We start from the raw sequence: 114,341 nt of genomic DNA, 5'->3' as shown, positions 1-114,341 counted from the left end.
GGTCGCGTGCTGAGCGGCGACCCAGTCCGTGTGCGGCCAGTCAGACGTGTGCTCACCGACGAACCATTCGTTGAGCCTGTCAAGCGACACGGCACCCGCGCTCCCCGCCTCGCGGAGGTAGCGACTGAGGTGGTCCGCTCCGTGGGGTATCCACCGTGAGGCATCCATCCATTCGGCGACACGGCCGAATCGCCTCGATTTCCAGAGACTTCTGAGGACGAGACCGAGTTCGGTGCGGCTCTGTTCCCTCGGGTTCTGAAGCGCGGCGTCTTCTGCGGTGAGGAGCTCGCCGTCGGAGATGACTGTCATCGTCAAGTCGGGGTAATCGTCGTCCACGATGTCTGTTTCGGTGCGGATGACGCGTTGGTCTGCGCGTTCGAACTCCAGAGCCTTCTGCTCCGCTGACGTGATGGCCGTCTTCGATGCGTTGATTTCGAGGCCGGCGTTCCGTGCGGCGGCCTGTACCTCGAGAAGCAGGCGGTAAACGTCTTCGTAGTCGCCTTCGAAGCTAATATCGTCCATCCACCGTCGTGCGCGACTGATTCTGCCTTGTTCGAGCGCACGGCTGATTACGCCGTCGACGGGGTTGAGCGCCACCTGCGCGAGGATGGCTGATGCGGTGCTGCGTTGCGGCAGTCCGGATCGGAAACTCAGCCCGTCATGTCGGGTGAGCACGCGTTCAATGATGTCGGCTGGAACGCTGGAGCAACCGAGTGTGCGTAGCGTTTCCAGCAGCTTCGGCACGTGCACGCTGGCGAAGAAGGATGTGATGTCGGTTTCACCTGAGAACGCCGACCGAGTGACCTCATGCTGTGACTGTCGGTAGAGGTCGCGTTCCTCGGAGTTGTTCACTCGCACCCCACCGCGATACCGCCACCCGTAGGACCAGCTTGAGAGTTCCGCTTCAAGTTGTTCTGCAAAGCGTTGCACAGCAGCGGCGAACACCAGTCGCGTGACCGGGTCGAGGAGGACCGCGGGCCGCTGACCGAAGAAACTTTTAGGAATCTCGAACGAATGGAAGCTAGGCGCGAAATCCCACCTTGCGCCCTTACCCTCGATCAAGCCTAAATCGGACGGTTTGAGACTCGTCATCTCAGCGACGCGGAGTTCGGGCCAGCCCCACGGGTCGCGGTACCAGTCGCCGAAGTTCTCGGACTCAACCAATCGGGCGGCTTCCGCCAGGTCCATGCCGAAGAAGTTCATCTCCGGCAGCCTAGGGGCTTCGGCTGTCCGCTGGTCGATCAATCGCGGGCCAAGCCGCTCGCGCTCGGCCAGTGATTGCGTCCGCCACGGTCCCTCAGCGACGATCCGCTTCACGTCTATGTGCCGAGCTATGGCGCCGGGGGGGCGTTGTCAGCATCGACTACGTATCTGCCGGCGGCGGCTAGCTCCGTCGGTGCGTAGATCGTTGAGCGCGCTCCAGGCGGCACGTCCACTCTCGGTCACGTAGGAACCTGCAGTGGATCGATCGCTGGCGAGGAGGTATCCGCGGGCTAGAAATTCCGAGATGTGAGCACGAGCTTGATCTTGTTCGCGGGGCCCGGCACCTTGTATCCGCGCACAGCGGCCCGTCACGATGCCGACCGTTCACCGGCACGCCGGCGGCTGCAACTTCGCTGGCAAGCTCATCGTGTGACGACCAACCCCCCCTCTCAACGGGTCCACCGCTTCGAGGTGGTATCGGCGAACGAGCTGCCTGAGATGAACCGTTTGCAGAGATCGTTTTTTTCAAAGCACTACCGGCCACGGTTCCTTGCGGGCGATGCGATCGACGTTGACGGGCAGTTCGGCTACCCCGTCGTTATGCTGCACGAGCTCCTGGCTGAGTGGGACGTCGAACCCAAGACGGCGATGGAGGGAGCAGCTCGCATCATCGACGCGTACCCGAAATCCGTGGCTCAAAGTGAAGCACGACGGTGCCTCGCCGACATGCACTACCTCCGGGATGAGTGGGTCGATGCGTTGAAGCTGACGTATGGTTTCCGACGGCTCGTTGCCTTCGTCGGTCTCAGCGACCTGTTGCAGCCACGTGCGGAAGCGTGGGAGATCATGCGGTGGGGATCCTCAAACATCACCAAGGCGGGGTGGCGAAACCTCGACGCGGCGCTTGATGACCTTCAGGGAACGCTCGACAGCTTCCACGACGCGCACGGCATCAGCATCGTCGGGCATTTTTGGAGGCGACTGCATGCCAACGAAACCACACAAGCGATAGCGCAGAGCCTTTACGACCTGATCGGTTCCGACTACTCGGTCGACCAGATCGTTCAGCTCATCGAGCACGGCCGTACCGTCGGCCCGTACCCCCTGATCGCGTAGGGCTTCGCAGGCTACGAGCGTCCCATCCCAGCAACTTGGAACCGCAGTAACCCGTACGCCTTCGAGGGCTTGATCCGAGCGCTCTGCAGGCCCCTGTTCCGCGAATCGGAGAACCGCGCGCGTGAGGCCGCTGGACTCCCGCGCGTCGGCGAGGGCCTGGTGTCGGAGACACGTCTGCTGCATCAACTACGCGCTGCGTTCCCCGACGAGCGAATCGACCACCAGGTACGGCCATCGTGGCTGGCACCACAATCCCTCGACATGGTGCTCCGCGGGCGAAACGTCGCAGTCGAGTACCAGGGAGCCCAACACTCGCGCCCGGTGGAGTTCTTCGGTGGACGGGAGGCTTTCGAGCGGCAGCAGCAGCGCGACGCTACGAAGCGCTGGTTGTGCGCTGCGCACGGGATGACCCTGGTCGAGGTCCACCCCGATTATCTGCTTGATGACATCGTTGGAAAGGTACGCCACGCTCTCGAGTAGCCACACCACTCAGCACAGCCGCCCAATCCGCATTTCCAACCCATCGCGATGTAAACGGACTCAGCCACGGTGCGGTAGCTGATCCCCATGCGGGCGCCGCTCGCCTTGGTGCCCCATGAGCAACGCGACCGCCGTCCAGCCACCATTGACACCCAGACCGCAATGAGCAGCGGTGAGGCAAGAACCGAGCGTCCCACTCGTTTACGGGTGCGGTGCGCGCAAGATGCTAAGCGCGGCACAGAGCAACAGCCTCGCGATAGCGACGCTTCGGACGACCCACCAGCAGCCACCGAGGGGAGAGCACGAACGCTAGCTAGCCAACCTCCCTGTGCTGGCAGGAGGAGACCCGCACCCACCCGGTCCGCCACTTCTTCAGTACTGAGGCGGGCGCCTCGGTGGTTCCCGAGGTCGGCGTCCATGCTCGACCGCGCTGCTGCCGAAGACCTCTCGCTTGCCCGCGTCAAGGAAGCGATGTCAGCGGTCGGTCACACCCGGAACGCGCCGCACCAGCTCGACCGCTGGGAGTCGAAGCGCACCACCGGCAAGTTCGGACTATGAAGGCGCACACGGAACCTGTCCACCGTGCGCCGGGTCCTCGGTACGGCGGATTCGGACGACGTGGGATCAGCGCGAAGTGGGCGGCGGCCCCGTCGTGTCCCCCACCCGCAACTCCGAGATGAACGACGCCGGTTGGGGCTCCGCCCCCTCGAGCATGGCCAGGGCGGCACGGGCGGCGGCCTGGCCCTTCTGCACGAAGGGCTGCACCAGGGTGGTCAGGTGCCGGATCGGGGTTCGGTGGAGCAGGCTGTCGTCCACCGTGATGCCGTCGAAGCCGACGACACTGACGTCCTCGGGGACACGGAGTCCGGCATCGAGCGCGGCTGAGATCACCCCGACGGCGATCAGGTCGCTCTGCGCGATGACGGCGGTGGGGCGGGGACCGTCCGGCGCGAAGAGCTCCGTGCCGGCGAGACGTCCCTCTTCCACCGAACTACCGGCGGTCTCGATCGCGACGGCGTTCGGGTAGACCTGGCGCACACCACGCAGGCGTTCGAGCGTGGTGAAGGCGATGCCCTCGTCCTGACGGGCTGCGTCGATCGAGCCACGGCGGCGTGCGGCATCCAGGGGCAGGGTCACGACGGTCACGTCCCGGTGCCCGAGCCCCTGCAGGTACTCCGCAGCACGGCGTGAGGCATCGCGGTTGTCGAGCTGGACGGGGACGGCACCCTCGATCTCGTCCGCCTCGATCGCGACGACGGGGATCTGCCGACGACGCAGCACGGCGACGGCGGGGTCGATCCGGACGTTGCACCCGACGAGCACGACGGCGTCCATCGGGGCATCCACCAGCGGACCGGCACCCTGCTCGTCGTCGAGCGGACTCCGGACGAGCAACAGCGAAGCACCGGCGGCACCGGCGACCTCGGCGATGCCGTCGAGCGTCAGGACGTTGACCGGGTCACGGAAGGCATCGCTCAGACGCTCGTCCATCACGACGCCGATGACGCCGGAACGACCGCGGCGCAGGGAACGCGCACGGGGATCCGGGCCGCCGTAACCGAGCTCGGCGGCAGCGGCGAGCACACGGGCCTTGGCGTCCTCGGACACCGGGCCGAGACCGCTGAACGCGAGCGAGGCCGTCGACGGCGCGACCCCGGCAGCACGGGCGACCGCGGCCAGCGTCGGGCGCGACGAACGGGTGACGCCGCCGCGGGAAGGCGACGCGCCGGGTCCTGTTGCCGGTTCGTCCATCGCCCGTTAGCGTAGCCGGAACGAGCAGTCGAATCGATTCGACCGCCGCAAGACCAGCACCGACACGCACCAGAACGCGCAGCACCGAGCGCGCCGCAGCACGATGGGAACCACCATGACGACGCCGTCCACCCGCACCGTCCCGACCACCAAGGCCTGGATCATCGCGGTGTTCGTGGTGTTCACCCTGTCCGGGCTCGACATCGCGACGTGGCTGGGCCGGATCCCGAGCGTCCGCGACTCCCTCGGGGCGAGCACGTTCGAGATGGGCCTGCTCGTGCTCGGCATGGCCGTCGGCTCCATCGGCGGTCTGACCTTCGCCGGCCACATCGTCGCGAAGCTCGGTGCGAGGCGGGGCGTGCAGGTGGCTGCGGCGTGCCTGGCGGTCGGCATGATCTTCGCCGGCGTCGCGGTCACGCTCGGGTGGGGCTTCGCCGCCATCTGGATCGCGCTCATCGCGTTCGGCTTCGGCAACGGCCTGTGCGACGTGTCGATGAACGTCTCCGGTGCCGCTGCCGAGAAGGCCGGCGGACGCACGATCATGCCGCTGTTCCACGCCGCGTTCAGCCTCGGCACCCTCGCGGGTGCAGGCCTCGGTGCGCTGGCCGAGCGGTTCGAGATCCCGGTCTCGTGGCACTTCATCGTGCTCGTGGTCGTCACGAGCGCCGCCATGCTCGTCGCCGTCACGAAGTTCCAGGACGAGCACCTCGTCGAGCAGCCGGTGTCGACCGACACCAGCCCGGTCGCGACCCCACTCACCCGCTGGCAGGTCTGGGCACAGCCCTCCACGCTGCTCATCGGCGTGATCGTGCTCGGCATGGCGCTGGCCGAGGGGTCCGCGAACGACTGGCTGCCCCTCGCGATGATCGACGGCCACGGGCTCGACAACGCCGGCGGTGCTGCCGTGCTGACGGTGTTCCTGGCCGCGATGACCGCCGGCCGCGTCGCCGGCAGCCCGCTGATCGACAAGTTCGGCCGCGTGCCGATCCTGCGCATCAGCGCCGCCGTCGCGGTGGTCGGCCTCGGCATGCTCATCTTCATCGACAACGTGCCGCTCGCGATCGTCGGCGTCGTGCTCTGGGGCCTCGGTGCCAGCCTCGGCTTCCCGATGGGCATGTCCGCCGCGGCCGACGACCCCCGCACCGCGGCCGCCAAGGTCAGCGCCGTCGCGACGATCGGCTACGTGGCGTTCCTGGCCGGACCGCCCCTGATCGGGTTCCTCGGTGAGGAGATCGGCCTGCTCGGGGCGCTGCTCATCGTCTTCGTGTTCATCATCGCGGCCGGCCTGGCCTCGGGAGCAGCGCGCGAGACCGGTGCCGCCGCCCGGCCCGCCCGCGGGACCGACACGACGAGCGGGACCACGAAGCGCGAGACCGAGCACGAGCACGACACCGCGACCAGCGAGACCGAGCGGGCCAGCGACCGCAGCTGACGCACCGCGCCCTCAGCCTCCGTCGCCTGCCCGCGCCCGCGTCGCCAGGTGCAGGGCGAGCCGGGTCTCCGGGTCGGACAGGTCCACCCCGAGCAGCCGCTCCACCCGCGCGATGCGGTCGGAGACGGTGTTCCGGTGCACGCCGAGCACCGCGGCGGTCTCGGCGATCGACGACTCCGCGTCCAGGTAGGCGGCGAGCGTCGTCAGCAGCGCCCCGCCACCACGTTCGAGCGGTGCGAGCAACTGCCGCGAGGCCGGCAGGAACGTGTCCGTCTGCGTCCACGCGAGCAGCAGCTGCGCGAGCCCGAGCCGGTCGACGTGCACGAAGTGCCCGGACTCCGGACGGCTCGCGGCCAGACGGGCGGCGTCGCCGGCCTCGCCGAGCGTCCGCACCAGCCCGGCAGGGCCCGCCTGCAGACTGCCGACGCCCACGTTGGTCTCCACGGTGGTGCGGAGCGTGTTCTGCGCGCGCCGCAGCCGACCGGCGATGTCGGCCACTGCCTCCCGGCCGGGTTCGTCGGGTTCCGACAGCCACAGCACCCAGCCGTCCGCCTGTTCGACGACGACCGCGTCGAGTCCCTCGGCGCGCACCGCGGCGTCGACCTGCTGGCGGAGCGCGACCAGGTCGACGCCCTGCCGCGCGACCACGCGCGCACCGACGTGCCAGGCGTCCAGCCGCCACCCGGCGGCGATGGTCCGCTGCACGAGCTGCGGGGCCGGTGCCCCGTCGGCCACGCGGAGCTCGTCGAGCATCGCCATCCGGTAGCGGGCGTCGCGCTCGTCGTCGAGCCGGGTGAGCAGCAGCCGGTGCCCGACGGCGACGGCGGCGACCTGCAGGGCACTCGCGACCACCTGCTGTTCGGCGGCGATCGGGACGGGCAGGCCGACGGCCAGCCAGGCGCGCGGTCCGATGCCGGTGCCGACCGGGATCGCCACGAGCGTCTCGTCGACGCCCTCGGCGGTCAGCACGTCGCTCGTGCCGGCGCGGCGGACGAGCACGGTGCGGGCCGCGTCGTCGACCGCGGCTCCGCGGAGTGCCAGGCCCGAGGCATCGAGGAAGCGCACCGGGTGGCCGAGCGACCGGTCGAGCCGGGTGAACAGGTCGTCGAGTTCGGGGCCGGCGTCGAGTGCGACGCGGGAGGCGTCGAGGGCGGCCCGGGCCGCCGGGCCCATCCCGGTGCCGATGAGTTCGTGCAGGCGGACCGAGGTCGCCCACGGGTCCGGGGTGGCGAGCACCGCGACGCCGAGCCGGTCGGCGAGCGTCGTGCTGCCGGGACCGAGTTCCAGTGCCCCGTCGACGACGAGCAGGGTGGTGCCGGCCGCGGACGCCCGGCGCAGCAGCACGTCGAAACGCGCGTCCGCGCGGTCGACGGGGGTGAGCAGCACGACGACGTCGTCACCCTGCGACAGGGACCGGCCGACCTGGTCGGGGGTCCCCACCACCCCGCGGACCCTCCGGACCGCGGTGCTGCCGGCGCCGACGAGCAGGCGCGTGCCGGCCGGCAGGAGCGGGAGCAGGTCGCCGACGGCGTTCACGCGAGCACCTGGCCCACGGCCTCGGGCACGACGTCCGCGTCGATGCCGAACGCCCGCGGTCCCATGCGCGCGGTGCGGTCGGGGTCCGCCCACCACCACGGCGCCGACGGCAGCACGAGCACCGCGAGCTCGTTGCCGACCCGCGTGCGGTCGGTCGCCACCGGCGCGAGCGAGCGCGCGTCGACGACGGTGATGACGCTCGGCGTGCTGGCGACCGGCAGGCCGTCGACCAGGCAGTGCACGTACTCGCTGCCCGCCTCGACCCGGGCGACCGCACCGGTGCCGGCGTCGCGGATGGCCAGGCTGCTGCGCACGAACGCGAGCGCGTCCCCCTCGCGCTGGACGTCGATGACCCGGCCCTGCGCGACGACCCGGCCGCCGATGAGTGCGGCGAGTTCCGCCGCGTCGCGTGCGCCACCAGCGGCACGTCCGATCCGGAGCGCGCGCTGCACGCTGCCGACGACGGCCCGCTCGCGCAGCAGCGCCACCGGGACCGGGCCGATCGCGAAGGCCGCCCAGCCGCCGCTGTGCGAGACGGCCTCGCGCCAGACGGTCTCGACGTCGTGGGGGTGCCGGGCGTCGACGACGATCCGCAGACCGCTCGTGGTCGCGGCCGCCGCCGTGACCGTCGTGGTCGGGCCGACGAAGACCGACAGCTGGTCGATGCGCGGGACCGCGCGGCCGACCAGGTCCGCGTCGACGAGCGGCAGTCCGGCGGCGTGTGCGGTGAGGGCCGCAGCCGGTCCGGTCACGCCGCCGATCTGCGCGGCGACGACGGCGTCGGCACGGGTGCCCGTCCAGCGTTCGACCGCCGCGAGCGCGGCCGGCAGCTCCTCGCCGCTCGGCATCTTCTCCTCGAGCACAGTGGTCGACCCGATCAGCCCGACGGCCACCACCGAGCCGAGTGCGGGGTCGTCGAGGTCGACGACCGGCACGCTGCGGTCGCCGAGCGCGAAGCGGAGCGCGCTGACCATGTGGTCGACGCGGCCTCCACCGCCGCAGCCGAGCAGGGCGGTGCCGCGTCCGAAGACGGTCGCGTCGTCGGCCTGGAGGCCCGCCACACCGCCGCCCCGCCGCTCACCCTGGTCCATGGGTCCATTCTGCTGCCGTGGTCGCGTCCCGGGGCCGGAGCCCGGGGCCGGGCCCGGGGTCGGGTGCCTGGGCCGGGCGCCGGGGTCGGCGCGCGGCCGTTCGTCAGCCGACCGCCGGGGCGGTCGGGCGGACGTGCTCGTGCAGGTCCTCGACCGGGACGAACGGTTCGTCGAGCCCGAAGCACGACGGCCCGAACACGGCGAGCGCCTCCGGGGTCCGCATCAGGTCGGGGGTCGAGATGCCGATCACCCGGACGCGCTGCCCGAACCGCAGGCGCTCGGTGGTGATCGGTTCGGCGGTCTCGGCGTCGAGGACGCAGATCAGGTCGGGCACGACGGCGACGAGCTGCCCGTCGCGCCGGGCGACGAGGTTCTCGTTCTGGAACCGGAGCTCGAGCTCGGAGCCGTCGGTCCCCTGCACGGTGGCACGACCGCGGGCGAACCCGTCGACCGTGCGGCGCTCGACGTCGACGACCTTGCCGTCGAACAGCTCGCGCAGGTGCGTGTAGATCGTCGTGCCGAGGGCCTCGGCGAGCGCGTCGATGGGGTCGCGGTGGGCTTCGCGGGCGACCCGGATGGCCCGACCGACGGCGAGTGCCAGGGAGAGCGTGCGCGGGACGGCGGTCTCCTTCACCTGGCGGCCGGACATGGCGTACTCGGCGATGTAGGCGACGCCGCCGAGCCGGATGGTGACCCCGCGGGCGAGCCACTCCATCTTCTTGTTGTCCGTGCCGGTCTCGATGATGACGCCGTGTCCGTTCTCGTCGCTGATCGCGAGCGGACTGCCGGGGACCCCGTAGACCGAGAACGTCTCCATCTGCAGCTCGGGGAAGGCGCGGCCCATGCCGTCCGCGTCGACCACGGGCAGGCCGCCGGTGGCACCGACGAGCAGCGGGATCATCGAGTTGATGCCGCCGCACTCGATGGGCATCGTCGCGGTCGCCGTCCGGCCCAGGTGGGCTTCGAGCCGACGGAGCGCGCCGAGGGGTTCCGGCCCGGCGGGGATGCGTTCGAGCACCACGGTCGGTGCGCCCATCTGCGCGGTGGGGATCACGAGGGCGTCGTCGGGCACCTCGGACGGGTCGAGGATCGTGACGGGGCCGTGCTGTTCGATCGCGGCACGGACCAGGAGCATCCCGATGGTGGGGTCGCCTCCGCCGCCGGTGCCGAGCAGGGCGGCGCCGCGGGCCAGGTCGGGCAGGTCGTCGACGTCGAGGATCCAGCTCATCGGTGCGCTCCCGTGTTCGTCTCGCCCGCGCTCGTGGTGCCGTCGTGGCGGACCGCGGGGGTGTCGTAGCCGAAGTACCGCGGGCCGGCCAGACGCAGGCCGTCCGGGGAGTGCCAGCGCTCGTCGGCCGGTGCGGTGACGATCCGGATGCGGGCGCCGAACCGCAGGGCCTCGGTGGTGATCGGCTCGCCGGTCTCGGCGTCCAACGTGATGATGAGGTCGGGAGCCGTGGTGCGGACCTGGCCGGCCACCTCGACCAGCAGGTGCTCGTTCTGGAACCGGAGCACCGCCTCCAGGCCGGTGTCGCTGCCGGAACCGGCGATGCGGGCCGTGCCACGGGCGAACCCGGTGACGGTCTTGCGCTCGATGTCGGCGACCTTGCCCTCGAACACGACCGTGCCGCCGAGCACCTCGGTGACCGCCGTGACGGGGTTGGCGTTCTCGCTGCGTGCGCGGACCAGCGTCTCGCCGAGCCGGACGCTCAGCGACAGGCTGCCGCGGACGAACGACTCCTTCACCTGCGCGCCGGACATGGCGTACTGCGCCGTGATCGCGGAGCAGCCCATCTCGACCGTCGCCGTGCGGGCGAGCCGTTCCGCCCACCGGTTGTCGACCGTGTCGAAGACGACGGTGTTGCCCTTCTCGTCGGCCAGGGCCATCGGTGTCGCACTGACCCCGGACAGGGTCGGCAGCACCATCTGCACCTCGGGGAAGGCGCGGCCCATGCCGTCGCCGTCGACCAGGGGCAGGCCGAGCTCGGCCGCGGCGACGATCGGGGTCGTCGAGTTCACGCCGCCGACCTCGATGCAGGCCAGGTGGGTGGGGGTCACGTTGAGGAACGCCGACAGGCTGCGGATGGCCTCGGCGAACTGGCCGGCGGACGGCAGCTTCTCGACCATCACGGTGGGAGCGCCGATCATCGCGACCGAGAGCACCACGGCGTCGTCGGGCAGGTCCTCGACCTGGACGATCTCGACCGGGCCGTGGGTGCGGACGGCGGCCTCGGCGAGCAGGCGGCCGATGTAGGGGTCACCGCCGCCGCCGGTGCCGAGGATCGCGGCGCCGCGGGCGAGGGCGGAGCAGTCGGCGCCGATGGCGGTGATGACGGGTGCTGCGGGCGCGGCTTGCGTGCCTGCGGCTTGCGCGGCTGCGGCGCGGGGCGCGGCTTGCGTGGCGCTCATCGGACCAGCGCCCCGAGTGCCAGGTCGCCCACGGCCTTCGCGCGGATCCGCGTCGCGTTGCCCGGCAGGTACGGGATCGGGACCTCGTCGAAGTCGACGATGTCCACCGAGCCGGGGTCGGCGCCGGCCGCGATGGCACGGTCGACGGCCTCTTGCCGGGCCTCGTCGACCACGGCGGACCGGCGACCGTCGCTGATCGCGTAGACCTTGTCGACCTCGCCGCTGACCTGCGCGATCGCCGCACCGATGGCGTTGGCCACCGAGTAGTGCTCCGGGCGGTGCACGGTGCCGAGTCCGGGCAGGGTGTCCGGCAGCAGCACCGAGCCGCCGCCGACCGCCACGACGGGCAGCGGGTCGGACGAGGTGCGCATCCGCTCGACGATGTCGGCGACGCGCTCCGCGATGACGTCGAGCGCGCGGGCGGCGACCTCGGCCGGCACCCCGGCGACGAGCGACGGGTCCCCGATCGCACCGCGGCCGCCGCGGACGGCCACGTCGGTGGCGGTCAGGGTGGTGCCGCCGAAGACCAGGCCCTCCTCGGTCAGGCGGTACCCGACGGAGTCGGGCCCGACGACGCTGCCGTCCTCGCGGATGCGGGAGCCGCCGCCGATGCCGACGGACAGGACGTCGGGCATCCGGAAGTTCGTGCGGATGCCGGCGACGGCGACCTCGCCGGTGGCCTCACGCGGGAAGCCCGCGGTCAGGACGCCGACGTCGCTCGTCGTGCCGCCGACGTCGACGACCGCGCAGGTGTCGAAGCCGGACAGCACCGCTGCGCCGCGCATCGAGTTCGTCGGGCCCGAGGCGAACGTCGCGACCGGGTAGCGCCGGGCGTACTCGACGTCCATCAGGGTGCCGTCGTTCTGGCTCAGGAACAGCGGCGCGTCGATGCCGCTGCCCGTGACCGACCCGGACAGCCCGTCGACGATGCGGTCGGCGAGCTCGCGCAGCGCCGCGTTGATGATCGTCGCGTTCTCGCGCTCGAGCAGGCCGATGCGACCGATCTCGGACGACAGCGAGAACGCCACGTCCGGCCCGAGCTCGGCGGCCATGATCTCCTGCGCGCGCTGCTCGAACTCGTCGTTGATCGGGGAGAACACCGACGAGATCGCGACGGAGCGGATGCCCGCGGCGGCGATGGCACCGGCGTGCCGCTTCAGTTCCTCGGGGTCGAGCTCCGAGATGACGCGGCCGTCGAACTCGTGGCCGCCGTGGGCCAGGAACGGCTGCGCGTGCACGGCCGACACCAGGTGCGCGGGCCAGTCCGTGAACGGGGGCAGCGAGGCCGTCGCCGGCAGGCCCAGGCGGACCGCGGCCGTCGGGGCGAGGCCGCGTGCCTCCACCAGGGCGTTGATGAAGTGGGTGGTGCCGATCATCACGCCGTCGATGTCCGTGGGGCCGAAGGCGTGCTGCTCACGCAGGCCGTCGAGCGCGGCGACGATGCCCGAGGTGACGTCCGGGGTGGTGGACCGCTTGACCGCCGCACGGACGGTGCTGCCGTCCATCAGGACGGCGTCCGTGTTGGTGCCGCCGACGTCGATGCCGATGCGCATGGGGGTTCCCTTCGGTGGTGCGGGTGCGGGTGCGGTGGTGCGGGTGCGGGTGCGGGGTGTTCGCGGGGTGGTGCTGGGTCGTGGGGTGGTGCTTGTTGCGGGGGGACCGGCCGCGCCGTCGCGCGGATCAGGGGTGCGGCGACGCGACCGGCCGTTCGGGGAGCGCGCGGGTCAGGCGGCGGGGGTGGGCGGTGCGGCGGGGGCTGCGGCGGCCGGGGCGGACGTGGCGGCCGGCGCGGCCTCGGTCCGACTGACACCGACGCCGCGGATCAGCCCGACCTTGCCGGCGACCACGTAGAGCACGAAGGCGATGACCACGGAGTTGATCGACGGGATGCCGACGGCGACGAAGTACCCGATGAGCGAGGCGATCGCCCAGATGACCAGGGTGGCCGGCACCCAGGTCGGCGAGGTCGCCGGGATGTTCTCGGCGTCGCTCAGCTCACGGCGCCAGCGCTTCACGACGAAGTACTCCGCCACCATGATCCCGGCGATCGGCGGGAAGACGACCCCGAGCACGGACAGGAACGGTGTCAGGGCCCCGAGGAACCCGACCGCGGCGAGCACCGAGCCGACGACACCCATCACGAGCGTCACGAGCCCGCGGTTCACCTGCTTGCCGAACACCGCGTCGATGAAGTTCGTGACGCCGAGGCTCGAGCTGTAGATGTTCCAGTCGTTGATCTTGAACGTGCCGAGCAGGATCACGAGGATGCCGACCCAGCCGACGCTCGACGTGATCACGCGGGTGATGTCCGCGGAGCCGACGGCGTGGGCGAGCAGGACACCGGCCAGGCCGATGACGTACTCGCCGAGCGTCACACCGAGCAGCGTCTGCTTCACGACGTCGCCGACCGAGCGGTTGAAGCGGGTCATGTCCGGCGTGATCACCGCACCGACGATGAACCCGCCGGCCACCAGGGTGGTGCCGGCCACGAAGCTCAGCTCCGGACCGGCCGGGGCACGCGCGGCGAGCTCGGCGATCGAGTGGCGGCTCAGCTCGACGATCACCGCCCAGCCGACGAGCACCAGGAACAGCGGCACGGTGACGTTCGCCAGCCACTGCATCGAGTGGAACCCGCGCAGGACGATCGCGGTGACGAGCAGCCCGAACACGAGCGACCACGCCCAGGCGGGCAGGATCGGCAGGATCGAGACGAGGCCGGCCGCCGAGACGCCCGACTGGATGCCGAACCAGCCGATCAGGCTCAGCCCGATCGCCAGCCCGACCAGCGCGGAGCCGGCCTTGCCGAATCCCGTCCAGCGGGCGATGACGGAGGTGTTCAGGCCCTCCTTGACGCCGATGACGCCGACGAGGACCGAGACGATCTCCAGGATCACGGCGCCCAGGGTGATCGCCCAGAAGGCGTCCCAGAAGCTCATGCCGAAGCCGAGCGTCGCACCGAGCAGGAACTGGGACAGGGCCGAGATCTGCCCGAAGCGCTGCACGGCGACCTGGAACCAGCCGTAGCGCGCGGACATCGGGACTCGGCTGAGCGAGTAGTCGTCGACGGCGACCGACTCGGAACGGGGGGTTCGTGGTGCTGACACTGCGGTCTCGCTGGCCATCGTGGCTCCTCGGGGAGGGGTGTCGGCGTGGGCCGATCGGGGTGTCAGCCACGGTAGGACGGCATCGGATTGCGGTACATGTGCAGAACGTCGTTACGGGCATGTGAATCCGTGCGCGCTGCACAGGCCGCGCGCCCGGTCCGGCTCATCACACCACGCCGGTTAGGCTTCCGGGGTGCGTCTCGTCATCGCCCGGTGCTCCGTCGACTACGCGGGCCGGCTCTCAGCCCACCTGCCGCTCGCGACCCGCCTGCTCATGCTCAAGGCGGACGGCTCCCTGCTCGTGCACTCCGACGGCGGCAGCTACAAGCCGCTGAACTGGATGAGCCCGCCCTGCTCGATCGAGATCACCGAGCCGGACGAGGAGCAGTCGGTCGCCGGCATCACGCAGGTGTGGACGGTGACGCAGAAGAAGACGCAGGACAAGCTCATCGTCTCCCTGTACGAGGTGGTGTCCGACGAGACCCACGACCTGGGCGTCGACCCGGGCCTGGTGAAGGACGGGGTCGAGGCGCACCTGCAGCAGCTCCTGGCCGAGCAGATCGAGTTGCTCGGTGACGGTCACACCCTGGTCCGCCGCGAGTACATGACGGCGATCGGGCCGGTCGACATCCTGGCCCGCGACGACGCAGGGGCGAGCGTCGCGGTCGAGATGAAGCGCAACGCCAACATCGACGCGGTCGAGCAGCTCACCCGGTACCTCGAGCTCATGAACCGCGATCCGCACCTGCGCCCGGTGCAGGGCGTGCTGGCGGCGCAGACGGTGGCACCGCAGGCACGCACCCTCGCCGAGGACCGCGGCATCCGCGTCCTCGTGCTCGACTACGACGCGATGCGCGGGATCGAGGGCGGCCACACCCGCCTGTTCTGAGCCGCATCGGGCCGTCCGGCCTGGAGGCACGGCGCAACCCCCGCCCCGCCGCCGACGGATCCCGGATGGTCGCCGCCACGGCCCGGCTAGGGTGGACAGGACATGACCAGCCCGTTCTCCGCCATCCTGTTCGACCTCGACGGCACCATCAGCGACTCCGCGCCGGGCATCCTCGAGAGCCTGACGCACACCTTCCGCACCGTCGGCGTCCCGGTGCCGGACCGCGACACCCTGATGTCGTTCGTGGGCCCGCCGATCATGGACACGTTCCGGATCGCGATGGGCATGGACGACGAACTGGCCGACCGCACCCTCGCCGTCTACCGCGAGCACTACTTCTCGCACGGGGCGCTCGACTCCGCGATGTTCCCGGACATCGACGTCGTGCTGCGCACCCTGCACCAGGCGGGGCTGCCGATCTCGACGGCGACGAGCAAGCCGGAGACCCCGGCGACCTACATCCTCGAGCACTACGGCCTCACCGGGGACATCGACATCATCACGGGTGCGAGCGACGACGAGGTGCGGTCGAGCAAGGCCGACGTCGTCGAAGAGGCACTGCGACGCCTCGAGGCCCACGGCTTCGACACCAGCCGCCCGGTGCTGATCGGCGACCGGAAGCACGACGTCGAGGGCGCGACCGTGCACGGCGTCCCGGTCGTCTTCGCCGAGTGGGGCTACGGCTCCCCCGACGAGGCCGAGGGCACCATCGCCCGTGCCGCCACCCCGCTCGACCTGCTGCCGATCCTGCTGCCGTCCGCGACGCCGTCCGCATGAGCGGCGACGTCGCACGTCGGGGCCTCCGCGGCGCCGCCTGGCTGCTGCCGGCGGCCATCATCCTGATCGCGCTGAACTTCCGCGGTCCGATCGTCGCGACCGCCCCGGTCATCGGGGACGTCCGCGCCGACCTCGGCCTGACCGCGACGATCGCCGGGCTGCTGACGACGATCCCGGTGCTGTGCTTCGCCCTCGCGACGCCGTTCGCCAGCTGGGTCATCGCGAGGGCCGACCCCGAGCGCGCCGTGTCCCTGTCGCTCGTCATCGTGCTCGCCGGCACCGTCGTGCGCTCGATGCCCTCGTCGGCGGCGCTGCTGATCGGCACCGCGGTCATCGGCATCGGCATCACGATCGGCAACGTGGTGATCCCGGTCGTCATCCGGCGGGACACCTCGCCGGAGCGCGTCGGCCTGGTCACCGGTGTGTACACGTCGGCGCTCAACGTCGGGTCGATGATCACGTCGCTCGGCACCGCTCCCCTGGCCGCCCTGTGGGGGTGGCCGGTCGCCATCGCGATCTGGGCGGTCTTCGCACTCATCGCCGCCGCTGCCTGGACCTACACGGTCGGTGCTCGCGCCGCCTGGCGACGCCCGCTGCCGTCCGAGCGGGACGAACCACTGCCCGTCACGGGCCCCATCGACCAGGTGCTCGACACCGGGGCGATCCAGACCGCCCGCGCCGCGGAGGCCGCACGGGTCGCCGCCGCCGAGCCGATCCGGCCGGCACGACGGCTCATCACCTGGGGCCTGACGCTCGCCTTCGGCGGTCAGGCGTTCTCGTACTACGCCCTCACCGCGTGGATCCCGACGCTGCTGCACGACGAGATCGGGTTCTCGAAGGCGTCGTCGGGCGCGAGCTCGTCGGTGTTCCAGATCCTGGCCGTCGTCGGGGCACTCGGTGTCCCGCTGCTCGCGACCCGGTGGCGTCCGGCGGCGATCATCGCCCTGGTCGGCACGCTGTGGCTGGCGATGCCCCTCGGGCTGCTGTTCGCCCCGCAGCTCTGGTTGCTGTGGTCGGTGCTCGGCGGTGCAGCCCAGGGCGGCGGCATCACCGTGATCTTCATCGTCATCGTGCGGATCGTCTCGAGCGACGCCGACGCCCGCCGGATGTCCGCGTTCGTGCAGGGCGGCGGGTACCTGCTCGGGTCGGCCGGGCCGCTCGTCGCCGGCGCGCTGCACGGTGCGACGGGGAACTGGACGGCGCCGCTGCTCGTCGTGCTCGTCGCGGTGCTCACCCTCGGTGTCGTCGGGACGTTCGCCGCGCGACGGGTGTCCTGACCCCCAACCCGAACGCCGGCTGAGACCCCGCTCCGGCTCGACCCCCGAGGCGCTGACCGACGGGGGCCGCACCCGCACGACCCCTCAGCGCGCGGACCGGCTTCGCGGCCAGCTGGCGGCACGGTCCCGGCCGGTCGTCATCCCGGACGGCCAAGGTCCGGAGAGTGGACATCCGACGACCCGCCCGCTGGCGGGACCAGCCGCTCGCAGCACGGCTCACACTGCTCGTGATCGCAGCCGGCACGACCGTGCTGCTCGCCTGGAACCTGGGCCGTGGCGGGGACTTCAGCTTCTACCAGGCGTCGGCGCGGTCGATGTCCGAGTCGTGGCCGGCACTGTTCTCGGGCGCGTTCGACCCCTCCGCGACGGTGACGCTCGACAAGCTCAGCGGCTTCGCCGTCCCGCAGGCGCTGAGCATCCGGCTGTTCGGGCACTCCACCGCCGCACTCGCGTTCCCCCAGGTCGTCGAGGGGCTCGTCACCCTGTGGGCCTGCTCGTTGGTCGGGCTCCGCTGGGCCGGGGTCGGCACGGGCCTCGTTGCCGCCGCAGCAGCCGGGTCGACGCCGGTCTTCGTGTCGATGTTCGCGCACCCGATGGAGGACGGCATGGTCACCGCCGCGCTGGCCGTCGCCCTGCTGTGCTGGCAGCACGCCGCAGTGACCGGGCGGTGGTGGCCGCTCGTCGCCGCGGGCCTGGCCGTCGGCGTCGGGTTCCAGGCGAAGATGGTGCAGGCCTGGTTCGTCGTGCCGGCGCTGCTGCTCGGCACGCTGCTGGCCTCGGCCCGGCACGACGGCCGCCCCTTCCGCTTCGGCACCCGGGTGGTCCGCGCCGGGGTGCTCGGGATCGTCGCGGTCGTGGCCTCGCTGTCGTGGGTCACCGCGCTGGCGCTCACCCCGTCGGGTTCGCGGCCGTGGGCGGACGGCTCCACCGACGACAGTCCGCTCGCGATGGTGTTCGGGTACAACGGCATCGACCGGTTCCTGCCCGGCGCGGTGCCCGGGTCCGTCCGGTCGTTCACGGTGCCGTTCGGTCCGCACACCTGGCGCGGTGGTCCGGCCGGGTTCGGCAAGCTGCTCGGACCGCACCTGGCGTCACAGGTGGCCTGGCTCCTGCCCGCGGCGCTGTTCGGCGTGGTGGTCGCCGCCGTGGTGCTCGTCCACCGCCGCCGTGCGGAGCGACCCGGCACCCTCGGCTCCCCGTTCGGGCACGCGTTCGACACCCGCGCCGGATCCGCCACCCTGGCCGTCCTGGTGGTCTGGTTCGGCACCGCGGCGGCCGTGCTCTCGGTGGCCGCGGTGCCGCACACCGCCTACGTCGCTGCGATCGGCGTGCAGCTGGCCCTGCTCGCAGCCCTCGGGTGGCGCGGTGCGGTCGGGCTCGTCCGGGCGCAGTCTCGAGGGCTCCGGGCGCTCCCGGTCGTCCTCGCCGCGGCGCAGCTCGGCTGGGTGGTGTTCCTCGCGCGGGGCACCGCGATGCCGACCGTGCTCGCCGTGCCCGCGATCACCGTCTCGACGGTCGCCGTCGTCGCGACGCTGGTGGCGGTGTGGTGGCGACCACGCTGGGAGGCGACGCGCGGGCCGGACCGGCACCGGGCCTCCAGGACGGTCATCGCGCTGGCAGCCGGGCTCGCGCTCGTCGCCGGACCCGCCGCGTTCTCACTGCAGGCGCTCGACGCGACCCGCGACGGCAGCGGCGTCGACGCGTCGGTCGGGCCGTGGCCCGCACGCTGGCCGATCCCGGCCGGCAGCCCGGACGTCTTCCACGTGTCGCGCCCGGACCCGTGGGGCGGGTCGACGCCCTACCCGCGTGCCCTCAGCCGACTCGTCGCGACCGCGCGACGCCTGGAGGGGTACCGGCACGACGAACCGCTCTTCATGACGGACACGTGGCACATCTCCGCACCCGTGATCGACGCGACCGGACTCCCCGTGCTGACGGACGGCGGGTTCTCGGGCACCGTGCCCGTCTTCACGACGCACCAGATCCGCCGGAGGATCGCCGACGGCCTGCGCGTCCTCGTCGTCGAGGCCCACGCGCCCCGCACGGACCCGGTCCTGCGCGCCGCACTGGCCGGGGGCTGCCGAGCACTCACCAGCGGCACCCGGCACGCACGCCTGCCGATGGAGCCGCGCCGGGCGGACGGCATCGCCTGGACCGTGTGGCACTGCGGGATGCCCGGGCCGTCGGTCGGACCCGGAGCACACCGCCACCACGGGTCAGCTCGCGGCGAGCACCTCGCGCAGGGACATCGGCGGACGCCCGGTGATGCGTTCGACGTCGCCGGACACGTGCGCGAGCGCCCCCTCGGCGATGGCCGTGTAGGTGCTCACCCAGGCGTCCGCCTGCCACGGCTCCGGGTTCCACTGCGCACGTGATGCGTACGCCTCGTCGAGGGTCTCCGGGTGGTAGCTGACCGTGCGGCCGCGGACCTCGGACACGATCGCCGCCGCCTGGGCGAGGGTGATCGCCTCGGGGCCGGTCAGCTCGTACGTCTGGTCACGGTGGGCGTCCGGGTCGTGCAGCACCGCCGTCGCGACGCGGGCGACGTCGGCACGGGCCACCGCGGCCATGGCGCCGTCGCGGGCGGGGCCGCGGATCACGCCGTCCTCACCGACCAGGTCCTCGACGAAGTCCAGGTAGAAGCTGTCGCGCAGGAACGTGAACGCCATCCCGCTCTCGCGGATCGCCTGCTCCGTCGCCCAGTGGTCGCGTCCGAGCGTGAAGGTCGCATCGGGAGCCGCGCCGAGGAACGACGTGTAGACGACGTGCCGCACGCCCGCGTCGGCCGCCGCAGCGACGAACGCCCGGTGCTGGTCGAGGCGGTCCTGGGCTTCGGCCGCCGAGACCATGAGCAGCACCTCGACGCCCTGCAGGGCGGTCCGGCTCGCGTCGGCGTCGGCGAAGGTCGCGACGGCGACCTCGGTGCCCGGGAGCTCCGGCGCACGGGAGGCGTCGCGCACGAGCATCCGGAACGGCACGGCGTCCGCGGCGAGCGCCGCGCTCACGGCGCCCCCGATGTTGCCGGTCGCTCCGGTGATGGCGATGGTCATGGTCGCTCCTCGTGTCGGTGTCGGTGTCGGTTTCGCGTCGCGTCGGTGGTCACGTCCACACCGTCCTGGAGGCCCGGACCACCGTGGGCGCGACCCTCGCGGCGTTCACGCCGTCCACCTCCACCGCCCACGCGCGGGCGGCGTCGTGGTCGCGGCCGTGCCGCATGTGCCGTCCGACCAGGCGGTCGAGCCGCACGTCGTCGGCGACGGCGCAGAACCAGGTCTCGGTGAAGAGCGTCGGCAGCGTCGACCACGGTGCGGTGTCGTCGAGCAGGTAGTTGCCCTCGGACACCACGAGGCGGGCGGCGCGGGGTACCGCGATGCTGCCGGCCACGGGTTCGTCCACGCGACGGTCGAAGTCCGGCGCCCACACCACGTCCTCGTCGGCGGCGACGAGTCGGCGGACGAGCGCGACGTAGCCGTCGGCGTCGAAGGTGTCCGCCGCGCCCTTGCGGTCGTGCCGGCCGAGGGCGTCGAGCGCCGCGTTCGACAGGTGGAAGCCGTCCATCGGGACCTGCACAGCGGTGCCTGCACCCAGGCGGTCGTCGACGGCGGTGACGATGCGACGGGCGAGCGTGGACTTGCCGGCGCCCGGTGCTCCGGCGATCCCGAGCACGGTGCGGCGGCTCGAACGGGCCAGTTCGACGGCGCGCTCGACGGCCTGGTCGACGGTCGTGCCGGAGTCGCTCACGGCCTCATCCTCGCAGAGCGCACCGACGCCGGGCCGCGGTGGTTCACTTGCCGCATGGTCGATGCGACGAAGGCGTTCAGCGGGTTCTCGGTGCGCGACGTGCCCGAGGCGAAGGCGTTCTACGAGGACGTCCTGGGGGTCGAGGTCACCGAGGACCACGGCATGCTCTTCCTGCAGCTCGGCGGTGGACACCAGGTGCTCGTCTACCCGAAGGGCCCGGGTCACGAACCGGCGGCCTTCACGGTGCTGAACTTCCCGGTGCCGGACATCGACGCCGCGGTCGACGAGCTCACCGCGAAGGGCGTCGTGTTCCTGCAGTACGAGGGGATGACCGACGACCGGGGTGTGAACCGGAAGGGCGGGCCGCTCATCGCCTGGTTCACCGACCCGTCGGGCAACGTCCTCAGCGTCATCGAGGAGTGAACATGTTGTATTCCGAAAGCTCGCGTCGGCGCTGCTGATCGTCCTACCGTCCTCTCACCGACGAGAGGACGGCCATGACGAAGGTGCTGGGACGGCATTGGACCCGCGAGGGGCTCCTCGCCGAGCGCGAACGCGTCCGCGCAGAGTGGAACCTGGACGAGCGGGAGTTCGCCCCGACCGAGCAGTGGCGCGACCTGTTCATCGACGAGTACCTCGCACAGGACTGGCTGGACAGCATCTCGTTCCTGCTCGGTGAGCGATGACTGAGGTGTCCGATGGAGCCGGCCAGCACCACGCAGCCGTCGCCCAAGAGCTCCTGGACACTTCCCTGCCCGGGCACGGGGTGCAGATCGACTACGAGCTGGATGTCCCCGATGGAACGATCGTCGTGCAGCCTGCCGCTGCGTCAGGAACGACTCCACCGGTCCGGCTGAACATCGGCGGCGTTCACACCGCCAATGTCACACTGTCGATGCGGTACCGATGGAAGAGTCATCTCGAGGTCCTCGAGCTGAACGAGAGCCGGTTCACCCTCTTCCTGGTCGACGAACGACAGCCACTGGTCCGCTTCGAGTTCCAGGAAGCGTTGACCGCCACTCCGCAGTCGCACTGGCACCTGCACGCCGAGCGCGGCGCGTTCAGTTCGCTGCTGGCCAGAGCCCGCGACCACGGTTCCGGGCAGCGTGATGCGGCGAGGTTGTCGTCCTTGCACTTCCCGCTCGGCGGCCCGCACTTCCGGCCGAGCCTCGCCGACGTGGTCGAGTTCGTCATCGTCGAGTGCGGCGTGGACGCGTTGCCGACGTGGCGGGAGGCCGTGCACGGGTTCCGGAATCGTTGGCGCCGTGAAGAAGCCGAGGCAACCGCTCGGCAGTTCCCGGCAGAGACCGCGCAGTCGCTCCGCAACCTCGGGTGGGGTGTCCAGCCCCCGGAACCCACCGCGGTCCCACCGCAGTTCGCGGTGCTGCACGCGGGTTGACGCGGTCAGCGGGACAGGGCGCCCGCCCAGCCGAGGGCGATCGGCACGAGCAGGCCGTGGCGGTGGTGCGGGAGCTCCGTGACGGGGATCCACCGCGACTCGTCGGTCGAGCCGTCGAGCTCGTGCCGCAGGGCTCCTCCGGTGATCGTCGCCCGGAACACGACCTGCACGGCCTTCATCGGGCGACCGTTGGCGTGGATGCGGCGCTCCGCGGGGACGATGTGGTGCCGGACCCCGAGCAGGGCACCGACCTGGGCCTCGTACCCGGTCTCCTCGCGGATCTCGCGCACGACGGCCTGCTCGACGGTCTCGTCGAACTCGACCCCGCCGCCCGGTAACGTCCACGTGCCCGCGTCGGGGTGACGCAGCTTCGCCAGGAGCACGCGGTCACCGTCCGTGATCACGCCGTAGGCGGCGAGCCGGGTGTCGTAATCCGTGTACTCCATGGGCCGACCATGCCAGGTGGGTGCACCCACGTCTGCCAGCCGCGCCGGGCCTCCAGGCCGTGGACCGGGGTGGTGCGGACGCTCCTCCAGCCCGCTGACCGGTCACGACCCCCCGCGGCCCGCACGCCGAGCGGTCACAAACCGTTGCTTGCGGCACCGCCAGACGCCGGAACGTGACCACGCGACGCAGCACGCGCGGGGAGTCGTGACCGCTCGCCGCGCGAGGCCCCGGGCCCGCATGGTGCGGACCGGACCCGACGTGCTCGCCCGACCCGGATCAGGCGTCGACGCGTGCCGCTGCCCAGCCGACCCGCATGCGGGCGACCGCCCGGTCGAAGGCGCTGAGCGGTTCCCCGTCGTCGCGGATCACGGACTGCAGCTGGAGCCCCTCGTACAGCGCCATGAGCTGCTCGGCGGCGTGCCGGGGCGAGGCGCCGCGAGACTCCCGGCCGGCGACGACGTCGCGGACCAGGGCGAGGGTGACGTCCTCGAACGCCCGCGTGTACTGCGTGCGGAACCACCCGGCGGCGGGGTGGTCGGGGTTCGAGGCGGCGCTGAGCACGGCGACCCGGAGCCGCACGAGGGCCGGGTCCTCGACGCCCGCGGCGAGCCGGGCTCGCAGGTAGGCGACCGTGCCGTCCCGCTCCGCGATCGGCCAGAGCTCGAGTCGGCTGCCGTTGTTCCACTTGTCCATGACCGCGACCACCAGGAGTTCCCACATCGGGTACGCCCGGTGGAACTCGTCCGCCGTGACACCGGCGTGCTCGGCGACCTCGACGGGCCCGACACGGTGGAAGTCCCCGGCTCGGTAGGCACTGATCGCCCCGGCGACGATGCGTGCGCGGAGGTCGACATCGGTCGTGGGCATGCTGACGATTGTGCGGGGCCGGTCAGCGGCCCGCGACCGCCAGTTCAGGGGGCGCGGTCACCGTCGCCGGCTCCCGGTCAGCCGCGGTCGAACGTCAGTGTCTCGTCGTCGGGTGCCCGGACCTCGCCGGTGCGGGCGAAGTCGGCCCAGATCGCCCGGAAGGCCCGGCCGCGGCGCTCGACCTCGGGCCAGTCGCGTTCGGGGACGAACCGGGTGCCGGCCCAGGCCTCGCGGCCGCCGAGCAGCAGCGGCAGGTCGCTCATGTGCACGGCTCCGGTCGGGGCGCTCGTGACACCGCGGTGCAGTCGGTAGGAGGTCGCCCGGCCGCCGGCGCGTCGGTGCCGTTCGGTGAACCGTCGGGCGTCGCGCCCGTAGATGACGTCGGACAGCGGACGGACGACCCACCACCGCAGGGCCGACCGCAGCACCCGCGACCGGGTGACCCGACGCAGGCCGGGCACGAGCGGCACGTACATGCCGGCCTCGTCCGAACCGGACCCGATCAGCACGTCGACGTCGGGGGCGACCCGGCTCCACGCGGCGTCGAGGTCACGCTCGGCGGGCAGCGGCGCGAAGCCGTACTGGGTGCCGAAGGGCATGCCGGCGGCGAGCCCGTACGGCGCCGCGGCACGGGTTCCGAGTGCCTGACGGTCGAGCAGGTCCTCGAGCGGGGTGTCGGCGTGCACGGTGCCGACCGCCCGGACCATCGCGCGGTTCATCCGGGCTCGACGACGGGACAGCCCGAGCGGGGCGCTCTGGATGATCGCGCGGCGGAAGAGCCCTTCGGCGCCGGCACTGATCATCAGGTGCGCGGCCGCGTCCCCGCCGGCCGACTGCCCGAAGACGGTGACCAGGTCGGGGTCGCCGCCGAACGAAGCGATGTTCGCGCGCACCCAGCGGAGCGACTCGACCAGGTCGAGGAGCCCGAGGTTGGCCGGGATCGTCTCGCCGTCACCGAGGAACCCGAGCACGCCGAGCCGGAACGTGACCGACACCACGATCACGCGCTGCTCGGTCACCAGGTCGCGGGCGTCGTAGATCGGCAGGTCGCCACCGCCGATGACGTACGAGCCACCGTGGATCCAGACCATCACCGGCAGCTGTTCGCCCGGACGGACGTCGGCGGGCAGCGTGATCGAGAGCCGCTGGCAGTGCTCGTCGACCTCGATGCCCTGGATCGGGTTGAGCAGCAGGTCGACGAACTCCTCGTGCGGCTGCGGTGCGACCGGCGACGGGGTCGACGCGTGCAGCTCGCCCGCGAACGGTGGCATCGGCTGCGGCGGGGCGAACCGTTCGGCCTGCGCGTACGGGATCCCGAGCACCCGCACCACGTCGCCGTCGAGCGTCCCGACGATGCGGCCGGCGGGGGTGTCGAACGGGGCAGGCGTGGCGTCGAGCATGGGGTTCACGGTATCGGTGCGGCGACGACACGAGCGGACGTGACGGAGGCCGTCCCGATGTGATCGGGACGGCCTCGGTCCGGCTCGGGGAGCCGGGTGCACGTGGTGCTCGGCGTCAGTTCGAACGACCGTTGACGTCGCGTCGGTCGTCGTCGTTCCAGTCGGGCTTGCGCACGCCGGACTTCGCGATGCCGCGGCTGACGACGTAGGCGGCCGTCACGATCGCGACGTACAGCCAGGCCTGGTCGGCGCCGAAGCCGGTGTGGCCCTCGTCCGCGTTGTCCACGACGGCCGACGCGACGAGGATCGCGATGGACACGACCAGCCAGGCGTAGAACTCCGTGGTCTTGAGCGCGGACTTGGTCTCGTTCCAGGTGGCACGCACGACCGAGTCGTTCCGTGCGGGACGTCCTGCAGTGTTCGACATGGTCACTCCTTCTGATCTCCGCCACCGGGCTTCGGTGGCGCCGTGTGGAGAGATTTGTCTCGCTCGGCTGATTACTCGCCCAGTTTGGGTTCTCAGGAAGGGGGTGGAGCATGGCGTTTGTCCACAGAACGCCAGGACCGGACGGGGTAAGGATGCACGACGAGGACCACCCGCAGCGCGGATCCGATGTGTTCGAGCGGCAGCCGCGCACCACGGAGGGCGCCGCTGCGATCGCGAGCCTGCAGGCGCTCAGTGACAGCGTCCACGAGGCCGACGAGCAGGCGCTCCGCACGCTGGGGATGCTGCCCGTCGACGCGCTCGCGCTGCGGCACCTCGTGCTCGCGGACCGGGACGGACGGCTGGTGAACCCGACGCAGCTCGCACGGGTGTTGCGGCTCTCCACCGCCGGGATCACGAAGCTCATCGACCGCCTGGTGCGTGACGGGCGTGCGGAGCGGCGGGCGAACCCCGAGGACCGCCGAGGCGTCATCATCACGGCGACCGGCTCCGCCGAGCAGGACCTCGCACGTGCCTACGGGCACATCCACGCTCCGCTCATCGAGACCATCGACGCGCTGAGCGTCGACGAGGCGACGGCGGTCCGCCGGTTCGCCTCCCGCCTCGCCGAGGCGCTCCGGCAGGAGCTGCCCTCCCCCGGCGCCCCCTGACGCCGGCCCGGCCCGGTGGGTCGGTGGCTGCGACGGACTGGAGGCCCGTGGCGGCGTCGCCACGGGCCTCCAGTCCCTCTTCTGGTCGCGGTGCGCGACGGGCGCTACCGCACCCGCTTGATGGGGATCACGACGAGTGCGCCGATGAGGGCGATCGCGCCGGCGGCCCAGCACATGAGCTCGTAGTTGTCGGCGGCTCCGTCGGACCCGACCTTCAGGAAGAACAGGGCGATCGCCGGCGCGAGTGACTGCGGCAGCGCGTTCGCGATGTTGATGACACCGAGGTCCTTGCCGGGCCGGTCGGCGTTCGGCAGCACGTCGACGACGAGCGCCGTGTCGATGGCCGAGTAGATGCCGTAGGCGAAGCCCATGATGACCTCGGCGACGTAGAAGCCGGTGACCGTGTCGGCGTGCGCGAGCGCGACGAGCCCCACCGCGAACATCGCCGTGGAGCCAGCGACGAACACCTTGCGGCGACCGAGCTTGTCCGAGGCCCAACCGGACAGCGCCGCGCTGACCAGCAGCGCGATCGTGTAGAGCAGGACGCCGAAGGCGACGGCGGCCGTGGCGTCCTTCGGCTTCTCGATGCCGATGTGCTCCTGCATGTAGAGCAGGCGGTACGTCGTGAACATGAACGTCGCGAGGATGATGAGGAAGCGCGACCACCACGCGAACGCGAAGTCCGGGTTCTTGACCGGGTTCGTCCAGAACGACGCGACGAGGTTCAGGAACGTGAACTTCTTGACCTTGTAGGTCGGCAGGTCGTCACGGGCCACGACGGCGTACACGGCGACCAGGATGATCGCCAGGATGCCGGGCGCGATGAACAGCACGGGCAGGTTCGCGACGAAGAAGACCGACAGGTAGGTGCCAGCGAGCACGGCGATGTTCTGCGCGAGCGCGATGATGCTCGAGGACCGGCCGCGCTGCAGCTGCGGCACGTTGTCGGCGAAGCTCGCGAGCAGGGTGGCGAGCGTGGCGTTCGCGGCGAGCTGGGCGAGCAGCCAGGCCAGCGTCAGGTTGAGGACGTCCGGCGAGTAGGCGATCCACGCGAGGGCGATCGCGAAGACCACGACACCGCTGAGCAGCCAGGGGCGACGACGGCCCCAGCGCGTGCGGGTGCGGTCGGACAGGGCACCCGCGAGGGGGTTCATGATGAGCGCACCGAACGCGCCGATCGGCAGCACCGAGCCGATGACGTTCGCGGCGTCGTCGCCGACCAGGGCCTGCGCCTTGAGCTGCATGCTCACGTAGACGGGCGCCATGAGCGCGACGAAGAGGCCGAACTGCCCGAGGAACAGGGCGATCTGGTAGCCGATGCCCACCTTCACCGTGCTGACGGGCTGGGTGATGCCCTCTTCCGGGTTGAGCAGTGCCGGGCTGCCGGGTTCGGGTGTGCTCATGACGCCTCCTTGAGTCGATGAAAACCTTGCCTGACAAGGTTTTTCCGACGCGAGCATACATCGACACGTGTTGTCTGCAACACCGGCCGCGTCCCGGGCCGCGTCACACGGGGCAGCAAAAACTACACACCGGGTGGTTTTTGGGGTAGCGTCGTCATCGATCTCGCCGCGGAGCATCGCTCCTCGACGGGCCGCGACACCCAGACAGGATCGAAGGAGCCTCTGCAATGCCCACCACTTCTGTGCAGCTGTACTCGCTGCGCGACGCCATCGCCGAAGACCTCGACAAGGCCATCGCCCGTGTCGCCGAGATCGGGTACGAGAACGTCGAGCCCTACGCGTTCGTCGAGCGCGCCACCGACCTCGAGCGTGCGTTCGCGGCCACCGGCCTCAAGGCTCCGTCCGGCCACGTCGCCGTGATCGACGCCGAGGACACCGCGCCGATCTGGGACGCGGCCGAGCGCCTCGGCATCCGCACGGTCATCGACCCGTTCATCCCGACCGACCGCTGGCAGACCGCCGACGACGTCGCGAAGATCGCCGAGCGCGTCAACGAGCTGACCGCCGAGGCCGCCGGCCGTGGCCTGCAGTTCGGGTACCACAACCACCAGTGGGAGTTCACGAACAAGGTCGACGGCCGCACCGTCTACGACCTGTTCGTGTCGCAGCTGTCGCCGGAGACCGTCCTCGAGGTCGACACCTTCTGGGCGACCGTCGGTGGCGCCGACGCCCCCGCCGTGCTCAAGGGCCTGGGCGACCGCGTCGTCGCGATCCACGTCAAGGACGGCAAGGTCGACGGTGACATCCGCACCGCGCTGCCCTCGTCCGAGAGCGCCCTCATCGTGCCCGAGGCACTGCAGCGCGCCTTCGAGAACCAGACGCCGGCCGGTCAGGGCGACGTCGACGTGACCGCGATCCTCGCCGCCGCACCGCAGGCGATCCGCGTGGTCGAGTTCGACGCGTACAAGGGCGACGTCTTCGAGGGCATCACCGAGTCCCTCACCTGGCTCAAGGACAACGACAAGTGAGCCGTGTCGGGATCGGCATCATCGGTGCCGGCAACATCTCCACCCAGTACCTCGAGAACCTGACCAAGTTCGCCGACGTCGAGGTCCGCTTCGTCGCCGACGTGCTGCTCGACCGCGCTGCTGCCCAGGCGGCGGAGTACGGTGTCGCCTCGTCGGGATCGGTCGAGGAACTCCTCGCCCGCGACGACATCTCGATCGTGATCAACCTGACGATCCCGGCCGCACACGCCGAGGTCGACCAGCAGATCATCGACGCCGGCAAGCACGTCTGGAGCGAGAAGCCGATCGCGACCGACCACGCGTCGGCCGCCGCGGTGCTCGAGTCGGCGAAGGCCAAGGGCCTGCGTGTCGCGACCGCTCCGGACACCGTGCTCGGTGCGGGCATCCAGACGGCGCTCCGGGCCATCGCCCGCGGTGACATCGGCGAGCCGCTGTCCGCGACGACCCTGTTCCACGTGCCCGGACCCGAGGCGTGGCACCCGAACCCGGACTTCCTGTTCGCCACCGGTGCCGGCCCCCTGTTCGACATGGGCCCGTACTACGTGACGACCCTGGTGCACGCGTTCGGCACCGCCTCGCGCGTGCAGGCCGTCTCGTCGAAGTCGCTCGACCGTCGCACGATCGCGTCCGGCCCCCGCGCCGGCGAGACGTTCCCGGTCGAGGTCCCGACGCACCACGCGGCCCTGATCGAGTTCGCCGGCGGGCAGTCCGCCCAGTCGACGTTCTCGTTCCAGCACGCCCTGCCGCGCATGGGCTTCTTCGAGATCAACGGCACGCTCGGCACGATCTCGCTGCCGGACCCGAACACGTTCGAGGGCTCGTCGCAGCTCTGGCGCTACGGCCAGGAAGAGCCCGAGACGCTCGAGGCGGTCGGCTCCACCTGGGGCCGTGGCACCGGTGTCGTCGAGCTCGCCCGCGCCATCGCGGAGGACCGCCCCGAGCGTGCCTCCGGCGCCGTCGCGCTGCACGTGCTCGACGTGCTGCTCGGCATCCGTGACGCGGCCGAGTCGGGTTCCGCCGTCGACATCACGTCGACCGTGGACGCGATCCCGCCGCTGCCCGAGGACTTCGACCCCGCGGCAGCCGTGCTGACCGCGGGCGCGAACGCCTAGGAGCGCCGCGCGCACCACGCGCACCACTTCGTGAGCAGCAATGGTCGGGTCCCGAACGGGGACCCGACCATTGCTGCTCACCAAGCGAAGACCACGACACGAGCGACGCGAACGACGCCCCCGCGCGAGCCCGCGCCCGTCAGACCAGCGCGGTGAAGGACGCGTCGCGCACGAGCAGCGTCGCCGCGTCGCCCACCACGGCCTGGTCGGGGTCGCTCGACAGCCCGAGGGACCAGCTGCCCCCACCCGGACGCTCCGGCAGCGTGAACTCCACCGTGGTGTCCGACGCGTTCAGCAGCACGGCCACGGTGTCGTCACCCTGGTGCAGCACGAGCGTCACGGCCCGGTTGCCGCCGTCCGCCCAGTCGCCGTCCTCGAACCCGGCGGCGTCGGCACGGAGCACGGTCACCGTCGACTCCGAGTCACCCGGCGCGGTGCGGAACCACTCCGGACGCAGCGCCTGGTGCTGCCGACGGAACGCGATGGCCGCCGTCGTGAAGGCGAGCAGGTCCTGGTCGGCGGCGGCCCAGTCGAACCACGAGATCTCGTCGTCCTGGCAGTACGCGTTGTTGTTGCCGCCCTGCGACCGGGCGAGCTCGTCGCCACCCAGGATCATCGGTACGCCGGCGGAGAGCAGCAGGGTGCCGAGGAAGTTGCGGCGCTGCCGGTCGCGGTAGTCGTTCACCGCGCCGTCGTCGGTCGGGCCCTCGATGCCGCCGTTGAACGAGGTGTTGTCGCTCTCGCCGTCGTTGTTGTCCTCGCCGTTCGCCTCGTTGTGCTTGTCGGCGTACATCGTCAGGTCGGCCAGGGTGAAACCGTCGTGGGCGGTCACGAAGTCGATCGAGCACAGCGGGGAGCGCCGTGAGCCCTCGTAGACGTCCGGGCTGCCCAGGACCCGCTGGACGGCGTCGCCGAGGGCGCCCTCGTCGCCGCGCCAGAAGGCACGCAGGTCGTCGCGGTACTTGCCGTTCCACTCGGACCAGTCGGCCGGGAACCCGCCGACCTGGTAGCCGGCGGTGTCCCACGGCTCGGCGATCATCTTGACCTCGCGCAGCACGGGGTCCTGGTGGATGATGTCGAGGAACGCGGAGTGCTTCTCGGCCTCGCCGTCCTGGCGGGTGAGCGTCGTGGCCAGGTCGAACCGGAAGCCGTCGACGTGCATCTCCTCGACCCAGTAGCGGAGCGAGTCCATGATGAGTCCGAGGGCCGCCGGGTGCCCGACGTTCAGGCTGTTGCCGGTGCCGGTGGTGTCGAAGTAGTTCGCCTCGTCACCCTCGACCAGCCGGTAGTACGACTGGTTGTCGATCCCCTTGAACGACAGCGTCGGGCCCATGTGGTTGCCCTCGGCGGTGTGGTTGTAGACGACGTCCATGATGACCTCGAGCCCCGCGGCGTGCAGGGCCTTCACCATCGCCTTGAACTCGGCGACCTGCTGCCCGGCGGTGCCGGCGGACGAGTACTCGTCGTGCGGTGCGAAGAAGCCGATGCTGTTGTAGCCCCAGTAGTTGCGGAGGCCCTTGTCGAGGAGCGTCGAGTCCTGCACGAACTGGTGCGTCGGCAGCAGCTCCACCGCGGTGACGCCGAGGTCGGTGAGGTGCTTGATCGCCGCCGGGTGAGCCATGCCGGCGTAGGTGCCGCGGATCTCCTCGGGGACGTCCGGGTGCTGCTTCGTGAAGCCCTTGACGTGCACCTCGTACACGACGGTGTCGGCGAGAGGGGTCCGCAGCAGGGTGTCACCGTCCCAGTCGAAGGAGCGGTCGGCGACGACGGACTTGGGCATCGCGCTGGCCGAGTCGGTCTCGTCGATCTGCTCGGGCTCGTTCATGTCGTGACCGAAGAGCGCCTGGCCCCACTCGTACTCGCCGTCGATCGCGGTGGCGTAGGGGTCGAGCAGGAGCTTCGCGCCGTTGTGGCGCAGGCCGTTCGCCGGGTCCCACGCGCCGTGCACGCGGAAGCCGTAGCGGGTGCCGACGGTCACGCCGGGGACGACGTCGTGGAAGGTGTAGCCGGTGCGGTTGCGGAGCTCGGTGCGGTGCTCGGTGCCGTCGTCGTCGAAGGTGCAGAACTCGACCCGCTCGGCGGTGCTCGAGAACAGGGCGACGTTGGCGCCCCCGTCGACGAGCGTGACGCCGAGCGGGGTGCGCGTGGAAGTGGTCATGCTGCCCTTCTACCGGCCGGTCGCTGTGCCACCGGCGGTCTGGGCGTACCCCTGGCCGCTCAGCGCACCGGCGGGACGAGCTGCTCGAGCAGCCGCAGCACCCGCTCGCCGTCGACGGCGTCGGGGTCGAGCAGCCACTGGACCTGCAGCCCGTCGGATGCCGCGATGCTCAGGCTCGCCAGGTCGACCGGGTCCAGGTCGGCGCGGATCCGGCCGCTCGCCTGGTCCGCCTCGATCAGTTCGGCGAGTTCGGCACGCAGCCGGGCGAAGCGTTCGCGCATGAAGTCGCGTGTGGCCGGGTGGCCCTCCTGCACGGCGTCGGCCGCGAGGGTCGTGTACAGCTGCACCAGCCCCGGCACGGCCCGGTTGCGCGATGCGCTCTCGCGCATGTCGCCGATCGCCGACTTCATCCGGTCGGGCGCACCCTGCTCGCGGACCTCGTGCTCCCGGTAGACGGCGAGCAGCAGTTCGTCACGGCTCGGGAAGTAGTGGCGCAGTGCCGCGTGCGTGATCCCGAGGGCCTCGGCCACCGAGCGGAGCGACGATGCGTCGACCCCCTGCTCCGCGACCATGCGGATCATCTCGTCCAGGATCTGCGTGCGCCGCTCGGCGCCCTTGCGGTACCCGCCGCGGCGCGGCTGGGCCGCGTCGGCGTCGTCCGCGGGGTGGGTCATGCACCCAACTTACCGCTGGAAGGTTTTCTCGCCACCGTCCGGACTGGAGGCCCGTGGCGGGCGCACCACGGGCCTCCAGTCCGTATCGGGCTCGCGTCGCACCCCGCCGGGTCGCGTCAGCCGGGCGCGCTCGCGTCAGTCCTGGTCGTCGACCGTGTACTCGTCGACCGGCGCGGGCGTGCCCGCGGCGAGCGCGTCGACGATCTTCGTGAGCGAGTCGGCGAGGACGGCGTTGTCCGCGTCGGGGAGTTGCTCGAGCACCTCGACGACGGCCGCGTGGAAGCGCGCGTACGAGGCGTCGATCTTCTCGGCGGCCTGGTCGGTCGGGGCGAGCACCTGCGCACGACGGTCGGTGGGGTGCGCCGTACGCGACAGCAGGCCCTTCTGCACGAGCCCGTCGACGATCTTGGTGACCGAGGCGTTCGAGACGGCGAGCATCACGGCGAGGTCCTTCGGGCCCATGGTGCGGCCGTCCCGGTGTGCCTGGAGCATGTACCGGACGGCGAGGAACTCGTTCTTCGACAGGCCGCTCTCGATGCGGGCGGACTCGATCTGCTGGTCCTCGGCGTGCTGCAGGCGGAGCAGCGCGTCGACGGCGGTCTTCGCGACCCCGGACTCGGGTTCGCGGGCGTAGAGGTGGACGTGCTCTCGACGGACGACGGTCAACGGCATGGGGTCATGCGCTCCTTGCTAAACGGCAGGCGTGCTGAAGAAGTCCGCGTAGGACGGTTCGGAACGACCGGCGAGCAGCGAGGGGTCCTGGATGCGACGCTCGACGTAGGCGTCGATGATCGCCGGGTCGGTGAGACCGACGCGGGTGTGGCTGCCACCGATCCGTGCCGTCCGAGGCATCCCGGAGTACGTGCTGTGCATGTCGTGTCCCGCCCTTCTTGCTTGCCGTGTGTCCCCTGCGGACGGCTGAACTCTTTCACAATGTGAACGGTCAGTTCAACGAACCATTCGCGCTGTGTACGTTTTGCGCGCCGAACGGTTCGGCGGCACGCGGCACGCGCCTCAGACCATCGCCGCGGACATCACCGCGACCGCGACCCCCATCGCCAAGGTCTCGACCAGCGGCAGCGGACGTGATCGTCGCCGGACACCGTCACGGAGCATGTGGACGGTGAGCACCAGGTACCCGAGGGTCAACCCGCCGAGCACCACCTGCCACGTCACCGCGACCACCCCGAGGTGCTGGTGCATCCCCGCGGCGCCGGCGTCGTGCGCCATGCCGACTCCCGTCGCACCCATCACCAACAGGCCCAGGGCAGCGTGCAGCCGCCCGTACCGGCCGTGCGCCGAGGCCGAGCCGGGCGGCTGAGCCGACCCGCGCCTCCAGGCGGACGTGGACTGCAACCGGTGCACCCCGGCGACCACCACGGCGAGGAACGCGAGCACCAGGAACCACAGGACACCCGGCAGGACCCGGGGTCCGAACGCCCCGTCGACCATCGCCGCCACCATCGCGACCGCGGCGACCACGTCGACCGCACGGCCGGGGCGCCACGCCCCGACCGTGCAGCAGGCCCCGGCCGACGCCGGCACGATGGCCGCGAGCCCGAGCAGATCGGTCACGTCAGTGCCCGTCCCCGTGCCCGTGCCCGTGGTCGTGCTGGTGCTCGGCTGCGTCGTGTGCGGCCTCGACGGCGCCGGAGACGTGGTGCGAGCAGTGCGACCCGGCGGACGCCCCGATCGACGCCGGCACGTTCAGGGCCGGGTTCCGCGGGAAGAACCCGTACGGCTTGAGCGTGAACTTGGCGTAGTCGACGGGCATGACGGGCCAGTCCTCGGGCCGGGGGAAGTGCGTGGGGCCGAAGGTGTGCCACAGCACGATGTCCTCGCCGTCGAGCGGACGGTCACCCTGCACGTACCGGGCGACGCCGTCCCCGCCGGGGTTCTGGTGCACGAAGTCCCCGGCGGCGAAGCGCTCGGCCGGGTCGTACTGCGTCACGTACAGGTGCTTCCGTGCGAACTCGGCGCGGGCGGCCACCGACGACGAGTCGTCCGCGAGCAGCACCGGGGCGTCCTGCGGGTACAGCACGTACCCGGTCGGGCGGTCGAGGTGGTTGCGCTCCTCGGTGTTCGAGATGAACCAGGTCCGGGCCTTCGACGCGTCGGCGAGACGGCCGGAGGTCGACTCGGACGACAGCCGGGTGACCGACTTCGTGAACGCGTTGCCGTGCTCGTTGCCCGGGCCGACCGGGACCCGGACGGCGTCGACCTCGTCCACCGCGTTCGACAGCCCGTCGACCATCATGTCCAGCCGTGCCGAGAACAGGTGCTGGTGGTACGGGGCGCCGAGGCCGGGCGCGACCTCGGAGGCGTACGGGTAGTCCGCACCGGACTCCGTCCGACCCGGGTACGACGAGGTGAAGAGGACACCGGTGAGCTTCGCCTCGCACTCGATCGTGCCGTCGAGGTACAGGTACCAGTAGAACCCGTAGTCGTAGTTGCCGACGGTGGTGAAGAACGAGATCACCAGCCGACGGGAGCGTCGGACCTCCTGCGACCCGGTGTAGATGTCCCCGTGCTTCCACAGCGTGCCGAAGTCCTCCTCGTGCATGCAGATGCCGTTGCGGATGGTCTGCGGGTTGCCGAGCTCGTCGGCCAGGACGGCGTCGAAGTACTTGATCTCGCCGACGCAGTCGCAGCCGAGCTCGAGCGAGTTGGTGAAGCGTCCGAACAGGTACTCGCCGGTGTCGAAGTAGTTCTGCCAGAACCGCACCGGCGACGGGTCACCGTAGGGCACGAGCATCTCGTCGATCGAGGCCCGGTAGACGATCGGCCGCAGCCGCGCACCGTCCTGCCACGACAGCTGCCGGAGCACGAGCCCCTCGCGGGCGTCGAACCCGACCTGGAACCGCCAGTTCGCCCACTCGACGAACTCGCCGTCGACCGAGAACGACGGCCCCTCGGGCTGCGTGATGACGATCGGCTTGAGGTCGAGCGGTTCGCCCTGCACCGCCGGGTCGTCGAAGTTGCCGGACGTGGCGGGCACGGGCATCTCCGCGACGTCCACGATGCGGGTCACCGCGCGGTTGGCGGCGTCGACGTACACGGACAGGCCGTCCACGGGGTGCGCCCAGACGTGGTCGGCGGGGTGGTCCTGGCGGAAGGCGAGCACGCGGAGGATCCGGCGCCCCTCCTCCTCGGGGTAGTCGTAGTACCCGGCGGACAGCGGGACGCACTTCACCTCGTCCGGCGTCAGGCCGCGCTTCGCCAGGGCGGCGACCCAGCGCTCGTCCGCGTTCGCGATCTCGCCGACGGCGTCGAACTCCTCGATGAGGACGGGCAGCTGTCCACGGGACCCGTCGAGCACGTCGGTGGACAGGACGATCCGGTCGGTGATCGAGACGACCCCGTCGGTGGAGCGTCCGGTCGCCATGTCGAAGAGCATCACGCGGGCACGGCGGTCCGGCAGGGGACCGTCGCCGGCCTGCCAGGCCAGGACCTGCTGCTTGTGCGGCTCGTCGAGGCCGACGTAGACGAAGCGCGTGGTGTCGGTCCAGTCCGGCTGCGCCGTGACGACGTCGCGGACCGCGGTGAACTCGTCGGGGCTCAGGTTCGCGAGCGGGTGGGTGGTGGCGGTGACGGGATCGGTGAGGGTCATGCTGGTGGTTCCTTCGGTTCGGTCTGGAGGCGCGGGTCGGGTGGGTCGGTCAGCCGTCGCTGGCGAGACGGTCGAGCATCTGGTCGTAGCGGCGGCGGTCGCGCCGGCGCAGCACCACGGCCTGCAGCACGCCGACGGCGGGCACGACGACGACGAGGCCGGTGAGCACGGTGCTGACGACACCGAAGACGCTCGCTCCGGACCCGTCGACGTCACCGACGAGCGTCGGGAAGTTCGCCCAGATCAGGACGGCCGAGGCGACGAGCCCGACGAACCCCAGGACCGGGGCGATGACGGTGTTCCAGATGCGGCGGTCGGCGCGGTTCCGGCGGAAGTACACGATGACGGCGAGGCTCGTCGCGGCCATCAGGATCGCCACGCCCAGGGTGGCGACCCCGGCGAACCAGCTGAAGACCTGCAGGACCGGGTCGAGGCCGAGGACGGCGAACAGGACCATGAGCACGGCGGCGGTGACGGTCTGCACGACGCTCGAGGTGTGCGGCGACTCGTGCTTGCGGTGCACGGTGCCGAGACGACCGGGCAGGAGCGAGGCGTTCGCCATCGAGTGCTGGTACCGGGTGATGACGTTGTGGAAGGACAGGACGCAGGCGAACATGCTCGTGAGCAGCAGCACGTTCATGACGGCCTCGCCCGCGGTGCCGATGTACTGCGCCGCCGTGGTGAGGATGAGCGCGCCCGGGTCCTTCGCGGCCTCGGCGAGCACGCCGTCCGGACCCCAGGCCATCACGAGTCCCCACGACGCCAGCGTGTAGAACACCCCGATGCCGATGACGGCGGTGTAGGTGGCCCGCGGGATCGTGCGCTCCGGGTCCTTCGCCTCGTCGCGGAAGATCGCGGTGGCCTCGAACCCGATGAACGCCGCGATGGCGAACATGAGGCCGACGCCGGGCGAGCCGGACATGACGTGGGTCGGTTCGAACGGCGCGAGCGAGAGCCCGTCGGCACCACCGCGGAACACGATCGCGGCCACCAGGACGAGCACGATCCCGACCTCGCCGACGAGCAGGACGCCGAGGACCTTGCTCGACAGGTCGATGTGCCGGTAGCCCAGCACCCCGACGAGCGCCATGACGACCAGGGACCACACGTACCAGGGGATGTCCGGCCCACCGAGGCCCGTGACGGTCACCCCGAGCAGGTACCCGATGTAGCCGTGCACGCTGACCTGGATCGTCGTGTAGGTCAGCAGCGCCAGGGTGGCCGCTCCCGCACCGGCCGGACGACCGAGCCCGTGACCCACGAACGTGAAGAAGGCGCCGGGTCGTGGCAGGTGCCGGGTCATCGCCGCCAGTCCCACCGAGAACAGCAGCAGGATCACGGCGGACGCGGCGTAGAGCGACGGGAACCCGACGCCGTTGCCGAGCAGCATGCCGAGCGGGGCGGCACCGCCGACGACGGTGAGCGGGGCGGCGGCCGCGACGACCATGAACACGATCGCGGTGACGCCGAGCGAGCCGCGCATGGTCCGCTGCGGTGCGGGTACGGCTCCGAGTGACGCGGGGTCCTTCGTGATGCTGGACATCGTGGCCTTCCGGTTCGGGTGACTGGGTCGGGGTGGGACCACGGTCCCGCGCTGCCGTTGCGCCCCCGTTCCACGGGTGTGAAACCCGCACGCACCCGAATGGGACGGCCCGGACGAGGCGTCTCATTTGCCCGAGACCACCGCGAAACACGACCGAGACACCGGGGCAACGCAGCGCCCGTACCGTTGCCGCATGACCGCGCTCGACCGTGCCATCGCCGACCCGCCCCGGGTGCCGGGCATCGGCACGCGCTCCCCCGTCGACGGGCTGTCCCGGCGGAGCGTCGGCCCGGTCGACGTGCTCGCGCAGTCGGTGTCCGCGGTCGCACCGTCGGCGGCGGCCACCACGATCCCGGTGCTCGTCGCGACCGTCGCCGGGCAGGGCGCGACGTGGTCCCTGCTCGCCGCGATGACGCTGTCGTTCCTGGTCGGACGCACCGTGAACCAGTTCGTCCGACGCGTGGCGGGCACCGGCTCGCTCTACACCTACGTCTCGCTCGGCCTGGGGCCGGCGGCCGGTGTGGTCGCGGGCGCCGCACTGCTGCTCGGCTACGGGTTCATCGCCATGTTCTCGCTCACCGGCAGCGGCTACTACCTCGACTACCTGCTGTCCCGGTTCGTCCCGACGGCCGGCACCGGCTCCCTGGTCACGGTCGTGGTGATCACCGCCATGGGTGCAGCGGTGTTCGCCGTCATCGCCCTCGGGGTCCGGTTGTCGACGCGCCTCACCCTGCTCGTAGAGACCCTGTCCGTCGCCGTCATCGTCGTGCTGATCGTCGCCCTGGTCGCACGGCTGCAGCCCGTCGACACGTCCGCCCTCGCACTCGGCCCGACCGCACCGGCGCCCTTCGCGGTGGGCACGGCGCTCGCGGTCACCGCCTTCGTCGGGTTCGAGAGCGCGTCGGTGCTCGGCGTGGAGGCCCGGCGCCCGTTCCAGGCGATCCCCCGCGCGATCTCGTGGACCGTCCTGGTCGCGGGCGTGCTCTACGTCGTGAGCGCTGCCGCCCAGCAGACCGGGTTCGCCGCGATCGGCGCCGACCTCGCCACGAGCGCGTCGCCGGTCAACGAGCTCGCCACGGCCTTCGGCATGCAGTGGGTCGGGTGGGCGCTCGACCTGGGGATCGCCGCCTCGTTCGCCGCGTGCGCGATCGCCTCGACGACGGCGCTCGTCCGGGTGCTGTTCGCGATGGGCCGTGAAGGGGTGCTGCCGGCCGCGCTCGGGCGGGCGTCGCCCCGGTTCCGGACACCCTTCGTCGCGGGTGTGCTGGCGTGCTCGGTGCTGACCGCGCTGCCCGTCCTCGGGCTCCTCACCGGCATCCCGACCTGGTCCCTGATGGAGGCCGAACTCGTCGTCGCAGCACTCGGGTACCTGACGGCGTACGCGATGACGTGCTTCGCGGCTCCGGTGTTCCTGCGACGCATCGGCGAGCTGACGACCGGGGTGGCGACCACCGCGGTGACGACCGGTGTCCTGCTCACCGCCGTGCTGCTCACCTACGCCGGGGTCGAGGCCGCATCGCCCCGGTGGCCGGTCGTCGTCCTCGCCGTCGGGGCGGTCACCGCGGTCGTCGTCGCGTTCCTGGTGGCGACCCGTCGGCGACCCTGGCGACGGGGGCGGAGCCGGGCGGTGTACGACGTGCCGGTCGAGGCGGACCTGCTGGGCGCCTCCCGGCCGTCCGCCGGATCCGGCCACGGGACGGGGGTGCGGTGAGCGAACCCGGTCTCCGCGCGCGGCAGCCGAAGGCGATCCAGAACGCCCTCGCGGTGCTCGAGGCGGTCGCGCACGCCGGGCCCGGCGTCACCGCCCAGCAGATCTCGGACGCGCTCGGGATGCCGCGGGCGACCACCTACCGGCTCATCACGCTGCTCGTGGAGGACGAGTACCTGGTGCGGCTGCCGGACCTGCGCGGCTTCGCACTGGGGCACAAGGTCTCGGAGCTCGCCGGCGTCGCCCCGGCCGCTGCCCCGTCGGTCCCACCGCTCCCCCGCGCCGCCCGGTCCGTGCTGTCCGACGTGCGCTCGACGGTCCGCGCCGGGGTGCACCTGGCCCGGTACGACGCCGACGGGATCTGCGACGTCGACGTCGACCCGGACTTCCCGCTCCTCGACGCGACCGCCCTGCGATCGGCACCCGGGTCGAGCGCGATGGGACGGCTGCACGCGGCCGGCGGCGCCTCGGCGTCGCAGGTCGGTGCCTTCGTGCGGGGCTTCGGGTGCCTGGCCCTGCCCGTCCGCGGCGAGCGCGGTGAGCTCGTGGCGGGGCTGACGTTGTCCGCGCCCGCGGCCCGGGTGGAGTCCCCTGGCCAGGCCCTGGTGCACCTGCGAACGGCGGTCGCGCGGCTCGAGCCCCTGCTCGGCTGAGTTCTCGGCGTCCTCCGAGCGATCTCTTGGCACTCACCAGGGTCGAGTGCTAAAACGGTGGCAGTTGAGTCGAGGGGACTCAACGAGAACCACGAAGGAGTTGATTTCGATGACGATGAACTTCGATCCGTTCCGCGAGCTCGACCGACTCGCGGGTTCGCTCCTCGGCACCGCCGCCGGCCCGCGCTCGATGCCGATGGACCTGTACCGCACCGGGGACCACTACGTCCTCGACGTCGACCTGCCCGGCATCGACCCGGGCTCGGTCGACATCGACGTGGACGGTTCCGTCCTGACCATCCGCGCCGAGCGCACCCTCGGCGCACCCGAGGGCTCGCAGTGGCTCACCCGTGAGCGCCAGCCCGGCACGTTCGTCCGGCAGCTGACGCTCGGCGACGGCCTGGACGCCGAGCGCATCACCGCCGGGTACGACAACGGCGTGCTGAGCGTCACGATCCCCGTCAAGGAGTCCGCGAAGCCGCGCAAGATCGCCGTCACCGTCGGTGGCGCGTCCGAGCAGCTCGCGGTCGGTTCCGGCGCCGCGGGTTCCGGCGCCGCCGAGTGAGGAGCTGAGCGATGACGTCCGTCCTGCTGAACGCGGTGGTCGCGGTCCTCGTCGTCTCCGCGGCGCTCGCGCTGACGAGCCTGGACCGGCGCACCGCCGTGCTCCTCGGGGCCGCCGGCAGCCTGACCGGCACGTTCCTGACCTGGGTCGCCGCGCCCCGGCTGTTCGAGCAGTCGCTCCTGGCGCCCTGGGTCGCGGCGGTCCTCGGCACGGCCCTGCTGATCGCGGGGTGGAGCGCGGTCCGCGCCTACTCGGGCATCTTCGAGGCACCACGTGACGAAGAACCCGAGACGGGGGCGCTGATGACCGTGGGCGGGTCCGCCCCGTCGGTGCGGTGACCACCTGACGGACAGGAGGCCCGGTGCACGTCGTGCGCCGGGCCTCCTGTCATCCGTCGGTCGCGTGGGCGACCGTCGGGACTACTCCTTGTTCAGCTTGTCCTGCACCAGGCCGGCCGTCTTCTCGACGACGTTCGGCAGCTCGGTGGTGCCGTAGAGCCGGACGTCGGGGTGCGTGGGCGGGGGCATCGGGACCGAGGTGGTCGGGCCGTCGTGGTACGAGTACTCGCCCTTGCCGTCGAACGAGGGGCCGCTCGCCCACGGGCCGTTCTTCGCCTCGGCACCGTCGGAGAAGTTGAGGTACTGGTAGTTGACCTCCTGGTTCTCCTTCGACTGCGGGAAGTTGCTCGGCACGGGGAAGCCCTCGACGCCCTTCTCGCGCAGCTCGGCGGCGGCGGTCGCCCACATGTTCTGGTGCATGGTGTCGCGGGCGATGAGGAAGGACAGCAGGTCCCGCACGCCGTGGTCGTCGGTCATGTGGTAGAGCCGGGCGGCCTGCACACGACCCTGCATCTCGGCGTTCTCGTTCGCCGTGAAGTCGGCGAGCAGGTTGCCGCTGGCGGTGATGTACGAGCCCTGCCAGGGGTTGCCGTTGCTGTCCACCGGGCGGGCGCCCGCACCGGCGACGATCGCGTGCTGGACGTCGGTGCCGCCGACGATCGCGGCGACCGTGGGGTCGTCCTGCAGCGCGTCCTCGGTGATGCCGAGCGGGGACTTCTCGAGCAGCTGCGCGATCATCGTCGCGAGCATCTCGACGTGGCCCATCTCCTCGGCGCCGATGCCGAACACCATGTCGCGGTACTTGCCGGGGATGTGCATGTTCCACGCCTGGAACTGGTACTGCAGCGCGACGGAGATCTCTCCGTACTGGCCACCGAGCACCTCCTGCAGCTTGCGGGCGTAGATTGCGTCGGGCTTGTCGGGCGTTGCCTTGAACTGGAGTTCCTGCTTGTGGAAGTACAAATCGTGCTCCTTCGTCTCGATCGAGCGATTGCACGGCCGATGGTTCGCCGGGGGCACTGAGCGGCCGTCCAAGGTGGCCGGATCACGCAGAGGGTGTCCCGGATGCGCCGTTCCACGGATCCGGGTCAACCGTCGGCTTCACCCGGCAGGACGAGGCCCTTCGGTCGACCGCCCGATGCCCTCGGCCGTCCGGTTGCGCAGGCTTGGGAGCATGCAGACCTCGACCAAGCACACGATCGCCACCCTGCTGCTCTGCGCGGCGATCGTGGTCGCCACCGTCATCGCACTGATGGCCATGGCCCCGCCCGCGTGACGCCGGTACGGCATGGGAGGATCGCTCTCGTGACCGAACGGGGCAGGTTCCTCCGGCCGCTCGCCACCCGGTCGATCGTCATCGACGTGGCCTGGGCGGCCCTGGCGGCGTTCGTGTTCCTGCTGCCCATCGACCTCGAGCTCGAGCACGCGAGCCTCGCCGCGGTCCTGTCGGCCTCGGTGGCGATCGCCCTGCGTCGCATCTCCCCGTCCGCCGCGATGGCGATGGTCGTCGTCCTCGGGGTGATCCAGGTCGGCGGCGGCGAGCGTCCGTCGCTGGTGGACCTCGCGCTCTTCGTCGTGATCGGCACCGCCGCGGTCGTGGGCACCCGCACCGAGGTCGTCGTCTCCGGCGTGCTCGCGGTCGTCGCCGGGGCGGGGGCCACGGTCTACCTGGCGTCGACCGGCTTCCGGTTCCTCGTGCTCATCAACGGCCCGCGCGACCAGGCCTTCCTGGCGATGGCCGCCCCGGTGACCGCCCTGCTCGGGGTCTGGGCGGGCGGGGTCGCCGTCCGGGCCTTCCGCTCCCGCGACCGCGAGTCGGAGCGCCGTGCCGACGCCGAGGCCGCAGCATCGCGTGCCGAGGCCGTCGCCACCGAGGCCGAGGCCACCGCCACCCGCGCCATCGACGTCGCCGAGTCCGAACGCATCCGCGCCGACATCGCCCGCGACGTGCACGACGTCGTCGGCCACTCGCTCGCCGTGATCATCGCGCAGGCCGACTCGGTGCCGTTCCTCGACGACGAGGCGCGCATCCGAGCGGTCAGCGCCACCATCGCGAGCACCGCCCGGAGCTCCCTGGTCGAGGTCCGACAGGTCCTCGGGCACATCGACGGCTCCGCCGAGGCGACCGGCCCGGGTTCGCTCGAGGAGATCGTGCAGGGCATCCGCGACGCCGGGGTCGACGTCGACCGCACGGTGCGCGGGGTCCCGCTGGCCCTGCGCCCGGACACCGGCACCGCCGCCCGCCGCGTGCTGCAGGAGATGCTCACGAACGCCCTGCGCCACGGCGCCCCCGGCAACCCGGTCGTCGTGCGGGAGACCTGGCGGAACGCCGACCTGGTGCTCGAGGTCGAGAACGTCGCCGGAGACGGCACCACCGCCGGCTCGGGCCGCGGGATCGACGGCATGGACTCGCGCCTCGGCGCCCTCGGTGGGTCGTTCGACGCCGCCGTGCTGGACGACGTGTTCACGGCACGCGCCCGCATCCCGTTCGACGTCCAAGGGGGACCCGTCCGATGACCGATCCGATCAGGATCCTGCTCACCGACGACCAGGCGCTGTTCCGCGCCGGGCTCCGGGTGGTGCTCGACGCCCAGGACGACATGCGTGTGGTCGGCGAGGCCTCCGACGGGGCCGAAGCGCTCGCGCTCATCCCCGAAGTGCGGCCCGACGTGGTGCTGCTCGACATGCGGATGGCCGGCATGGACGGCGTGGAGACCGTCCGGCAGCTCTACTCCGGCGCCGCCCCGGGTCCGCTGCCCCGCGTCGTCGTGCTCACCACCTTCGGGCTCGACCCGGCAGCGGCGACCGCGATCCGGCTCGGCGCCAGCGGGTTCCTGCTCAAGGACACCACGCCGCCGTTCCTGTTCGCCGCGGTGCGGGCCGTGCACGAGGGCAGCTCGGTCATCGCCCCGAACGACCTCGCGCAGCTGTTCGGCACCGACGTGGCGCGGGCCCCGGCACCGCAGCCGCCGGAGTTCGCGACCCTGACCGAGCGGGAGCGCGTCGTGTTCGGGTGGGCGTCCCGCGGCCTGTCGAACGCCGAGATCGCCACCAGGGAGTACGTCACCGAGTCGACGGTGAAGACCCAGATCTCGAGCATCCTCGGCAAGTTGTCACTGCGCGACCGGGTGCAGCTCGTCGTCTACGCACACGACCACGGGCTGGCGGGCACCCGCGAGGACTAGTCCGCGGCGATCCGGTCGAGCCACTCCGCGAGCATCGTCCGCTCGGCTGGCGACAGTCGATCGAGCCGGGGCGCTGCGGCACGGAGCGTGATCGCGGCGCTCGTCACGGCGTTACGCCCCCGGCCCTGACCACCCGGGGCCGCGCCGCCGTCGTCCGTCGTCGGCCCGCTCGGCACGAGGATCCGCCCGAGCACGGCGTCGAGGACGTCATCGGCGAGTGACGGGTCCCGCTCGTCCGCCGGAGCGGCCAGGATCGCGAGCACCGCACCGGTGCCGGCCGCGTGCACGAGCTCGACCGCGCGGTGTTCCGGCACGGCCAGTCGTCCGGATTCGGCCACCCGCCGGATGCGTTCGGCGAGCAGCGCGGTACCGGCGCGGGCGGCTGCCGACCGACGGCCGCGCTCCGGGTCGCTCAACAGCACGAACAGGTCGGGGTTCGCCAGCCCGAAGCCGATCGTCATCGACCACCCGGTGCGCAGGTCCTCGACGGGGTCGGTCGCCTCGTCACGAGCAGCCCGGACGGCATCGGCCTTCATCGCCGAGAACGTCGCCATCGCGTGCTCGGCGACCGCTTCGAGCAGACCGTCCTTGTCGCCGAACAGCCGGTAGATGGTCGGTGCCTGGACGCCTGCGCCGTCCGCGACCGCCCGCGTGGTCACCGCCGCGGCACCGCGTTCGCGCAGCATGGTGCCGGCGACCTCGACGATGCGCGAACGCGTCTCGTCGCGCTGGCTTCCCTGCTCGATCACGGAACAACGATAACGGATCTGTGCTATCACTGTGTTACCGGCGCTACCAGGGCGCTGTTTCCACCGATACGGAGAAGTCATGATCGTCATCACCGGGGCCACCGGAGCCCTCAACGGCGCGACCGCCGACCACCTGCTCGAGCACCTCGCGCCGTCCGACCTGGCGGTGGTGACCCGTGAGCCGGCCCGAGCACAGCGGTTCGCCGACCGCGGCGTCGAGGTCCGCCGCGGCGACTACGCCGAACCGGAGACCCTGCCGGCAGCCTTCGCGGGCGCCGATCAGCTCCTGCTCGTCTCGTCGAGCGACCCAGCCGCCGACGCCGTCGCGCTGCACCGTGCTGCGGTCGCCGCAGCCGTGGACGCCGGCGTCGGCCGGGTCCTGTACACGAGCCACCAGGGCGCCGCGCACGGTTCGCCCTTCGTGCCCGCAGCGCACCACGCCGCCACCGAGGACCTGCTCCGCGACTCCGGGCTGCCGTGGACGAGCCTGCGGAACGGCTTCTACGCGCACAGCGCCGCCTGGATGACGGGACCGTGGCAGGAGACCGGCACGGTGTCCGTCCCCGTCGACGGACCGGTGTCGTGGACCGCCCGCGAGGACGCCGCCGAGGCAGCCGCCGCGATCCTGCTCGCCGATCAGCCGTTCGACGGGCCGGTGACGCTCACCGCTCCGGACGCGCCGACCTTCGCCGACCTGGCTCGGCAGGCGTCCGAGGTGTCCGGTCGGACGATCGGGTTCGAGGCCCTGGGCGAGGACGAGTGGCGTGCCCGTGCCCTGGCCGCGGGGCAGGACCCGCGCATGGTCGCGTTCCTGCTCGGCATGTACCAGGCCGCCGAGCGGGGCCTGTTCGCCGGCACCGACCCGCTGCTCGGCGAACTGCTCGGTCGCGCCCCACGGCCGGTCCGCGACCAGCTCAGCTGAGCGCCGCGACCTCGTCGAGGATCGCCTCGACGGCTGCGGGGTCGTGGGCGAACCGTCCGAGGAACAGCCCGCCGATCCGGCCCTGCCCCCGCGTGAGCAGGCCTGGTCCGGCACTGCCGCCGTAGAGGACGGTGCTGCCGTGCAGCTCGGGCCGGGTGGTGAGGTGCTGCTCGATCCCGGCGAGCACCGCCACGATGTGGTCGTCCGGTGCGGGTGCCGGTGCGCCGATCGCCCAGACCGGTTCGTAGGCGACGGTCAGGGGTCCGGCGAGACCGTCCGCGACGGCGGTCGAGACGGCCCGGTCGAGCTGCGCGGTCACCGCCGCCACGGCCTCCGTCGGATCGGAGGCCCGGTCCGGCTCCCCGACGCAGACCAGCGGACGCAGGTGGTTGCGGAAGGCCGCGTGCACCTTCCCCGCGATCGTCGCGTCGTCCTCGTGGAACAGGGAGCGCCGTTCGGCGTGCCCGATCTCGACCAGGTCGACACCGATCTCCCGCAGTTCGGCGCCGGAGACCTCGCCGGTGAACGCGCCCGCGTCGGCCCACGACAGGTCCTGCGCGGCGAGGAGCACTCCCGACCCGGAGAGCACGTCGCGGACGGGCACGAGCGCCGGGAACGTCGGCGCCACGAACAGCGTCGCCGCTCCCGAGCGCACCGCGGGGTGTCGCCGGGCGATGTCGCCGACCTCGGCCGCCCACGACAGCGTCCGGGCGTGCGAGAAGTACGTCTTCAGCGACACCCCGACGGTGATCACGGGGCGACCGTCTCCACGACGAGGGCGAAGGACAGCGCACCGGGGTCCGCGGTGCCGACGGCCTGGTCGGCGTGGGTGCGCGCCCGGCCCATCTTCGGCACGAGGGACTCCGTGGCGTCCGCGGCTTCGCGGGCGGCACGGACGGCGTCGCCCCAGGCCTCGGCGAGCGCCGCCCCGGCGTCGAGCCGGGTGTGGAGCACCTCGTCGAACGGCACCAGGGCGTCCACCATCGTCTTGTCACCGACGGTGGCGCCGAACGCGAGCACGGCCTCGGTGGCCGCGCGGACCCCCTGCGCGACGGTGGCACCCGACGGACGCGAGTCGTCCCCGACCACGCGACCCAGTGCCTCCAGGGCGGCACCCCAGATCGCACCGGACGTGCCGCCGGCCTTGTCGGACCAGGCGTCCGCGGCGACCAGCAGGACGGTGCCGGCACCGGCACCGCGGGTGACCGCGTCGGCGGCTGCGACGTCGGCGGCGTGCGATCCGCGCTGCATCCCGATGCCGTGGTCACCGTCACCGGCCACGGCGTCGATGCGCCCGAGTTCGTCGGCGTGCTCGTCGAGGACGGCGCGGACCGCGGCGAACCCGGCGGCGACCTGCTCGGCGACCGCGCGGGACTCGTCGGTCGCCGGGCTGATGCCGACGCCCTCGGCGTCCGCCGCCACGGTGGACGGGTCGACTCGCTGTTCGGCGACCGCACCGCCCTTGCGGTAGGCGGGGGTGTCCGCGGGTGCTGCCCAGAGTTCCTCGAGCTCGTCGTCGAGCCAGAACAGCGTCAGGGAGACCCCGGCCATGTCGAAGCTCGTGACGAGTTCGCCGACCTCGGGCTCCACGATGACGACGCCGGCGTCCGCCAGGCGCCGCTGCACCGAGCGGTAGACGACGAAGAGCTCCTCGTACTTGACCGAGCCCAGGCCGTTCAGGATCGGGACCACCCGCTGGCCCTCGAGCGTCACGCCGTCGGGCAGTTCGTCGAGCAGCCGGGACACCAGCAGCTCGGCCAGACCGTCGGCCGACGGCACGTCCGTCTCGTCGATGCCACGCTCGCCGTGGATGCCCATGCCGACCGCCATCCGGCCCTCGGGCACCGTGAACAGGGGTTCCTCGGCGCCCGGCAGCGAGCACCCGGAGAACGCGACGCCGAAGCTGCGCGTCCGGTCGTTCGCCCGTTCGGCGACGGCGGTGACCGTGTCGAGGTCGTCCCCGCGCTCGGCAGCGGCGCCGGCGACCTTGAAGACGCAGAGGTCACCCGCGATGCCGCGGCGCTTCGCGCGCTCGTCGGCCGGGGCGCTCGTCACGTCGTCGGTGACGCGGACCGTCCGGACCGGGATGCCGTCGGCCTCGAGCGTGCGCGCCGCGGCGTCGAAGTTCAGGACGTCACCGGCGTAGTTGCCGTAGCTGAGCAGCACACCGCCACCGTGCTCCGCTGCCTTCGCGACCCCGGTGACCTGCTGGGCGCTGGGGCTGGCGAACAGGTTGCCCATCGCGGCACCGGCGGCCAGGCCGTGTCCGACCAGCCCGCCGAACGCGGGGTAGTGGCCCGAGCCCCCGCCGATCACGACCGCGACCGTGCCGTCGGGGCTCGTGGTGGAGCGGGCGACCCCGCCGTGCACCCCGCGCACCCACCGCTCGTTCGCGGCGACGAAGCCGTCGGTCGCCTCGTCGGCGAAGTCCGCCGGGTCGTTGAACAGTCTGGTCATCGCTTGCTGCCCTTCGGGTCGGTGGTGCGGACGTGCGAGGTGTCGAGCAGTTCGTCGGCCTTGGCCCCGCGGAAGAACTTGGTGCAGAAGATCATCACCGCGGCGACGAACGCCAGGACGCCGAGCGAGACGATGCCGAACGCACCGCTGTCGGTGGGCACCACCTCGTTGATCGCGGTGCGCATGATCGGGGCGACGAACCCGCCGAGGTTGCCGAGCGAGTTGATCAGGCCGATGCCCGCTGCGGCTGCGGCACCGGTCAGGAACGCCGTCGGGTACGCCCAGGTGATCGGGCCGACGGCCAGGAAGCTCGCCACGGCCAGGGTGATGAACAGGATGCCGAGCACGGGCTGCCCGTTCGCACCCGCCCACGCCGAGCCGAGGATCGACAGGCCGGTCGTGATGTAGAACAGGGTGCCCCAGCGACGACGGCGTCCGACGGAGTCCGCACGCGACCCGATCAGGTAGCAGGCGACGAGTCCGACGAGCCACGGGATCGCGGACACCAGACCGACCTGCCAGCCGACGTCCTGCCCGAGCAGCGAGGACACCTGCTGCGGCAGGTAGAACGTCGTGCCGTACACGGCGACCTGCAGGCAGAAGTAGATGATCGTGAAGTACCAGACGCGCCCGCTCGCCATCGCGCGCCAGATGCCCTTCGGGCCGTCCTCGCTGCGGGCGGTGTCCTCGCGCTCCATGGCCGCGGTGAGCGACGCCTTCTCGCCCGGTTCGAGCCACTTCGCCTGCTGCGGACTGTTCGTCAGGAACACCAGGGCCGCGATGCCCGCCAGCACCGCGAGGATCCCCTCGCCGGCGAACATCACCTGCCAGCCGTGGAACGGCGTGACCTGGTCACCGACGCTGATGAGGCCGCCGGACAGCGGGGCGCCGATCATCTGCGAGAACGGCTGCGCCAGGTAGAAGATCGCGAACATGCGCACGCGCACCTTGTTCGGGAACCACTCGGACAGGTACATGATCACGCCCGGGAACAACCCGGCCTCGGTCACGCCCAGGATGAACCGCAGGATGATGAACATCGTGTCGTTCGTCGTGAAGGCGAACAGTGCGGCGACGATGCCCCACGTGACGGCGATCCGGGCGAGCCAGAAGCGCGCACCGAACCGCTTGAGCAGCAGGTTCGACGGGATCTCGAAGATCGCGTAGCCGATGAAGAAGATGCCGGCGCCCAGGGCGAAGGCGGCGTCGGAGATGCCACGGTCGACGCGCAGGGCCTCTTCGGCGAAGCCGACGTTCGTGCGGTCGAGGAACGCGACGAAGTACAGGATGACGAGCATCGGCATGAGGTGCTTCGTCGCCTTGCCGATGGCGGACTTGAGGCCGGGGTCGTTCGTCGACCCGAGCGCGGGGGCAGGGGGTAGTGACACGGGTTCGCTCCTTTGCGAGCACGGTGCGGTCGTTCTGGCGTCCGGCGGTCGGTTCGGTCGTCCGGACGGGAGGCACGGATCGCGTCGCCCGGTCGGCGCGCGTTCCGTGGGCGGCTGGCCCTAGTGCATGTACAGGCCACCGTCGACGTTGAGCGTCTGGCCCGTGACGAACCCGGCGTCCTCGCTGATCAGGTACGCGACGGCCGCGGCGATGTCCCGCGGTGTGCCGATGCGCGGCAGCACGCCGTCGGCGGCCATCTCGGCCTTCCGCTCCTCGGACAGGGTGCCGCCCATGATGTCGGTGTCGATCGGACCCGGGGCGATCGCGTTGACCGTGACGCCGCGCGGGCCGAGCTCGCGTGCCAGACCACGGGTCAGGCCGATCACGCCGGCCTTCGCCACCGTGTACGGGGTCTTGCTGAAGGTGCCGCCGCCGCGCTGGGCGGAGACCGACGACAGGTTCACGATGCGCCCGTAGCCGGACCGCACCATCGACTCCGCCGCCCGCAGGCTGGCGAAGTGCACACCGTCGAGGTTGATCGACAGCACCCGGTGCCACTCCCCCTCGGGCAGGTCGAGGTAGGCGTGCGCGGAGGAGACCCCGGCCAGGTTCACCAGCGCGGTGATCGGCCGGAGTTCGGCCTCGATCGTGTCGAAGGCCGCACGGACGGCGGACTCGTCGGCGACGTTCGCACCGACACCGACGGCCCGCACGCCGTGCTGTTCGCGGATCTCGGCGGCGACCTGCTCGCTCGCCGTCTGGTCGAGGTCGATGATCCCGACGTCCCACCCGGCCTCGGCCAGGTGGTGGGCGGTGGCGCGGCCGATGCCCCGCGGTGAGGCGGCCCCGGTGAGGACGACGGTGCGGTCCCGGTGCTGGCCGGCTGACTGGTTCTGGTCGCTCATGGTGTCCCTCCCGCCTCAGTGGATCGGTGCCGGGCCGAGCTCGTCGAGGAGCTTCTGCATCGCGACGTACGCCTTGTTCCGGTAGGCGACGAGCTCGGGCGTGCGGTCGGCCGGCACCTCGAGGTACCCGGCGCCCGACTTCGTGCCGAGCTCACCGGCGTCGACGTGCTGCTGCAGCGACGGCGGGGTGGCGAAGCGCTCGGGCCAGCGGGTCTGCAGCGACTCGAAGCAGAACGCGTAGACGTCGAGCCCGGCCATGTCGGCGATCGCGAACGGGCCGAAGAACGGCAGGCGGAACCCGAACGTGGTCCGCACGATGGTGTCGATGTCGTCGGGGCTCGCGATGCCCTCGTCGGCGATCTTCGTGGCCTCCTCGAACAGCGCGTACTGCAGGCGGTTCAGGACGAACCCCGTGGAGTCCTTCACCCGCGCGGACTGCTTGCCGGTTGCGGCGACGACGGTCTCGCCGACCTCGATCGCGTGCTCGTTCGTGGTCGGGTGCGGGATGAGCTCGACGCCGGGGATGAACGGTGCCGGGTTCGAGAAGTGCACGCCGAGGAACCGCTCCGGGCCCACGACCGCCTCGGCCAGCGACTCGATCAGGATCGTCGACGTGTTCGAGCCGATCACGGCGTCGGGGCGGGCGGCCTCGCTGATGCGGCGGAGCGTCGCGTGCTTGATCTCGAGCTTCTCGGGCACGGCCTCCTCGATGAAGTCCGCGTCGGCGACGGCGGCCTCGATCGACTCGGCAGCGCTCAGGTGTGCGCGGACCCGTTCGACGGCGTCCTCGGGGAACAGCCCGTCGGCGACGAACTGTGCGGTCTCGCCGAGCAGTCGCTCCAGGTTCTGCTGGGCGATCTCGGCCGAGACGTCGGCGATCCGGACGGTGTGGCCGGCGAGGGCGAGGACCTGGGCGATCCCGCCGCCCATGTAGCCGGACCCGACGACGGCGATGTCGAGGGTGCTCATCGGATTGCTCCTTCAGTGCTGGTTGCTGCGGTCGGGGTCGCCGTCGCGTCGAGCTTCGTCGTCGCGAGGACGGATCGGATGTACTGCTGGTTGGTGGCGCAGACGCCGAGGCTGTCGCCGCCGTACTGCTCGGTCATGACGATCCCGCGGAACCCGTCGGCGACGGCGTCGCGCAGGACCTGGCGGTAGTTGATGAGGCCCGTCTCCATCGTGCTCGGCGCGCTCGTCGCCCAGCTGCCGTCGCCGGCCTCGTCACGCGTGTAGTTCTTCACGTGCAGGTAGTTCGTGTACGGCATGGTCTTCGCGAAGAGCTCCCGCCAGTCCTCGACCGGACGGTGCAGGCGGATGAGGTTCGCGACGTCCGCGTTCAAGCCCACGTTGTCGAGCCCGATCTCCTCGACCAGGCGGACCGCGCTGTCGGCGGTGCCGAGGTACGTGTCCTCGTAGAGCTCGAGCGCCATCGGCAGCCCGACGCTCGCAGCGTGCTCGCCGAGCTCCCGCAGTCGCTTGACCGCGGCGTTCCAGACCTCGGGGTCGTCGGGGTCCTTCGGGCCCGGTGCCGTCCAGAACCACAGCGCGCGCTTCTGGGCGTCGGTGAACGGCTGGTGCAGCCCGGTCGAGAAGACCTGCATGCCCCACTCGGCCGCCGCGTCGATGGTGCGGTGGGCGTAGGCGAGGTTCTCCTCCTCGTGCCCGGGCTGGATGACGCTCTTGCGCTGCAGGTGCACCGACGGGATGCCGATGCCGTGCGCCTTCGCGACGGCGAACAGCTCGTCACGGCGCGAGGCTTCGAGGTCAGCGGGCCGGATGTGGCTGTCAGCGAGTTCGGCCAGCGAGAAGCCGACGTCCTCGATCTGCCCGAACACCTCGTCCCACACCTCGGCGGGGGCGTCGTGGAAGGCCGTCCCGTCGCGGGTGACCTGCGCGAAGCCGTGCAGGCAGGCGGCGATCGGCCAGGTCTTCGACGTCCAGGTGGTGGGGTCCCAATCCTGGTCGACCCAGTCCTGTGGAGTGGTCACGGAATGCTCCCTTGCATGTCGTGGTGGTTCAGCGGTGAACCTCTTTCCTATAGGAAATATGCTCCCACGACGCCGGAACGCAACCCCTCCGCCTCAGCTCGTGTGGGACGCGTCCGCGCGCGAACGCAACCGGACGGCGTCGATGTGGAGCCGCATCGCGGCGACGGCCGACGTCGGGTCCGCAGCCAGCGCCTCCAGGATGGCCCGGTGCTCCTGGACCGCTCGATCCGTGTCGTCCCCGCCGCCCTCGACGATCTGCCGCATGCGGTGCACGCGCGTCGTGATGATCTCGGACATCTCCTCGAGGAACGGGTTCCGTGTCGCGTCGAAGATCAGCTGGTGGAACTGCCAGTCGCTGCGGAAGAAGCGGGCCATCAGCTCCTCCGGCGCCTGCGCTGCCCCGACGGCCGCGACCTCGGCGGCCACCGCAGCCTGCTCGTCGAGCGCTGCCGCGAGTCGCTCGCGCAGGCCGTCGACGTCGCCGCGGGCCGCGAGCTCGACCGCGCCGCTCTCGACGATGAGCCGGGCGTCGAACAGGGCCTCGAGCTGGTCGCCGGCCAGGGGCGGGGAGACCCGGTAGCCCTTGTTCGCTTCACGGGTGACGAGGCCGGTGCGTTCGAGTTGCACCAGGGCTTCGCGGACCGGGGTCGGCGAGACTCCAAGGGAGCGGGCCAGGCCGTCGATCGACAGCCGCATGCCCGGTTCGACGTCGTGGCCCATCAGGACCTCGAGCACCCGGTCGTAGACGCGGTCGCGCAGGCCGAGCTGCGTGATGCGCTCCGTCCCGAAGCCGGGCATGGTCGTGGACATGGGTCGATCCTAGAGAATCCACGACTCGGGCTGGGCTTACATAGTAGAGTCATCCTCATGCTAACCAACGGGGGAACGGCGGCCGCCAATACGACCGCTGAGCAATCAGCCATTCGTGAGGACTATTGGCGGAGTGTCGCGGCCAACCAGCGGCTGGGAATCAACAGTGCTGGTGCCCTCTGGGACTGGCTTGTGTCCGATGACTTCGAGAAGCTCGCAAACTGGGACCTCACAGCCGGCGAGAACCTGTTCTTCCGCGGTCAGTCAGACATCTCCTACGGGCTCTCATCGAGCCTGTACCGACAGCTCCGAGCGGCGAAGCCGAACGGCAAGATCACAGAGCTGGACCTGCGCGCCGCTGAACAAGCAGTCGTTGCCGCGATGCGAGCTGAAGGACTCGGACGTCGGATGACGGATTTCGAACTCATCACCGTCCTACAACACCACCTCATGCCGACTCGCCTCATCGACGTGTCGCGATCTCCACTGGAAAGCCTTTACTTCGCTGTCGAGAACAACCACGGGACTGACGGTGTCTTGTTCATGATCAACCCCAAGGGCACGGAAGAACTGCGCTTTGACGGTCCTGAACTCCCGTGGTCCCACTTCAAAGCGGGCGAAAAAAATAGCGATGCCGCTTGGACGAACACGGTAACGGTGGCTGAACATGGCTCACTCGACCCACGCATGCGAGCACAGAACGGCACATTCCTGGTGGGCGGCCTCTTCAGGTCCTACGGAGGGATGGCGATGTACAACAGCGCCGGGAACATTGACTCGTCCGTTCGGACGGACGTCACAACGCTGGCCATTCAGTTCATGAAACGGCGCGAGTCCTCGTACGGTGTTGAGTGGGGAGCGGGAGGATGGGTGGTCCGGGTGGAAGCGGCATGGAAGCGTGAGCTCGTCGGACGCCTCCGTGACCTTCCTGAGCCGATTTCAGAGGATACGATATATCCCGCATTCGCCGAAACGGCCAGACTTGCGAAACATGTGATCGCGACCACGGTTTCTACACCGTGATCCCGGCTCGTGCCAGAAGGCGTGAGTGGCCGGTTGGTTCCGAACACGAGGGAGTGAGAGACGGTCTCTCCGAAGCGACCATTCCGCAGATCCGGGTCAGACTCCGCCCACTCGGCGACGCCCTTACCCGCCGTGTCTTTCGGCAACGCCCTCGCCGCGTTCTGACCCGTCAGACCAGGACGCAGCTCACGGCACCCGCACGAACCGCGGCGCCCCACGGTCCCGCAGTCGGAAGCCGAGGTGCTGGTACAGCCCGATCGCCCCGGTGTTCCCGGCGGCCGCGTGCATCAGCGGGGTCTCGCCCCGCTCGCGGATCCCGTGCGCGACGGCGAGCACGAGCCGCCGACCGAACCCCTGCCCCCGGTACGCCTCGTCCGTGCACACCGCGCTGATCTCGGTCCACCCCGGCGGGTGCAGGCGCTCCCCCGCCATGGCGACGAGCCGCCCGTCCCGCCGGATGCCCAGGTACGTGCCGAGCTCGATCGTCCGCGGCAGGAACGGCCCCGGCTTCGTCCGCTCCACCAGGGCGGTCATCTCCGGCACGTCGTCGGGCGTCAGCACGACGGCTTCGTCGTCCGGCGCACCCTCGATCGCCTCGCCGGTCAGCTGCACGCCGCCGGCACCCTCGACGAGCTCCCACCCCTCGGGCAGGACGGCGGCCGCACCGACGCCGAGCATCCCGCCCGACCCGAGCAGCGCCCGGACGTCCTCCCAGTCCTGCGCGGTGGGCTGCTCGGGGATCCCCGTCCACACCGACACGTCGGTCTGGTAGCGGACCACGTCGCCGCGCCGCTCGGCGAACCGCGCGTGGTGGCTGTTCAGCGCGGCCATGGCGGGTGCGTCGAGCATGCGTGTCGGGGTGCCGTCGTCGGCGATGGTCAGGTCGAGGGTCCGGAGCGCGTCGCCGCGGGAGTCTCCGCCGCGGAACCCGAGGTCCTCGATCCGCCGTCGATCGCCGTCCGCCCACCGGGCGGTGTCCGCGACGACACCGGAGGCGTAGTGGTTCGTGGCACGGTGGACGACCAGCTCGACGTCCGCTGTCGAGGCCACGAGGACCTCTCCGGGTCGGGGCAGCGCGGTCGAGGTCGGCGCAGTCGTCGTCATCCCACCATTCTCCGCCCGCGGCGAGCGCCGCCGACGCATCGTTGCACCCGGTGACGGCACGGTGCGAAGTTGACCACCCGGTGCAAGGAAACAACCTCGCACCGGGCGTGCAACCTCGCACCACGGAGAACCTGCGCGAGCGCGAGCGCGAGCACGAGCACCAGCCCCGCCCCGCCTCACCCCAGCCGCGCCGCCACGAACTCCACCATCCGCCGCACCAGCAGCGCCTGCGACGACGCCCGCCGGTACTCGTGCCCCTCACCCTCGAGCTCCAGGTACTCCACGTCGTGCGACCGCTCCCGCAGCGCCGTGACGACCTGGTGCGCCTCACCGATGGGCACGTTCGTGTCGAGCTCCCCGTGCAGGACGAGCAACGGCGCCGTGACGTCGTCGATCGCGCGCATCGGCGACAGTGCCGCGAGCAGGGCTTCGTCCTCGACGGGGTGGCCGTACTTCGTCGCGGCAGCGGCCGCGATCCACGGTTCGGTGTCCCGGTAGAAGGTCGCGAAGTCGCTCATCCCGCACACCGCGACCCCGGCCGCGAACACGTCGGGCGTGAACGCCAACGACGCGAGGGTCGCGTACCCGCCGTACGAGCGCCCCTCGACGGCGACGCGGGAGCGATCGGCGTACCCGTTGGTCACCAGGAACCGCGCGCAGTCGACGACGTCGGCGAGCGCGTTCCACCGCAGCGCCAGGTCGTCGGCGTGCACGAACTCGTGGCCGTACCCGGAGGACCCGCGGATGTTCGGTGCGAACACGGTCACCCCGGCGGCGGCGAGCGCCTGGTGCTGCGGCGAGAACGTGGGTCGTTCCTGCGACTCCGGTCCGCCGTGCAGGTGGACGAGCGCTGCGCGGCCGGGAGGCACGGCACCAGCACCAGGAGCGGCGCCCGCCACCGACGCGGTCGGCTCCACGGCCCGGTACAGCCACCCGGTCAGCTCCAGTCCGTCGCGGGCGGCGAACCGCTCGAGCGTCGGCTCGACCAACTGCACGTCCGGCAGCACCGGCACGTCGGTGACCCGGCTCCAGGTCAGCGCGTTCGTGTCGAGCCGCCACAGTTCGCGCGGCCGGGTCGGCCCCTCGACGGCGAGCAACACGCTCCGGCCGTCGCGGCTGAGCACGGGGTCGGTGACGACGTACCCAGGCAGGTCCGGAACGGGGGTGCGCGAGGCGTCGTGGGTGTTGATGAGGTCGAGTTCGCTGCGACCGTCGACGTTCCAGACGAGCAGCAGCGTGCGGCCGGCGTCGTCGGCGTCCAGGTACTCGAGCTCGGCGTCGTCGCGCTCGACGATCCGTCGGGGTGTGCCGCGCCAGCCGTGCGGGCCGACCGGCTGCGCGACGAGTCCGCGGCGGGGCAGTCCGGCCTCGGTGGCGACGTAGGCGACGAGCGGGCTGGTCTCGCTCGCGGGCGAGGGCCGCAGGAACGCGATCTCGGCGGACCCGTCGGGGTCGTCGGCGAACAGGGCGTGGCTCTCGTCGGTCAGCCGGTCGACCACGACGACGAACTCCTGGCCGCGCTGCCCGTCGCTCAGCACGACGAGCCGTTCCTCCACCGACAGGTCGAGGATGTGGATGAGCTCCCCCACGGCCAGGTCGTCGCGGTCCCCGGTGACCGGGTCGACCAGGTACGCACGGGCCGGCTGCTCGGGCTCGGTCGAGGGCAGGGTGATGACGACCCGGTGACCGCTGCGGCTCCACGGTCCGAGTTCGGCGTGCTGGTACCGCGAGCCGGCGATCTGCGCGGCGTCGGAGCCGTCCGACCGCACCACCCAGACCTGTTGCTTCACGCCGCCGTCGGTCGCGATGGCGACGGCGAGCCACTCCCCGTCGGACGACCACGACACCCGGATCACCGGGTCGTCGGACAGTGCGATCCGCACCGGCTCAGGCAGCTCGTCGCCGACGACGACGTCCTGCACGAAGACCTCGGGGGTGCCGTGCCGGTCGCTCACGAACGCCACGCGCCGGGCGTTCCGGGTCATGGTCGGTCCCCACGATCCCCAGGCGGCGGTGAGCCGCGCACCCAGGTCGGCCGCGGCCCTGGTGGTGACCGACGGCTCGACGATGGCCGACGACGCGACGCCCTGCGCGCCTCCAGGCCGGACGGAACCCACGATCACCGCACCCCCTGCTGCTGCAGCCACATCTCGATCAGGCCGAGCTGCCAGAGCGCGTTCGCGCCGATCGCGGTCCTGGTGCTGTTCGGGTCCTGCAGCATCCGCTCGACGGTGGCGGGGTCGAAGAGCCCGCGCTCCCGCGCCTCGGGTGCGTGCAGCGCGTCGCGGACGCGCTCCAGGTACGGGCCCTCGAGCTGCCGGATGGCGGGGACCGGGAACGAGCCCTTGCTGCGGTCGATGACGGTGTCGGGCACGATCCCGCGCGAGGCGCGCTTCATCACGCCCTTGCCGCCGTCGGTGAGCTTCATCGACGGCGGGATCGCGGCGGCGAGCTCGACGAACTCGTGGTCCAGGAACGGCACACGGGCCTCGAGCCCCCACGCCATCGTCATGTTGTCGACCCGCTTCACCGGGTCGTCGACGAGCATGATCGTGGTGTCGCTGCGGAGCGCGGCATCCACGCTCGTCTCCGCGCCCGGCCGTGCGAACTGGCGGTCCACGAACGCCGACGGGGTGTCGTCGTCGCTCTTCCACCGCTCCCCGAGCAGGGCCTGCAGCGCCGGCCAGCGGCGGTCCATGAACACGGAGCGGTAGGCCTCGGCGGCCTGGTCGCGGGGCACGTCGGCGAGCGGCGGGTACCAGTCGTAGCCGGCGAGCACCTCGTCGGCGCCCTGCCCGGACTGCACCACCTTGACGTGCTGCGAGACCTCCTGCGACAGCAGGTAGAAGGCGACGCAGTCGTGGCTGACCATCGGCTCGCTCATGGCGGCGACCGCACCGTCGATGCCGTCGAGCAGCCGCGACGAGGGGATGTGGATGCGGTGGTGGTCGGTGCCGAAGTGCGCAGCGACCTGGTCGGAGTACTCGAACTCGTCGCCGGACTCACCGCCCGCCGCTTCGAACCCGATGCTGAACGTAGCGAGGTCCTGCTGCCCGGCCTCGGCGAGCAGCCCGACCACGAGCGAGGAGTCGATCCCGCCGGAGAGCAGCACCCCGACGGGGACGTCGGCGACCATCCGGCGCTCGACGGCGGTGCGGAGCGAGCCGATGAACGCCTGCTCCCAGTCCCGCTCCGACCAGTCGGCCCGGGCGGGGTCACGCTCGAAACGGGGCTCCCAGTAGACGGTGTCGTGCGCGGTGCCGTCGGGCTCGATCACCCGGACGGTCGCCGGCGGGAGCTTGCCGACGCCGGCCAGGATCGTGCGGGGTGCGGGGACGATGGAGTGGAAGCTCATGTACGAGGCGAAGGCGACGGGGTCGATGGACGTGTCGACTTCCTTGGTGCCGGTGCCGCTCGCGCCGCCGTCCCCCGCCAGGATCGCGGGCAGGGAGCTCGCGAACCGGAGGCCGCCCGGGACGGGTGCGACGTAGAGCGGCTTGATGCCGAGCCGGTCCCGCGCGAGCACGAGTCGGCCGCTGCCGTGCTCCCAGATGGCGATGGCGAACATCCCGATCAGGTGGTCGACGAACGCGGTGCCCCACTCGGCGTAAGCCAGGGCGATGACCTCGGTGTCCGACGTCGACGCGAACCGGTGCCCCTTGCCGTGCAGCTCGTCGCGGAGCTGCCGGTAGTTGTAGACCATCCCGTTGTAGGCGATCGTCAGTCCGGCCTCGGCCAGCACCATCGGCTGCGCGCCCGCGGTGGACAGGTCGACGATGGACAGCCGTCGGTGCCCGAGCGCGACCGGGCCGCGAGCCCACAGGCCGTCGCCGTCCGGTCCGCGGTGCGTCATGCAGCCGGTCATCCGGGCGACCGCCCCGACGTCCGGCGCTCGGCCGTCGAACCGGATCTCACCCGCGAGTCCACACATCAGCGCTCTCCCTCGGTGTCCGCCGGGCCGGAGTCGGTGTCCGCCGGGGCGTTCCCGACGATCCACGTGTCCTTCGCGCCGCCGCCCTGCGACGAGTTGACGACCATGCTGCCCTCGGGCGCGACGCGCGTCAGGGCCACGTCGGCCAGGTGCACGTCGTCCGGTCCGGTCCCCGTCGCGTAGACGAAGGCCCGCAGGTCCACGTGCCGCGGGTCGAGCCCGGCCGGTCCGATCGTCGGGTGCGAGGACAGCTGCACCACCTCCTGCCCCACCCACCCGGCGGGGTCGGCCGCGATCTCGCGCCGTCGCTCGGCCACCTCGGGGGCGCTCGCGCTCGGTCCGATCAGGACCCCGCGGCCGCCCTCGCCGTCGACCGGCTTCGTGACGAGTTCCCCGACGCGGTCCAGGACCGACAGCCGTTCCACCTCGATGCTCGTGCGGTACGTCGGCACCGATGCCAGCAGGGGCTTCTCGTCCAGGTAGTACCAGATCAGGTCCGGCACGGTGACGTACATCGCCTTGTCGTCGACGAGCGCGTTGCCCGGCGCGTTCGCCAGGTAGACGCGTCCTGCCTCGGCGGCGTCGAGGATCCGCGCACCCAGGTCGGGAGCGTGCTCCGCCGTCAGCGCGCTGACGTCGCGGTCGATCCGCAGGTACAGCCCGTCGAGCACGTCACCCGTCGTCGCGTCGACCACGCGTCCGTCGCGGACGTCCAGGTCCGACCCGGACAGGAGGCGCATTCCGGCACCGTCAGCCAGCCTGCGGTGCTCGAACCACGCGCCGGCGGCGGGGCCGTCGCTGACCAGCGCGATCACGGGGTCGGTCGCGCCCGTCACCGCGGTGGTGTTCGCGCAGAGGGTCCGGCGCAGCCGGTCGATCACGCCGTGCGGGTCGCGCAGGTGCGCCGGCCGCGGGGCGTCCGGCACGACGTCGTCCATCAGCTCGCGCAGGGCGATGCCGTACGCGACGCCCGAGGGCGAGCGGACGTTGTCCTCGAGCACCCGCCAGCCGCCGAACTCGTTGCGCACCAGGTCGAACCCGAGCACCGGCGCACGGACGGCGGTCGCCGGCAGCCGGGTGGCGTCCGGGTCCCAGCCCTTCGCGCCGACGAAGTGGTCCGCGTCCAGCACGCCGTCGGCCACGATCCGCCGGTCGCCGTACGCGTCACGCAGGAACAGCTCGATCGCGCGGGCACGCTGCCCCAGGCCACGCTCGAGCTGCGACCACTCGTACGCGCTGATCGTCCGGGGCACCAGGTCGCAGCCGAACTCCTGCGCCCCGCCGTCCACCACGAAGCCGACGTGGTGCTCGCGGGTCCAGGCGTCGCGGGCGGTGCAGCGCTCGATCGCGGTCTCGGCGTCCCAGCCGTCGAAGAACGCCGCCAGGTCACGGAACGCCGGACGGGGGCGTGCCCCGGGGCCGACCGCCTCGTCGCCGGCACGGACGCGGTACCCGGGGATCGGGACCACCGGGTCCTCGTCGCGTCCGGACGGGAGCCCCGCGGTGTCCTCCACCACCAGGGCGACGACGTCGTCCATCTCCCCGCGCTCGGCGTAGGCGGTGCGCTGCCGGTCGGTGGAGTTGCCACGGGCCAGGGTCGCGTCGAGCAGCTCCGTCACCGTCCCCCAGTCGCCGAGCTCCTCGAGCTCCGGGCGCAGGCGGGACACGAGCTGGCGCACCGCGACCTCGGCGGGCAGCCGTTCGGGGTGCTGTCCGAGGCCGACGAGTTCCCCGCTCAACCCGGAGCGGGCGGCCTGCCACATCGCCGCACGGTGCAGGGGTTCGCTGCGCGGGTGCCACTCGGCACCCGACACGACCGACTTCTCGGCCTTGCGCACCGCGGCGCGGAAGAGTCCGGCGATGAGCACGGCATCGTCCACCACCGGGGTCGCGTCGCAGACCCGGAGCTCGAGCGTCGGAGCGTGCGACGACGGCCGCACGTCGAAGTAGGCCATCTTCTTGTCGGCGATCACGCCCGAGGCGATCAGGTCGTCGAGCACCCGGTCGTACTCGGCGGCGTCCTCCACCGGACCGAAGCTGCCAGCCGACGGCCACCGCTGCCAGATGATGCTCCGGAACGAGGCGTACCCGGTGTCCTGCCCGTTCCAGAACGGACTCGACGCGCTCAGGGCGAGCAGCACCGGGAGCACCGGCGCCACCCGCTGGGCGATCAGCACCGCCAGGTCGCGGTCGCTGACCCCGACGTGCACCTGCAGGCCGCAGATGAGCTGTTCGTCGACGAGCATCCGGTACTGCTCCTGCATCCGGCCGTACCGACCGCCGGAGCTCAGCTCGAAGTCAGCGTACTCCGACCTCGGCGCGGTGCCGACGGCCGCGATCGTGACGCCGGCCGGGGCGATCGCGGCACTGAGCTCACTGCGCAGGTCGACGATCACCCGCCGCAGGTCGTCGAGGGTCCGCACCACCGGGGTGTTCGTCTCGATCGTCGTGCGCTGCAGCTCGGCGCCGAAGCGGTCGGTGGGCAGTTTGGGCAGAAGGCGCGGGGCCTTCGCGGAAAGTCGGCCGGACTCGAGGTCGATGAGGTGCAGCTCTTCCTCGGCGCCGAGCGTCAGCTCTGCACTCATGGCTGGAACCTACGCGCGGCGGCTGTGGTGCGCACTGCGGCACACCGCCTGACTCGTGCCCGTAACACGCACGTCCACCGAGCGTCACGAGCACTGAACTCCCGCCCGCACCGTGCGAGGCGCGCCACCCCGTGCGAGGTTCCACGCACCGTGCGCCGCTACAAGCGCGCACCACGCGGCCAACCCCGCACCAGCCCACGCACCTCGCACCGTGCGCCCCGCGCCAACCTCGCACCGGCCCGCGAAAGCCGCACCGTGCTGTGGACGGCCCACCCGCACTCGGGAGGCACGGTGCCAGCCCGCCACGCGCCTCCCGTCCGCACCGTGCGCACCTCTTCACCCCGTGCGAAGTTCCACGCACCGTGCGCCGCTACAAGCGCGCACCACGCGCGCAACCCCGCACCAGTCCACGCACCCCGCACCGTGCTGTGGACGCACCACCCGCACTCGGGAGGCACGGCGCCAGCCCACCACGCGCCTCCCGTCCGCACCGTGCGCACCTCTTCACCCCGTGCGAGCTTTCAAGCACCGTGCGCCGCTACAAACGCGCACCACGCGCGCAACCCCGCACCAGCCGACGCACCCGACACCGTGCCGGTGCCAGCGCGCGCGGAGCTCAGCCGCGGGTCCGGGCCAACCGCCGGTTGAGCGCCCCGTTCAGCAGCGCGACGAGCAGCCCCACCGCGAACACGAGCGTCCCGAAGCACAGCACCTGCGGCGGCATCCCGGCCTTCGCGGCGCCGTAGACGAACAGCGGGAAGGTCACCGCGGGCCCGGCGACGAACGAGGTGATCACGTAGTCGTCGATCGACATCGCCAGCGCCAGCAACCCGGCGGCGAGCATGCCCGGCGCCAGCAGCGGCAGGGTGACGAGCCGGAAGGCCTGGAACGGCGTCGCCCCGAGGTCACCCGCGGCCTCTTCGAGTGCCCGCGATGTCCCCGCGATCCGGGCCCGCAGCACCACGACCACGTAGGCGACGTCGAACGCCACGTGCGTGATGAGCACGGTCAGGAACCCGGTGCCGAGCCCCACCGACAGGAAGAAGGAGAGCGACGCGGAACCGACGACGATCGACGGCGCCGCGATGTCGGCGAACACGACGGTGTTCACGACGCCGCGACCGGGGAACCGGTACCGCTCCAGCGCCAGCGCGAGGGGCAGCCCGATCGCGACGGAGATGACCGCGGCGAGGAAGGCGACCACCACCGAGGTGACGAAGGCCGCCCCGAGCCCGGACACGTTCACCAGGTTCGCGTACCAGTAGGTCGTGAAACCGTTCCAGGCGAACGACAGCCGGTTGGTGGGGGCGTCGTTGAACGAGTACACGATCATGTAGACGATCGGCACCAGGGTGATCGCGATCGTCACCCAGTACACGATGGCGAGCCAGGGCCCACGGCGGTTCACCCCGTGACGACGCGGGCGGCCGGCGACCGAACCGGTCACGGGCGAGGCCGGAGCGGCGGCGGAACGGGACGGTGCGACGGCGGTCATACGAGGTCCTCGAGGTCGTCGGTGCCGGAGACGCGGGCGTAGATGAACAGGATGATGCCGAGCACGACCATGAGCACGGTCGACAGGGCTGCGGCGACGTTGTACTGCTGGTTGCCGGAGTAGGCGTCCTGGATCGCCTGACCGATCGTGTACGTGTTCGTCCCGCCGAGCAGGGCCGAGTTCACCGGGTCGCCGACGCTGTCGATGAAGACGAGCAGCACCCCGGCGAAGATGCCCGAGCGGGACAGCGGCAGCGTGGTGTGCCAGAACGCCCGGAACTTGCCGGCGTACAGGTCGTTCGCGGCCTCGCCGAGTCGTGGGTCGATGCGCTCGAGGGCGGCGTAGATCGGCAGCACCATGAAGGCCAGGTCGTTGTAGGCGTCACCGAAGATCACCGCGCCCCCGGTGCCGAGGATGTGGAAGTCCTTCCCGGCCAGCCCGAGCGCCTGCAGCGTCGTGACGACCGGCCCCTGCGACGCGAGCACGAACGCCCACATGTCGGTCCGGATGATGAACGACACCAGGAAGCTGATGAAGACGAGCATGAGCAGCGGGTTCTTCCACCGCGGGGACACCCGGAACGCGATGAAGTACGCCACCGGGTACCCGACGACGATGCAGACGATCGTGGCGGCGGCGCCGTACCAGAGCGACCGGAGCAGGAACGTCAGGTAGGGCACCTGCGGGTCGACGAACAGCGAGCCGTAGATCCCGAAGTTCCAGGTGAACGTGTAGCCGTCGTCCGGGTTGCCGGTCATGAGCGAGACGATCAGCCCGGACACCAGCGGGATGACGAAGAACACGCAGAGGTACGCGGTGCCGACGAGCGCCAGGAAGAACGGCGTGCTCCGACGGCGTCCCCGCCGCACCGGCACGGAACCGGACGGACCGGCGGAACCACCGGGACCACCGGGACCGACCCCCGGCGCCACCCCGACCGCGCTCACGACTGCACCACCGCGTTGAAGATGCCGTTCCACTCCGAGTACTCGTCGTAGTTCTCGAACACCCGGAACTCGTGCGACTGCTCCAGCACGTCGGCAGAGGGGAACACGAGCGGGCTGTCCGCCACGGTGGCGTCGTCGAGTTCGTCCCGCACGTAGTCCTCGGCCGCCGGCACCGGGCAGACGTAGTTGACCCAGTCCTCGACGATCCCGGCGACCTTCGGCGTGTAGTAGAAGTTCATCCACTCGAGCGCCGACACCGGGTTCTCGGCCTGCCGTGGGATGAGCATGTTGTCGTGCCAGGTCATCTGCCCCTCTTGCGGCGTGACGAACTCCAGGTCGGGGAACCCGGACTGCTGCGCCTGGAAGACGTCGCCCGACCACGCCTGGGTGATCCAGGTGTCGCCGTTCTCCAACCGGTTGATGTAGCTCTGGTCGTAGAAGCCGGTGACGCTCGGCCGCAGTTCGCGCAGCCAGGCCTGGGCCTTCCGCCAGTCGGCGGGCGTCGAGGTCTCCGGGTCGATGCCGAGCGCGAGCAGTCCGAGCGACCCGAGTTCGGTGTTGTCGCTCATCAGCCCGATGCGACCCTTGAACGCCGGGTCCTGCAGGTCCTTGAGTGAGGTGATCTTCCGCCCGGTGTACTTCGGGTTGTAGGCGAGCCCGGTGAACCCGGTCTGCCACACGACGGAGTGCTTGTTGCCCGGGTCGTAGATGGGGTCCTTCACGGAGTCCGAGGCGTTCGCGGCGAAGTTCGGCAACCGCGAGTGGTCGAGCTCGCACACGAACCCGTTCTTGATCATCTGGGTCAGCTCGAACCCGTTCGTCATGACGACGAGGTCGTAGCCCGTCGCACCGTGCGCCCGCAGGATCGGTGAGACGGTCGCGTAGAAGGTCGCGTTGTCCTGGATCACCGCCTGGTAGTCGACCGCGATGCCCGTCTCCTTCTTGAACAGCGCCAGGGACTCGGACTTGCCGTGGTCGGAGTCGATGTACAGCGGCCAGTTCGCGAAGTTCAGGGTGCCGGTCGCCTTCGCGTCCTTCCAGAACGCCGCCCAGTCGACGGTGTCCTCGGCGCCGGCGGCCGCGGAGCCCTTGATGCTGCAACCGGTGAGCAGCGCGGCCAGCGCGGCGGCCCCGCCGCCGGCCAGCAGGCCGCGTCGGCTGACGCGAGCCGACGTCAGCCCGCGCAGCAGGTCCGGACCGGGCACCGCGCCGGTCACGCGAGCGATCCTGCCGTGGCGGGGACGCTCTGGAGGCCCGGGTCGTCCTGGGTGGTGACGGTCGCGTCGGACGCGGGGTGCGCCTCCAGGCCGAAACCGTGGTCGACGCCCCACGTGAGCCAGACCTCGGTGCCGGTCGCGATCCGCGGCCCGCCCTTCGAGTTCTGCGCGAACACCGAGACGCGACCGGCGCCCGGCACCTCGACCAGGTACTGGGTGCTGACGCCGGAGAACGAGACGTCCACGACCCGACCGGGGCCGAGGATGTTCCGTCCGGCCTCGGGGGTCGGTTCGGCGGTGCGGATCTTGAGCTTCTCGGGCCGGACGCCGACGACGACGCGACCGGTCGTGGCGACGGCTCGGTCGGCCGGCACGGCGATCGAACCGGCCGCGGTCGCGACGACGAGCAGGCCGGCATCGGTGCCGCGCACCTCGCCCTCGAGCAGGTTCGACTGGCCGAGGAAGTTCGCGACGAACGCCGTGCGCGGCAGCTCGTACAGGTCCTGCGGGCTGCCCATCTGCTCGATCCGGCCGCCGTTCATGACGGCGACCGTGTCGGCCATCGTCATCGCCTCTTCCTGGTCGTGGGTGACGTGCAGGAACGTGAGCCCGACCTCGGCCTGGATCGTCTTCAGCTCGAGCTGCATCTGGTGGCGGAGCTTCAGGTCGAGGGCGCCGAGGGGCTCGTCGAGCAGCAGCAGGGCCGGCCGGTTCACGATCGCTCGGGCCAGGGCGACGCGCTGCTGCATGCCACCGGAGAGCTGGGCGGGCCGCTTCGACGCCGACCCCTCGAGCTCGACGAGCCGCAGCGCTTCCGTGGCCTTCGTCATCGGGTCCGGGATCCGGCGCCGCTTCAGCCCGAACGCGACGTTGTCGAGCACGCTCATGTGCGGGAAGAGCGCGTAGTTCTGGAACACCGTGTTGACGGGCCGCTGGTACGGCTTCGTGTCGGTGACGTCCTGGCCGCCGATGGTGATGGTGCCGCTCGTGGGTTCCTCGAGCCCGGCGACGAGCCGCAGGGTCGTCGTCTTGCCGCAGCCCGACGGGCCGAGCAACGCGAAGAACGAGCCGGCGGGCACCGTCAGGTCGAGGCTGTCCACCGCGGTGTGGCCGGGGAAGGACTTCGTGATCTGGTCGAGCCGGAGATCGGCTCCCGATTCGGCGAACGTTCCGGTCATTGCCATGGTGCCTCCAGGGGGTGGTCGGCCTCAGCCGATGTAGGACATGACGTGCTTGATGCGGGTGTAGTCGTCGAAGCCGTACTGGGACAGGTCCTTGCCGTACCCGCTGTGCTTGAACCCGCCGTGCGGCATCTCGGCGACGATCGGGATGTGCGTGTTGATCCACACGCAGCCGAAGTCCAGGTCGCGGGCGAAGCGCATCGCCCGCGCGTGGTCGGTCGTCCACACCGAACTCGCCAGGCCGTACTCGACGCCGTTCGCCCACGTCAGGGCCTGCTGTTCCGTCGAGAACCGCTGCACGGTCTGCACCGGGCCGAAGATCTCCTGCTGCACGGCCCGGTCGTCCTGGCGCAGGCCGGCGACGATCGTGGCCTCGTGGAAGTACCCGCGGTCGCCCTGTCGTGCGCCGCCGAGTTCGATCGTCGCGTGGTCGGGCAGCGTGTCCAGGAACGACTGCACGTGCGCGAGCTGGTTCGCGTTGTTGACGGGGCCGTAGTAGCCGTCCGACCCGGTTCGCGCGTTGAGCCGTGCCTCTGCGGCGAGCGCCGCCACGAACTCGTCGTGGATGCCGTCCTGCACGAGCAGCCGGGTGGCCGCGGTGCAGTCCTGTCCGGCGTTGAAGAACCCGGCGGCGACGATCCCGGCCACCGCCGAGGGGATGTCCGCGTCGTCGAACACGATCACGGGTGCCTTGCCGCCGAGCTCCAGGTGGGTGCGCTTGAGGTCACCGGCGGCGGCACGGGCGACTTCCATGCCGGCGCGGACGGAGCCGGTGATGGACACGAGCTGCGGGATGGGGTGGTCGATCATCGCTGCGCCGGTGGTGCGGTCCCCCACGACGACGTTCAGGACCCCCGGCGGCAGGAACTCGGCGGCGACCTCGGCGAGCAGCAGGGTCGACAGGGGCGTCGTGTCGCTCGGCTTGAGCACGGTGGTGTTCCCCGCGGCGAGCGCCGGCGCGAACTTCCACACCGCCATGTTGAGCGGGTAGTTCCACGGGGTGACCTGGGCGACGACACCGATGGGCTCACGCCGGACGAACGAGGTGTGGTCGGCCAGGTACTCGCCGGCGCTCCGGCCCTCGAGGTTCCGGGCGGCCCCGGCGAAGAAGCGGATCTGGTCGACGGAGAGCAGGATCTCGTCCTCGACCAGGGTGGCGCGGGGCTTCCCGGTGTCGAGCGACTCGAGGTCGGCGAACTCCGACGCCCGCTGCTCCATCGCGTCGGCGATCCGGAACAGGGCGAGCTGCCGTTCGCCGGGGGTGGTGCGGCGCCAGGTCTCGAACGCGGTCGCGGCCGCACCGAAGGCGGCGTCGACGTCGGCGGGGGTGGACACCGGGGACGTGCCGTAGACGTGCTCGTCGGTCGGGTCGACCAGGTCGAACGTGGTGTCGGCGGTCGACTCGACGGAGGCGCCCCCGACGAAGTTCCGCAGGACCCGGGTGTCGGTGTCCGCCGTCGCCGTGCTCTGTGCGTCCAGCATGGCGGTGATACTGACACGGATTCCGGCGGTGCGGAAGAAGGATCCGGAGGTTGTGGAGAACTGTAACAACGGAAATCGTCGCGAAACACGGAGTTCACAACGGAATCCCTTGCGCACCCCGAACCGCGCTGCCATGCTGTCCGGCATGGCGGCAGCACCACGACGTCCGGGACCGATCGACGACACCTCGAAGCGGATCATCGAACAACTCCAGGCGGACGGGCGCCGCCCGTACGGCGAGATCGGCAAGGCCGTCGGTCTCAGTGAAGCGGCGGTCCGGCAGCGTGTGCAGAAGCTGACCGAGACCGGCGTCATGCAGATCGTCGCGGTCACCGACCCGATGCAACTGGGCTTCCACCGCCAGGCGATGATCGGCATCCGGGTCAGCGGCGACACCCGAACCGTCGCCGATGCCCTGGAGCAGCTGCCGGCGGTCGACTACCTCGTGATGACCGCCGGCAGCTTCGACCTGATGGTCGAGGTCGTGTGTGAGGACGACGACGACCTGATCGAACTGCTCAACGGCACCATCCGGGCCATCCCGGGCGTCGCCGGCACCGAGACCTTCGTCTACCTGCAACTCCGCAAACAGCTCTACGACTGGGGAACGCGATGACCATCTCCGAACAGGCCACAGGCCGGACCACGACGGGCCCGGCCGCCCGCCTCCACTCCTACGACCCGTTCGCACCGGTCGACGACGCCGACCTGCAGCGGAAGTCCCGGGACCACCTGTGGATGCACTTCGCCCGGCACGGTGCGAACCAGGCCGGCGCCGACGTGCCGATCATGGTGCGCGGCGAGGGCCACCACGTCTACGACAGCCACGGCAAGGAGTACATCGACGGGCTGTCCGGCCTGTTCGTCGTCGCCGCCGGGCACGGGCGGAAGCGCCTGGCCGAGATGGCCGCGAAGCAGGCGGAGACGCTGAGCTTCTTCCCCATCTGGTCGTACGCGCACCCCGCGGCGATCGAGCTCGCCGACCGGCTGGCCGAGCACGCCCCCGGTGACCTCAACAAGGTCTTCTACTCCACCGGCGGCGGCGAGGCGGTGGAGACGGCCTTCAAGCTCGCGAAGTACTACTGGAAGCTCCAGGGCAAGCCGATGAAGCACAAGGTGATCTCCCGCGCGGTCGCCTACCACGGCACCCCGCAGGGCGCCCTGGCGATCACCGGCATCCCGGCGATGAAGGAGATGTTCGAGCCCCTGACCCCCGGCGGCTTCCGGGTGCCGAACACGAACTCGTACCGCGCCGAGGAGATGGGCTTCCCCGGGGGCACCGAGGAGCAGTTCGGCTTCTGGGCGGCGGAGCGGATCCGCGAGATGATCGAGTTCGAGGGCCCCGACACCGTCGCCGCGGTGTTCCTCGAGCCGGTGCAGAACTCCGGCGGCTGCTTCACCCCGCCGCCCGGGTACTTCCAGCGGGTGCGCGAGATCTGCGACGAGTACGACGTGCTGCTCGTCTCGGACGAGGTCATCTGCGCCTTCGGCCGGATCGGCACCATGTTCGCCTGCGACACCTACGGCTTCGTGCCGGACATGATCACGTGCGCCAAGGCGATGACCTCCGGGTACTCCCCGATCGGCGCGACGATCATCAGCGACCGGCTGTTCGAGCCGTTCTCCAAGGGGGACACGACCTTCTACCACGGCTACACGTTCGGCGGGCACCCGGTGTCGGCCGCCGTCGCGATGGAGAACCTCGACATCTTCGAGGAAGAGGGGCTGCTCGCCAACGTGCAGCAGAACGCCCCGCTCTTCCGCGCCGAGCTCGACACCCTGCTCGACCTGCCGATCGTCGGGGACGTCCGCGGTGACGGCTACTTCTACGGCATCGAGCTCGTCAAGGACAAGGCCACCAAGACGACCTTCGACGACGACGAGTCCGAGCGGCTGCTGCGCGGGTTCCTGTCGAAGGCGCTGTTCGACGCGGGGCTGTACTGCCGGGCCGACGACCGCGGTGACCCCGTCGTGCAGCTCGCACCGCCGCTGACGATCGGGCAGCCGGAGTTCCGCGAGATGACGTCGATCCTGCGCAGTGTCCTGTCCGAGGCCTGGACGAAGATCTGACCGTGAGCGGCTACCGGGGCGTCTCGTTCTGGCTCGACCAGCTCGCGTCCACCGGACGCGACGACCTGACACCCCGGCCGCCGCTCGACGGCGACACGACGGCCGACGTCGCGATCGTGGGCGGTGGACTGACGGGTCTCTGGACGGCGTGGTACCTGCACCAGGCCGACCCGGGCCTCCAGATCGTCGTCCTGGAACGCGAGATCGCCGGCTTCGGCGCGTCCGGTCGGAACGGCGGCTGGTGCTCGGCGCTGTTCCCGCGGTCCGCCTCGGCGATCGCCGAGGAGCACGGGCGCGACGCCGCGCTCGCGTTGCGGGCCGCCATGCGCGACACCGTCGACGAGGTCGGCCGCGCAGCGGCCGAAGCCGAGGTCGACTGCGACTACGTGAAGGGCGGGACCGTCCTCTACGCACGCTCCGCCGTGCAGGAGCGCGCCGCCCACGACGAGGTCGCGTCCTCCGCGACTTGGGGCGACGACATGACGTGGCGGGCCGCTCGACCGGGTGACGCCGCCGGATCGGCGGGGGTCGCGTGGACCCCGGACTGCGCGCGCGTGCAGCCCGCCGCGTTGGTGCGTGGCCTCGCGGCCGCCCTGGAGGCCCGTGGCGTCCGGATCGCGGAGCACACGCCCGTCTCGTCCTGGGACCGCGGGCGTGTGGTCACGTCGCGTGGCACCGTCACGGCGGGCGCCGTCGTGATCGCGGTCGAGGGCTACGGTGCCCAGCTGGAGCAGACGAAGCGGCGGATCCTGCCGCTGTACTCGCTCATGATCGCGACGGCCCCGCTGCCGGCGTCCGCGTGGGAGCGCATCGGGCTCGAGCACGGGCAGACGTTCTCCGACTACCGGCACCTGCTCGTGTACGGGCAGCGCACGGCCGACGACCGGTTGGCGTTCGGCGGCCGCGGAGCCCGCTACCACTGGGGGTCCTCGATCACGCCCGGGTACGACCGGGTGCCGCGGGTGTTCGAGCACCTGCGGAGTGCCCTGGTGGACCTGTTCCCCGTCGTCGCGGACGCCCCGGTCACCCACACGTGGGGCGGACCGCTCGGGGTCCCGCGGGACTGGTGCGCCTCGGTGACCTGGGACGGGCACGTCGGCAGCGCCGGCGGGTACGTCGGGGACGGTCTGTCGACGACGAACCTGGCCGGACGGACCCTCGCCGACCTCGTGCGCGGGGAGTCGACGGCACTGACCGCGCTGCCGTGGGTGAACCACCGGTCGCCCGACTGGGAGCCCGAGCCGCTGCGGTTCCTCGGCGCGAACGCGGGACTCGTCGCGACCGACCTGGCCGACCGCGAAGAAGCGCTGACCGGGCGGCCGAGTCTGGCCGCTCGGCTGATGGCACCACTGACCGGAGGGCACTGATGGCTGCCGGTCTCGACGCCGACGTCGTGGTCGTCGGGGCGGGGGTCGCCGGGCTCGCCGCCGCCCGGGCGCTCGCACTGGGCGGGCAGCGGGTCGTCGTGCTCGAGGCCCGCGACCGGATCGGCGGGCGCACCTGGACCGATTCGTCACTCGGGGTGCCGGTCGACCTCGGTGCCTCGTGGATCCACGGGGTCGACGGCAACCCGCTCTGGGCCCTGGCGTCGGCGTTCGGCATCGACACCGTGGAGTTCACGGTCGGCAGCTTCCAGTTCGACGGCCGGCCGATCGCCTGGCACGACCCGTCCGGCGCCGCTCTCTCCGCCGAGGACACGTCGGCGTTCGTCGCGGACCTGCACACCGTCGACGCGGCGCTCGATGCAGTCGTCGCGCACGCTCCCCCGCCCTCGACCTACGCGGCCGCCGTCGACACCGTGCTCCGTTCGCTGCGGTGGCAGGGCGACCGAGCGGCGCGCGTCCGCGAGTACACGGCCCACCGCTCCGAGGACCTCTGCGGTGCCCCGGTGACCGTCCTCGACGCGCACGGCCTCGACGAGGAGCACGTCCCCGGTGACGAGGTGGTGTTCCCCGGCGGCTACGCCCAGTACGCCCGCGCGCTGGCCGAGGGTCTCGACGTCCGGCTGTCGTCGGTCGTGCGGTCGGTGACCCAGGCCGGCGACTCCGTGACCGTGGGGCTCGCCGACGGCACCACCGTCGCCGCCCCGCAGGTGGTCGTCACCGTGCCGCTCGGGGTGCTGCAGGCCGGCGACGTGGTCTTCGACCCGCCCCTGTCCGCGCCGGTGACCGGAGCGCTCGACCGGCTCGGGATGGGCACCTACGACAAGGTGTTCCTGCGGTTTCCCACACGGTTCTGGGGCGACTCGTGGGTGGTCCGGCAGCAGGGGTCCGCCGGCGTCGACTGGCACTCCTGGTACGACATGTCCCGGGTGACCGGTGCGCCGGTGCTCGCCGCCCTGGTCGGTGGCGCCGGAGCCCGTCGGCTCGAGACCCTACCGGACGCCATGGTCGTCGACGAGGGGGTGGCGGCGCTGCGGAAGATGTTCGGCCCGTCCGTCCCCCAGCCCGAGGCGTTCCGGATCACCCGGTGGGCCGAGGACCCGTTCTCGCGGGGCTCGTACTCGTACCTCCACGTCGGGGCGTCACCCGACGACCACGACCAGCTCGGCACCCCGTCCGGCCGGGTGCAGCTCGCCGGCGAAGCCACGTGGAGCGACGACCCGGCGACGGTGCACGGGGCGCTGCTGTCCGGGCTGCGGGCGGCCGGGCGGTTGCTCGGCACCGAGGTCGAGCCGCTCTCGCTCGCCGACCCGCTGTCCACGCCCTGAGCGCCACACCCCCCGCGGGTGTCGGCCCGTGCGACACTCGCTCCGTGACCCCGACGAGGACCCGACCGCGACACGAACACCGGGCACCGGTCGCCGTCGCGGTCCTGGTGAACCTGGCGCTGAGCCTGTTCCTGCCCGACGAGGTGCTGTTCTTCCCGTCGTGGGTGGTGCCCGTCCTGGGCGTCCTGCTGCTCGCCCCGCTCATCGTCTTCAACCCGCGGCGTCTGACGCGCGAGACCACGTGGTCACGGTGGCTGTCGTTCGCCCTGGCGGCACTGCTCACCGTCGCCAGTCAGCTCACCGTCATCCGGACCATCACCGAGCTGCTCGGCGGGCACGCGGACGGTGCGGCCGTGCTGCTCACCGCGCTGCAGGTCTGGGTGAGCACGATCATCGTGTTCGGGCTCGTCTACTGGGAGCTCGACCGCGGGGGTCCGGTGGCACGGCGTCGCCCCGAACTGTGGTCGACGGCGGAGGCGGACTTCCAGTTCCCGCAGGAGACCGACCCGAAGACCGCGGACTGGCGGCCGGTCTACCTCGACTACCTCTACGTGGCGATGACGAACATGATGGCGTTCAGCCCGACGGACACGATGCCGATGACCGTCCGGGCGAAGATGATCATGGCGTACCAGGCACTGAGTGGGTTCATCCTGCTGGCGCTGGTCATCTCGCGCGCGGTCAACATCATCAGCTGACCACGGAGACGTGAACCATCGTCGCCATTGCACGTTCGATTCCCACGGTGGTGCCGAAGTCCTAGCGTTGCCGGATGCACCGCGACCCCTGGGAACGAGACCCCCGGGAAACAGAAATCCCCCCGCTCAGCGGGGGGATCTCGGGGTATGCACGTCGGTCCAAGCCCGACGCTCGTGCCGTCAACGCTAGGGCCTCGTCGTCAGGCAGTCAACCGAGCGCGTTGGAGCGTCTGGTCAGCCCTGCCCGACTCGCGACCTACCTCTGTGCCGCCGACGGTGATCTGGGCCGCGCGAGCGATCTGTACCTCTGGGCTGGACAACTGACCGGGGCACTCCACGGCCAGATCGCGTTCGTCGAGATCGCCGTGCGCAATGCTCTCGACCTCCAGTTGACCGAGTGGAACGCCAGGAAGGGCAGCACGCCGGATTGGAGCACCGCGGGTGCAACGGTCGAACCGCTGTACGCGTTGCTTCGTCGGCAGCTGGCAGATGCCCGGAGTCGAGCTGCTCAAGAGGCATCAGACCGTCACGCGGAGCACCCCCGATCCGGCACCGTCCCGAGCCACGACGACGTCGTCGCTCAACTCATGTTCGGTTCGTGGGTCAAGCTCATCCGCCCGGTGTCCCGATCCGAGTCGCCTGCGCGCCAGCAGCTGTTGTCGTGTGCCGCGCTGTCTGCGGCCTTCCCCGGTGCGTCGTCGAACGACTCCAGCCGGCAGACGATCGGGCTCCAACTCGAGACGCTCCGCCGACTCCGAAATCGTGTCGCTCACCACGACAACCTGCTGCAAGTGGACGTCCGGCACCGGCTCAACGGCATGCTCGCCCTGCTTGCCAGCCTCGATCAGGACTACCCCGCGCTCGCGGCCGCCCGCAGTCCGTTACGGCGGCTCATCAAGGAGGACCCGCGGCGTGAATGGCAAACCGCGTGAAGGTCTTGCGCTAGTTGACCATGCGATCAACAATGGCGGCATGGACGTCGTCACCGCACCCTCGCTCCCGTCGCCGCTGCACGCCGACACCGGGGCACCCCGCAGATCGCTCCGCGTCGCCCTCGTGCAGATGCGGTGGCTCCCCGACCCGGACGAGCACCTGGCCCAGCTCGCCGACGGCATCGCGACCGCCGCAGCGCACGGAGCCACCGCGGTGTTCCTGCCCGAACTCACGCTGCGCCGCTACCCCGGCGACACCCCGGCGAGCGGGACCCCGAAGGACCTCGCCGAGTCGCTGCAGGACGGCCCGACCATCGCCTTCGCCCGTGCCCAGGCGATCGAGCACGGGGTGTTCGTGCACGCCTCGCTGTACGAGCGGCCGGACGACGACGACCAGCCCGACGACCCCCGCGGCTACAACACCGCCGTCCTCGTCGCCCCCGACGGCACCCTGGTCGGCCGGACCCGGAAGACCCACATCCCGATCAGCGCCGGCTACCACGAGGACACGTACTTCCGGCCGGGGACGGACGACGATGCCTTCCCCGTGTACGAGCCGGCCGGACTCGGCGCGCGCCTCGGACTGCCGACGTGCTGGGACGAGTGGTTCCCCGAGGTGGCACGGTCCTACGGCCTCGCCGGGTCCGAGGTGCTCGTGTACCCGACGGCCATCGGCTCCGAACCAACCTTCCCCGACTTCGACACCGCGCCGATCTGGCAGCGGGTCATCGTGGCGAACGGCATCACGGCCGGGCAGTTCATGGTCGTGCCGAACCGGTGGGGCGACGAGGGCGACATCACCTTCTACGGCTCGTCCTTCATCTCGGACCCGTTCGGCCGCGTGCTCGTCGAGGCTCCCCGTGACGCGAGCGTGGTGCTCGTCGCCGACCTCGACCTCGACGCCCGGACGGAGTGGCTCCGGCTGTTCCCCTTCTACGTGACCCGGCGCCCCGACCTGTACGCCGGCCTCGTCGAACCCGTCGACGAGGAACGCCACGCGTACGGCGCACGCGAGGCGATCGACGCATCCCTGGCCGTGGAACCGGCCATCACCGGACGCGAGGCGCGCGCATGACCTGGGTGATGCCTCCCGAGACGGCTCCGCAGGAACGCACGTGGATGGCGTTCCCGCGCCCCGGCCTGACGCTCGGCGACGACGCGGCGAGCGCCGAGGCCGCGCGCCTGGCCTGGGCGACCACGGCGAACACGATCAGCGAGCACCAGCCGGTGACCGTCGTCGTGGACCCGGTCGCACGGGCGGATGCCGGTCGCCTGCTGTCGTCCGGCGTGGACGTGCTCGAGGCGCCGCTCGACGACTTCTGGATGCGCGACATCGGCCCGACGTTCGTCGTCGACGACGACACCGGGCGACTCGGCGCAGTCGACTGGGTCTTCAACGGCTGGGGCGCGAACCCGTGGTCGACCTGGACGCGTGACGCCGAGGTCGCCGCCACGGTCGCCGGTGCTGCGGGAGCCACGCGGATCCCGTCGTTGCTCGTCAACGAGGGCGGGGCGATCCACGTCGACGGCGCCGGCACCGTGCTCGTGACGGAGACGGTGCAGCTCGACCCGCGCCGGAACCCGTACGCCGACCGGGAGCGCGTCGAGCTGGAGCTGGCGCGCACGATCGGCGCCACACGGGTGATCTGGCTGCCCCGCGGTCTGACGCGCGACTACGACGGCTTCGGCACCCGGGGCCACGTCGACATGGTGGCGACCTTCGCCGACCCGGGCACGGTCCTGCTGCACGCCCAGCCGGATGCGGGCCACCCGGACCACCTGGTGATGCCCCAGATCCGGCGAGCGCTCGAGCAGGCGACCGACGCGACGATCATCGAGTTGCCGGCCCCGTCGACGCTGTCGGACGACGGTGGACCGGTGGACTGGAACTACGTGAACCACGTCGTGGTGAACGACGCCGTGATCGCCTGCGCCTTCGGCGACCCGGTCGCTGACGACCGCGCCAGGGGCATCCTCGCCGAGGCGTACCCGGGCCGACGGGTCCGCTCGATCGACGCGAGACAGGTGTTCGCGCGGGGTGGTGGGCTGCACTGCATCACGCAGCAGCAACCGGTGGCCTGAACCACCGCCGCGGTGTACAGCGGGTGCCGCTCACCTGTACACCGCGGCCGGTCCGCCCACTGCCGACCCGTCGGTATGGTGCTCCGAACTGATCCGGGCGACGCTGCCCGGCCCCAAGAGCAGGGAAGTCACATGGCATCACCGATCGCGGTCACCGCGCCGGCAGCACCGGTGCGCGGCGGGTCGCTGAAGCGGAGCCTCGGGCTCTGGGCGATCGTCGGACTCGGCCTCGGCTACATGACCCCGACGGTCGTGTTCGACACCTTCGGGATCGTCTCCGAGCAGACCGACGGCGCGGTGCCGAGCGCGTACCTCATCGCCCTCGTCATCATGGCGCTCACCGCGATCAGCTACGGGAAGATGGTGCGCGTCTACCCCGCCGCCGGTTCCGCGTACACGTACGTCCGGGAGTCGATGCACCCGAACCTCGGCTTCATGGTGGGCTGGGCGTCACTGCTCGACTACCTGCTGCTGCCGATGGTGAACGCCCTGATCATCCGGCTCTACCTGGAGCAGGTGTTCCCGGGGCTGCCCCCGTGGGTGACCGTCGTCGTGTACACGGTGTTCGTGACGACGGTGATCTGCCTGTCGATGCGCGGCACATCGAACCTGAACATGGTGCTGCTCATCGGTGCGGTCCTGGCGATGATCGCGTTCGTGGTCTTCACCGTCATCGAGCTCACCCACGGTGCCGGTGCGGGCACGATCGTCAGCGCCGAACCCTTCGTGCACGACGGCGTGACGATGTCTGCCCTGCTCACCGGGGCGACGGTGGTGTGCTTCTCGTTCATCGGCTTCGACGCCGTGACGATGTACACGGAAGAGGCGAAGTCGATCCGCATCATGCCGAAGGCGATCATGCTGACCGTCCTGCTCGGCGGCGCGATCTTCCTGGTCTCCGCCTACTTCGCCCAGCTCCGCTTCCCCACGAACGCACCGTTCGGCGAGTTCACCGACGACCCGCTCCCCCAGATCGGCCTGCTCGTCGGCGGTCCGGTGTTCCAGGCGGTCCTCGTGTCGGCCGGGTTCGTCGCCGCACTCGCCTCGGGTCTCGCGTCGCACGCCAGCGTCGCCCGCATGCTCATGGTGATGGGCCGGAACAACGTCCTGCCGAAGCGGGTCTTCGGCTACGTGCACCCCCGCACGCACACCCCGGTGTTCAACGTCGTCTTCGTCGGCGCGGTCACCCTGCTGGCGATGAGCTTCTCGCTCGACACGATCGCGGCCTACATCAACTTCGGCGCGCTCATCGCGTTCACCTTCGTCAACGCCACCGTGACCGTGCACTTCGCGATCCGGAACGGACGCCGTCACACGGCGGGCGACCGCTGGCGCTACATCGTGCTGCCGGGGGTCGCGATGCTCCTGACCGGGGTGCTCTGGTCGCAGCTCCATGCCGACGCCCTGATCGCAGGAGGAGTGTGGGCGGCGATCGGGTTCGTCTACCTGCTCGTCATCACCAAGGGCTTCCGGGTCGCACCGAAGGGCTTCGACGAGAACCAGCCCGTCACCGGTGTGAACAAGCAGCTGACCGACCAGGCCTGACCGCCACCACGAGAGGACGCCATGTACGCCGTCACCGACCCCACCACGGGCACGACCCTCGAGACCTACCCGACCATCACGGACGCCGAGCTGCACGACGCCGTCGCAGCCGCCGACCGCACCCACACCGAGTGGTCACGGACGACGACGGTCGCCGACCGTGCAGCCCTGCTCCACCGCGTCGCGGACCTGTACCGGGAGCGGCACGCCGAACTCGCCGCCACGATCGTGCGCGAGATGGCGAAGCCGATCGACCAGGCCGAGGGCGAGGTCGACTTCTGCGCCGACATCTACGACTACTACGCGGACCACGCCGAGGCGTTCCTGGCCGACCAGCCGATCACCCTGGCGGACGGGTCCGAGGGGTCCGCGTTCATCCGCAAGGCCTCCATCGGCGTCGTGCTCGGCATCATGCCGTGGAACTTCCCCGCCTACCAGATCGCCCGGTTCGCCGGACCGAACCTGGTCATCGGCAACACCGTCCTGCTGAAGCACGCACCGCAGTGCCCGGAGTCCGCCCTGGCCATCGAGCGGATCTTCCACGACGCCGGCTTCCCGGCCGGGGCCTACACGAACGTGTTCGCGACGAACGACCAGGTCGCCGACGTCATCGCCGACCCCCGCGTGCAGGGCGTCTCGCTCACCGGTTCGGCGCGCGCCGGTGCCGCGGTCGCCGAGATCGCCGGCCGGAACCTGACGAAGGTGGTGCTCGAACTGGGCGGCTCGGACCCCTTCATCGTGCTGTCCACCGACGACCTGGACGCCGTCGTCGAGTCTGCCGTCACCACCCGGCTCGAGGGCAACGGTCAGGTCTGCAACGCCCCGAAGCGGTTCCTGGTGGTCGACGGCCTGTACGACGAGTTCCTGGCGAAGTTCACCGCTGCGATGTCGGCGGTCGCACCGACGGATCCGAGCGTGCCCGGTGCCGAACTCGGTCCGTTGTCGTCCCCGGCCGCAGCCGATCGGCTGCAGGAACAGCTCGCTGCCGCCGTCGCGCAGGGTGCGACCGTCGTCACGGGAGGCGACCGCCAGGGCAACGCCTTCCTGCCGACGATCCTGACCGACGTCACGCCGGACAACGACGCCTACCGCGAGGAGTTCTTCGGCCCCGTCGCCGCCGTGTACCGGGTCGCCGACGAGGACGAGGCGATCGCTCTGGCGAACGACACCCCGTACGGCCTCGGCTCGTACCTGTTCACCACCGACTCCGACCAGGCACTCCGGGTCGCCGACCGGATCGAGGCCGGCATGGTCTACGTGAACATCGTCGGCGCGGACAGCCCGGAGCTGCCGTTCGGTGGCGTCAAGGGCAGCGGCTTCGGCCGCGAGCTCGGCCCCCTGGGGGCCGACGAGTTCGTGAACAAGAAGCTGATCCGCATCGGCTGACCGACGCTGTTGGGGGCGTAGCGGTCGACTACTTTGGCTCGACGGCAGGCCCTGATCCGATAGTCACCGTCTTACGTCTCTCCCCGAGATAACGCCAGGCGTTCAGCGGAACAGAACAATAGCGATGCTATTGATATTTGACATGCTACGGTGTCCGGGTGCGCAGCCTGGCCCTCCTGATTGCAATGATTTTCCTCGTAGCCAAACCAACATCGAGACACCGATCGGTCGACCACGGAAGCCCACGAGCCGGGAGTGGCCTACGAAGAACGTCCACCTCAAATCCACCCGTGCACTGGCGACTTGGCGCGATACTCGTAGTGCTTGGGGCGCTCGCTGGATTCTCATATGTGCTCACTGACCCCGGGCCACCACACGCCGTCACATCGACGAACAACGGGAGCAAAGTCGCTGGAGTGCGGGCCTCCTCAATTGAGGTCACATCATCTACTCGACAGCGATTGAACGCCACTATCGTAACCGAGGCGCACCTGGGCCCCCGTCCGCGCAATACCTATGCAATCGAGATCCAGAGCCCAGCTGACTCGCTGCTTTTCGATTGCAATACCGCGGCGGAGTGCCTGGAGCCGAAGTGGTTGTGCTTCAATCTTGCCGAAGCGCACATCAAACGGCTCACAGCCCGAATCGACTTTGCCTCCGCGCCGTCACCAGCGACGCTGTACTACGGCGGGCCACGGAAAAAGTCACTACGGGTCCTTGCAGCGAAATCATCACGCCTCAAAGTCTTCGCCGCAGACGGCCCAGCGAACACCGAGTACTTGGCTATTCGCGTCGACGAGCCATTTCATATCAGCCGTCCCGCAGACGTTGGCGTGAAGCAACCTCTGATTCGACTTGAGATCACCCCTGGGATTGCGAACTCGATAGCATCCGGATCGCAACACCTCATTCGACAGCCCGTAATACACACATTGCCCTCGAATGCCTTAGCGATTTCGCGCATCGGGGGCATCGCTGTCAATCGCTATCCGATCGCTGCCTTGGATCGGAAGATTGAGATAGTGGACGAAACCGGCGAGGCGATCCTCAATGCAGGTGTAATTTCTGCCATCTCTCGCGAAGGCCCATTAGAGGGCCCGCCCGCTGGGTACTCGCCTGTGGTCTCATACACCGACCAGTCAGAGGCACGCAGGATCAGCAGGGTGGAGACATTCTGGCTCACGACAGGATCCCTCCTCCTTGGCGGTGGTACGACCGTCCTCTTCGGTTCGATTGGTGCAGGGCAACGTCGGCACCCTCGAGTGGCGACACGTCCATGGAGTCGTCGAGATGCCTCGAGTTCGCTTCGTCCTAGATGACGGAGGTCGCAGTGCCAGCCGGCACCGCGCCTTCCGTCCGTCACCTGGTCCGGTCGCGCGTGGTCCGGTCTCAGACCGCAATCCGCCAGCCGTCCACCGGCAGGACCGCGCCGCGCACAAACGACGCTGCGGCGGTCGCGAGGAACACAATCGCCTCGGCGGGACCCGCGGCGGCGGCGCAGCTCGTCGCCCTGGGCCTCCCGTCCGTCTGGTCATCAGCGGAGCGCATCGCGATCGCAAGACTCCGTCGTCACGTTTCGACACCGCGCAACGCGGAGAACGCCGCCGAATCCGGCGGCGTCTCGCTGACCTGACTGCGTCCGATCAAGACGCCGGTGTGTTGCAGCCGGCCCCACGACGGACGGGAGGCGCGTTGCCAGCTGGCACCGCGCCTCCCGTCCGTCAATCGGTCGCCGCTACTGCTGCGGGTCGGCGGGCTCGCCGCCGGAGTCCGTGTCGCTGTCCTGCTGCGGGTCCTCCGTCGCGTCGCCCGTGGGCGAACCGTCCGGTAGGTCCTCGGTGTACTGCTCCTGGTCCTTGGTGGGGTCGCTGGACCCGTTCGCTGCGTCACTCATGGCCCGGACGGTACGCGCGAGCGCCTGGGTACGTCAGTACCTGGACAGGTCACTCAGCCGTGACCCACCGAGGTGGTTACCGCGTCGCAGCGGCCTGCGGAACGGCCACCAGGATCTCCTCGGCGACCTCGCGCCCGATGCGCACGGCACCGTCGACGTGCTGGTAGCCCTGCCCGGCCAGGTCACTCGAGCCGAAGCGGATCGGACCGACCGCGGCACGCTGGTCGGCGCCGTAGCGGACGAGCCCGCCCAGGTCGAAGCTCGCCGCGTAGGCGCCGCGCGTCCACTCCTCGGTGCCCCAGTCGCTCTCGTAGTAGACGACCGGCGACAGGGCCTCGTCGCCGTAGTAGTGCGCCAGCGAGGCGAGCACACGGGCCCGCCGTTCCTCGGTCGACAGCGCGAACAGGTCGTCGGCGTGCTGGTCGGAGACGAACCCGACCAGGGTCCCCTGCTCGGAACCGTGCGAGGTGTTGTCGTACGCCTCGTGCACGACCTCGTACGGGCTGAACGCGGTGCCGGACAGGCCCGCCGCACGCCAGAAGGGACGGTCGTAGACGGCGTGCACCTTGATCACGAAGCCCATCGACAGGTGCTGGTGCAGCTGGTGCTGGCGTCGGGGCAGCGGCGGCTCGTACGAGATCCGCGAGTACAGGGGCGGCGGGACCGCGACGAGGGCCTGTCGGGCGTGCACCTCGATCCCGCCGTCGGCGAGCGCGACGACCCCGTCGTCGCCCCACCGCAGCGTCCGGACCGGGGCGTTCAGGTGCACGTCGTCGCCGAGGCGCTCGGCGAGCCGCTCGGACACCTGCTGCATGCCGCCGACGACCCGCTTGTCCAGGATGAAGTCGGCGTCGACCAGGTTGGTGAAGCTCCCGGCGGACGCCGCCATCAGCAGGGCCTGCAGCGCCGAGAACGCGTGCGCGGGCTTCGTGAGCATGGCGCCGGCGATGAACAGCTCGACGTTGTCGGTCGCGACCCGGTCGGGGCTCAGCTCGTGCAGCCAGGCGCGGAACGAGACCTCGTCGAGGGCGGCCGCGTCCGGGGTCTCCCAGGGGCGCGCCGGGTCGACCTTCGCGACGTACTCGTCGACGACGGCGACGAGCCGTTCGATCTCGTTCGCCGTGGCCTCGGGCAGGGGGAAGATGTCGCCGGTGTACTCGGTCCGGGTGCCGTCGGCGTCGATGTAGACGCTGGAGCCCTCGCGGTACCGGTCGTACGTCTGCAGCCCGAGCTCGTCGAGGGTCTCGAGCAGTGCGGTCTGGTCGGGCGAGACCCACTGCCCGCCGATCTCCAGGGTCACCCCGTCGATGTCGTTCGTCCAGGTGCGGCCCCCCACGCGGTCGCGGGCCTCGAGCACGGCGACCCGCAGGCCGGCGGCGCGCAGGCGGTTCGCGGCGGTGAGACCGGCGACACCGGCTCCGATGACGACGACGTCCTTCTCGATCATCGAGCTGCTCCTTGTGCGGTCGTGGTGCTGTCGGTGTGCCGGAACGGGTCCGGGGTGAGCGTGTACATGGTCTCGAGGTACTCGGCGATGCCCTCGCCGCCGCCCTCGCGACCGAGGCCGGACTGCTTCACGCCGCCGAACGGTGCCGAGGCGTTCGACACGACCCCGGTGTTCAGCCCCAGCATGCCGGTCTCGAGCCGCTCCATCAGGCGCTGCCCGCGTGCCGGGTCCTCGGTGAACGCGTAGCCGACCAGACCGTACTCGGTGTCGTTCGCGGCGGCCACGGCCTCGTCCTCGGAGCGGAACGTGCGGATCGCGAGCACCGGCCCGAAGATCTCGTCGTCGAGGATCGCGCTGCCGGGCTGCACGTCGGTCAGGACGGTCGGCGCGTAGAAGGTGCCGGGCCCGTCGACCGGGTGCCCGCCGGTCCGGACCGTCGCCCCGCGCTCGACCGCGTCGGTGACCAGGCGGTGGGCCTTGTCCACGGCGCGGGCGTCGATGAGCGGCCCGATGGCGACGCCGTCCTCGGTCCCCCGGCCGACCCGCATCGCGGCGACCCGTTCGGTGACCCGGCGGGTGAACTCGTCGGCGACGTCCTCGTGCACCAGGAACCGGTTCGCGGCGGTGCAGGCCTGGCCGGTGTTCCGGAACTTCGCGGCGAGCGCGCCCTCCACCGCCAGGTCGAGGTCGGCGTCGGCGAACACCAGGAACGGGGCGTTGCCCCCGAGCTCCATGCTCGTCCGGAGCACGTTCTGTGCCGCCTGGCCGAGCAGTGTGCGTCCGACCGGCGTCGAACCGGTGAACGACAGCTTCCGCAGGCGGGGGTCGGCGATCACGGGCGCGGAGACGTCGGCAGCCCGGGTGGTCGGGACGACGTTGACCACCCCGGCGGGCACGCCGGCCTCGACGAGCAGGTCGGCGAACAGCAGGGTGGTCAGCGGCGTCAGTTCGGCAGGCTTCACGACGACGGTGCAGCCGGCGGCGAGCGCCGGAGCGATCTTGCGGGTCGCCATCGCCAACGGGAAGTTCCACGGCGTGATCAGGAACGCGGGCCCGACGGGCTTGTGCGAGACGGTGGCGCGGCCGGTCCCCTCGGGGTTGGTGCCGTACGAACCACCGATGCGGACCGCTTCCTCCGAGAACCAACGGAGGAACTCGCCGCCGTACGTGACCTCGCCGCGGGCCTCGGCCAGGGGCTTGCCCATCTCCAGCGTCATCAGGAGCGCGAACTCCTCGCGTCGCTCCTGCAGCAGGTCGAACGCGCGGCGCAGCACCTCGGCGCGCTGCCGCGGGGGCGTGGTCGCCCAGCCGTGCCGTGCGGCGACGGCGGCGTCGAGCGCCTTCCGGCCGTCCTCGGGTGAGGCGTCGGCGATGTGCAGGAGTGTTTCGCCGGTCGCAGGGTCGACGACGGCGAAGGTCGCGTCGTCGGCCGCCGGCTGCCAGACACCGTCGACCAGGAGGCCCGTGGGGACGCGGTCGAGCACCGCCTGTTCGGCGGCTGGTCCGGTGGCGTCGGGGACGCTGGGCCAGGCTGTCGTGGGGATGGTCGCGCTCACGACGCGGCCAGCCCGTCGAGGACGACGGTCAGGCCGTCGCGGAGCAGGTCGTCGTCGATCGACAGCGGCGGCAGGAAGCGCACGACGTTGCCGTACGTGCCGGCCGTGAGGGCGATGACGCCGTGCTCGAACGCGTACCGCACCACCCGTCCCGTGAGCCCGGGGTCGGGATCGCCGGTGGCGGGGTCGACGAGCTCCATCGCGACCATGGCACCGCGGCCGCGGACGTCGCCGATGCGGGGGTCGTCGGCCTGGGCGCTGCGCAGGGCGTCGAGCAGGACCGTGCCGATGGCTCCGGCGCGCTCGACGAGTCCGTCGTGCTCGAAGGCGTCGATGGCCGCGAGGGCTGCGGCGCAGGCGATCGGGTTGCCGCCGTACGTCCCGCCGAGGCCACCGACGTGGGCGGAGTCCATGATCGCCGCACGCCCGGTCACGCCGGACAGCGGGAGTCCGCCGGCCATGCCCTTGGCGGTCGTGACGACGTCGGGCACGATCCCCTCGTGCTCGCTGGCGAACATCGCCCCGGTGCGGGCGAACCCGGTCTGCACCTCGTCGGCGATGAACACGACGCCGTTGGCGGTGGTCCACTCGGACAGCGCGGTCAGGAACCCCGGTGCCGGGACGACGAAGCCGCCCTCGCCCTGGATCGGTTCGATCAGGACCGCGGCGGTGTTCTCGGCACCGACCTGCTTCTCGATCTGGCTGATCGCACGCTTCGCCGCTTCGGGCCCCGACAGCCCGTCGTGGAACGGGTACGACATCGGGACGCGGTAGACCTCGGGTGCGAACGGCCCGAAGCCGTTCTTGTAGGGCTGGTTCTTCGCGGTCAGCGCCATCGTCAGGTTCGTGCGGCCGTGGTACGCGTGGTCGAAGACGACGACGGCCTGCCGACCGGTGTGCTTCCGGGCGATCTTGACGGCGTTCTCGACGGCCTCGGCCCCCGAGTTGAACAGCGCCGTCCGCTTCTCGTGGTCGCCGGGGGTCAGACGGTTGAGCGCCTCGGCGACGGCGACGTACCCGTCGTAGGCGGCGATGGTGAAGCACGTGTGCGTGAAGGCCGCGACCTGCTCGGTGACGGCGGCGACCACGCCGGGGTGGGCGTTGCCGACCGACGTCACGGCGATCCCGGACCCGAGGTCGACGAACGAGTTGCCGTCGGCGTCGACCACCACGCCGCCACCGGCCGCGACGACCGCGATGGGCACGGCGACGCCGACCCCGGCCGCGACGGCGCCGGCCTTCCGGGCGAGCAGCTCCTGCGATCGCGGACCCGGGACGGCGGTGACGAGCCGTCGTTCCTGGGGCAGCGATGGGCCGCCGGTGGTCGCTCGGGTCGCGGACGCTGCGGTGGAGGACATGCCGCGATGGTAGGAGCCACCACCGCACACTCGTACTGTCCACGGCGTACATCGACCCCCGGGCGGATCGACCCGGTGGATAGGGTGACGGCATGCCCGCAACGCTGCGCTCCCTGCTGCACCGGCGTGAACTCCACCTGCGCCCGCTCACGGACGCGGACGAGCACGCCCTCGATGCCCCGCTGTCCTGGCTGCACAGCTCGGACCTCGAGGACCCGACGCCGTTCCTCGCCGAGGGCCAGGGGCTGCTCACGACCGGCACGCAGTTCGGTGCCGAGGCCGACGTCCGCGACGACGTCGCCGAGGCCTACGTCCGGCGGCTCGTGGACCGCGGTGTCGTGGCGCTCGGGTTCGGCACCGAGGTGGTCCGCGCCGGCACCCCCGACGCCCTGGTCACCGCCTGCGCCCGGCACGGACTGCCGCTGTTCGAGGTGCCCTACGAGACGTCCTTCATCGCGGTCGCGCAGGCCAACGCCGAAGCGGTCGCGCGGGACGCCAACGCGCGCGGCGCCTGGGCCCTCGCCGCGCAGCGTGCCATCTCGCTCGCCGCGATGCGACCGGACGGACTCGGCGCGACCATCGCCGAGCTCTCCCGCCAGCTCGACGGGTGGGTCGGCCTGTTCGACGTCTCCGGGCGGCTCGACCGCGGACACCCCGCCGACGCGCTACCCGCTGCCGACCTCGACCTCCTGCGGACCGAGGCGCTGCGGCTGCTGCGCTCCGGGCAGCGGGCGAGCCTGCCGGTCGCCACGGACCGGGGCGTCGGGTACACCCTGCAGACGCTCGGCAGCGGCGGGCACCTGAGCGGCGTGCTCGCGATCGCGAACGGCGGAGCCCTCGACCGGGCCGGACGCGAGGTCGTCACGGCCGTGATCGCCCTGGCCGGCCTCGCCCTGCAGCAGAACCGGGAGCTCGCCCGCGCCCGGGGACTCCTGCGGACCGGACTCCTCACGATGCTGTCCGTCGGCGAACCCGAGGTGGTGCAGGCGACGTCCCGCGAGGTGTGGGGGCCGCTGCCCGCCGAACCCGTCCGGATCGCGGCCGTCGACGTCCCCGACCACGACCTCGACACCGTGGTGGACCTGCTCGAACTGTGGGTGCAGGAGCGTCCGGGGCACCTGTTCTTCGCGGTCGACGACGCCGTGTTCCTCTGCGTGAACGCGGACGACACCGGGATCGTCGCCGAACTCGTCGACCGCTTCGACCTGCGCGCCGGCCTGTCCGACGGCGCCGCGTACCGGTCGTTCGGACGCGCCCGCACCGAGGCCGTGCAGGCACTCGACCGACGCCGTGAAGGACGCCCGGGCACCACCGAGTTCGGCGACCTCGCCCGGGAAGGGGTGCTCGCCCACCTCGCCCACGTCGACGTGGACGCCGGTGCCGTCGCCCGCGCGTTCCTCGCCCCGCTGCTCGACCACGACCGCACGGCCGGCACCGAGCTCACGGGCACCGTCCGGACCTGGCTGCAGGAGAACTGCGAGTACGACCGCACCGCACGGGTCCTCGGCATCCACCGGCACACCGCCCGCGCCCGGGTGGAGCACGCGGGTCGGCTCCTCGACCGTGACCTCTCCGTCTTCTCGACCCGGGCCGATCTCTGGGCAGCCTTCGTGGTCGAGGGCGCGTGATGCGCGGATACGGTGGGACGATGCCGTCGACACCGGCCCGCCGGCGCCTGAGCCCGGCCGAACGCGGATCCCAGATCACGGCGGCCGCCGTCGAACTGGCGCGTGCCGAGGGCCTCGCGGCGGTGACGCTCCGCGGGGTCGCCGCCGTGATCGGGGTCGCACCCTCGCTCGTCGCCCACTACCGCCCGAGCATGGAGGACCTGGTCGGCGAGACGTTCCGCACCGTCGCGGACGCCGAGGTCGCCGAGGTCCGCGCGATCGTCGCCGCTGCGCCCGACCCCGTCTCCGGCCTCCGCACCCTGCTCGGCTGCATCGCCGATCCCGCCCGCGACGACGTCGCCACCCTGTGGGCGGACGCGTGGAGCATCGGCCGCACGAACGCGGCACTGGCGACCGCGGCACGGGACGTCATGGACGACTGGCAGCTCCTCGCCACCACGGTCGTCGCCGACGGGGTGCGCGCGGGTGTGCTGCACACCGACGACCCGGACGGCGTCGGACGCCTGCTCTTCGCGCTCGTCGACGCCACCAACGGGTACGCCCTGGTCGACTACCTCGACCGCCCCACCCGCGAGGGCCTGGTCCGCACGACGATCGCACGAGCGGTGGGCCTGGACGGGTCAGCCCTGTCGGGGTGACCCCCGCCGCAGTGCCACTGACCGCATTGCCACCCACTGCAGCAGCATGATCGTCTTGCCGTCGGCGATCCGACCGTCCGCCACCATCGCGAGCGCCTCGTCGAGCTGCACCTCGAGCACCTCGATGTCCTCGCCCTCGTCCTCGATGCCGCCCCCGGCCTCGACCCGGTCGGCCGGGGTGTACGCGCCGAGGTAGAAGTGGACCCGCTCGGTGACCGAACCGGGGCTCATGAACACGTCGCCCAGGTGCTCGAGCGCGCCGAGCCGGATGCCGAGCTCCTCGGCGGCTTCACGCCGGACCGCGGTCTCGGGGTCGTCCTCGTCGAGCAGTCCCGCCGCGGCCTCGATCAACATGCCGTCCGGGTGTCCGTTCACGTACGCCGGCCACCGGAACTGCCGCGTGAGCAGGACGGTGCCGCGCTCGGCGTCGTACGGCAGCACCGTCGCGCCGTTGCCGCGGTCGTAGGTCTCGCGCTGCTGCCGGTCCCACCGACCGTCACGGCGCCGGACGTCGAGGGTCGTGCGACGGAGCACGTGCCACCCGTTCGACACCACCTCGACGTCCCGCACGACGACGTCCGGGTTGCGGTCCAGGGCACGGCCCACGGCGTCGAGGCCCGTCCGACCACGGTCGTCGGGGACGTCCACTCCGGGACGCTGGACGGTGGTGCGTTCGTCGGTCACCCGGTCACCGTAGCGGGGCACCTCGGCAGGTCTCCGTCCGCTCGGTACGCTCGACGTGCCGCACCAGGGAGCGGCAGAGGGCGGTGCAGCATGACCAGGACGTTCATCCTCCGACGACCGGACCGACCGCAGGTGGTCACCGTGTCCTTCGTGCTGTGGTTGGTGTGGGTGGCAGCCTGCGTCGCCGCCACGGTGCTCCAGTTCTTCGCGACGGACGCGGCGGTCGGCCAGGCGCCGGTCCTCGCCGGGATCGTCGCCCTGGTGCTCTGGGCCCTGGTGACGTGGGCGGTGTTCCGGATGGCCGCGGGCTCCCGCGTCGCGCGCATCGTGCTCGTCGTCGTCGCGGCCTTCCGCGCGCTCCTGAGCGTCACCGGCGGCGAACTCGCGGTCGTGACGATCGCGCTGTCGGTCGTCGCCGCGGTCCTGCTGTTCCTGCCCAGCGCGCGCCCGTTCTTCGCCCCGCAGCAGGCCCGGAGAGCCGACCACGGGTTCGACGGAACCGGCGTGTCGGGGCCGAGCCGTGCCTCCAGGCCGGATGCCGACCACACGACGGACGCCGACCGGGGCTGAGGCCGGACGCGTCGACGGCCGTCCCCGGCCCGGCCCGAGAAACAGGAAAGGCCCCGGATTCCTCCGGGGCCTTTCCTGTTTTCGCCTGGTGCGCGAGGGGGGACTTGAACCCCCACGCCGTTTCCAGCACACGGACCTGAACCGTGCGCGTCTACCAATTCCGCCACTCGCGCCAGCCCCGAAACACTACCACGCACAGACGGGTGTCAACGCCAACCACTACCATGCAGTGGTTGACGACCGACGACACGGGAGACGCATGGGCCTGCTGGACAACTTCGAGCGAGGGTTGGAACGCGCCGTCAACGGCGCGTTCGCGAAGACCTTCCGCTCCGGGGTGCAGCCCGTCGAGATCTCGAGCGCCCTGCGGCGCGAGCTCGACACGAAGGCCGCGGTGGTCTCCCGCGAGCGCATCCTCGTGCCGAACGAGTTCACCGTGCGCCTGGCACCGCCGGACTTCACGCGCATGAACGACGTCGGTCGCCCGCTCATCGACGAACTGACCCAGATGGTGCACCAACACGCCGTCGCGCAGAACTACTCGTTCTCCGGCCCGGTCACCATCCGGCTCCAGCAGGACGGCACGCTCTCGACGGGCATCCTGCAGGTCGACTCCACCACCGTGCAGCGCGACGTCGCCTGGATCCCGGTGCTCGACATCGGCTCGCAGCGACACCGACTGCACCGCGGGCGCACGGTGATCGGGCGCGGCAGCGACGCGGACATCACCATCGCGGACACCGGGACGAGCCGGAAGCACGTCGAGGTGCTGTGGGACGGCAAGCACGCCCAGGCCACCGATCTCGGCTCCACGAACGGCTCGAAACTGAACGGTCAGCACTTCCAGCAGGCGATCGTTGAGCCGGACTCCACCATCGAGATCGGTCGTACCCGTATGGTGTTCCGGGTGATCCCGGAGAACGACGGAGGTGCTCGATGACCACAGGCCTGACCCTGCTCGTCCTGCGCTTCGCGTTCCTCGCGGTGCTCTGGCTGTTCGTCTTCGTGATCGTGTTCGCCCTGCGCAGCGATCTCTTCGGCCAGCGCGTCCGCACGATCCCGACCGATCCCAAGTCGGCGCCGTCCGGGCCAAGCACCCCCACCGTCCCCGCTGCAGCGGCCCCCGGGCCCGCCTCGAGTGGTGCCTTCACCGACGTGATCGGTCAACCGGGTGGTGGGCAGCGGCCCGCCTCGCCGACCGCGGCCCGACTCGTCATCACCGAGGGTGCGCGCGAGGGCATGGAGATGCCGCTGGGTGGCGGCCCCATCACGATCGGGCGTTCGAGCGAGTCGAACGTCGTGATCCGCGACGACTACACCTCGACCAACCACGCCCGCCTCGACCTCCGCGCCGACGGCTGGCTCCTCACCGACCTCGAGTCCACGAACGGCACCTTCGTCAACGGTCAGAAGGTGAGCGCTCCCGTCCTCGTGGCAGAGGGCACGCCCATCACGATCGGGACGACGACGTTCGAGCTGCGGCGGTAACCCGGCATGACCGCTCGCACGCTGAGCGCCGCTGTGTCCCACGTGGGGCGCATCCGCGCGAACAACCAGGACTCCGGCTACGCCGGGGCGCACCTGTTCGCGGTGGCGGACGGCATGGGCGGCCACGCCGGCGGTGACGTCGCCTCGGCCATCGCGATCCGACGCATCCGCGAGGTCGACCGCGAGTTCCCGTCGGCGCACGACGCCGAGTTCGCGCTGCAGTCGGCGCTCATCGCGGCGAACCAGCTGATCACCGAGACCGTGTTCGAGCACCAGGAGCTCACCGGCATGGGCACCACGGTGTCCGCGATGATCCGCGTCGGCGAGCAGATCGCGATCGCGCACATCGGCGACTCCCGCATCTACCGTCACCGCGACGGCGAGCTGCAGCAGATCACGTCGGACCACACCTTCGTCCAGCGGCTGGTCGACAGCGGCCGGATCACGCCGGAGGAAGCCGCGGTCCACCCGCGTCGCTCCGTGCTGATGCGCGTTCTGGGTGACGTCGATGCGGCACCCGAGGTCGACACGGCCATCATGGACATCCAGCCGGGCGACCGCTGGCTGCTCTGCTCCGACGGCCTGTCCTCGTACCTGGCCGAAGAGCGCATCCGTCACGCCCTGGCGTCGAACATGGACGCCAACCAGGTCACGCAGCGCCTGGTGAAGGAGACGCTCGACCACGGCGCCCCCGACAACGTCACCGTCGTGGTGATGGACGTCACGGACACCGAACCCGAGGACGACGACGACGCGGCCACCACGGTCGGTTCCGCCGCGGCACCGCTCACCTTCGAGGCGTCGACCGGCCGCAAGCCGATCCGCCTCCCCACGATCCTGCTGCACCCGCTCAAGGTCACCACCGCCCCCGAGGACTCGCACTTCGAACCAGAGTCCGACCAGTTCTTCGCCGAGCTCATCGCCGAGGACCGCCGACGCCGCATCCGTCGTCGGGTGTCCTGGACCGTCGCGCTCGTGGTCGCCGTCGCCGTGCTCGTCGGCGCGGTGTTCGTCGGCTGGCGGATCACGCAGGACCACTACTACGTCGGTACCGACCGGGGCACCGTCGCGATCTACAAGGGCGTGCAGCAGTCGATCGGGCCGTTGGCGCTGTCGGACGTGTACGAGGACAGCGACATCACGGTCTCGTCGCTGCCGGACTACACCCGCGAGAACGTCCGCTCCACGATCAACGCGCAGTCGCTCTCCGACGCCCGTGACATCGTCGAGCGCCTGCGCAAGGCCGCCGCGACCGGTGAGGACCAGGCCGGCACCGGTGGGGACGGCGACGCCAGCTCGTCCCCGTCGCCCTCGCCGACCCGATCGCCGTCGCCGAGCCCCACGCGGAGCGCGCGATGAGCAACGCCACGGCCGCCCAGTCCTTCACCCAGGCGATCACGATCAAGCTCCGGGAGCCCGCTCGCGCGCGGAACCTCGAGCTCTTCCTGCTCGTCATCGCGTGCGGCATCTGCGCGGGTGCGATGGTGCTCGTGCAGCTCGGCACCAAGGGCCGGCTGTTCGACCAGTCGGTGCTCTGGGTCGGCGGTGGCATCCTCGGCCTCGCGCTCGTCATGCACGTGGTGCTGCGCGTCGTGGCGAAGAACGCCGACCCGTTCATCCTGCCGATCGCGCTCGTCCTGAACGGCATCGGCATCGCGGAGATCTACCGCATCGACGTCCACAACGGCCTGTCCGGCTGGGACGCCATCGGCGTGAAGCAGATCGTCTGGACGATGCTCGCGATGGTCCTGGCGATCATCACGCTCGTCGCCGTCCGCAACCACCGCTTCCTGCAGCGGTACCGCTACATCTTCATGGCGCTGACCATCGTCCTGCTGCTCCTGCCGATGCTGCCGGGGATCGGCACGAACATCGGTGGCGCGCGGGTCTGGATCAAGATCGGCCCGTTCTCGTTCCAGCCCGGTGAGCTCGCGAAGATCACCATGGCGCTGTTCTTCGCCGGGTACCTCGTCACCGCCCGCGACTCGCTGTCGATCGTCGGCAAGAAGTTCCTCGGCATGACGTTCCCGCGTGCCCGTGACCTCGGCCCGATCCTGGTCATGTGGGGCGCCGCGATGGCCGTCCTGGTGTTCCAGCGCGACCTCGGCACCGCCCTGCTCTACTTCGGCCTGTTCCTCGTGATGATCTACGTGGCCACGGCACGGATCAGCTGGGTCGCGATCGGTCTCACGCTGTTCATCGGTGGTGCCCTCGTCGCACAGAGCGTCCTGGAGTACGTCCGCGGCCGCTTCGAACAGTGGCTCGACCCGTTCAACCAAGAGGTCTTCAGCCGCGACACCCAGGCGAGCTACCAGCTCGTGCAGGGCTTGTTCGGCTTCGCGAACGGCGGGATCACCGGCACGGGGCTCGGGCAGGGCCGGCCGTACATCACGCCGGTGGCCAACGCCGACTACATCGTCGCGTCGCTCGGTGAAGAGCTCGGCCTGATCGGCGTCTTCGCGATCCTCGCCCTCTTCATCGTGTTCGCCTCGCGTGGCATCCGCGTCGGGTTCATGGCGCAGGACGACTTCGGCAAGCTGCTCGGTGTCGGCTTCGGCTTCATCATCGCCCTGCAGGTGTTCGTCGTCGTCGGTGGCATCACCCGGATCATCCCGGTGACCGGTCTGACCACGCCGTTCATGGCCGCCGGTGGTTCCTCGCTCATCGCCAACTGGATCATCGCCGCGATGCTGCTGCGACTCACCGATTCCATCCCAGCCGAACAACGCGTCCAGCAGGGCGCGATCCCCGCCGCGAGCGGGCGGTCTGCGCGCGCGACCAGGAAGGAGCGTCGTCGATGAACCGACAGCTCCGCGGTGTCTCGACCGTCATCGTGCTCATGTTCGTCGCACTCTTCGTGTCGACGACGTCGATCCAGTTCTTCGCGGCCGACTCGTTGCGGGCCGACTCCCGGAACTCCCGAACCATCTTGGACAGTTACTCCACCAAGCGTGGCGCGATCCTCGTGGACGGCAGCCCGATCGCCGAGTCGACCCCGGTGGACGACCAGTACCAGTACCAGCGCAAGTACACGAACGGCGACCTGTACTCCGCGGTCACCGGGTACTTCACGATCGGGCAGGGCAACACCGGCATCGAGAGCGCGGAGAACACCGTGCTCTCGGGCAACTCGGACGCCTCGTTCTTCCAGAACCTCAACTCGATCCTCACCGGCCAGGACGTCCAGGGCGACAACGTCAACCTGACCATCGACCCGGACGTGCAGCAGGCCGCGTACGACGCGCTCGGCACCAACAGCGGCGCCGTCGTCGCGATCCAGCCGAAGACCGGCAAGATCCTCGCGATGGTGTCGAAGCCGAGCTACGACCCGAACTCGCTCACCTCGCACGACACGGCCGAGGTCAAGCGGCAGTACGACGCGCTGCTCGGGGCCGACACCGCCCCGCTGCAGAACCGTGCCATCGGCGGCGACCTGTACACCCCCGGATCGGTGTTCAAGCTCGTGGTGGCCTCGGCGGCACTCGAGGGCGGCAAGTACAACCTCGACTCCACGTTCCCGAACCCGTCGCGACTGCAGCTGCCCGGCACGAGCTCGTACATCAACAACGCCGAGGGTGGCACCTGCGGCGGCGGCGACAAGGTCAAGCTCCGCACGGCGATCCAGTACTCGTGCAACATCCCCTTCGCCGAACTCGGCCAGAAGCTCGGGTACGACGCGATCAAGAGCATGGCCGACAAGTACGGCTTCGGCGACGCGATCGAGATCCCGATGGCGGCGACCGCCAGCCAGTACCCCGACGTCGACTCGACGGCCCAGCTCATGCTGAGCGCCTTCGGCCAGGCGAGCGTCCGGGTCTCCCCGCTGCAGATGGCGATGGTGTCGGCCGGGATCGCGAACGGCGGCAAGGTCATGCAGCCCTCACTCGTCGACTCGATCACCACGAGCGACCTGAAGACGGTCGAGTCCTTCTCCCCGAAGCAGTACAGTGATCCGCTGTCGTCCTCCGAGTCCGCTGACCTCACCGAGGCCATGCAGAGCGTCGTGAGCGCGGGGACCGGTACCAATGCCAAGATCGACGGTGTCGACGTCGCCGGCAAGACCGGCACGGCCGAAGGTGGCACCGGCGATCCCTACACGCTCTGGTTCACGGGGTTCGCCCCCGCCAAGGACCCGGAGGTGGCCGTCGCGGTCGTCGTCGGCAACGGCGGCGGGCTCGGGCAGTCCGGAGTCGGCAACACGGTCGCGGCCCCGGTCGCGAAGAAAGTCATGGAGGCGGTGCTGAACAAATGAGACCCACCAGCGGACTCACCTTCGGTGGGCGGTACCAGCTCTCCTCCCGGGTCGCCATCGGCGGCATGGGCGAGGTGTGGCAGGCGACCGACCTCGTCATCGGCCGAACCGTCGCACTCAAGATCCTCAAGGACGAGTACCTCGGTGACCCCGGCTTCCTCGAGCGCTTCCGCGCCGAGGCCCGGCACGCTGCCCTCGTCAACCACGAGGGCATCGCCAACGTCTTCGACTACGGCGAGGAGGACGGCAGCGCCTACCTCGTGATGGAGCTCGTCCCCGGCGAAGCCCTGTCGACCATGATCGAGCGCGAGCACACGCTCCCGGTCGACAAGGTGCTCGACATCGTCGCGCAGACCGCGAACGCCCTGCAGGCCGCACACGCGGTCGGCCTGGTGCACCGCGACATCAAGCCCGGCAACCTGCTCATCACGCCCGACGGCCGCGTCAAGATCACCGACTTCGGCATCGCCCGCATCGCCGACCAGGTCCCGCTCACCGCGACCGGTCAGGTGATGGGCACGGTGCAGTACCTGTCGCCCGAGCAGGCGAGCGGCCACCCCGCCTCGCCGTCGACCGACATCTACTCGCTCGGCATCGTCGCGTACGAGGCCCTGGCGGGTCGTCGTCCGTTCACCGGTGAGTCGCAGGTCGCGATCGCGATGGCGCACATCAACGAGCAGCCGCCGCCGCTGCCCGGGGACATCCCCGAGCCGGTCTCGGCCCTGGTCATCTCGTGCATCGCGAAGAAGCCGGCCGACCGTCCCGCGACGGCCGCGAACCTCGCACGCGCCGCACAGGCGCTCCGTCGTGGTGACGTCGCCGCAGCCACCGTGGCCGTCCCCGCGATCGCGCAGAACGGCACCGTCGCGTTCAACCCGCCCCAGGGCCAGGGGAACGACGCCGCGACCGCACTCCTCGGTACCCAGGCCGGAGCGATGGCCGGCGGACCGGGCACCCCCCGCTCGCCCGTCTCCGACGAGCCCGAGGAACCGAAGAAGAAGCGCGCCTGGATCTGGTGGGTCGTCGGCATCATCGTCGTGCTCGCCATCGCCGCCGGCGCCGCGTACGCCCTGAACGCGAACAACGCCCCGGAACCCGAGCCCACGAAGTCCTCGAGCACGCCGAAGCCGACCCGGACGCCCACGCAGACCCCGTCCCCCGAACCGACCGAGACCCGCGTCACGGTCTCGGCGGCGGACTACCAGGGGCAGAACGCCGAGCAGGTCGCGAACCAGCTCCGCGCCCGGGGCCTGCAGGCCGAGGTCGTCGCCGGGTCGAACGCCACGTCGTCCGACCAGGTCGGGACCGTCGAGTCGCTCAGCCCCGAGGGCAGCCTGGCCCCCGGCACCCTCGTCACCGTCAAGGCGTTCGGCGACGTGCTGACCGCAGCGGCGCCCGAGCGTGCCACCGGCGGGACCGTCAGCGAGTCCGGTCGTGTGACCTTCAGCTGGCCCGCGTACACGAGCTGCCCCGCCGGGTACTCGGACGTCAGCTACACGTACACGATCGACAACGGCACCGTCCCCTCGAACGGCAGCAGCTCCGGCTCCACCTCCGGTACCGCGGTGACCGTCGCCGGCGCCCAGTACGGCAAGGTGACCCTGTCGTACAAGGTGACCTGCAAGTCGCCGCAGTCCGATTCCTCGGTGGTCTCCGCGTCCTCGCCGGGCGCGCAGGTCGAGTGGACCGAGCCCACGGACCAGGAGACGACCAACCCGGACGACGGGATCAACCCCACCGAGACCCCGCAAGACGACCTGTGAACGACCCCCGGACGGGGACTGTCGACACCGTTCGGTAACGGTTCGGTCGACCCCTCCCTGACCAGCGTCTCACCAGGTGGTGCTGCCGTACACTAGCCCGGACGAACAGACGGAGGAGTACGTGCCAGAAGGTGTGACCGCGGGGATCACGCTCCTCGCCAATCGCTACGAGATCGGTGACGTCATCGGTCGGGGCGGCATGGCGACCGTGCACCTCGGCAACGACACCCGCCTCGGCCGCAAGGTCGCGGTGAAGCTCCTCAAGCCGAGCCTCGCCAACGACCCGGCCTTCCGCACGCGGTTCCGGCAGGAAGCCCAGGCCGCTGCACGCATGGCGCACCCCACCGTCGTCCGCGTGTACGACGCCGGCGAAGAGACGGTGTCCGAGCCGTCGGGCGCCGAGGTGCAGGTCCCCTTCATCGTCATGGAGTACGTCGAGGGCCGTCCGCTCTCCGACATCATCGCCGAGGGCGCCGTCGCCCCGGACGAAGCCGTGCGCATCACCGAGGGCATCCTCACCGCGCTCGAGTACTCGCACCGTGCGGGCGTGGTCCACCGCGACATCAAGCCCGCCAACGTCATGGTCACCCACACCGGCCAGGTCAAGGTCATGGACTTCGGCATCGCCCGGGCCATCACCGACACCTCGGCGACGGTCGCGCAGACCACGTCGATCCTCGGCACCGCCTCGTACTTCTCACCGGAGCAGGCCCGCGGCGAGACCGTCGACGCCCGCACCGACCTCTACTCGACCGGCGTCGTGCTCTTCGAGCTCCTCACCGGTCGCGCACCGTTCCTCGGGGACACCCCGGTGGCGGTCGCCTACCAGCACGTCAGCGAGCAGCCGGTCGCACCGTCGACGATCTCGCCCGACGTGTCCCCGGCCCTCGACGCCGTGACCCTCCACGCCCTGGTCAAGGACCGCACGCGCCGGTTCCAGAACGCGGCCGAGTTCCGCTCGGACCTGCAGCAGGCCGCAGCCGGCCGGGTGCCCGCGTCGACGAAGAAGCAGCAGCAGAACGCGGCGAACGACGCCTCGACCGTGCTCTTCGGCGTCGACCCCCGCACGACGACCAACGCCGCATCGGCGTTCCGCGAACTCGACGACGACACCGCCGAGCACCGACCGCAGCGCACCCAGAACCGACCTCCGGTCGCGTGGATCTGGGTCGGCATCCTGCTCACCGTCGCGGTCATCGTCGCCGTGGTGTTCTTCGTCGCGAACCTGCAGCCGGGCAAGCCGCCGGTGTCCTCCTCGGTCAGCGTGCCCAACGTGGCGGGTTCGACCTACAGCGCCGCGGCCAGCGCCCTCGACAAGAAGGACCTCAAGCCCGTCAAGGTCGAGGAGAACTCCGACAGCGTCGACAAGGGCACGGTCATCCGGACGGACCCGGGCTCCGGGGTGAACGTCGGGCGCAACCAGAACGTCAACGTCGTGGTCTCCCTCGGGCCGGAACGCGTCCCCGTGCCCGAACTCAACGGGCAGTCGCAAGCGGCAGCGCAACAGTCCCTCGACGACGCCGGATTCCGTCTCGGCGCGATCTCGAGCGACTACTCGGCCGACGTCCCCGAGGGCACCGTACTGAGCTCCGACCCCGAGTCGGGTTCCCTGCACACCAAGGGCATCGTGATCAACCTCACGATCTCCAACGGCAAGGTGCAGCTGCCCGACGTCACGCAGCAGCAGTACTCGGCGGCGAAGGCCACCGTCGAGCAGCTCGGGCTCACCGTGAACCCGGCGCCGTCCTACTCGTGCACCGGCGGACTCGTCACCCAGCAGGACACCCCTGCCGGAGACGTCGCCCAGGGCAGCGCTGTCACGCTCACCTACTGCGCGCGAGCTGCGGCGCCACCGAAGGCACCGTCGTCGAACAACGACAACAACGACAGCGGCGGCAACAGCGGGAACAACGATCGCGGTGACGACCAGGGTGACGACGGCCGCTGAGCCGACCGTCTCCTGACGCGACCGTCCTGACGGACGGGTGACGGGCCTCCCGTCCGTCCTCCGTGCCTACAGGTACGTTTGCTCGTCGCCTCCGCTCCTGACGGCCTGGAGGCACGGCGCCCGCCCGCAACCGAACGCACGTCACGCAGATGGTCCGGCCCAGTGTCCGCGAGACGCCGTCGTGTCAGCAAGACGCCCCCGAACGGACGAGACGCCGCCGGATCCGGCGGCGTCTCGATGACACGACGGCGTCTGCCGCCACGGAACGTTCGTCAGGCGCGGTGCGTCGCGATGAGCGGCCCGAGGTCGGCGGCGCGTTCGGCGGCTCCCGACAGCCCGGTGGTCTCGAGCCAGTTGCCGACCATGCGGTACCCGCCCTCGGTCAGGACCGACTCCGGGTGGAACTGCACGCCGAACACGGGGTGCGCCCGGTGCTGGACACCCATGATGACCCCGCCCTCGGTCCGCGCGGTCACGGTGAGCTCGTCGGGGACGGTGCCGTCGACGATCGCGAGCGAGTGGTACCGCGTGGCCGTGAAGGGGTGCGGGACGCCGGCGAAGAGCGCGCTGTCGTCGTGGTCGACCTCGGAGGTCTTGCCGTGCATGAGCTCCTCGGCGTGCGTGACCGTGGCGCCGAGCGCCTCCGCGATGGCCTGGTGTCCCAGGCAGACACCGAGCAGCGGGGTCTCGGCAGCGATGGCCGCGTGCACCGTGGGGATCGAGACGCCGGCAGCCGCCGGTGTTCCCGGACCGGGCGACAGGAGCACGCCGTCGTACTCCGCGATGCGGTCGGCGATCTCGGACTCGGGGAAGGCATCGTTGCGCACGACGTCGGTCTCGGCGCCGAGCTGCTGCACGTACCCGTTGAGCGTGTAGACGAAGCTGTCGTAGTTGTCGACGACGAGGATCCTGGTCATGGCGGTTCACCGTACTCGTGGGGGATGTGTGCGGCGGTCCGCGGGCCGATCCACACACGTGGTCACGGTAGGATACCGGCCATGGCCAAGGACAAGGACCGCACCAAGCCCGCCCGGACGACCCGAGCTGACTCGGTCGACACCGCGGGGGACGCCCCGAACCCGGTGTGGTTCAAGCCGGTCATGTTCGGCTTCATGCTCATCGGTCTGGTGTGGGTGATCGTCTTCTACATCTCGAACGCCACGCTGCCGGTTCCGAGCCTCGGCTCGTGGAACATCGTCGTCGGCTTCGGCATCATGTTCGTCGGCTTCCTCATGACCACCCGCTGGCGCTGACCCCCAGCCCGCTGTTCTCCCGACGCCCGTCGCACCGCAAGGTGCGGCGGGCGTCGTCGTTCTCCACAAGCTCGAGCGCTCCTGGAACGCACATCCTCGAGGATCCCGCCGTTCTCCACACTTTTCCCCACTCTCCACACCGTCATCCACATCCTGACCCCGGAGTTATCCACAACCGATTCCACAGTGGGGATAATCACACTGGTGTAACTCACCGTCTTTTCCACACCTGTGGATAACCCCCAGTGCCGCTGTGGACAGCTGTGGACGAGCAGGACGCGGGCAGCCCTGGGAACGACGAACGCCCCGCCGCAGTGCGACGGGGCGTTCGGGGAGCGTTGTGGCGGTGTCAGCCGATCGTGACCGCGTACCCGACAGCGGTGAGCGCGATGCCGAGCACCGCCGCACCGATGATCAGCGCGATCTGCAGCGGACGCTTCCGGATGTTGCGCGTCTGTGCGAAGACGAAGCCCATCAGGAAGCCGCCGATGATCCCGCCCACGTGCGCCTGCCACGAGATGTTGACTCCGGGCAGGAACCCGATGACCAGGTTCAGTCCCATGAGCACGAGGAGCTGCACGGCGTTGTTCCCCAGGCTGCGCTGCAGCACGAAGAACGCGGCGAACAGCCCGAAGATGGCACCCGAAGCACCCAGCACGGTCGTCCCCGGCGCCAGGAAGGTGACGAGCATGGACCCGAAGATCCCCGTGATGAAGTACAGCGCCACGAACCGCCAGGTGCCGAGCATGTTCTCGAGCATGCGACCGAAGATCCAGAGCGCCCACATGTTGAACAGGATGTGGAAGATGCCCGAGTGCACGAACAGCGAGGTCACCACACGCCAGGGCTGCGTCGGCAGCAGGAACGAGTTGTAGGCGAGCAAGCTCGTGAAGAACCGCCCGCTGACCTGGTCGAGCAACCAGATCGCCACCGTGATCGCCACGATGACGGTGGTGCCCTTCTGGTCGAGCATGGCGAAGCGCCGCCGAGCGACCGTGAACCCGCTGGGGGCTCCGGACGCTCGGCGGTTCGCTGCGAACTGTGCGCGCTGTTCACGCACGCACTCCGGGCAGTGCACCCCGACTGCCGCCGGCGTCTGGCACTCCGGGCAGATCGTCCGCCCACAGCGCTGGCAGAGCACGAAGCTCTGCCGGTCCGGATGCCGGTAGCAGGTGTTGTTCGGGTTGTACGCCTGGTCGGTCACGTGCTGGTCAGACGCCTTCGACGTCGATGCTCTGGATGACGACGTCCTCGACGGGCTTGTCACGACCGTCGGTCGGGACGCCCTCGATCGCGTCGACGACCGCGCGGGACTCGTCGTCGGCGACCTCACCGAAGATGGTGTGCTTGCCCTGCAGCCACGGCGTCGCCACCGTGGTGATGAAGAACTGCGAGCCGTTGGTGCCGCGGCCGCCCTGGATGCCGGCGTTCGCCATGGCGAAGATGTAGGGGTTCTGGAACGTGAGCTCCGGGGAGATCTCGTCGTCGAAGCGGTACCCGGGGCCACCGATGCCCTGGCCGAGCGGGTCGCCGCCCTGGATCATGAAGTCCTTGATGATGCGGTGGAAGATCACGCCGTCGTAGAGCTTGTCGGTCGAGACCTTGCCCGTGCCGGGGTGGGTCCACTCCTGCTGGCCCGTGGCGAGGTCGACGAAGTTCTTGACGGTCTTCGGTGCGTGGTTGCCGAACAGGTTGACGCGGATGTCGCCCTTGTTGGTGTGGATCGTTGCGACAGCGGTGTGCAGAGACATGTTCCGATTCTCGCATGTACTCCTGACCGCGGACGGATTGCACAGCTGCGGTTCCGTGACCTGTCAGGCAGTGTGGTGGCAGGATGGGGTCACGCCGATCCGATGGAGGTACCAGATGACGACGATCGAGATCCCGCGAAAGCGTCGGAAGCAGATCAAGAAGCTCAAGGGCCAGACCGCCTCGCTCCTCGGCGAGCAGCGCAAGGTCCTCGAGCACGCGAACGCGATCCTGGCTGAGGCCCGGTCGAACGCCGCGGACGCAGCTCGCAAGGACATCGCACCCCGCGTGCAGAACGCGATCGACAACGGGATCCGTCCCGCGTTCGCCACCGGCGTGCACGCTGCCACCTCGGCAGCGCAGAGCGCTTCGCACAAGTTCCAGTCTGAGGTGGTCCCCGGACTCGTCTCGACCGCTGGCTCGGTGCTGAGCGTGACCGACCTCGCGAAGGACCCCCGGGTCAAGAAGATCGTGAAGAACGCGCAGAAGAAGAGCAAGAGCGCGAAGAAGGCTGCCGCGAAGTACGTCCCGTCGCAGCAGAAGAAGGGTCTCGGCTTCGGCGGAGTCGCACTCATCATCGTCGGCGTCGTCGCCGTCGCCGGTGCTGCCTACGCCGCGTACCAGACGCTCCGCGCCGACGACGACCTGTGGGTCGCCGACGACGCTGACACGGCGGAGAAGCCCGCCGCCTGACCTCCCGGTTCGTACGAAGGGCCCCGGCTGCTGCCGGGGCCCTTCGTCGTTCTCCGGGCACGTGATCCGTGCACCGGCCGGCCGCCTGCTCTGAACGCGCCCACCCACGGACCTGGAGGCCCGCGCCGGCCTGGCCCCGCGCCTCCCGTCCGCCATGCGCTCACGCAACACCCCCGGGGCAGCCACCGAGAGGTCACAACCTGTCGTCCGGAGGACGCGCAGACGACAGTTCCAGCCACCTCGGCGAACCGCACGCGGCATGTCGCGACCACTCGAGAAGATGCCGACCCCACGGCGAGTGGAGGTCCCAGCCATCGCGGAGCGGCGCGTCGCCGAAGGCACGCAGACCCGCACGACGACCGAGCCGCCCGCGACGATCGCGCCGCAGGGGCGGCGGCGCGCATGGGCACAGAACGAAGCCCCTGGGAAGACGACGGAGTCGGCAACCAGGGGCTGATGCGAGTGGAGCCTGGGAGAATCGAACTCCCGACATCCTGCTTGCAAAGCAGGCGCTCTACCAACTGAGCTAAGGCCCCGAGTGCCACCGAGGTGATCGGTGACGGGATGGAATTGTCGTGCTGTTCCGGAGAACTGGTGGGGCTACAAGGACTTGAACCTTGGACCTCTTCGTTATCAGCGAAGCGCTCTAACCGCCTGAGCTATAGCCCCTCAGACCGGATGAAAGCCTACCGTACGATCCCGCCGGAACGAAATCGAGCAGTGGGCCCATCCGGCCCGGGTGTGTCAGTTGTTCGTGAAGCCCACGAGCAGACCGCCCGTGATCCGAACACTGAGGTTGTAGAGCACGCTCACGATGGCGCCGAGCACGGTGCCGACGACCACGTTGAGGATGCCCACGACGATGGAGAACCCGAGCACCTGGCCCAGCGAGAACTGGTCCATGATCGAGTAACTGTTCTGCCCGGTGACGTCCTTCAACAGGGCGTCGACCTGGGTGAACACACCCGTCTGGTTGAGGATGACCCACACCAGTGCCGTGGCGACCACGATCACGATGCTGCCGGCCAGGGCGATGAGGAAGCTCAGCTTCACCATCGACCAGAAGTCGACGTAGACCAGTCGCAACCGCACCTGGCGGGTGCCGACGGGTCGCTTCGCCTTCTTCTGGAGCTTCTCGGCGACACTACTCATTGCTTGACTGGTCCTCTCCGGCCTCGTCTGCGACGGGCTCGGTGTCGATGGGATCAGTGGAATCCGGGGCCGCTTCGGCTGGGCTGACCGTCTCCACCGGGCCCGCGGGCTCGATCTCGGCGTCGTCCTGGTCGTCCAGGTTCCGCTCGGTGTTCCGGGCCACCGCGATGATCCGGTCGTTCTCCGCGAACCTCGCGAAGACGACGCCCATCGTGTCACGGCCCTTGGCAGGGACCTCGGCCACGGCAGACCTTACCACCTTGCCCGATTGCAGCACGACGAGCACCTCGTCGTCCTCACCGACGATGAGAGCGCCCACAAGATCGCCTCGATCGAGCGCCAGCTTGGCCACCTTGATGCCCAGACCACCACGGCCCTGCACCCGGTACTGGTCGACCGCGGTGCGCTTGGCGTAGCCGCCCTCGGTCATCACCCAGACGAAGCCGTCGTCGGAGACGACCCGGGCCGCGAGCAGCGAGTCGCCGTCGCGGAAGGACATGCCCTTCACGCCCGAGGTCGAGCGACCCATCGGACGCAGGGTGTCGTTCGTCGCCGTGAACCGGAGCGACATGCCCTGGCGGGACACCAGGAGCAGGTCGTCGTGCTCGTCGACGAGCAGCGCTTGCCGGAGCTTGTCGCCGTCGCGCAGGTTGATCGCGATGATGCCGCCGGTGCGGTTCGTGTCGTACTCGGTGAGCGCGGTCTTCTTGACCAGACCGTGCTCGGTCGCGAGGACGAGGTACTGCGCGACCTCGTAGTCGCGGATGTCGAGCACCTGCTGGATCTGCTCGTCGGGCTGCATCGCGAGCAGGTTCGCGACGTGCTGGCCCTTCGCGTCGCGGCCGGCCTCCTGCAGCTCGTACGCCTTGGCGCGGTAGACCCGGCCCTGGTCGGTGAGGAACAGGAGCCAGTGGTGCGTCGTCGTGACGAAGAAGTGCTCGACGATGTCGTCGGCGCGGAGCTGGGCGCCGCGGACACCTCGGCCGCCGCGGTGCTGCGAGCGGTACTGGTCGCTGCGCGTGCGCTTGACGTAGCCACCGCGGGTGATGGTGACGACCATCTCCTCTTCGGGGATCAGGTCTTCCATCGACATGTCGCCGTCGTAGCCGAACATGATCTCGGTACGGCGGTCATCGCCGAAGCGGTCGACGATCTCGCTCAACTCGTCGCGGATGATCGAGCGCTGGCGGCTCTCCGATCCGAGGATGTCCTGGAAGTCGGCGATCTTGCGCTCGAGCTCCTCGGCCTCGTCGTGGATCTTCTGACGCTCGAGGGCGGCGAGACGACGGAGCTGCAGCTCGAGGATCGCGCGCGCCTGGATCTCGTCGACGGACAGCAGGTCCATCAGGCCGGTGCGGGCCTCTTCGACGTCGGGCGAGCGACGGATGAGCGCGATGACCTCGTCGAGGGCGTCGAGCGCAGCCAGGTAGCCACGCAGGATGTGGGCGCGCTTCTCGGCCTCGCGCAGCCGGAACTGCGTGCGGCGGACGATGACGTCGACCTGGTGGGCGACCCACGCCGAGATGAAGCCGTCGAGCGGCAGGGTGCGGGGCACCCCGTCGACGATCGCGAGCATGTTCGCGCCGAAGTTCTCCTGCAGCTGGGTGTGCTTGTACAGGTTGTTCAGCACGACCTTGGCGACGGCGTCACGCTTCAGCACGATGACCAGGCGCTGCCCGGTGCGACCGGAGGTCTCGTCACGGATGTCGGCGACACCGGCGAGCTTGCCGTCCTTGACCAGCTCCGCGATCTTGATCGCCAGGTTGTCGGGGTTGACCTGGTACGGCAGCTCGGTGACGACGAGGCAGGTGCGACCCTGGATCTCCTCCACTGAGACGACAGCACGCATCGTGATCGAACCACGGCCGGTGCGGTAGGCGTCCTGGATGCCCTTGGTACCGAGCACCTGTGCACCGGTCGGGAAGTCCGGGCCCTTGATGCGCTGCATGAGCGCGGCGAGCAGCTCTTCACGGGTGGCGTCGGGGTTGTCGAGCGCCCACTTCGCGCCCTCGGCGACCTCGCGCAGGTTGTGCGGCGGGATGTTCGTGGCCATGCCGACCGCGATGCCGACCGAGCCGTTGACGAGCAGGTTCGGGAAGCGGGCCGGCAGGATCGCCGGCTCCTGGGTGCGGCCGTCGTAGTTGTCCTGGAAGTCGACGGTGTCCTCGTCGATGTCGCGGACCATCTCGAGCGCGAGCGGCGCCATCTTCGTCTCGGTGTACCGCGGGGCCGCGGCGCCGTCGTTGCCCGGCGATCCGAAGTTGCCCTGGCCGAGCGCGAGCGGGTACCGGAGCGACCACGGCTGCACCAGGCGGACGAGGGCGTCGTAGATCGCCGAGTCACCGTGCGGGTGGAACTGGCCCATGACGTCACCGACGACGCGGGAGCACTTCGAGAACGCACGGTCCGGGCGGTAGCCGCCGTCGAACATCGCGTAGATCACACGGCGGTGCACCGGCTTGAGGCCGTCGCGGACCTCCGGCAGGGCACGACCGACGATGACCGACATCGCGTAGTCGAGGTACGAGCGCTGCATCTCGAGCTGCAGGTCGACCTGCGAGATGCGGTCACCGGAGACGACGATGTCCCCACTGTCGCCGTGGACGATCTCGGGCTGCTCGTCGGCGCCGTTCTCGTTGTCGTCAGCCATGTGGCTTCGTTCCCTTTCTGGACAGCCTGGAGGCTGTGGTTCCGTTGGTCGCGCCGGGCGCGACCACAGGTGGTCAGGACTGGTCGACGCGGCTCACGCCGCGCCTCCTGGCCGTTAGATGTCGAGGAAGCGGACGTCCTTGGCGTTCTGCTGGATGAACTGGCGACGCGCGTCGACGTCCTCACCCATCAGCGTCGAGAAGGTGCTGTCCACCGCAGCCGCGTCCTCGAGCGTGACCTGCAGGAGCGTGCGGGTGTCCGGGTTCATGGTGGTGTCCCAGAGCTCCTTGTAGTCCATCTCGCCGAGGCCCTTGTAGCGCTGGATCCCGTTGTCCTTCGGGATGCGCTTGCCGGCTGCGAGGCCGGCCTGCATCAGGGCGTCGCGCTCCCGGTCGCTGAACACGTACTCGTGCGCCGAGTTCGACCACTTCAGGCGGTACAGCGGCGGCTGCGCGAGGTACACGTAGCCGTGCTCGATGAGCGGACGCATGTAGCGGAACAGCAGCGTGAGCAGCAGCGTTGTGATGTGCTGGCCGTCGACGTCGGCATCGGCCATCAGCACGATCTTGTGGTACCGGGCCTTGTCCGGGTCGAAGTCCTCACCGATGCCGGCACCGAACGCCGTGATCATCGACTGGATCTCCTGGTTGGCGAGGGCGCGGTCGAGCCGGGCCTTCTCGACGTTCAGGATCTTGCCGCGCAGGGGCAGGATCGCCTGGGTCATCGGGTTGCGGCCCTGCACGGCGGAACCGCCGGCGGAGTCACCCTCGACCATGAAGATCTCCGACACCGTCGGGTCCTTCGACTGGCAGTCCTTGAGCTTGCCGGGCATGCCGCCCGACTCGAGCAGCCCCTTGCGGCGGGTGGTCTCGCGCGCCTTGCGAGCGGCGAGCCGCGCCTGCGACGCCTGGATCGCCTTGCGGACGACGTCGCGTGCCTGCGTCGGGTTGCTCTCGAACCAGTGGGTCAGCTCGGTGCCGACGACACGCTGCACGAACGACTTCGCCTCGGTGTTGCCGAGCTTGGTCTTCGTCTGCCCCTCGAACTGCGGCTCGCCGAGCTTCACGGAGATGACGGCCGTCAGCCCTTCGCGGATGTCGTCACCCGTGAGGTTGTCGTCCTTCTCCTTGATGATCTTCGTCTCGCGCGCGTAGCGGTTGACGAGGGTCGTGAGCGCGGCACGGAAGCCCTCTTCGTGGGTGCCGCCCTCGTGCGTGTTGATCGTGTTCGCGAAGGTGTGGACGCTCTCCTGGTACGAGGTGTTCCACTGCATCGCGACCTCGAGCGCGATCTTGCGCTCCGGGTCCTCGGACTCGAAGCCGATGACGTCCGGGTGGACGAGGTCGGCCTTCTTCTGCGCGTTGATGTACTCGACGTAGTCGGCGAGACCACGCTCGTACATGAAGGTGTCGTTGCGGGCCTCTTCCCCTTCTTCCGGGGCGCGCTCGTCGCGGAGGTTGATCCGCAGGCCCTTGTTCAGGAAGGCCATCTGCTGGAATCGCGTGCGCAGCGTCTCGTAGTCGAAGACGACGGACTCGAAGATCTCGGCGTTCGGCCAGAACGTGATCGTCGTGCCGGTCTCGTCGGTCTCTTCGTCCTTGGAGACGGGCGCGACGGGCACACCGTCGGTGTAGCTCTGGCGCCAGACGTGGCCCTGGCGACGGACCTCGACGTCGAGCTCGGAGCTCAGCGCGTTCACGACCGACGAACCGACGCCGTGCAGACCGCCGGAGACGGCGTAGCCGCCACCGCCGAACTTGCCGCCGGCGTGCAGGACGGTGAGGACGACCTGCAGGGTCGAGACCCCCTCGGCCGCGTGGACGTCGACCGGGATGCCACGGCCGTTGTCGACGACGCGGACGCCACCGTCTTCACGGATGCTCACGTCGATGGTGTCGCAGTACCCGGCGAGGGCTTCGTCGACGGAGTTGTCGACGATCTCCTGGACCAGGTGGTGCAGACCGCGGGGGCCGGTCGAACCGATGTACATACCGGGGCGCTTGCGGACGGCCTCGAGCCCCTCGAGCACCTGAATCTGGTCTGCGCCGTAGGACGGTTCGCTCTGCGGGGTCTCCGCGCCGAGCGGGTTCTGCCGGTCGTCTTCAGATTCTGCTGCCATGTCGAGCGTGCTCCTGCCTGCGCGCGGAACGCCCGCGCACTGCACCTCCCAGTCTACCGCAGAGCCCCCTCTTTCGAGGGCTCATCTGCCCCGCAGACGGGCTTTTCTGGCACTCCAGGATGATTTCGTCGCCTCAACCGTAGGTGTCGCGAGGACCGCGCCCCTGGACCGTCCTGGGGCCGCGTTTCCACGTGGGGGCGTCCGGGCCGGAAACCCTGATCGACTCGACCCCGGCTTCGGGGTGCCGTTCCGCGATGGTCGTCGTGACCGTCGCACGCATCAGTCGGAGCTGGGTCGCCCAGGCCGTCGAGTCGCACCGGATGACGAGTGCGCCGTCCTCGATGGTGACCGGTCGGGAGTGCTTCGCCAGCTCCTCGCCGACGACGCTCGGCCAGTCCACGAAGAGCTCGGAGCGGGCGAGGGGTTCGGTCCAACCGAGTTCCTGGGCGAGCGAACCGACGATGTCCGCGAGGCCCTTCGGCTCGCGGCCGCGCCCGTACGGCACGGTGTCGGCGTCGAACTCGCGGGCACGGCGGCGGCGGGCATCGGTGCCGCGCTTGGACGGGTCGCCGAACACCGCGCGCAGGTGGCGGTACACCTGCGAGGGTTCGGTGGGCTTGCGGGGCTTCGGCATCAGGCGTCGGCTTCGGTCGGGTCCGTCTTGCTGTCCGCATCCGTCGGCTCGGTCGCGTCCGTCGCGTCCGTCGCCGGACTGGAGGCCCGGGTCGCGTCCGCCTCGTCGGTCACGATCGTGCCCGCCTCGATCCGCACGGTGTGCGCCGCCAGCTTCCCGGGCACGTCACCGAAGACCGCGGCCGTGATGAGCACCTGCTCGTAGTCGGCGACAGCGTTCGCCAACCGTTCCCGCCGCGATTCGTCGAGTTCGGCGAAGACGTCGTCGAGGATGATGATCGGGTCGCCCAGGTTCGACTCGGCGCGCAGGATCGAGGCGCTCGCGAGCTGGATGGCCAGCGCGAAGGACCAGGATTCGCCGTGACTCGCGTACCCCCGGGCCGGTAACCCGTTGAGTTGGAACAGAACGTCGTCCCGGTGCGGTCCGATGAGGGTGAGCCCGCGGTCGAGTTCGTCCCGGCGACGGCGCTCGAGGGCGGCCGCGAACGCTTCGGCAGCCGACGCGACCGTGACGGGCTCGTCGGGGGTCCCGAGCACGGGGTCGGTCGCCGCCGCGGACTCGGGGTCGCCACCGCGGATGGACAGGACGCCGGTGATCGAGGCGTCGTGGTGTTCGCCGGCGACGGTCGCGTAGGCCTCGGCCACGAAGGGTGCGAGCCGCCGGGTCAGGTGGTCACGCGCCGCGACGATCTCGGCGCCGAGTCCGACGAGCCGGTCGTCCCAGACGTCGAGCGTCGACAGGGCGTTCGCCTTCGCGCCGGTGGCACGGGCTGACTTGAGCAGGGTGTTCCGCTGCCGGAGCGTGCGGTCGTAGTCGGCGAGCACGCCCTGCATCCGCGGTGCGATCTGGCCGAGGAGCTCGTCGAGCATCCGGCGTCGCCCGGCCGGCTCGCCCCGGACGAGCGCCAGGTCCTCCGGAGCGAAGAGCACGCTCGTGCAGTAGCGCGGCAGCTCACGTGGCTTGATCGCCGACCGGTTCACCTGCGCACGGTTGGCACCGGTGCGGTTGATCTGCACCTCGGCGAGGATGCTGCGGTCCTCGTGCGCGAGACGAGCCCGGACGATCGCGGCGTCGCATCCTTGACGGACGAGCGCTGCGTCGGTGGGGACGCGGTGCGAGCCGAGGGTGGAGAGGTACCCGATCGCCTCGACCAGGTTGGTCTTGCCCTGTCCGTTGCGCCCGACGAACAGGTTCGGCCCGCGTGCGAGGTCGACGTCCGCCTCCCGGTAGTTCCGGAAGTCGGTCAGTTGGAGATGGTCGACGTGCACGCGGGCCGAGTCCGGGTTCCCCCGGGAAGTCCTACGACTTCTTGACGGCGTGACCGCCGAACTGGTTGCGGAGCGCCGCGACGGCCTTCATCGTCGGCGAGGCGCTGCCCTGGCGCGAGACGAAGCGCGCGAAGATCGACGCCGAGAGCGCCGGCATCGGCACGGCGAGCTCGATGCCCTCTTCGAGCGTCCAACGGCCCTCGCCCGAGTCCTCGACGTAGCCCTCGAGCTCGTCGAGCTTCGGGTCCTCGTTCAGCGCGAGCACCATCAGGTCGAGCAGCCAGGAGCGGACGACCGTTCCGCGCTGCCAGCCGGCGAACACGGCGGGGACGTCGGTGATCAGGTCCTTGGCCTCGAGGAGCTCGTAGCCCTCGCCGTACGCCTGCATGATCGCGTACTCGATGCCGTTGTGGACCATCTTCGCGTAGTGGCCGGCGCCGATCGGGCCGGCGTGCGAGAAGCCCTCTTCACGGGGGCCCTCGGGGCGCAGCGCGTCGAACACGGGCATCGCGAACTCGACGTCCGCGGCGTCACCGCCGACCATGAGGCCGTAGCCGTTGTCCTTGCCCCAGACGCCACCGGAGACGCCGACGTCCATGTAGCGGATGCCGCGCGCAGCGAGCTGCTCGGCGTGCGTGGTGTCGTCCAGCCACTTCGAGTTGCCACCGTCGATGACCAGGTCGCCCTCGCCGAGGACGCCGGCCAGGTCGGTGATCACGTCGTCGGTGATCTTGCCGTGCGGGACCATGACCCACACGAGACGCTTGCCCTCCGGGAGGGCAGCGGCGAGGGCGCCGAGGTCGGCGACGTCCGAGACGGCGGGGTTGGCGTCGTACCCGGTGACCTCGATCCCTGCGTTGCGGAGACGGGCACGCATGTTGTTGCCCATGCGACCAAGGCCGACAAGACCGATGTGCATGATTTCCTCTTCTGTTCGTCGTCGCGCTGATGCTGCCGGTGGTGTGCGCCAGCGCAGGTTGCCTGTTGCGCCTATCGCAGCAGCAGGTTCGGCTGCAGCAGGTACCGGTATCCATCGGTCGCTGCGGCCTCTTGCGAAGTCTGGCCGGTGATCAGCACCGGGCCCGGCTTGTTGGGGTTCTCCGTCTTGGTGAAGGAGATGCGGACGAACTCGGAGTGCACCGCGTTCAGTCCGTCCAGGAGGAAGGCGGGCTTCAACGAGACCACCGTTTCCTCGCCGGTCAACAACGCACTGATCGACTCTGACGCCTGCGCTTGTTCGGATCCGATCGCCTCGAGCGTGAGCCCGTCGACCGTGAAGGAGAACCGGAGCGCCGCTTCGCGCTCCAGGACGAGGGAGACCCGTCGGACCGCCTCGACGAGCTCCGCGGTGTTGATCACGGCGTGGTCGTTGACGGTCTCGGGGAAGAGCCGGCGGACCGGCGGGTAGTTGCCCTTGATGAGCAACGACGTCACGGTCTTGTCGTCGGCGTGGAACGCGATGAGCTCGCGGTCGGAGTTGCCGCTGATCGACACCGACACCGTGGACGCCGAACCGAACGTGCGGCCGACCTCCTGCAGGGTGCGGGCCGGGACCAGTGCGTGCAGGGGGTCCGAGCCGACTCGGCCGGAGTCCCACGCGATGGTGCGGACGGCGACGCGGTAGCGGTCCGTCGCGATGAGGGAGAGGTCGTTGTCGCCGACCTCGAGCTGCACGCCCGTGATGACGGGGGTGACGTCGTCGCGGCTGGCGGCAACGGCGACCTGGGACACCGCTTCGGAGAACGCGTCGCCGGGGATCACACCGGTCTGCGGGCCGATCTCCGGCAGCGTCGGGTACTCCTCGACGGGCATGGACAGCAGCGTGAAGTGCGCCGACCCGCAGGAGACGGAGATCTTGGCGTCCTCGGTGGTGAACGACACGGGGGCGTTCGGCAGCCGGCTCGCGATGTCGTTGAGCAGTCGACCGGAGACCAGGACCGTGCCCGGCTCGTCGATCTGGGCCGAGATGGACGTCTGCGCCGAGACCTCGTAGTCGAACGACGAGAGCGTCAGACGATCGCCATCGGCGTGGATGAGGACGCCCGACAAGATCGGGAGGGTCGTGCGCTGCGGGAGGAGCTTCACTGCGAAGGAGACGGCTTCGGAGAAGACGTCCCGGTTGACCTCGAACTTCACAGCTGGAACCCCTGTCGATCGGCTTGGACTGTCCGGCCGCCCCATTCTGGCACAGGCGGACGGGGGCCGGATTTCTTGTCATCCCGCCGTCCACAAGGTTGTCCCGCAGAGATTGATCGTTAACCAGGAGTAATGGTGTTAACGCCTGTGCACACTGTGGATAACCCTGTGCATCCCGCTCCGCAGTAGGGAACTACACGGTTGTGACTTGTGAGCGGTGTGTGAGCGTTAACGGGATGAATGAATCTCATCTATCCACTTCCATCCCCAGTCTCCACAGGTGACCCCCCACCTGTGTACAACCGGGCGGCGTGTCCTCCACAGTTATCCACAGGCTATCCACACTGTGAGAAGTCCGGCCCATGGAACCGTCTCAGATGGTGGATGGGGCCGGGAACGGGCCGATCTCAGCGGTAACGGCGGTCCTGCTTGATGCGGCTGGTGAGCTCTGTGACCTGGTTGTAGATCGACCGACGCTCCTTCATCAGCTCGGTGATCTTCTTGTTCGCGTACATCACCGTGGTGTGGTCGCGGTTGCCGAACAGCTGCCCGATCTTGGGCAGGGACAGGCTCGTCAGCTCGCGGCACAGGTACATCGCGATCTGTCGTGCCGTGGCGATCGCCTGGGAGCGGGACGACCCGTACAGGTCGTCGACGGAGAGCTTGAAGTACTCCGCGGTGTGGTTGATGATGTCCGTCGGCGCGACGACGTTGTCCTCGTCGAGGGTGATCAGGTCCTTGAGGACTGTCTGCACCAGGGCCATGTCCACGGCCGTCCGGTTCAGGCTCGCGAACGCGGTGACCCGGATCAGGGTGCCCTCGAGTTCGCGGATGTTGCTCGACACCTTCGACGCCATGAACTCGAGGATGTCGTCGGGCACCTGCAGGTGGTCGGACTGTGCCTTCTTGCGGAGGATCGCGATGCGCGTCTCGAGCTCGGGCGCCTGCACGTCGGTGATCAGGCCCCACTCGAAGCGCGATCGCATCCGGTCCTCGAACCCGGTCAGGTGCTTCGGCGCGACGTCGGACGTGATGACGACCTGCTTGTTGTGGTCGTGCAGCGTGTTGAACGTGTGGAAGAAGGCCTCCTGCGTGGAGTCCTTCCCCTGCAGGAACTGGATGTCGTCGATCAGCAGGATGTCGATGTCGCGGTACCGCTGCTGGAACTGGTTCGAGCGGTTGTTCGCGATCGAGTTGATGAAGTCGTTGGTGAACTCCTCGCTCGACACGTACCGGACGCGGATCCCCGGGTAGAGGCTCTCGGCGTAGTGCCCGATGGCGTGGAGCAGGTGGGTCTTGCCCAGCCCGGAGTCCCCGTAGATGAAGAGCGGGTTGTAGGCCTTGGCCGGTGCCTCGGCCACGGCCACCGCTGCGGCGTGGGCGAACCGGTTCGACGACCCGATGACGAAGTTGTCGAAGTTGTACTTCGGGTTGAGTCGCGACTCGGGCCGACCGCTGGTGCCGGGAGAGTCGATCTGGCTCGGGACGAACGGCGCCTCGATGTACTGGCGCGGAGCGGCACTCTGCTCGACGGCTTCCTGCACGGGCTCGGCGTACTCGGGGACGTTCGGGTCCACCCGCGGCTCCGACGCCATGTCCGGGTTGACGGTGATGGCGAAGTTCGCGACCGAGTCGTCACCGATGCGACCGACCGCCTCGGTGATCGGGATGCGGATGCGCTGTTCGAGCATGCCCCGGGTCAGGTCGTTCGGGACCTCGAGGTACAGGGTGCCGGCGAGCACGCCCTTCGGCTCGACCAGGTTCAGGAACCCGTGGAGCTGCGGCGTGATGCGGGGGTCCTCGGCGAGGAGTCCGAGTACGGATGACCAGAGGTCCTCGACGGGGTCGGCCGGCATCGTCAT

99 protein-coding genes, 3 tRNA genes and 1 pseudogene (1 of these 103 running past the window's edge) are annotated in these 114,341 nt (G+C 70.5%); 43 read left to right on the top strand and 60 right to left on the bottom strand.

Translation table 11 applies throughout. The annotated features are described in order from the left end of the window. On the bottom strand, positions 1-1,203 hold the 5' portion of the coding sequence (locus tag DEJ08_RS00515) for an RNA-directed DNA polymerase (protein WP_111055256.1). The gene continues 369 nt to the left of window position 1, outside the view; the window shows 1,203 of its 1,572 coding nt (coding positions 1-1,203); the start codon lies at positions 1,201-1,203; the stop codon falls past the left edge of the window. Positions 1,204-1,632: 429 nt separating this feature from the next. On the opposite strand from DEJ08_RS00515, the gene DEJ08_RS00510 reads away from it, so the two are divergent. Further along, positions 1,633-2,319: a hypothetical protein gene (locus tag DEJ08_RS00510; RefSeq protein WP_220035467.1), complete on the top strand. Its 687-nt coding sequence runs from the start codon at positions 1,633-1,635 to the stop codon at positions 2,317-2,319. A gap of 186 nt (positions 2,320-2,505) precedes the next feature. Here DEJ08_RS00510 and DEJ08_RS00505 read toward each other — a convergent pair whose 3' ends face one another. Beyond that, the gene (locus DEJ08_RS00505; RefSeq protein WP_146248547.1) at positions 2,506-2,787 is read right to left on the bottom strand and encodes a hypothetical protein; all 282 of its coding nucleotides are present in this window, start codon (positions 2,785-2,787) and stop codon (positions 2,506-2,508) included. A 429-nt stretch (positions 2,788-3,216) separates the two neighbouring features. Here DEJ08_RS00505 and DEJ08_RS00500 point away from each other — a divergent pair, with 429 nt between their 5' ends. Then, entirely contained in the window at positions 3,217-3,357 is a 141-nt protein-coding gene (locus DEJ08_RS00500; RefSeq protein WP_181439050.1) for a hypothetical protein, read from the top strand. 66 nt (positions 3,358-3,423) lie between these two features. Here the strand turns inward: DEJ08_RS00500 and DEJ08_RS00495 are convergent, their stop codons facing one another. Continuing rightward, positions 3,424-4,551, bottom strand: coding sequence for a substrate-binding domain-containing protein (locus DEJ08_RS00495; RefSeq protein ID WP_181439051.1), 1,128 nt, complete (start codon positions 4,549-4,551; stop codon positions 3,424-3,426). Between the two features lie 115 nt (positions 4,552-4,666). Here DEJ08_RS00495 and DEJ08_RS00490 point away from each other — a divergent pair, with 115 nt between their 5' ends. Further along, positions 4,667-5,983, top strand: a complete 1,317-nt coding sequence (locus DEJ08_RS00490; RefSeq protein WP_111055259.1) for an MFS transporter — start codon at positions 4,667-4,669, stop codon at positions 5,981-5,983. A 12-nt stretch (positions 5,984-5,995) separates the two neighbouring features. On the opposite strand, the gene DEJ08_RS00485 is transcribed toward DEJ08_RS00490, so the two are convergent. The 6 genes from DEJ08_RS00485 to DEJ08_RS00460 form a co-directional block, all read right to left on the bottom strand. Beyond that, positions 5,996-7,519, bottom strand: coding sequence for a helix-turn-helix domain-containing protein (locus DEJ08_RS00485; protein WP_111055260.1), 1,524 nt, complete (start codon positions 7,517-7,519; stop codon positions 5,996-5,998). Further along, positions 7,516-8,610: a DUF917 domain-containing protein gene (locus DEJ08_RS00480; RefSeq protein ID WP_111055261.1), complete on the bottom strand. Its 1,095-nt coding sequence runs from the start codon at positions 8,608-8,610 to the stop codon at positions 7,516-7,518. Before DEJ08_RS00480 ends, DEJ08_RS00485 begins: the two co-directional genes overlap by 4 nt. Before the next feature lie 103 nt (positions 8,611-8,713). Beyond that, positions 8,714-9,838 carry an S-methyl thiohydantoin desulfurase family protein gene (locus DEJ08_RS00475; protein ID WP_111055262.1) on the bottom strand — a complete coding sequence of 375 codons (1,125 nt, stop codon included), beginning with the start codon at positions 9,836-9,838 and terminating at the stop codon, positions 8,714-8,716. Continuing rightward, positions 9,835-11,019, bottom strand: a complete 1,185-nt coding sequence (locus DEJ08_RS00470; protein ID WP_258367234.1) for an S-methyl thiohydantoin desulfurase family protein — start codon at positions 11,017-11,019, stop codon at positions 9,835-9,837. Before DEJ08_RS00470 ends, DEJ08_RS00475 begins: the two co-directional genes overlap by 4 nt. Further along, the gene (locus DEJ08_RS00465) at positions 11,016-12,572 is read right to left on the bottom strand and encodes a hydantoinase/oxoprolinase N-terminal domain-containing protein (protein WP_042538007.1); all 1,557 of its coding nucleotides are present in this window, start codon (positions 12,570-12,572) and stop codon (positions 11,016-11,018) included. The genes DEJ08_RS00470 and DEJ08_RS00465 overlap by 4 nt, the downstream gene beginning before the upstream one ends. Positions 12,573-12,743: 171 nt before the next feature. After that, positions 12,744-14,141, bottom strand: coding sequence for a purine-cytosine permease family protein (locus tag DEJ08_RS00460; protein ID WP_284180495.1), 1,398 nt, complete (start codon positions 14,139-14,141; stop codon positions 12,744-12,746). Between the two features lie 175 nt (positions 14,142-14,316). Here DEJ08_RS00460 and nucS point away from each other — a divergent pair, with 175 nt between their 5' ends. The 4 genes and pseudogenes from nucS to DEJ08_RS00440 all read left to right on the top strand — a co-directional run. Next, a complete protein-coding gene (gene nucS, locus DEJ08_RS00455; protein ID WP_017887754.1) occupies positions 14,317-15,012 on the top strand; it encodes an endonuclease NucS in 696 nt (231 codons plus the stop codon). Between the two features lie 102 nt (positions 15,013-15,114). Next, a complete protein-coding gene (locus tag DEJ08_RS00450; RefSeq protein ID WP_017887755.1) occupies positions 15,115-15,789 on the top strand; it encodes an HAD hydrolase-like protein in 675 nt (224 codons plus the stop codon). Then, positions 15,786-17,066: an MFS transporter gene (locus DEJ08_RS00445; protein WP_111053572.1), complete on the top strand. Its 1,281-nt coding sequence runs from the start codon at positions 15,786-15,788 to the stop codon at positions 17,064-17,066. Before DEJ08_RS00450 ends, DEJ08_RS00445 begins: the two co-directional genes overlap by 4 nt. Positions 17,067-17,380: 314 nt before the next feature. Next, positions 17,381-17,926 (top strand): annotated as a pseudogene (locus DEJ08_RS00440) (ArnT family glycosyltransferase); the annotation flags it as partial. Between the two features lie 1,356 nt (positions 17,927-19,282). On the opposite strand, the gene DEJ08_RS00435 reads toward DEJ08_RS00440, so the two are convergent. Together DEJ08_RS00435 and DEJ08_RS00430 are read right to left on the bottom strand one after the other, a co-directional pair. Continuing rightward, positions 19,283-20,116, bottom strand: coding sequence for an SDR family oxidoreductase (locus DEJ08_RS00435; RefSeq protein WP_111053574.1), 834 nt, complete (start codon positions 20,114-20,116; stop codon positions 19,283-19,285). A 49-nt stretch (positions 20,117-20,165) separates the two neighbouring features. Then, complete coding sequence (locus DEJ08_RS00430; protein ID WP_111053575.1) at positions 20,166-20,807, bottom strand: nucleoside/nucleotide kinase family protein; 642 nt, start codon at positions 20,805-20,807, stop codon at positions 20,166-20,168. A 54-nt stretch (positions 20,808-20,861) separates the two neighbouring features. On the opposite strand from DEJ08_RS00430, the gene DEJ08_RS00425 reads away from it, so the two are divergent. The 3 genes from DEJ08_RS00425 (at position 20,862) to DEJ08_RS00415 (ending at position 22,206) form a co-directional block, all read left to right on the top strand. Then, positions 20,862-21,230, top strand: a complete 369-nt coding sequence (locus DEJ08_RS00425; RefSeq protein ID WP_111038647.1) for a VOC family protein — start codon at positions 20,862-20,864, stop codon at positions 21,228-21,230. A 74-nt stretch (positions 21,231-21,304) separates the two neighbouring features. After that, complete coding sequence (locus DEJ08_RS00420) at positions 21,305-21,493, top strand: hypothetical protein (protein WP_071404442.1); 189 nt, start codon at positions 21,305-21,307, stop codon at positions 21,491-21,493. An 80-nt stretch (positions 21,494-21,573) separates the two neighbouring features. Continuing rightward, a complete protein-coding gene (locus tag DEJ08_RS00415) occupies positions 21,574-22,206 on the top strand; it encodes a hypothetical protein (RefSeq protein ID WP_284176638.1) in 633 nt (210 codons plus the stop codon). 5 nt (positions 22,207-22,211) lie between these two features. Here the strand turns inward: DEJ08_RS00415 and DEJ08_RS00410 are convergent, their stop codons facing one another. The 4 genes from DEJ08_RS00410 to DEJ08_RS00395 form a co-directional block, all read right to left on the bottom strand. Then, on the bottom strand, positions 22,212-22,652 hold the full coding sequence (locus DEJ08_RS00410; protein ID WP_111053577.1) for an NUDIX hydrolase: 441 nt from the start codon (positions 22,650-22,652) through the stop codon (positions 22,212-22,214). Between the two features lie 277 nt (positions 22,653-22,929). After that, positions 22,930-23,520: a TetR/AcrR family transcriptional regulator gene (locus DEJ08_RS00405; protein ID WP_111053578.1), complete on the bottom strand. Its 591-nt coding sequence runs from the start codon at positions 23,518-23,520 to the stop codon at positions 22,930-22,932. Between the two features lie 77 nt (positions 23,521-23,597). Beyond that, a complete protein-coding gene (locus tag DEJ08_RS00400; RefSeq protein WP_111053579.1) occupies positions 23,598-24,920 on the bottom strand; it encodes a carboxylesterase family protein in 1,323 nt (440 codons plus the stop codon). A 115-nt stretch (positions 24,921-25,035) separates the two neighbouring features. Then, positions 25,036-25,347, bottom strand: a complete 312-nt coding sequence (locus DEJ08_RS00395; RefSeq protein ID WP_071404437.1) for a hypothetical protein — start codon at positions 25,345-25,347, stop codon at positions 25,036-25,038. A gap of 152 nt (positions 25,348-25,499) precedes the next feature. Here DEJ08_RS00395 and DEJ08_RS00390 point away from each other — a divergent pair, with 152 nt between their 5' ends. Beyond that, positions 25,500-26,015 (top strand): MarR family winged helix-turn-helix transcriptional regulator, encoded by a 516-nt coding sequence (locus DEJ08_RS00390; protein ID WP_181433360.1) that lies wholly within the window; start codon positions 25,500-25,502, stop codon positions 26,013-26,015. Positions 26,016-26,119: 104 nt separating this feature from the next. Here DEJ08_RS00390 and DEJ08_RS00385 read toward each other — a convergent pair whose 3' ends face one another. Beyond that, positions 26,120-27,418, bottom strand: coding sequence for an MFS transporter (locus DEJ08_RS00385; RefSeq protein ID WP_111053581.1), 1,299 nt, complete (start codon positions 27,416-27,418; stop codon positions 26,120-26,122). Positions 27,419-27,645: 227 nt separating this feature from the next. Between DEJ08_RS00385 and DEJ08_RS00380 the strand changes: the two genes are divergently transcribed. Beyond that, a complete protein-coding gene (locus DEJ08_RS00380) occupies positions 27,646-28,446 on the top strand; it encodes a sugar phosphate isomerase/epimerase family protein (RefSeq protein ID WP_171907779.1) in 801 nt (266 codons plus the stop codon). Continuing rightward, on the top strand, positions 28,443-29,558 hold the full coding sequence (locus DEJ08_RS00375; RefSeq protein ID WP_111053582.1) for a Gfo/Idh/MocA family protein: 1,116 nt from the start codon (positions 28,443-28,445) through the stop codon (positions 29,556-29,558). Before DEJ08_RS00380 ends, DEJ08_RS00375 begins: the two co-directional genes overlap by 4 nt. A 139-nt stretch (positions 29,559-29,697) precedes the next feature. Here the strand turns inward: DEJ08_RS00375 and glgX are convergent, their stop codons facing one another. The 7 genes from glgX to DEJ08_RS00340 all read right to left on the bottom strand — a co-directional run bounded on the left by glgX (position 29,698) and on the right by DEJ08_RS00340 (position 37,543). After that, the gene (gene glgX / locus DEJ08_RS00370; protein WP_111053583.1) at positions 29,698-31,716 is read right to left on the bottom strand and encodes a glycogen debranching protein GlgX; all 2,019 of its coding nucleotides are present in this window, start codon (positions 31,714-31,716) and stop codon (positions 29,698-29,700) included. A gap of 59 nt (positions 31,717-31,775) precedes the next feature. Then, positions 31,776-32,390: a TetR/AcrR family transcriptional regulator gene (locus DEJ08_RS00365; protein WP_027466979.1), complete on the bottom strand. Its 615-nt coding sequence runs from the start codon at positions 32,388-32,390 to the stop codon at positions 31,776-31,778. A 135-nt stretch (positions 32,391-32,525) separates the two neighbouring features. Continuing rightward, the gene (locus tag DEJ08_RS00360) at positions 32,526-33,062 is read right to left on the bottom strand and encodes a MarR family winged helix-turn-helix transcriptional regulator (RefSeq protein WP_071248777.1); all 537 of its coding nucleotides are present in this window, start codon (positions 33,060-33,062) and stop codon (positions 32,526-32,528) included. Positions 33,063-33,080: 18 nt separating this feature from the next. Next, a complete protein-coding gene (locus DEJ08_RS00355; protein WP_071248776.1) occupies positions 33,081-33,263 on the bottom strand; it encodes a hypothetical protein in 183 nt (60 codons plus the stop codon). Between the two features lie 141 nt (positions 33,264-33,404). Next, positions 33,405-33,965 carry a hypothetical protein gene (locus DEJ08_RS00350; RefSeq protein WP_111053584.1) on the bottom strand — a complete coding sequence of 187 codons (561 nt, stop codon included), beginning with the start codon at positions 33,963-33,965 and terminating at the stop codon, positions 33,405-33,407. 1 nt (position 33,966) lies between these two features. After that, entirely contained in the window at positions 33,967-36,000 is a 2,034-nt protein-coding gene (locus DEJ08_RS00345) for a primary-amine oxidase (protein ID WP_111053585.1), read from the bottom strand. A 49-nt stretch (positions 36,001-36,049) separates the two neighbouring features. After that, positions 36,050-37,543: an APC family permease gene (locus DEJ08_RS00340; RefSeq protein ID WP_111053586.1), complete on the bottom strand. Its 1,494-nt coding sequence runs from the start codon at positions 37,541-37,543 to the stop codon at positions 36,050-36,052. 193 nt (positions 37,544-37,736) lie between these two features. On the opposite strand from DEJ08_RS00340, the gene DEJ08_RS00335 reads away from it, so the two are divergent. The 4 genes from DEJ08_RS00335 to DEJ08_RS00320 all read left to right on the top strand — a co-directional run bounded on the left by DEJ08_RS00335 (position 37,737) and on the right by DEJ08_RS00320 (position 40,807). After that, on the top strand, positions 37,737-39,254 hold the full coding sequence (locus DEJ08_RS00335) for an APC family permease (RefSeq protein ID WP_111053587.1): 1,518 nt from the start codon (positions 37,737-37,739) through the stop codon (positions 39,252-39,254). Next, complete coding sequence (locus DEJ08_RS00330; protein WP_258366969.1) at positions 39,251-39,904, top strand: helix-turn-helix domain-containing protein; 654 nt, start codon at positions 39,251-39,253, stop codon at positions 39,902-39,904. Before DEJ08_RS00335 ends, DEJ08_RS00330 begins: the two co-directional genes overlap by 4 nt. A gap of 109 nt (positions 39,905-40,013) precedes the next feature. Then, complete coding sequence (locus DEJ08_RS00325) at positions 40,014-40,469, top strand: Hsp20/alpha crystallin family protein (RefSeq protein ID WP_071248766.1); 456 nt, start codon at positions 40,014-40,016, stop codon at positions 40,467-40,469. Positions 40,470-40,480: 11 nt separating this feature from the next. Continuing rightward, the gene (locus DEJ08_RS00320) at positions 40,481-40,807 is read left to right on the top strand and encodes a hypothetical protein (RefSeq protein WP_111053588.1); all 327 of its coding nucleotides are present in this window, start codon (positions 40,481-40,483) and stop codon (positions 40,805-40,807) included. 81 nt (positions 40,808-40,888) lie between these two features. On the opposite strand, the gene DEJ08_RS00315 is transcribed toward DEJ08_RS00320, so the two are convergent. Further along, complete coding sequence (locus tag DEJ08_RS00315) at positions 40,889-41,770, bottom strand: manganese catalase (protein ID WP_071404423.1); 882 nt, start codon at positions 41,768-41,770, stop codon at positions 40,889-40,891. Positions 41,771-42,112: 342 nt separating this feature from the next. On the opposite strand from DEJ08_RS00315, the gene DEJ08_RS00310 reads away from it, so the two are divergent. Together DEJ08_RS00310 and DEJ08_RS00305 are read left to right on the top strand one after the other, a co-directional pair. Continuing rightward, positions 42,113-43,324 carry a sensor histidine kinase gene (locus tag DEJ08_RS00310; RefSeq protein ID WP_253183688.1) on the top strand — a complete coding sequence of 404 codons (1,212 nt, stop codon included), beginning with the start codon at positions 42,113-42,115 and terminating at the stop codon, positions 43,322-43,324. Continuing rightward, entirely contained in the window at positions 43,321-43,992 is a 672-nt protein-coding gene (locus DEJ08_RS00305) for a response regulator (protein WP_111053590.1), read from the top strand. Before DEJ08_RS00310 ends, DEJ08_RS00305 begins: the two co-directional genes overlap by 4 nt. Here the strand turns inward: DEJ08_RS00305 and DEJ08_RS00300 are convergent. After that, positions 43,989-44,741, bottom strand: a complete 753-nt coding sequence (locus DEJ08_RS00300; RefSeq protein ID WP_258366970.1) for a TetR/AcrR family transcriptional regulator — start codon at positions 44,739-44,741, stop codon at positions 43,989-43,991. The two genes, DEJ08_RS00305 and DEJ08_RS00300, sit on opposite strands and share 4 nt — an antisense overlap. A gap of 79 nt (positions 44,742-44,820) precedes the next feature. Between DEJ08_RS00300 and DEJ08_RS00295 the strand changes: the two genes are divergently transcribed. Then, on the top strand, positions 44,821-45,663 hold the full coding sequence (locus tag DEJ08_RS00295; RefSeq protein ID WP_111053592.1) for an NmrA family NAD(P)-binding protein: 843 nt from the start codon (positions 44,821-44,823) through the stop codon (positions 45,661-45,663). Here the strand turns inward: DEJ08_RS00295 and DEJ08_RS00290 are convergent. From DEJ08_RS00290 to DEJ08_RS00260, 7 genes are all read right to left on the bottom strand, one after another. Continuing rightward, complete coding sequence (locus DEJ08_RS00290; protein ID WP_111053593.1) at positions 45,656-46,417, bottom strand: triose-phosphate isomerase family protein; 762 nt, start codon at positions 46,415-46,417, stop codon at positions 45,656-45,658. The two genes, DEJ08_RS00295 and DEJ08_RS00290, sit on opposite strands and share 8 nt — an antisense overlap. Further along, the gene (locus DEJ08_RS00285; RefSeq protein WP_111053594.1) at positions 46,414-48,120 is read right to left on the bottom strand and encodes a dihydroxyacetone kinase family protein; all 1,707 of its coding nucleotides are present in this window, start codon (positions 48,118-48,120) and stop codon (positions 46,414-46,416) included. The genes DEJ08_RS00290 and DEJ08_RS00285 overlap by 4 nt, the downstream gene beginning before the upstream one ends. After that, a complete protein-coding gene (locus DEJ08_RS00280; RefSeq protein ID WP_111053595.1) occupies positions 48,117-49,508 on the bottom strand; it encodes an MFS transporter in 1,392 nt (463 codons plus the stop codon). Before DEJ08_RS00280 ends, DEJ08_RS00285 begins: the two co-directional genes overlap by 4 nt. 120 nt (positions 49,509-49,628) lie before the next feature. Further along, positions 49,629-50,414: an SDR family NAD(P)-dependent oxidoreductase gene (locus DEJ08_RS00275; RefSeq protein WP_111053596.1), complete on the bottom strand. Its 786-nt coding sequence runs from the start codon at positions 50,412-50,414 to the stop codon at positions 49,629-49,631. A gap of 15 nt (positions 50,415-50,429) precedes the next feature. After that, positions 50,430-51,383 (bottom strand): 3-hydroxyacyl-CoA dehydrogenase family protein, encoded by a 954-nt coding sequence (locus tag DEJ08_RS00270; protein ID WP_056072625.1) that lies wholly within the window; start codon positions 51,381-51,383, stop codon positions 50,430-50,432. Further along, positions 51,380-52,402, bottom strand: coding sequence for a sugar phosphate isomerase/epimerase family protein (locus DEJ08_RS00265; protein ID WP_111053597.1), 1,023 nt, complete (start codon positions 52,400-52,402; stop codon positions 51,380-51,382). The genes DEJ08_RS00270 and DEJ08_RS00265 overlap by 4 nt, the downstream gene beginning before the upstream one ends. Positions 52,403-52,495: 93 nt before the next feature. Then, the gene (locus DEJ08_RS00260; RefSeq protein ID WP_111053598.1) at positions 52,496-53,212 is read right to left on the bottom strand and encodes a GntR family transcriptional regulator; all 717 of its coding nucleotides are present in this window, start codon (positions 53,210-53,212) and stop codon (positions 52,496-52,498) included. A gap of 57 nt (positions 53,213-53,269) precedes the next feature. Here DEJ08_RS00260 and DEJ08_RS00255 point away from each other — a divergent pair, with 57 nt between their 5' ends. Then, on the top strand, positions 53,270-54,235 hold the full coding sequence (locus DEJ08_RS00255; RefSeq protein ID WP_111053599.1) for an FRG domain-containing protein: 966 nt from the start codon (positions 53,270-53,272) through the stop codon (positions 54,233-54,235). A gap of 186 nt (positions 54,236-54,421) precedes the next feature. Here DEJ08_RS00255 and DEJ08_RS00250 read toward each other — a convergent pair whose 3' ends face one another. The 9 genes from DEJ08_RS00250 to DEJ08_RS00210 all read right to left on the bottom strand — a co-directional run bounded on the left by DEJ08_RS00250 (position 54,422) and on the right by DEJ08_RS00210 (position 68,177). Further along, a complete protein-coding gene (locus DEJ08_RS00250; RefSeq protein WP_220035424.1) occupies positions 54,422-55,339 on the bottom strand; it encodes a GNAT family N-acetyltransferase in 918 nt (305 codons plus the stop codon). Between the two features lie 176 nt (positions 55,340-55,515). Beyond that, positions 55,516-57,486, bottom strand: a complete 1,971-nt coding sequence (locus tag DEJ08_RS00245) for a S9 family peptidase (protein ID WP_284180494.1) — start codon at positions 57,484-57,486, stop codon at positions 55,516-55,518. Continuing rightward, positions 57,459-59,270 (bottom strand): N-acetylglutaminylglutamine amidotransferase, encoded by a 1,812-nt coding sequence (locus DEJ08_RS00240; protein WP_111053601.1) that lies wholly within the window; start codon positions 59,268-59,270, stop codon positions 57,459-57,461. Before DEJ08_RS00240 ends, DEJ08_RS00245 begins: the two co-directional genes overlap by 28 nt. Further along, positions 59,270-61,855, bottom strand: a complete 2,586-nt coding sequence (locus DEJ08_RS00235) for a carboxylate--amine ligase/circularly permuted type 2 ATP-grasp protein (protein ID WP_111053602.1) — start codon at positions 61,853-61,855, stop codon at positions 59,270-59,272. The genes DEJ08_RS00240 and DEJ08_RS00235 overlap by 1 nt, the downstream gene beginning before the upstream one ends. A 616-nt stretch (positions 61,856-62,471) precedes the next feature. Beyond that, on the bottom strand, positions 62,472-63,350 hold the full coding sequence (locus tag DEJ08_RS00230) for an ABC transporter permease (protein ID WP_111032498.1): 879 nt from the start codon (positions 63,348-63,350) through the stop codon (positions 62,472-62,474). Next, positions 63,347-64,297 carry an ABC transporter permease gene (locus tag DEJ08_RS00225; RefSeq protein ID WP_111053603.1) on the bottom strand — a complete coding sequence of 317 codons (951 nt, stop codon included), beginning with the start codon at positions 64,295-64,297 and terminating at the stop codon, positions 63,347-63,349. Before DEJ08_RS00225 ends, DEJ08_RS00230 begins: the two co-directional genes overlap by 4 nt. Beyond that, positions 64,294-65,514, bottom strand: a complete 1,221-nt coding sequence (locus DEJ08_RS00220) for an ABC transporter substrate-binding protein (RefSeq protein ID WP_220035425.1) — start codon at positions 65,512-65,514, stop codon at positions 64,294-64,296. Before DEJ08_RS00220 ends, DEJ08_RS00225 begins: the two co-directional genes overlap by 4 nt. Continuing rightward, positions 65,511-66,692 (bottom strand): ABC transporter ATP-binding protein, encoded by a 1,182-nt coding sequence (locus tag DEJ08_RS00215; RefSeq protein ID WP_502869441.1) that lies wholly within the window; start codon positions 66,690-66,692, stop codon positions 65,511-65,513. The genes DEJ08_RS00220 and DEJ08_RS00215 overlap by 4 nt, the downstream gene beginning before the upstream one ends. Positions 66,693-66,722: 30 nt before the next feature. After that, positions 66,723-68,177: a gamma-aminobutyraldehyde dehydrogenase gene (locus DEJ08_RS00210; protein ID WP_111053605.1), complete on the bottom strand. Its 1,455-nt coding sequence runs from the start codon at positions 68,175-68,177 to the stop codon at positions 66,723-66,725. Between the two features lie 133 nt (positions 68,178-68,310). Here DEJ08_RS00210 and DEJ08_RS00205 point away from each other — a divergent pair, with 133 nt between their 5' ends. From DEJ08_RS00205 to DEJ08_RS00160, 10 genes are all read left to right on the top strand, one after another. Further along, a complete protein-coding gene (locus DEJ08_RS00205) occupies positions 68,311-68,793 on the top strand; it encodes an Lrp/AsnC family transcriptional regulator (RefSeq protein ID WP_035809531.1) in 483 nt (160 codons plus the stop codon). Further along, entirely contained in the window at positions 68,790-70,247 is a 1,458-nt protein-coding gene (locus tag DEJ08_RS00200) for an aspartate aminotransferase family protein (RefSeq protein WP_084740608.1), read from the top strand. Before DEJ08_RS00205 ends, DEJ08_RS00200 begins: the two co-directional genes overlap by 4 nt. A 2-nt stretch (positions 70,248-70,249) precedes the next feature. After that, the gene (locus DEJ08_RS00195) at positions 70,250-71,614 is read left to right on the top strand and encodes an NAD(P)/FAD-dependent oxidoreductase (RefSeq protein WP_111053606.1); all 1,365 of its coding nucleotides are present in this window, start codon (positions 70,250-70,252) and stop codon (positions 71,612-71,614) included. Next, positions 71,614-72,957: a flavin monoamine oxidase family protein gene (locus DEJ08_RS00190; RefSeq protein ID WP_111053607.1), complete on the top strand. Its 1,344-nt coding sequence runs from the start codon at positions 71,614-71,616 to the stop codon at positions 72,955-72,957. Before DEJ08_RS00195 ends, DEJ08_RS00190 begins: the two co-directional genes overlap by 1 nt. Positions 72,958-73,001: 44 nt before the next feature. Beyond that, positions 73,002-73,655, top strand: a complete 654-nt coding sequence (locus DEJ08_RS00185; protein WP_111045675.1) for a DUF1345 domain-containing protein — start codon at positions 73,002-73,004, stop codon at positions 73,653-73,655. A 221-nt stretch (positions 73,656-73,876) separates the two neighbouring features. Then, entirely contained in the window at positions 73,877-74,587 is a 711-nt protein-coding gene (locus tag DEJ08_RS00180; protein ID WP_181438895.1) for an Abi family protein, read from the top strand. Between the two features lie 40 nt (positions 74,588-74,627). Continuing rightward, on the top strand, positions 74,628-75,662 hold the full coding sequence (locus DEJ08_RS00175) for a nitrilase-related carbon-nitrogen hydrolase (protein WP_111053609.1): 1,035 nt from the start codon (positions 74,628-74,630) through the stop codon (positions 75,660-75,662). Beyond that, positions 75,659-76,669 (top strand): agmatine deiminase family protein, encoded by a 1,011-nt coding sequence (locus DEJ08_RS00170; protein ID WP_111053610.1) that lies wholly within the window; start codon positions 75,659-75,661, stop codon positions 76,667-76,669. The genes DEJ08_RS00175 and DEJ08_RS00170 overlap by 4 nt, the downstream gene beginning before the upstream one ends. Positions 76,670-76,801: 132 nt before the next feature. After that, entirely contained in the window at positions 76,802-78,214 is a 1,413-nt protein-coding gene (locus tag DEJ08_RS00165) for an APC family permease (protein WP_111053611.1), read from the top strand. Positions 78,215-78,235: 21 nt separating this feature from the next. Further along, complete coding sequence (locus DEJ08_RS00160; protein ID WP_111053612.1) at positions 78,236-79,600, top strand: NAD-dependent succinate-semialdehyde dehydrogenase; 1,365 nt, start codon at positions 78,236-78,238, stop codon at positions 79,598-79,600. Positions 79,601-81,335: 1,735 nt separating this feature from the next. Here DEJ08_RS00160 and DEJ08_RS00155 read toward each other — a convergent pair. The 4 genes from DEJ08_RS00155 to gabT all read right to left on the bottom strand — a co-directional run bounded on the left by DEJ08_RS00155 (position 81,336) and on the right by gabT (position 85,855). Then, positions 81,336-81,494, bottom strand: coding sequence for a hypothetical protein (locus DEJ08_RS00155; protein WP_155896911.1), 159 nt, complete (start codon positions 81,492-81,494; stop codon positions 81,336-81,338). A gap of 76 nt (positions 81,495-81,570) precedes the next feature. Continuing rightward, positions 81,571-82,941: a flavin monoamine oxidase family protein gene (locus DEJ08_RS00150; protein ID WP_111053613.1), complete on the bottom strand. Its 1,371-nt coding sequence runs from the start codon at positions 82,939-82,941 to the stop codon at positions 81,571-81,573. Then, entirely contained in the window at positions 82,938-84,425 is a 1,488-nt protein-coding gene (locus tag DEJ08_RS00145) for an NAD-dependent succinate-semialdehyde dehydrogenase (RefSeq protein WP_111053758.1), read from the bottom strand. The genes DEJ08_RS00150 and DEJ08_RS00145 overlap by 4 nt, the downstream gene beginning before the upstream one ends. Positions 84,426-84,493: 68 nt before the next feature. Then, a complete protein-coding gene (gabT, locus tag DEJ08_RS00140; RefSeq protein WP_111028827.1) occupies positions 84,494-85,855 on the bottom strand; it encodes a 4-aminobutyrate--2-oxoglutarate transaminase in 1,362 nt (453 codons plus the stop codon). Positions 85,856-85,947: 92 nt separating this feature from the next. Here gabT and DEJ08_RS00135 point away from each other — a divergent pair, with 92 nt between their 5' ends. Together DEJ08_RS00135 and DEJ08_RS00130 are read left to right on the top strand one after the other, a co-directional pair. After that, entirely contained in the window at positions 85,948-87,483 is a 1,536-nt protein-coding gene (locus DEJ08_RS00135; RefSeq protein ID WP_111053614.1) for a PucR family transcriptional regulator, read from the top strand. 20 nt (positions 87,484-87,503) lie between these two features. Next, positions 87,504-88,121: a TetR/AcrR family transcriptional regulator gene (locus DEJ08_RS00130; protein ID WP_181438896.1), complete on the top strand. Its 618-nt coding sequence runs from the start codon at positions 87,504-87,506 to the stop codon at positions 88,119-88,121. On the opposite strand, the gene DEJ08_RS00125 is transcribed toward DEJ08_RS00130, so the two are convergent. After that, entirely contained in the window at positions 88,104-88,805 is a 702-nt protein-coding gene (locus tag DEJ08_RS00125; protein WP_111053759.1) for an NUDIX domain-containing protein, read from the bottom strand. The genes DEJ08_RS00130 and DEJ08_RS00125 overlap by 18 nt on opposite strands. A 90-nt stretch (positions 88,806-88,895) precedes the next feature. Between DEJ08_RS00125 and DEJ08_RS00120 the strand changes: the two genes are divergently transcribed. Next, positions 88,896-89,375 carry a hypothetical protein gene (locus tag DEJ08_RS00120; RefSeq protein WP_146248425.1) on the top strand — a complete coding sequence of 160 codons (480 nt, stop codon included), beginning with the start codon at positions 88,896-88,898 and terminating at the stop codon, positions 89,373-89,375. 86 nt (positions 89,376-89,461) lie between these two features. Here the strand turns inward: DEJ08_RS00120 and DEJ08_RS00115 are convergent. Next, positions 89,462-89,548: transfer RNA gene (locus DEJ08_RS00115), tRNA-Leu, on the bottom strand. Between the two features lie 86 nt (positions 89,549-89,634). On the opposite strand from DEJ08_RS00115, the gene DEJ08_RS00110 reads away from it, so the two are divergent. The 7 genes from DEJ08_RS00110 to pknB all read left to right on the top strand — a co-directional run bounded on the left by DEJ08_RS00110 (position 89,635) and on the right by pknB (position 98,826). Continuing rightward, a complete protein-coding gene (locus DEJ08_RS00110; RefSeq protein WP_110863674.1) occupies positions 89,635-90,315 on the top strand; it encodes an FHA domain-containing protein in 681 nt (226 codons plus the stop codon). Next, a complete protein-coding gene (locus DEJ08_RS00105; RefSeq protein WP_111053617.1) occupies positions 90,312-90,863 on the top strand; it encodes an FHA domain-containing protein FhaB/FipA in 552 nt (183 codons plus the stop codon). Before DEJ08_RS00110 ends, DEJ08_RS00105 begins: the two co-directional genes overlap by 4 nt. Before the next feature lie 6 nt (positions 90,864-90,869). Then, entirely contained in the window at positions 90,870-92,222 is a 1,353-nt protein-coding gene (locus DEJ08_RS00100; RefSeq protein ID WP_111032512.1) for a Stp1/IreP family PP2C-type Ser/Thr phosphatase, read from the top strand. Next, entirely contained in the window at positions 92,219-93,664 is a 1,446-nt protein-coding gene (locus DEJ08_RS00095) for an FtsW/RodA/SpoVE family cell cycle protein (RefSeq protein WP_071404142.1), read from the top strand. The genes DEJ08_RS00100 and DEJ08_RS00095 overlap by 4 nt, the downstream gene beginning before the upstream one ends. Next, positions 93,661-95,115 (top strand): peptidoglycan D,D-transpeptidase FtsI family protein, encoded by a 1,455-nt coding sequence (locus DEJ08_RS00090; protein ID WP_110863675.1) that lies wholly within the window; start codon positions 93,661-93,663, stop codon positions 95,113-95,115. Before DEJ08_RS00095 ends, DEJ08_RS00090 begins: the two co-directional genes overlap by 4 nt. Continuing rightward, a complete protein-coding gene (locus DEJ08_RS00085) occupies positions 95,112-96,878 on the top strand; it encodes a serine/threonine-protein kinase (protein ID WP_111053618.1) in 1,767 nt (588 codons plus the stop codon). The genes DEJ08_RS00090 and DEJ08_RS00085 overlap by 4 nt, the downstream gene beginning before the upstream one ends. 121 nt (positions 96,879-96,999) lie before the next feature. Further along, entirely contained in the window at positions 97,000-98,826 is a 1,827-nt protein-coding gene (gene pknB / locus DEJ08_RS00080; protein WP_258366971.1) for a Stk1 family PASTA domain-containing Ser/Thr kinase, read from the top strand. A 272-nt stretch (positions 98,827-99,098) separates the two neighbouring features. Here the strand turns inward: pknB and DEJ08_RS00075 are convergent, their stop codons facing one another. Then, positions 99,099-99,743: an anthranilate synthase component II gene (locus DEJ08_RS00075; RefSeq protein ID WP_111022494.1), complete on the bottom strand. Its 645-nt coding sequence runs from the start codon at positions 99,741-99,743 to the stop codon at positions 99,099-99,101. Positions 99,744-99,824: 81 nt separating this feature from the next. On the opposite strand from DEJ08_RS00075, the gene DEJ08_RS00070 reads away from it, so the two are divergent. Continuing rightward, the gene (locus tag DEJ08_RS00070; RefSeq protein WP_071404137.1) at positions 99,825-100,079 is read left to right on the top strand and encodes a cell division protein CrgA; all 255 of its coding nucleotides are present in this window, start codon (positions 99,825-99,827) and stop codon (positions 100,077-100,079) included. A 349-nt stretch (positions 100,080-100,428) separates the two neighbouring features. Here the strand turns inward: DEJ08_RS00070 and DEJ08_RS00065 are convergent, their stop codons facing one another. Then, positions 100,429-101,283, bottom strand: a complete 855-nt coding sequence (locus DEJ08_RS00065; protein ID WP_111028834.1) for a rhomboid family intramembrane serine protease — start codon at positions 101,281-101,283, stop codon at positions 100,429-100,431. A 7-nt stretch (positions 101,284-101,290) separates the two neighbouring features. Then, positions 101,291-101,830: a peptidylprolyl isomerase gene (locus tag DEJ08_RS00060; RefSeq protein WP_027466924.1), complete on the bottom strand. Its 540-nt coding sequence runs from the start codon at positions 101,828-101,830 to the stop codon at positions 101,291-101,293. A 115-nt stretch (positions 101,831-101,945) separates the two neighbouring features. Between DEJ08_RS00060 and DEJ08_RS00055 the strand changes: the two genes are divergently transcribed. Further along, positions 101,946-102,521, top strand: a complete 576-nt coding sequence (locus tag DEJ08_RS00055) for a hypothetical protein (RefSeq protein WP_051597033.1) — start codon at positions 101,946-101,948, stop codon at positions 102,519-102,521. A gap of 463 nt (positions 102,522-102,984) precedes the next feature. Here the strand turns inward: DEJ08_RS00055 and DEJ08_RS00050 are convergent. From DEJ08_RS00050 to dnaA, 10 genes are all read right to left on the bottom strand, one after another. Then, positions 102,985-103,057 (bottom strand) — tRNA-Ala (locus tag DEJ08_RS00050). A 56-nt stretch (positions 103,058-103,113) separates the two neighbouring features. Beyond that, positions 103,114-103,190, bottom strand: a tRNA-Ile gene (locus DEJ08_RS00045). A 75-nt stretch (positions 103,191-103,265) separates the two neighbouring features. Next, positions 103,266-103,673: a DUF3566 domain-containing protein gene (locus DEJ08_RS00040; protein ID WP_027466922.1), complete on the bottom strand. Its 408-nt coding sequence runs from the start codon at positions 103,671-103,673 to the stop codon at positions 103,266-103,268. Continuing rightward, positions 103,666-106,323 (bottom strand): DNA gyrase subunit A, encoded by a 2,658-nt coding sequence (gyrA, locus tag DEJ08_RS00035; protein WP_071404135.1) that lies wholly within the window; start codon positions 106,321-106,323, stop codon positions 103,666-103,668. Before gyrA ends, DEJ08_RS00040 begins: the two co-directional genes overlap by 8 nt. Positions 106,324-106,437: 114 nt before the next feature. After that, positions 106,438-108,441: a DNA topoisomerase (ATP-hydrolyzing) subunit B gene (gyrB, locus tag DEJ08_RS00030; protein WP_071404134.1), complete on the bottom strand. Its 2,004-nt coding sequence runs from the start codon at positions 108,439-108,441 to the stop codon at positions 106,438-106,440. 133 nt (positions 108,442-108,574) lie between these two features. Beyond that, positions 108,575-109,075 carry a DciA family protein gene (locus DEJ08_RS00025; RefSeq protein ID WP_027466919.1) on the bottom strand — a complete coding sequence of 167 codons (501 nt, stop codon included), beginning with the start codon at positions 109,073-109,075 and terminating at the stop codon, positions 108,575-108,577. Next, positions 109,075-110,343: a DNA replication/repair protein RecF gene (gene recF, locus DEJ08_RS00020; RefSeq protein WP_111053620.1), complete on the bottom strand. Its 1,269-nt coding sequence runs from the start codon at positions 110,341-110,343 to the stop codon at positions 109,075-109,077. The genes DEJ08_RS00025 and recF overlap by 1 nt, the downstream gene beginning before the upstream one ends. A gap of 31 nt (positions 110,344-110,374) precedes the next feature. After that, positions 110,375-111,262 carry a phosphogluconate dehydrogenase (NAD(+)-dependent, decarboxylating) gene (gene gnd / locus DEJ08_RS00015; protein WP_071404132.1) on the bottom strand — a complete coding sequence of 296 codons (888 nt, stop codon included), beginning with the start codon at positions 111,260-111,262 and terminating at the stop codon, positions 110,375-110,377. A 71-nt stretch (positions 111,263-111,333) separates the two neighbouring features. Further along, on the bottom strand, positions 111,334-112,479 hold the full coding sequence (dnaN, locus tag DEJ08_RS00010; RefSeq protein WP_027466916.1) for a DNA polymerase III subunit beta: 1,146 nt from the start codon (positions 112,477-112,479) through the stop codon (positions 111,334-111,336). Positions 112,480-112,886: 407 nt separating this feature from the next. Then, a complete protein-coding gene (gene dnaA / locus DEJ08_RS00005) occupies positions 112,887-114,341 on the bottom strand; it encodes a chromosomal replication initiator protein DnaA (protein WP_071404155.1) in 1,455 nt (484 codons plus the stop codon).

Source organism: Curtobacterium sp. MCLR17_054 (assembly GCF_003234335.2).
GTDB classification, from domain to species: Bacteria; Actinomycetota; Actinomycetes; order Actinomycetales; family Microbacteriaceae; genus Curtobacterium; species Curtobacterium flaccumfaciens.
Note: the sequence above shows the minus strand (reverse complement) of the source record. Positions and strands in the feature narration are given on the sequence as shown.

Coding starts and splice junctions, on each gene's coding strand:
- DEJ08_RS00500 (WP_181439050.1), top strand. CDS start 3,217: ATGCTCGACCGCGCTGCTGCCGAAGACCTCTCGCTTGCCCGCGTCAAG.
- DEJ08_RS00495 (WP_181439051.1), bottom strand. CDS start 4,551: ATGGACGAACCGGCAACAGGACCCGGCGCGTCGCCTTCCCGCGGCGGC.
- DEJ08_RS00490 (WP_111055259.1), top strand. CDS start 4,667: ATGACGACGCCGTCCACCCGCACCGTCCCGACCACCAAGGCCTGGATC.
- DEJ08_RS00480 (WP_111055261.1), bottom strand. CDS start 8,610: ATGGACCAGGGTGAGCGGCGGGGCGGCGGTGTGGCGGGCCTCCAGGCC.
- DEJ08_RS00475 (WP_111055262.1), bottom strand. CDS start 9,838: ATGAGCTGGATCCTCGACGTCGACGACCTGCCCGACCTGGCCCGCGGC.
- DEJ08_RS00470 (WP_258367234.1), bottom strand. CDS start 11,019: ATGAGCGCCACGCAAGCCGCGCCCCGCGCCGCAGCCGCGCAAGCCGCA.
- DEJ08_RS00465 (WP_042538007.1), bottom strand. CDS start 12,572: ATGCGCATCGGCATCGACGTCGGCGGCACCAACACGGACGCCGTCCTG.
- DEJ08_RS00460 (WP_284180495.1), bottom strand. CDS start 14,141: ATGGCCAGCGAGACCGCAGTGTCAGCACCACGAACCCCCCGTTCCGAG.
- DEJ08_RS00450 (WP_017887755.1), top strand. CDS start 15,115: ATGACCAGCCCGTTCTCCGCCATCCTGTTCGACCTCGACGGCACCATC.
- DEJ08_RS00445 (WP_111053572.1), top strand. CDS start 15,786: ATGAGCGGCGACGTCGCACGTCGGGGCCTCCGCGGCGCCGCCTGGCTG.
- DEJ08_RS00435 (WP_111053574.1), bottom strand. CDS start 20,116: ATGACCATCGCCATCACCGGAGCGACCGGCAACATCGGGGGCGCCGTG.
- DEJ08_RS00425 (WP_111038647.1), top strand. CDS start 20,862: ATGGTCGATGCGACGAAGGCGTTCAGCGGGTTCTCGGTGCGCGACGTG.
- DEJ08_RS00420 (WP_071404442.1), top strand. CDS start 21,305: ATGACGAAGGTGCTGGGACGGCATTGGACCCGCGAGGGGCTCCTCGCC.
- DEJ08_RS00410 (WP_111053577.1), bottom strand. CDS start 22,652: ATGGAGTACACGGATTACGACACCCGGCTCGCCGCCTACGGCGTGATC.
- DEJ08_RS00405 (WP_111053578.1), bottom strand. CDS start 23,520: ATGCCCACGACCGATGTCGACCTCCGCGCACGCATCGTCGCCGGGGCG.
- DEJ08_RS00400 (WP_111053579.1), bottom strand. CDS start 24,920: ATGCTCGACGCCACGCCTGCCCCGTTCGACACCCCCGCCGGCCGCATC.
- DEJ08_RS00395 (WP_071404437.1), bottom strand. CDS start 25,347: ATGTCGAACACTGCAGGACGTCCCGCACGGAACGACTCGGTCGTGCGT.
- DEJ08_RS00390 (WP_181433360.1), top strand. CDS start 25,500: ATGCACGACGAGGACCACCCGCAGCGCGGATCCGATGTGTTCGAGCGG.
- DEJ08_RS00385 (WP_111053581.1), bottom strand. CDS start 27,418: ATGAGCACACCCGAACCCGGCAGCCCGGCACTGCTCAACCCGGAAGAG.
- DEJ08_RS00380 (WP_171907779.1), top strand. CDS start 27,646: ATGCCCACCACTTCTGTGCAGCTGTACTCGCTGCGCGACGCCATCGCC.
- glgX (WP_111053583.1), bottom strand. CDS start 31,716: ATGACCACTTCCACGCGCACCCCGCTCGGCGTCACGCTCGTCGACGGG.
- DEJ08_RS00365 (WP_027466979.1), bottom strand. CDS start 32,390: ATGACCCACCCCGCGGACGACGCCGACGCGGCCCAGCCGCGCCGCGGC.
- DEJ08_RS00360 (WP_071248777.1), bottom strand. CDS start 33,062: ATGCCGTTGACCGTCGTCCGTCGAGAGCACGTCCACCTCTACGCCCGC.
- DEJ08_RS00355 (WP_071248776.1), bottom strand. CDS start 33,263: ATGCACAGCACGTACTCCGGGATGCCTCGGACGGCACGGATCGGTGGC.
- DEJ08_RS00345 (WP_111053585.1), bottom strand. CDS start 36,000: ATGACCCTCACCGATCCCGTCACCGCCACCACCCACCCGCTCGCGAAC.
- DEJ08_RS00340 (WP_111053586.1), bottom strand. CDS start 37,543: ATGTCCAGCATCACGAAGGACCCCGCGTCACTCGGAGCCGTACCCGCA.
- DEJ08_RS00335 (WP_111053587.1), top strand. CDS start 37,737: ATGACCGCGCTCGACCGTGCCATCGCCGACCCGCCCCGGGTGCCGGGC.
- DEJ08_RS00325 (WP_071248766.1), top strand. CDS start 40,014: ATGACGATGAACTTCGATCCGTTCCGCGAGCTCGACCGACTCGCGGGT.
- DEJ08_RS00320 (WP_111053588.1), top strand. CDS start 40,481: ATGACGTCCGTCCTGCTGAACGCGGTGGTCGCGGTCCTCGTCGTCTCC.
- DEJ08_RS00305 (WP_111053590.1), top strand. CDS start 43,321: ATGACCGATCCGATCAGGATCCTGCTCACCGACGACCAGGCGCTGTTC.
- DEJ08_RS00295 (WP_111053592.1), top strand. CDS start 44,821: ATGATCGTCATCACCGGGGCCACCGGAGCCCTCAACGGCGCGACCGCC.
- DEJ08_RS00285 (WP_111053594.1), bottom strand. CDS start 48,120: ATGACCAGACTGTTCAACGACCCGGCGGACTTCGCCGACGAGGCGACC.
- DEJ08_RS00275 (WP_111053596.1), bottom strand. CDS start 50,414: ATGAGCGACCAGAACCAGTCAGCCGGCCAGCACCGGGACCGCACCGTC.
- DEJ08_RS00270 (WP_056072625.1), bottom strand. CDS start 51,383: ATGAGCACCCTCGACATCGCCGTCGTCGGGTCCGGCTACATGGGCGGC.
- DEJ08_RS00260 (WP_111053598.1), bottom strand. CDS start 53,212: ATGTCCACGACCATGCCCGGCTTCGGGACGGAGCGCATCACGCAGCTC.
- DEJ08_RS00255 (WP_111053599.1), top strand. CDS start 53,270: ATGCTAACCAACGGGGGAACGGCGGCCGCCAATACGACCGCTGAGCAA.
- DEJ08_RS00250 (WP_220035424.1), bottom strand. CDS start 55,339: ATGACGACGACTGCGCCGACCTCGACCGCGCTGCCCCGACCCGGAGAG.
- DEJ08_RS00240 (WP_111053601.1), bottom strand. CDS start 59,270: ATGTGTGGACTCGCGGGTGAGATCCGGTTCGACGGCCGAGCGCCGGAC.
- DEJ08_RS00235 (WP_111053602.1), bottom strand. CDS start 61,855: ATGAGTGCAGAGCTGACGCTCGGCGCCGAGGAAGAGCTGCACCTCATC.
- DEJ08_RS00230 (WP_111032498.1), bottom strand. CDS start 63,350: ATGACCGCCGTCGCACCGTCCCGTTCCGCCGCCGCTCCGGCCTCGCCC.
- DEJ08_RS00215 (WP_502869441.1), bottom strand. CDS start 66,692: ATGACCGGAACGTTCGCCGAATCGGGAGCCGATCTCCGGCTCGACCAG.
- DEJ08_RS00210 (WP_111053605.1), bottom strand. CDS start 68,177: ATGCTGGACGCACAGAGCACGGCGACGGCGGACACCGACACCCGGGTC.
- DEJ08_RS00205 (WP_035809531.1), top strand. CDS start 68,311: ATGCTGTCCGGCATGGCGGCAGCACCACGACGTCCGGGACCGATCGAC.
- DEJ08_RS00200 (WP_084740608.1), top strand. CDS start 68,790: ATGACCATCTCCGAACAGGCCACAGGCCGGACCACGACGGGCCCGGCC.
- DEJ08_RS00190 (WP_111053607.1), top strand. CDS start 71,614: ATGGCTGCCGGTCTCGACGCCGACGTCGTGGTCGTCGGGGCGGGGGTC.
- DEJ08_RS00175 (WP_111053609.1), top strand. CDS start 74,628: ATGGACGTCGTCACCGCACCCTCGCTCCCGTCGCCGCTGCACGCCGAC.
- DEJ08_RS00170 (WP_111053610.1), top strand. CDS start 75,659: ATGACCTGGGTGATGCCTCCCGAGACGGCTCCGCAGGAACGCACGTGG.
- DEJ08_RS00165 (WP_111053611.1), top strand. CDS start 76,802: ATGGCATCACCGATCGCGGTCACCGCGCCGGCAGCACCGGTGCGCGGC.
- DEJ08_RS00160 (WP_111053612.1), top strand. CDS start 78,236: ATGTACGCCGTCACCGACCCCACCACGGGCACGACCCTCGAGACCTAC.
- DEJ08_RS00155 (WP_155896911.1), bottom strand. CDS start 81,494: ATGAGTGACGCAGCGAACGGGTCCAGCGACCCCACCAAGGACCAGGAG.
- DEJ08_RS00150 (WP_111053613.1), bottom strand. CDS start 82,941: ATGATCGAGAAGGACGTCGTCGTCATCGGAGCCGGTGTCGCCGGTCTC.
- gabT (WP_111028827.1), bottom strand. CDS start 85,855: ATGTCCTCCACCGCAGCGTCCGCGACCCGAGCGACCACCGGCGGCCCA.
- DEJ08_RS00135 (WP_111053614.1), top strand. CDS start 85,948: ATGCCCGCAACGCTGCGCTCCCTGCTGCACCGGCGTGAACTCCACCTG.
- DEJ08_RS00130 (WP_181438896.1), top strand. CDS start 87,504: ATGCCGTCGACACCGGCCCGCCGGCGCCTGAGCCCGGCCGAACGCGGA.
- DEJ08_RS00120 (WP_146248425.1), top strand. CDS start 88,896: ATGACCAGGACGTTCATCCTCCGACGACCGGACCGACCGCAGGTGGTC.
- DEJ08_RS00110 (WP_110863674.1), top strand. CDS start 89,635: ATGGGCCTGCTGGACAACTTCGAGCGAGGGTTGGAACGCGCCGTCAAC.
- DEJ08_RS00105 (WP_111053617.1), top strand. CDS start 90,312: ATGACCACAGGCCTGACCCTGCTCGTCCTGCGCTTCGCGTTCCTCGCG.
- DEJ08_RS00100 (WP_111032512.1), top strand. CDS start 90,870: ATGACCGCTCGCACGCTGAGCGCCGCTGTGTCCCACGTGGGGCGCATC.
- DEJ08_RS00095 (WP_071404142.1), top strand. CDS start 92,219: ATGAGCAACGCCACGGCCGCCCAGTCCTTCACCCAGGCGATCACGATC.
- DEJ08_RS00090 (WP_110863675.1), top strand. CDS start 93,661: ATGAACCGACAGCTCCGCGGTGTCTCGACCGTCATCGTGCTCATGTTC.
- DEJ08_RS00085 (WP_111053618.1), top strand. CDS start 95,112: ATGAGACCCACCAGCGGACTCACCTTCGGTGGGCGGTACCAGCTCTCC.
- DEJ08_RS00075 (WP_111022494.1), bottom strand. CDS start 99,743: ATGACCAGGATCCTCGTCGTCGACAACTACGACAGCTTCGTCTACACG.
- DEJ08_RS00070 (WP_071404137.1), top strand. CDS start 99,825: ATGGCCAAGGACAAGGACCGCACCAAGCCCGCCCGGACGACCCGAGCT.
- DEJ08_RS00060 (WP_027466924.1), bottom strand. CDS start 101,830: ATGTCTCTGCACACCGCTGTCGCAACGATCCACACCAACAAGGGCGAC.
- DEJ08_RS00055 (WP_051597033.1), top strand. CDS start 101,946: ATGACGACGATCGAGATCCCGCGAAAGCGTCGGAAGCAGATCAAGAAG.
- DEJ08_RS00040 (WP_027466922.1), bottom strand. CDS start 103,673: ATGAGTAGTGTCGCCGAGAAGCTCCAGAAGAAGGCGAAGCGACCCGTC.
- gyrA (WP_071404135.1), bottom strand. CDS start 106,323: ATGGCTGACGACAACGAGAACGGCGCCGACGAGCAGCCCGAGATCGTC.
- gyrB (WP_071404134.1), bottom strand. CDS start 108,441: ATGGCAGCAGAATCTGAAGACGACCGGCAGAACCCGCTCGGCGCGGAG.
- DEJ08_RS00025 (WP_027466919.1), bottom strand. CDS start 109,075: ATGCCGAAGCCCCGCAAGCCCACCGAACCCTCGCAGGTGTACCGCCAC.
- gnd (WP_071404132.1), bottom strand. CDS start 111,262: ATGCACATCGGTCTTGTCGGCCTTGGTCGCATGGGCAACAACATGCGT.
- dnaA (WP_071404155.1), bottom strand. CDS start 114,341: ATGACGATGCCGGCCGACCCCGTCGAGGACCTCTGGTCATCCGTACTC.